Source organism: Colwellia sp. 75C3, assembly GCF_002836255.1.
Taxonomy (GTDB): domain Bacteria; phylum Pseudomonadota; class Gammaproteobacteria; order Enterobacterales; family Alteromonadaceae; genus Colwellia.
The window spans coordinates 230,687-346,029 of the sequence record NZ_PJAU01000032.1 but is presented as its reverse complement, the minus strand read 5'-3'; the positions used below and the strand labels follow the sequence as shown (position 1 = coordinate 346,029).

General features: G+C 37.8%; 96 protein-coding genes and 7 tRNA genes (1 of these 103 cut by a window edge). 58 read left to right on the top strand and 45 right to left on the bottom strand.

Features of this window, described 5'->3' with window-relative positions:
* Positions 1-360: 360 nt before the first annotated feature.
* The 9 genes from CXF85_RS03415 to CXF85_RS03375 all read left to right on the top strand — a co-directional run bounded on the left by CXF85_RS03415 (position 361) and on the right by CXF85_RS03375 (position 12,404).
* Entirely contained in the window at positions 361-912 is a 552-nt protein-coding gene (locus CXF85_RS03415; RefSeq protein ID WP_101227105.1) for a DUF2058 domain-containing protein, read from the top strand.
* Positions 913-1,118: 206 nt separating this feature from the next.
* The gene (locus CXF85_RS03410) at positions 1,119-1,487 is read left to right on the top strand and encodes a glutaredoxin family protein (protein WP_101227335.1); all 369 of its coding nucleotides are present in this window, start codon (positions 1,119-1,121) and stop codon (positions 1,485-1,487) included.
* A 398-nt stretch (positions 1,488-1,885) separates the two neighbouring features.
* Positions 1,886-2,914 (top strand): protein-methionine-sulfoxide reductase catalytic subunit MsrP, encoded by a 1,029-nt coding sequence (msrP, locus tag CXF85_RS03405; protein ID WP_101227104.1) that lies wholly within the window; start codon positions 1,886-1,888, stop codon positions 2,912-2,914.
* Positions 2,915-2,928: 14 nt separating this feature from the next.
* Positions 2,929-3,558 (top strand): protein-methionine-sulfoxide reductase heme-binding subunit MsrQ, encoded by a 630-nt coding sequence (gene msrQ, locus CXF85_RS03400; RefSeq protein ID WP_101227103.1) that lies wholly within the window; start codon positions 2,929-2,931, stop codon positions 3,556-3,558.
* A 136-nt stretch (positions 3,559-3,694) separates the two neighbouring features.
* On the top strand, positions 3,695-5,884 hold the full coding sequence (locus tag CXF85_RS03395) for a bacteriohemerythrin (protein ID WP_198555473.1): 2,190 nt from the start codon (positions 3,695-3,697) through the stop codon (positions 5,882-5,884).
* A 123-nt stretch (positions 5,885-6,007) separates the two neighbouring features.
* Positions 6,008-7,525, top strand: coding sequence for an amidohydrolase (locus CXF85_RS03390; protein ID WP_442871856.1), 1,518 nt, complete (start codon positions 6,008-6,010; stop codon positions 7,523-7,525).
* A gap of 8 nt (positions 7,526-7,533) precedes the next feature.
* Entirely contained in the window at positions 7,534-8,823 is a 1,290-nt protein-coding gene (locus tag CXF85_RS03385; RefSeq protein ID WP_101227334.1) for an amidohydrolase family protein, read from the top strand.
* A 268-nt stretch (positions 8,824-9,091) separates the two neighbouring features.
* On the top strand, positions 9,092-11,338 hold the full coding sequence (locus tag CXF85_RS03380; RefSeq protein WP_101227101.1) for a patatin-like phospholipase family protein: 2,247 nt from the start codon (positions 9,092-9,094) through the stop codon (positions 11,336-11,338).
* A 166-nt stretch (positions 11,339-11,504) separates the two neighbouring features.
* The gene (locus CXF85_RS03375) at positions 11,505-12,404 is read left to right on the top strand and encodes a D-hexose-6-phosphate mutarotase (RefSeq protein ID WP_101227100.1); all 900 of its coding nucleotides are present in this window, start codon (positions 11,505-11,507) and stop codon (positions 12,402-12,404) included.
* A gap of 31 nt (positions 12,405-12,435) precedes the next feature.
* Here CXF85_RS03375 and mutH read toward each other — a convergent pair whose 3' ends face one another.
* Complete coding sequence (gene mutH / locus CXF85_RS03370) at positions 12,436-13,104, bottom strand: DNA mismatch repair endonuclease MutH (RefSeq protein ID WP_101227099.1); 669 nt, start codon at positions 13,102-13,104, stop codon at positions 12,436-12,438.
* A gap of 151 nt (positions 13,105-13,255) precedes the next feature.
* Between mutH and rppH the strand changes: the two genes are divergently transcribed.
* From rppH to CXF85_RS03345, 5 genes are all read left to right on the top strand, one after another.
* Positions 13,256-13,771: an RNA pyrophosphohydrolase gene (rppH, locus tag CXF85_RS03365; protein WP_101227333.1), complete on the top strand. Its 516-nt coding sequence runs from the start codon at positions 13,256-13,258 to the stop codon at positions 13,769-13,771.
* A gap of 110 nt (positions 13,772-13,881) precedes the next feature.
* The gene (gene ptsP / locus CXF85_RS03360; protein WP_101227098.1) at positions 13,882-16,236 is read left to right on the top strand and encodes a phosphoenolpyruvate--protein phosphotransferase; all 2,355 of its coding nucleotides are present in this window, start codon (positions 13,882-13,884) and stop codon (positions 16,234-16,236) included.
* A 62-nt stretch (positions 16,237-16,298) separates the two neighbouring features.
* Positions 16,299-17,093 carry a sulfite exporter TauE/SafE family protein gene (locus CXF85_RS03355; protein WP_101227097.1) on the top strand — a complete coding sequence of 265 codons (795 nt, stop codon included), beginning with the start codon at positions 16,299-16,301 and terminating at the stop codon, positions 17,091-17,093.
* 154 nt (positions 17,094-17,247) lie between these two features.
* The gene (gene lgt / locus CXF85_RS03350) at positions 17,248-18,153 is read left to right on the top strand and encodes a prolipoprotein diacylglyceryl transferase (RefSeq protein WP_101227096.1); all 906 of its coding nucleotides are present in this window, start codon (positions 17,248-17,250) and stop codon (positions 18,151-18,153) included.
* Positions 18,153-19,004 carry a thymidylate synthase gene (locus CXF85_RS03345; RefSeq protein WP_101227095.1) on the top strand — a complete coding sequence of 284 codons (852 nt, stop codon included), beginning with the start codon at positions 18,153-18,155 and terminating at the stop codon, positions 19,002-19,004. Before lgt ends, CXF85_RS03345 begins: the two co-directional genes overlap by 1 nt.
* A gap of 87 nt (positions 19,005-19,091) precedes the next feature.
* Here CXF85_RS03345 and CXF85_RS03340 read toward each other — a convergent pair whose 3' ends face one another.
* A complete protein-coding gene (locus tag CXF85_RS03340; RefSeq protein ID WP_101227094.1) occupies positions 19,092-20,531 on the bottom strand; it encodes a coniferyl aldehyde dehydrogenase in 1,440 nt (479 codons plus the stop codon).
* Between the two features lie 309 nt (positions 20,532-20,840).
* On the opposite strand from CXF85_RS03340, the gene CXF85_RS03335 reads away from it, so the two are divergent.
* From CXF85_RS03335 to CXF85_RS03325, 3 genes are all read left to right on the top strand, one after another.
* Entirely contained in the window at positions 20,841-21,299 is a 459-nt protein-coding gene (locus tag CXF85_RS03335) for an SRPBCC family protein (RefSeq protein ID WP_232771057.1), read from the top strand.
* Positions 21,296-22,165, top strand: coding sequence for a sterol desaturase family protein (locus tag CXF85_RS03330; RefSeq protein WP_101227092.1), 870 nt, complete (start codon positions 21,296-21,298; stop codon positions 22,163-22,165). The genes CXF85_RS03335 and CXF85_RS03330 overlap by 4 nt, the downstream gene beginning before the upstream one ends.
* A gap of 492 nt (positions 22,166-22,657) precedes the next feature.
* Positions 22,658-24,862 (top strand): TonB-dependent receptor family protein, encoded by a 2,205-nt coding sequence (locus tag CXF85_RS03325; protein ID WP_101227091.1) that lies wholly within the window; start codon positions 22,658-22,660, stop codon positions 24,860-24,862.
* Between the two features lie 119 nt (positions 24,863-24,981).
* On the opposite strand, the gene CXF85_RS03320 is transcribed toward CXF85_RS03325, so the two are convergent.
* From CXF85_RS03320 to pabB, 3 genes are all read right to left on the bottom strand, one after another.
* Positions 24,982-26,358 carry an L-serine ammonia-lyase gene (locus tag CXF85_RS03320; protein ID WP_101227090.1) on the bottom strand — a complete coding sequence of 459 codons (1,377 nt, stop codon included), beginning with the start codon at positions 26,356-26,358 and terminating at the stop codon, positions 24,982-24,984.
* A gap of 319 nt (positions 26,359-26,677) precedes the next feature.
* The gene (locus CXF85_RS03315; protein WP_101227089.1) at positions 26,678-27,253 is read right to left on the bottom strand and encodes a CoA pyrophosphatase; all 576 of its coding nucleotides are present in this window, start codon (positions 27,251-27,253) and stop codon (positions 26,678-26,680) included.
* Between the two features lie 121 nt (positions 27,254-27,374).
* The gene (pabB, locus tag CXF85_RS03310) at positions 27,375-28,865 is read right to left on the bottom strand and encodes an aminodeoxychorismate synthase component I (RefSeq protein WP_101227332.1); all 1,491 of its coding nucleotides are present in this window, start codon (positions 28,863-28,865) and stop codon (positions 27,375-27,377) included.
* Between the two features lie 474 nt (positions 28,866-29,339).
* Between pabB and CXF85_RS03305 the strand changes: the two genes are divergently transcribed.
* The 4 genes from CXF85_RS03305 (at position 29,340) to CXF85_RS03290 (ending at position 34,390) form a co-directional block, all read left to right on the top strand.
* On the top strand, positions 29,340-30,863 hold the full coding sequence (locus tag CXF85_RS03305) for a fumarate hydratase (RefSeq protein ID WP_101227088.1): 1,524 nt from the start codon (positions 29,340-29,342) through the stop codon (positions 30,861-30,863).
* A gap of 246 nt (positions 30,864-31,109) precedes the next feature.
* A complete protein-coding gene (locus CXF85_RS03300) occupies positions 31,110-31,664 on the top strand; it encodes a heme NO-binding domain-containing protein (RefSeq protein WP_101227087.1) in 555 nt (184 codons plus the stop codon).
* On the top strand, positions 31,657-32,598 hold the full coding sequence (locus CXF85_RS03295; RefSeq protein WP_101227086.1) for a sensor histidine kinase: 942 nt from the start codon (positions 31,657-31,659) through the stop codon (positions 32,596-32,598). The genes CXF85_RS03300 and CXF85_RS03295 overlap by 8 nt, the downstream gene beginning before the upstream one ends.
* Positions 32,599-33,025: 427 nt before the next feature.
* Positions 33,026-34,390 carry a nucleobase:cation symporter-2 family protein gene (locus CXF85_RS03290; RefSeq protein WP_101227085.1) on the top strand — a complete coding sequence of 455 codons (1,365 nt, stop codon included), beginning with the start codon at positions 33,026-33,028 and terminating at the stop codon, positions 34,388-34,390.
* A 175-nt stretch (positions 34,391-34,565) separates the two neighbouring features.
* On the opposite strand, the gene CXF85_RS03285 is transcribed toward CXF85_RS03290, so the two are convergent.
* Positions 34,566-35,516: a LysR family transcriptional regulator gene (locus CXF85_RS03285; RefSeq protein ID WP_101227084.1), complete on the bottom strand. Its 951-nt coding sequence runs from the start codon at positions 35,514-35,516 to the stop codon at positions 34,566-34,568.
* A 340-nt stretch (positions 35,517-35,856) separates the two neighbouring features.
* Here CXF85_RS03285 and CXF85_RS03280 point away from each other — a divergent pair, with 340 nt between their 5' ends.
* A complete protein-coding gene (locus tag CXF85_RS03280) occupies positions 35,857-37,569 on the top strand; it encodes a hypothetical protein (RefSeq protein WP_101227083.1) in 1,713 nt (570 codons plus the stop codon).
* 192 nt (positions 37,570-37,761) lie between these two features.
* Here CXF85_RS03280 and CXF85_RS03275 read toward each other — a convergent pair whose 3' ends face one another.
* Positions 37,762-38,568: an AraC family transcriptional regulator gene (locus tag CXF85_RS03275; protein WP_101227082.1), complete on the bottom strand. Its 807-nt coding sequence runs from the start codon at positions 38,566-38,568 to the stop codon at positions 37,762-37,764.
* A 194-nt stretch (positions 38,569-38,762) separates the two neighbouring features.
* Here CXF85_RS03275 and CXF85_RS03270 point away from each other — a divergent pair, with 194 nt between their 5' ends.
* Positions 38,763-39,974 (top strand): MFS transporter, encoded by a 1,212-nt coding sequence (locus CXF85_RS03270; RefSeq protein ID WP_332870681.1) that lies wholly within the window; start codon positions 38,763-38,765, stop codon positions 39,972-39,974.
* Between the two features lie 55 nt (positions 39,975-40,029).
* Here CXF85_RS03270 and CXF85_RS03265 read toward each other — a convergent pair whose 3' ends face one another.
* Positions 40,030-42,144 carry a sensor histidine kinase gene (locus CXF85_RS03265; RefSeq protein ID WP_101227081.1) on the bottom strand — a complete coding sequence of 705 codons (2,115 nt, stop codon included), beginning with the start codon at positions 42,142-42,144 and terminating at the stop codon, positions 40,030-40,032.
* Positions 42,145-42,402: 258 nt separating this feature from the next.
* Positions 42,403-43,278, bottom strand: a complete 876-nt coding sequence (locus tag CXF85_RS03260; protein WP_101227080.1) for a LysR family transcriptional regulator — start codon at positions 43,276-43,278, stop codon at positions 42,403-42,405.
* A 173-nt stretch (positions 43,279-43,451) separates the two neighbouring features.
* On the opposite strand from CXF85_RS03260, the gene CXF85_RS03255 reads away from it, so the two are divergent.
* From CXF85_RS03255 to CXF85_RS03195, 13 genes are all read left to right on the top strand, one after another.
* Positions 43,452-44,039: a cytochrome b gene (locus CXF85_RS03255; RefSeq protein ID WP_101227079.1), complete on the top strand. Its 588-nt coding sequence runs from the start codon at positions 43,452-43,454 to the stop codon at positions 44,037-44,039.
* 67 nt (positions 44,040-44,106) lie between these two features.
* A complete protein-coding gene (locus CXF85_RS03250; protein ID WP_101227078.1) occupies positions 44,107-44,706 on the top strand; it encodes a YceI family protein in 600 nt (199 codons plus the stop codon).
* A 546-nt stretch (positions 44,707-45,252) separates the two neighbouring features.
* Positions 45,253-46,110, top strand: a complete 858-nt coding sequence (locus tag CXF85_RS03245; protein WP_101227077.1) for a response regulator — start codon at positions 45,253-45,255, stop codon at positions 46,108-46,110.
* 42 nt (positions 46,111-46,152) lie between these two features.
* Positions 46,153-47,160: a hypothetical protein gene (locus CXF85_RS03240; RefSeq protein ID WP_101227076.1), complete on the top strand. Its 1,008-nt coding sequence runs from the start codon at positions 46,153-46,155 to the stop codon at positions 47,158-47,160.
* 1 nt (position 47,161) lies between these two features.
* Positions 47,162-47,767 carry a hypothetical protein gene (locus CXF85_RS03235; RefSeq protein ID WP_101227075.1) on the top strand — a complete coding sequence of 202 codons (606 nt, stop codon included), beginning with the start codon at positions 47,162-47,164 and terminating at the stop codon, positions 47,765-47,767.
* A 62-nt stretch (positions 47,768-47,829) separates the two neighbouring features.
* Positions 47,830-49,794: a PAS domain-containing sensor histidine kinase gene (locus CXF85_RS03230; protein WP_101227074.1), complete on the top strand. Its 1,965-nt coding sequence runs from the start codon at positions 47,830-47,832 to the stop codon at positions 49,792-49,794.
* A 104-nt stretch (positions 49,795-49,898) separates the two neighbouring features.
* A complete protein-coding gene (locus tag CXF85_RS03225; RefSeq protein WP_101227073.1) occupies positions 49,899-50,237 on the top strand; it encodes a winged helix-turn-helix transcriptional regulator in 339 nt (112 codons plus the stop codon).
* Entirely contained in the window at positions 50,237-51,229 is a 993-nt protein-coding gene (gene nudC, locus CXF85_RS03220) for an NAD(+) diphosphatase (protein WP_101227072.1), read from the top strand. Before CXF85_RS03225 ends, nudC begins: the two co-directional genes overlap by 1 nt.
* Before the next feature lie 357 nt (positions 51,230-51,586).
* The gene (locus CXF85_RS03215; RefSeq protein ID WP_101227071.1) at positions 51,587-52,243 is read left to right on the top strand and encodes an ANTAR domain-containing response regulator; all 657 of its coding nucleotides are present in this window, start codon (positions 51,587-51,589) and stop codon (positions 52,241-52,243) included.
* Between the two features lie 339 nt (positions 52,244-52,582).
* Positions 52,583-53,965, top strand: coding sequence for a CmpA/NrtA family ABC transporter substrate-binding protein (locus CXF85_RS03210; protein WP_101227070.1), 1,383 nt, complete (start codon positions 52,583-52,585; stop codon positions 53,963-53,965).
* 89 nt (positions 53,966-54,054) lie between these two features.
* A complete protein-coding gene (locus CXF85_RS03205; RefSeq protein ID WP_101227330.1) occupies positions 54,055-55,002 on the top strand; it encodes an ABC transporter permease in 948 nt (315 codons plus the stop codon).
* A gap of 90 nt (positions 55,003-55,092) precedes the next feature.
* On the top strand, positions 55,093-55,908 hold the full coding sequence (locus CXF85_RS03200) for an ABC transporter ATP-binding protein (protein WP_442871859.1): 816 nt from the start codon (positions 55,093-55,095) through the stop codon (positions 55,906-55,908).
* A gap of 63 nt (positions 55,909-55,971) precedes the next feature.
* Positions 55,972-57,183 carry an alginate export family protein gene (locus CXF85_RS03195; protein ID WP_101227068.1) on the top strand — a complete coding sequence of 404 codons (1,212 nt, stop codon included), beginning with the start codon at positions 55,972-55,974 and terminating at the stop codon, positions 57,181-57,183.
* 109 nt (positions 57,184-57,292) lie between these two features.
* On the opposite strand, the gene pcaF is transcribed toward CXF85_RS03195, so the two are convergent.
* From pcaF to CXF85_RS03175, 4 genes are all read right to left on the bottom strand, one after another.
* Positions 57,293-58,510, bottom strand: coding sequence for a 3-oxoadipyl-CoA thiolase (pcaF, locus tag CXF85_RS03190; protein ID WP_101227329.1), 1,218 nt, complete (start codon positions 58,508-58,510; stop codon positions 57,293-57,295).
* A 194-nt stretch (positions 58,511-58,704) separates the two neighbouring features.
* On the bottom strand, positions 58,705-60,015 hold the full coding sequence (locus CXF85_RS03185) for an aspartate aminotransferase family protein (protein ID WP_101227067.1): 1,311 nt from the start codon (positions 60,013-60,015) through the stop codon (positions 58,705-58,707).
* Positions 60,015-60,740, bottom strand: a complete 726-nt coding sequence (locus tag CXF85_RS03180) for a 3-oxoacid CoA-transferase subunit B (RefSeq protein WP_101227066.1) — start codon at positions 60,738-60,740, stop codon at positions 60,015-60,017. Before CXF85_RS03180 ends, CXF85_RS03185 begins: the two co-directional genes overlap by 1 nt.
* Positions 60,737-61,474: a 3-oxoacid CoA-transferase subunit A gene (locus CXF85_RS03175; protein ID WP_198555471.1), complete on the bottom strand. Its 738-nt coding sequence runs from the start codon at positions 61,472-61,474 to the stop codon at positions 60,737-60,739. Before CXF85_RS03175 ends, CXF85_RS03180 begins: the two co-directional genes overlap by 4 nt.
* Positions 61,475-61,585: 111 nt before the next feature.
* Here CXF85_RS03175 and CXF85_RS03170 point away from each other — a divergent pair, with 111 nt between their 5' ends.
* The 3 genes from CXF85_RS03170 to CXF85_RS03160 all read left to right on the top strand — a co-directional run bounded on the left by CXF85_RS03170 (position 61,586) and on the right by CXF85_RS03160 (position 65,102).
* Complete coding sequence (locus CXF85_RS03170) at positions 61,586-62,392, top strand: IclR family transcriptional regulator domain-containing protein (RefSeq protein WP_101227065.1); 807 nt, start codon at positions 61,586-61,588, stop codon at positions 62,390-62,392.
* A 425-nt stretch (positions 62,393-62,817) separates the two neighbouring features.
* On the top strand, positions 62,818-64,173 hold the full coding sequence (locus tag CXF85_RS03165) for a DNA recombination protein RmuC (RefSeq protein WP_101227064.1): 1,356 nt from the start codon (positions 62,818-62,820) through the stop codon (positions 64,171-64,173).
* Positions 64,174-64,418: 245 nt separating this feature from the next.
* Positions 64,419-65,102, top strand: a complete 684-nt coding sequence (locus CXF85_RS03160) for a substrate-binding periplasmic protein (protein ID WP_232771056.1) — start codon at positions 64,419-64,421, stop codon at positions 65,100-65,102.
* 62 nt (positions 65,103-65,164) lie between these two features.
* Here CXF85_RS03160 and CXF85_RS03155 read toward each other — a convergent pair whose 3' ends face one another.
* The gene (locus tag CXF85_RS03155) at positions 65,165-66,502 is read right to left on the bottom strand and encodes a sodium-dependent transporter (RefSeq protein WP_101227326.1); all 1,338 of its coding nucleotides are present in this window, start codon (positions 66,500-66,502) and stop codon (positions 65,165-65,167) included.
* Between the two features lie 166 nt (positions 66,503-66,668).
* Between CXF85_RS03155 and CXF85_RS03150 the strand changes: the two genes are divergently transcribed.
* Together CXF85_RS03150 and CXF85_RS03145 are read left to right on the top strand one after the other, a co-directional pair.
* Entirely contained in the window at positions 66,669-67,328 is a 660-nt protein-coding gene (locus tag CXF85_RS03150) for an MBL fold metallo-hydrolase (protein WP_101227063.1), read from the top strand.
* On the top strand, positions 67,328-68,152 hold the full coding sequence (locus CXF85_RS03145) for an ion transporter (RefSeq protein WP_101227062.1): 825 nt from the start codon (positions 67,328-67,330) through the stop codon (positions 68,150-68,152). The genes CXF85_RS03150 and CXF85_RS03145 overlap by 1 nt, the downstream gene beginning before the upstream one ends.
* Positions 68,153-68,214: 62 nt before the next feature.
* Here CXF85_RS03145 and CXF85_RS03140 read toward each other — a convergent pair whose 3' ends face one another.
* Entirely contained in the window at positions 68,215-68,670 is a 456-nt protein-coding gene (locus CXF85_RS03140) for a YaiI/YqxD family protein (RefSeq protein WP_101227061.1), read from the bottom strand.
* 146 nt (positions 68,671-68,816) lie between these two features.
* Here CXF85_RS03140 and CXF85_RS03135 point away from each other — a divergent pair, with 146 nt between their 5' ends.
* Complete coding sequence (locus tag CXF85_RS03135; RefSeq protein ID WP_101227060.1) at positions 68,817-69,170, top strand: MGMT family protein; 354 nt, start codon at positions 68,817-68,819, stop codon at positions 69,168-69,170.
* A gap of 112 nt (positions 69,171-69,282) precedes the next feature.
* On the opposite strand, the gene CXF85_RS03130 is transcribed toward CXF85_RS03135, so the two are convergent.
* On the bottom strand, positions 69,283-69,759 hold the full coding sequence (locus CXF85_RS03130) for an Hsp20 family protein (RefSeq protein WP_101227059.1): 477 nt from the start codon (positions 69,757-69,759) through the stop codon (positions 69,283-69,285).
* A gap of 287 nt (positions 69,760-70,046) precedes the next feature.
* Entirely contained in the window at positions 70,047-70,721 is a 675-nt protein-coding gene (tpx, locus tag CXF85_RS03125) for a thiol peroxidase (RefSeq protein WP_101227058.1), read from the bottom strand.
* 182 nt (positions 70,722-70,903) lie between these two features.
* Between tpx and CXF85_RS03120 the strand changes: the two genes are divergently transcribed.
* Both CXF85_RS03120 and CXF85_RS03115 read left to right on the top strand, forming a co-directional pair.
* Positions 70,904-72,037, top strand: a complete 1,134-nt coding sequence (locus CXF85_RS03120; RefSeq protein ID WP_101227057.1) for a response regulator — start codon at positions 70,904-70,906, stop codon at positions 72,035-72,037.
* Positions 72,038-72,114: 77 nt separating this feature from the next.
* The gene (locus CXF85_RS03115) at positions 72,115-73,083 is read left to right on the top strand and encodes a GGDEF domain-containing protein (protein WP_101227056.1); all 969 of its coding nucleotides are present in this window, start codon (positions 72,115-72,117) and stop codon (positions 73,081-73,083) included.
* Between the two features lie 100 nt (positions 73,084-73,183).
* Here the strand turns inward: CXF85_RS03115 and lnt are convergent, their stop codons facing one another.
* The 7 genes from lnt to CXF85_RS03080 all read right to left on the bottom strand — a co-directional run bounded on the left by lnt (position 73,184) and on the right by CXF85_RS03080 (position 82,228).
* On the bottom strand, positions 73,184-74,788 hold the full coding sequence (gene lnt / locus CXF85_RS03110) for an apolipoprotein N-acyltransferase (protein WP_101227055.1): 1,605 nt from the start codon (positions 74,786-74,788) through the stop codon (positions 73,184-73,186).
* Positions 74,781-75,659 (bottom strand): HlyC/CorC family transporter, encoded by an 879-nt coding sequence (locus tag CXF85_RS03105; protein WP_101227054.1) that lies wholly within the window; start codon positions 75,657-75,659, stop codon positions 74,781-74,783. Before CXF85_RS03105 ends, lnt begins: the two co-directional genes overlap by 8 nt.
* A 103-nt stretch (positions 75,660-75,762) precedes the next feature.
* Positions 75,763-76,230: an rRNA maturation RNase YbeY gene (gene ybeY, locus CXF85_RS03100; protein ID WP_101227053.1), complete on the bottom strand. Its 468-nt coding sequence runs from the start codon at positions 76,228-76,230 to the stop codon at positions 75,763-75,765.
* Complete coding sequence (locus CXF85_RS03095) at positions 76,230-77,336, bottom strand: PhoH family protein (RefSeq protein WP_101227052.1); 1,107 nt, start codon at positions 77,334-77,336, stop codon at positions 76,230-76,232. The genes ybeY and CXF85_RS03095 overlap by 1 nt, the downstream gene beginning before the upstream one ends.
* A 53-nt stretch (positions 77,337-77,389) precedes the next feature.
* Positions 77,390-78,832: a tRNA (N6-isopentenyl adenosine(37)-C2)-methylthiotransferase MiaB gene (miaB, locus tag CXF85_RS03090; RefSeq protein ID WP_101227051.1), complete on the bottom strand. Its 1,443-nt coding sequence runs from the start codon at positions 78,830-78,832 to the stop codon at positions 77,390-77,392.
* A gap of 149 nt (positions 78,833-78,981) precedes the next feature.
* Positions 78,982-81,786: a ligand-binding sensor domain-containing protein gene (locus CXF85_RS03085; protein ID WP_232771055.1), complete on the bottom strand. Its 2,805-nt coding sequence runs from the start codon at positions 81,784-81,786 to the stop codon at positions 78,982-78,984.
* Positions 81,746-82,228: a hypothetical protein gene (locus CXF85_RS03080; RefSeq protein ID WP_101227049.1), complete on the bottom strand. Its 483-nt coding sequence runs from the start codon at positions 82,226-82,228 to the stop codon at positions 81,746-81,748. The genes CXF85_RS03085 and CXF85_RS03080 overlap by 41 nt, the downstream gene beginning before the upstream one ends.
* 277 nt (positions 82,229-82,505) lie before the next feature.
* Between CXF85_RS03080 and CXF85_RS03075 the strand changes: the two genes are divergently transcribed.
* Both CXF85_RS03075 and CXF85_RS03070 read left to right on the top strand, forming a co-directional pair.
* On the top strand, positions 82,506-85,721 hold the full coding sequence (locus CXF85_RS03075; RefSeq protein WP_101227048.1) for an EAL domain-containing protein: 3,216 nt from the start codon (positions 82,506-82,508) through the stop codon (positions 85,719-85,721).
* Between the two features lie 95 nt (positions 85,722-85,816).
* The gene (locus CXF85_RS03070) at positions 85,817-87,010 is read left to right on the top strand and encodes an FAD-dependent oxidoreductase (protein WP_101227047.1); all 1,194 of its coding nucleotides are present in this window, start codon (positions 85,817-85,819) and stop codon (positions 87,008-87,010) included.
* 640 nt (positions 87,011-87,650) lie between these two features.
* On the opposite strand, the gene CXF85_RS03060 is transcribed toward CXF85_RS03070, so the two are convergent.
* The 14 genes from CXF85_RS03060 to lolB form a co-directional block, all read right to left on the bottom strand.
* A tRNA-Gln gene (locus tag CXF85_RS03060) sits at positions 87,651-87,725 on the bottom strand.
* A 147-nt stretch (positions 87,726-87,872) separates the two neighbouring features.
* A tRNA-Met gene (locus CXF85_RS03055) sits at positions 87,873-87,949 on the bottom strand.
* Positions 87,950-88,040: 91 nt separating this feature from the next.
* A tRNA-Leu gene (locus CXF85_RS03050) sits at positions 88,041-88,125 on the bottom strand.
* Between the two features lie 193 nt (positions 88,126-88,318).
* Positions 88,319-88,393: transfer RNA gene (locus CXF85_RS03045), tRNA-Gln, on the bottom strand.
* A 55-nt stretch (positions 88,394-88,448) separates the two neighbouring features.
* A tRNA-Gln gene (locus tag CXF85_RS03040) sits at positions 88,449-88,523 on the bottom strand.
* 46 nt (positions 88,524-88,569) lie between these two features.
* Positions 88,570-88,654 (bottom strand) — tRNA-Leu (locus CXF85_RS03035).
* Between the two features lie 61 nt (positions 88,655-88,715).
* Positions 88,716-88,792, bottom strand: a tRNA-Met gene (locus CXF85_RS03030).
* Between the two features lie 205 nt (positions 88,793-88,997).
* Positions 88,998-89,339, bottom strand: coding sequence for a DUF3718 domain-containing protein (locus tag CXF85_RS03025; protein ID WP_101227046.1), 342 nt, complete (start codon positions 89,337-89,339; stop codon positions 88,998-89,000).
* 489 nt (positions 89,340-89,828) lie between these two features.
* The gene (ychF, locus tag CXF85_RS03020; protein WP_101227045.1) at positions 89,829-90,920 is read right to left on the bottom strand and encodes a redox-regulated ATPase YchF; all 1,092 of its coding nucleotides are present in this window, start codon (positions 90,918-90,920) and stop codon (positions 89,829-89,831) included.
* A gap of 49 nt (positions 90,921-90,969) precedes the next feature.
* Complete coding sequence (gene pth / locus CXF85_RS03015; RefSeq protein ID WP_101227044.1) at positions 90,970-91,554, bottom strand: aminoacyl-tRNA hydrolase; 585 nt, start codon at positions 91,552-91,554, stop codon at positions 90,970-90,972.
* A 30-nt stretch (positions 91,555-91,584) separates the two neighbouring features.
* On the bottom strand, positions 91,585-92,214 hold the full coding sequence (locus CXF85_RS03010; RefSeq protein ID WP_101227043.1) for a 50S ribosomal protein L25/general stress protein Ctc: 630 nt from the start codon (positions 92,212-92,214) through the stop codon (positions 91,585-91,587).
* A 321-nt stretch (positions 92,215-92,535) separates the two neighbouring features.
* Complete coding sequence (locus CXF85_RS03005; RefSeq protein ID WP_101227325.1) at positions 92,536-93,480, bottom strand: ribose-phosphate pyrophosphokinase; 945 nt, start codon at positions 93,478-93,480, stop codon at positions 92,536-92,538.
* 159 nt (positions 93,481-93,639) lie between these two features.
* On the bottom strand, positions 93,640-94,542 hold the full coding sequence (gene ispE, locus CXF85_RS03000; protein ID WP_101227042.1) for a 4-(cytidine 5'-diphospho)-2-C-methyl-D-erythritol kinase: 903 nt from the start codon (positions 94,540-94,542) through the stop codon (positions 93,640-93,642).
* A 50-nt stretch (positions 94,543-94,592) separates the two neighbouring features.
* On the bottom strand, positions 94,593-95,237 hold the full coding sequence (gene lolB, locus CXF85_RS02995; protein ID WP_101227041.1) for a lipoprotein insertase outer membrane protein LolB: 645 nt from the start codon (positions 95,235-95,237) through the stop codon (positions 94,593-94,595).
* Between the two features lie 208 nt (positions 95,238-95,445).
* Between lolB and hemA the strand changes: the two genes are divergently transcribed.
* From hemA to kdsA, 7 genes are all read left to right on the top strand, one after another.
* Positions 95,446-96,714, top strand: coding sequence for a glutamyl-tRNA reductase (hemA, locus tag CXF85_RS02990; protein WP_101227040.1), 1,269 nt, complete (start codon positions 95,446-95,448; stop codon positions 96,712-96,714).
* A 339-nt stretch (positions 96,715-97,053) separates the two neighbouring features.
* Positions 97,054-98,142 carry a peptide chain release factor 1 gene (gene prfA, locus CXF85_RS02985; RefSeq protein WP_101227039.1) on the top strand — a complete coding sequence of 363 codons (1,089 nt, stop codon included), beginning with the start codon at positions 97,054-97,056 and terminating at the stop codon, positions 98,140-98,142.
* 17 nt (positions 98,143-98,159) lie between these two features.
* A complete protein-coding gene (gene prmC / locus CXF85_RS02980) occupies positions 98,160-99,017 on the top strand; it encodes a peptide chain release factor N(5)-glutamine methyltransferase (protein ID WP_101227038.1) in 858 nt (285 codons plus the stop codon).
* Positions 99,018-99,162: 145 nt separating this feature from the next.
* Positions 99,163-99,528, top strand: a complete 366-nt coding sequence (locus CXF85_RS02975; protein ID WP_101227037.1) for a SirB2 family protein — start codon at positions 99,163-99,165, stop codon at positions 99,526-99,528.
* Positions 99,529-99,567: 39 nt separating this feature from the next.
* Positions 99,568-100,413, top strand: coding sequence for a SirB1 family protein (locus CXF85_RS02970; RefSeq protein WP_232771054.1), 846 nt, complete (start codon positions 99,568-99,570; stop codon positions 100,411-100,413).
* Between the two features lie 47 nt (positions 100,414-100,460).
* Entirely contained in the window at positions 100,461-101,723 is a 1,263-nt protein-coding gene (locus CXF85_RS02965; RefSeq protein ID WP_198555483.1) for a DUF819 family protein, read from the top strand.
* A gap of 209 nt (positions 101,724-101,932) precedes the next feature.
* On the top strand, positions 101,933-102,775 hold the full coding sequence (kdsA, locus tag CXF85_RS02960; RefSeq protein ID WP_101227036.1) for a 3-deoxy-8-phosphooctulonate synthase: 843 nt from the start codon (positions 101,933-101,935) through the stop codon (positions 102,773-102,775).
* A 436-nt stretch (positions 102,776-103,211) separates the two neighbouring features.
* On the opposite strand, the gene CXF85_RS02955 is transcribed toward kdsA, so the two are convergent.
* The gene (locus CXF85_RS02955; protein WP_101227035.1) at positions 103,212-103,499 is read right to left on the bottom strand and encodes a hypothetical protein; all 288 of its coding nucleotides are present in this window, start codon (positions 103,497-103,499) and stop codon (positions 103,212-103,214) included.
* A 321-nt stretch (positions 103,500-103,820) separates the two neighbouring features.
* Here CXF85_RS02955 and CXF85_RS02950 point away from each other — a divergent pair, with 321 nt between their 5' ends.
* From CXF85_RS02950 to rlmM, 4 genes are all read left to right on the top strand, one after another.
* Positions 103,821-104,753: a transcriptional regulator GcvA gene (locus CXF85_RS02950; protein WP_101227034.1), complete on the top strand. Its 933-nt coding sequence runs from the start codon at positions 103,821-103,823 to the stop codon at positions 104,751-104,753.
* The gene (locus tag CXF85_RS02945) at positions 104,753-105,469 is read left to right on the top strand and encodes an alpha/beta family hydrolase (protein ID WP_198555469.1); all 717 of its coding nucleotides are present in this window, start codon (positions 104,753-104,755) and stop codon (positions 105,467-105,469) included. Before CXF85_RS02950 ends, CXF85_RS02945 begins: the two co-directional genes overlap by 1 nt.
* Positions 105,470-105,483: 14 nt before the next feature.
* Positions 105,484-105,912 carry a DUF423 domain-containing protein gene (locus tag CXF85_RS02940; protein WP_101227033.1) on the top strand — a complete coding sequence of 143 codons (429 nt, stop codon included), beginning with the start codon at positions 105,484-105,486 and terminating at the stop codon, positions 105,910-105,912.
* A gap of 81 nt (positions 105,913-105,993) precedes the next feature.
* On the top strand, positions 105,994-107,100 hold the full coding sequence (gene rlmM, locus CXF85_RS02935) for a 23S rRNA (cytidine(2498)-2'-O)-methyltransferase RlmM (RefSeq protein ID WP_101227032.1): 1,107 nt from the start codon (positions 105,994-105,996) through the stop codon (positions 107,098-107,100).
* 150 nt (positions 107,101-107,250) lie between these two features.
* Here the strand turns inward: rlmM and CXF85_RS02930 are convergent, their stop codons facing one another.
* From CXF85_RS02930 to CXF85_RS02910, 5 genes are all read right to left on the bottom strand, one after another.
* Positions 107,251-108,258, bottom strand: a complete 1,008-nt coding sequence (locus CXF85_RS02930) for an isocitrate dehydrogenase (protein ID WP_101227031.1) — start codon at positions 108,256-108,258, stop codon at positions 107,251-107,253.
* 291 nt (positions 108,259-108,549) lie between these two features.
* A complete protein-coding gene (locus CXF85_RS02925) occupies positions 108,550-108,975 on the bottom strand; it encodes a DUF3192 domain-containing protein (protein WP_101227030.1) in 426 nt (141 codons plus the stop codon).
* Positions 108,976-108,995: 20 nt separating this feature from the next.
* Positions 108,996-109,868, bottom strand: a complete 873-nt coding sequence (gene xni / locus CXF85_RS02920; protein ID WP_101227029.1) for a flap endonuclease Xni — start codon at positions 109,866-109,868, stop codon at positions 108,996-108,998.
* A gap of 2 nt (positions 109,869-109,870) precedes the next feature.
* Entirely contained in the window at positions 109,871-111,217 is a 1,347-nt protein-coding gene (gene ppnN, locus CXF85_RS02915) for a nucleotide 5'-monophosphate nucleosidase PpnN (RefSeq protein ID WP_101227028.1), read from the bottom strand.
* 111 nt (positions 111,218-111,328) lie between these two features.
* The gene (locus CXF85_RS02910) at positions 111,329-112,939 is read right to left on the bottom strand and encodes a GGDEF domain-containing protein (RefSeq protein ID WP_101227027.1); all 1,611 of its coding nucleotides are present in this window, start codon (positions 112,937-112,939) and stop codon (positions 111,329-111,331) included.
* A 352-nt stretch (positions 112,940-113,291) separates the two neighbouring features.
* Between CXF85_RS02910 and CXF85_RS02905 the strand changes: the two genes are divergently transcribed.
* Positions 113,292-115,049 carry a M61 family metallopeptidase gene (locus CXF85_RS02905; protein WP_442871855.1) on the top strand — a complete coding sequence of 586 codons (1,758 nt, stop codon included), beginning with the start codon at positions 113,292-113,294 and terminating at the stop codon, positions 115,047-115,049.
* An 86-nt stretch (positions 115,050-115,135) separates the two neighbouring features.
* Here the strand turns inward: CXF85_RS02905 and queF are convergent, their stop codons facing one another.
* Positions 115,136-115,343, bottom strand: the 3' portion of a protein-coding gene (queF, locus tag CXF85_RS02900; RefSeq protein WP_101227025.1) for an NADPH-dependent 7-cyano-7-deazaguanine reductase QueF. The gene runs 653 nt beyond the window's last position; 208 of the gene's 861 nt are visible here — the last part of the coding sequence; its start codon lies off the right edge, out of view; its stop codon occupies positions 115,136-115,138.

The window sequence follows — 115,343 nt, the reverse complement described above, 5'->3', positions numbered from 1 at the left end:
TAAATAAAAGTTATTTCTTAGCTGTTGAATTCGTTAAACTATTAGCTATAAGAGAAGGGCGTTTAAAACGTTTTAACGCGCTTAAAGTACTGAGGCCTCATATGTTTACCCTATTTTAAATTTCTGGGGAAATCTCAGCTTAGCACTGAATTTAACGATGAACGCTAACTATTAATAATGGCATTTTTCACCTTATCCGTTGTTATTGCAGATGGGTAATGACTCAAAGTGTACTTTGAAGCATACATATTGCTTAGTCGATTCGCACTTCAGCTTAAATATAGGTAGAATAGCGCCAATTTTGATTCAACAATTGTACTCAAAGGTACTTAAATCGTACTAATACAATAAGGATAACCTATGGCCTCTCTTCAAGAACAATTACTTAAAGCGGGTTTGACTACCAAGCAGAAATCACGTCAAGCTAACTCTGACCAACGTAAACAAAACAAACAAAAACGTAGTGGTGTACAGCATGGGTCTAGCTTGCAAGAGCAAGTCAAAGAAGATCTAGCTAAGTCACAAGCTGAAAAGTTAGCTAAAGATACAGCGCTCAATGATGCAAAAAATAGTGAGCTTGCTAATAAAGAACAACAATTACGTATCAATCAAATCCTTGAACATCACCAAATAAAAGGTGCTAAAGGTGAAAGTGAATATAACTACACTTTTGGTACTAAAGTTAAAAAATTATTCCTTGATACCATCACACATAAAGCATTAGTGAATGGTCGCTTGGCACTGTGTGGCTTAAACGAAACAACTTACCTTGTCACTAGTGAAACAGCTGCCAAAGTAGCTGAACTCGACAGTAGCATCATATTAGTTCAAAACGACAAGGTCGAAGCGGAAGAAATAAATGAAGATGACCCGTACGCAGATTATCAAATCCCTGATGATATGATGTGGTAGACGTTTCATAACGTTATCGTTACGTAGATCATTAATGGTTAGATAACACCAGAGCAAATAACTGGCGGATAAATAACCGCTAGTTATGTTAGAATATCGGAAAATTTGGTGTCGAGTACATCAATAGTAACAGTATTATCATAGTCGCTAGCATAAACAATATGTTAGCTTTTTTAGATTACCAAGAGTTGTAAATTATTATGTTGATGAAAGCTATCCGTTGGCCAATAGGGCAATTAATTTTATTGCTAAACTTTATCTTTTCACCGCGTTCACCAAAACGTGCCGTAGAAGAACAAGCTAAAATTGATGACAAAACACAAACATTAAGTTTGTATCAACTACCATCGTGTCCATTTTGTGTGAAAGTTCGTCGTACCATGAAGCGTGAAGGTTTGAAAATCGAGCTACGTAATATCAGCGGAAAAAATGATTTTCAACAAGAGCTTATTCGTGAAGGCGGTAAACGTAAAGTACCTTGTTTACGTATTGAAAAAGCTGATGGTCAAGTGCAATGGTTATATGAGTCAAATGATGTGGTTAGTCACTTGCAAGGACTAACTAAGGCTGCTTAGCTTTAATATTTCAATAAGCTACCCATGTTTTATTGAAATATGAATAGCTAATTTAACAATTATTATTGAAATTATTTACCATAAAACTGTGTCTATTAGGTTAATCATGTGCATATACCCGCTCCACTTGAAGATGCAGGATTCAGCTGGAATTATAAACGCCTTTAGGCAAGGCATTGATGGAAGAGAATAGTTATTCTATTGTCGAAATCAATAACGCAGCATAAAGCGTTTATAAACCAGCCCTTTGGTGAAGCCTGAGCAAAACATACTCGTCGTTACATTTGTTTTTAAGAGAATACCCTTAACAAAAAAATGTGCTTTGATTATGATTCGCTCAGGTTTCCTGAAACTAGCATCTTCAAGTGGAACGGGTATACAACCTAGTAGGCCGTTTTATGTTGATAAAAACCCAATCAAACTCTCAATCAAATCCTGCGATAAGATCATCTGAAATTACTGATGAATCGGTCTATTTACAACGTCGTCAACTTATTAAAACCATGGGTTTTCTCGGAGCAGGCGCTTTAATTGGCTCTACAGTTTCTAAAACAGCCAACGCTGGTTTTTTTGATAGTAAAGATAATGATTCCAATAACTTCAAGACAACACCATTAAAATTTACTGCAGATAAAGATAACCTTTCTTTAATTAAAACCCCTGAACAAAAAGTTATTAGTCATAATAATTTTTACGAATTTGGTGCACAAAAACACCAGCCCGCCGAATTAGCGCAAAACTTTAACGTTGACCCTTGGCAACTTACTATTTCAGGTGAATGTGATAATCCTATCACTTTAGATTACGATGACTTAACGACTATGTTTCCTCTAGAAGAGAGAATTTATCGATTGCGTTGCGTAGAGGCTTGGTCAATGGTGATCCCATGGGTTGGTTTCTCGTTAGCTAACTTATTAAAAAAAGTCGCACCAAACTCATCGGCTAAATACGTGGTTTTTGAAACGCTTCATGATCCTAAGCAAATGCCAGGTCAAGATGATAGGCGTTTAGGTGGAGGTATCAATTACCCTTATGTGGAAGCTTTACGACTTGATGAAGCGATGAACCCTCTCACTTTAATGAGTGTTGGCTTATATGGTAAAACGTTACCACCACAAAATGGGGCTCCTATTCGTTTAGTGGTGCCATGGAAATACGGTTTTAAAAGCGTTAAATCGATTGTTAGTATTAAGCTGGTTAGCAAACAGCCAGCCACAACATGGCAAAAACTGGCAGCCAGTGAATATGGTTTTTATGCCAATGTTAATCCAAATCACGATCACCCAAGATGGAGTCAAGCCAGTGAAAGACGAATAACCTCTGGTGGGTTGTTTGCTCGAAACCGTATTGAGACCTTACCTTTTAATGGCTATGGCGAACAGGTAGCGCATATGTATAAAGATATGGATTTAAGTAAGTATTATTAGGGTTTTATCGAAATATGAGTAAAAAATTAACTACATCGAACAAAGTTTTAATAGCAAAGGTTGTGATTCACCTAGCGGCTTTTTTACCTTTATTAAACTTATATTATCTTGCTTTTTATGATCAGCTTGGTGCTGATCCTGTTCAGCGAGTCATTCATTTTACCGGTATTGGCGCTTTCAACTTGTTATTGGTGACACTGATTGTTTCGCCTATCGCCAAAAAATTAAAGCAGGGCTACTTCTTACAAGTAAGACGTTTACTGGGTCTATATACTTTTAGCTATGCGTTTATGCATGTACTGAATTTTTTAGCCTTTGATTTACAGTTTGCTTGGTCGTTATTTTTTAATGAAGTTGTTGAGCGTCCTTACATAACCATAGGTATGATTACTTTTGTTTTATTAGCTGCACTTGCTGTTACCTCCCTTAATAGTATTAAACGTAAAATGGGCAAGTCATGGCAAAAATTGCATAATTACAGTTATCTTATTGCCATATTGGTGTCAGTACATTTTTATTGGTCAGTAAAGTCTGAACTTATAACACCATTATTTTACATGCTGTTAACGCTAGTGCTATTGGCATTTCGTTATACAAAGCTCAAAGCTTTGATCCTATCGATGTTTACTTCCAAAACTCGATAAACGTTACCTTTTTCTATTGGTCTGACACTGATTTTTCTATAATCTACTGTTCCAAATAGGATGATAAACATACAAGATGATGTGCTGTTTAAGTAAGCGGCGCTTAATTGTAATCAAAAGGAAATGTAGAGTCGCTATGGAAGAGTTAGTTTGGGACGAGGGAATGAGTGTCGGCATTGATAGCTTAGATGATGACCACAAACAGCTTATTGCCATTTTAGCGCAATTGATGTCTGCCAAAATTGAAAAGCTTGATCAACAAGATATTGCCGATGTTTTTGAACAGCTTGAGTGTTATTGCCAATTACACTTTGCTAAAGAAGAAGCTTTTTTAGCAAAAATAAACTATCAGCAACTCGTTGCCCATAAACAAAGTCATCAAGATTTTATTAAACAAATTCCTCAATTAAAGCGCCAGTGGTTTGGTGATGCTTCTGAACAAGAGGTAGTAAAAGAGCAAATAGTCTTGTTTTTACAGCAATGGTTAATCAAACATATTTTAGAAGAAGATCTAGACTATGTACCCGCAATACATTGCTATCAACAATTCGACCATTACAAAAATCAAAAGAAAGCAAAGAACCCTTGGTTACGATTTTTTTCGGTTAAGTTATCAAGTCACCTTACCTTGAGTCACCGCGTTTTTATCACCACCTTATTACCTGTTGTCGCAGTGCTGATACTTTGCTTATTTATACTTAAGGCAAACTACCAACGATATCAAAATATTTCTAAAGTCTTAGGTTTCAACTCTGTTATTACGCAGGTCAATGGTATTACTCACTCTTTACAAGCTGAGCGAGGTTTATCTTCCGGTTACACTAGCTCAAACTATACAAGTTTTGCTGAACAATTAAGTACGCGCCGGAAAGATACCGATGATAAAATCACCCATTTCCTATGGTTATTAGAGCAGCCTGAAAATTCTGAAGTAAAGAATAATATCAGTGGATACATGCTTAAAGTACAACAAGTCTCCACTAATCTATCTCGCCATAGAATGCACTTAGACCAGAAAATGGTTAGTTTTGAAGATACCTATCATGCTTATACACAGCTAATTGAACAGCTATTTTCGGTAGCAGAACGATTAGTGCATATAGAGATTGGCTCAAGTTACGGTAATGATATTTCAGCCATTAATGCCATGTTGCGATATAAGGAATTTGTCGGACAAATACGTGCCATTGGTTTGAAAATGTTAGATAGCAATCAAGCTGAACTGTATCAAAATCATGATATTAATATACTGCTAGGTAAACAAATAAGTACTCTGAGAACGTTCGCCAGTTCGGCCAGTTTAACGAAAAAATCATTGTGTGCGGAGTACTGTGATGCCATAAGGCAACGCAAGCAGCTGGAATTCTCTTATCTAGAAGTCATGAGGCTGGATGATAAAGATGCCAGGGCTGCGGGTTGGTTTAAGATAATGTCTGATAAGGTTGATAAGTTAAATTATATTCTTGAGGGACTCATTAATGAATTTGATAACAAAATATATGACGAAAGTTTAGCGTTAAAAACTGAAGGCTATTTGATTGTTTTTGCTCTCTCGATATTTCTCTTGGCAGCAATGTTTTTTGCTTTAGTGCTTAATTACAGCATTATCAGCCCAGTACGAAAACTTACTTATGCACTAAATGATATGTCAGCGGGTCAGAACAACATTCACTTTGAACCTATGGCTAACAAAGATGAAATTGGCTCAATGCAGTTAGCGTTTGAAAAACTTCGTAGAAAATTACTACAAGCCGATGTTTATAAAGCCACGGTAAGTCAGCAACAAAAAGAGATCAAATATCGAAAGTCTCAGCAGGATCATTTCCAACAGCTAGCACTGACCGATGCTTTAACTGGTGCAGTTAATCGTCATCATTTTAACGAGGTACTTGATCAAGAAATCGCTAATGTGAATAATCATGGCAGGCCTTTATCCATTATGCTGTTAGATATTGATCACTTTAAAATTGTCAATGATAGCTATGGCCATGGAGCAGGGGATGAAGTATTAGTATTGTTTTATCAGACCTGCTTTGAAGCAGTACGTAGTAGTGATGTTGTTGCCCGTATTGGTGGAGAAGAGTTCGTCATTATTATGCCAAACACTGAACTGGCTAATGCACAAAAATTTGCCGAACGCTTACGAAAAAAAATAGCACTACTTGAAATTAATATTGCCGGTAAGCAAATATCTGTCACGGTTAGTATTGGGGTGAGTCAGTGGCAGAAGGATTATTTTATCAATGCAGAGAGCTTTGTTGACCATGCAGATAAGTCACTGTATCAAGCAAAAAATAGTGGTAGAAATAAAGTTGTTGTTGCTTAATAAGGAAAATTTAATAAAAAATGGTAATTAAGCGTAGATAAATGACTGTTTATCGTCATAACCTTGTTGTTTTATCAAAAAAAATTTATGGTATTAGGCATTATGTTCGTTACAGGAATTACAATGCTTAAAAATTCATTATCACGTAATTTAGTTACTAATAACCTTATTAGTAAAAAATTTGCGTTTACCTTGCTCACCACCAGTATGCTGTCGTTAGGCTTAACTGCTTGTCTACCTAATGAAAAACAAGACGCTAAAGTTGTCATTAACAAAAACCCTTACCCGAGTACCTATCAAGTATTGCCTGCTCAAAGTACTTTATTAACCAATGCCACCATTTTAACGGGTACTGGCGAACGGTTAAATGATGCCGATATCTTGTTAGTTAATGGCAAAGTAGTGCAAGTAGGTAATGATTTATCCGCTGAGCAAGTCACTGTTATTGATATGAAAGGCAAGTGGATTACTCCAGGTATTATCGATGTCCACTCTCACTTAGGTGTTTATCCTAGCCCAGGAGTAGAGTCTCACTCTGACGGTAATGAGATGACTTCACCAAATACGTCGGAAGTTTGGGCTGAACATAGTGTTTGGCCACAAGACCCAGGTTTTCAAGCGGCTCGTGCGGGCGGTGTAACTAGCTTACAGATTTTACCTGGTTCAGCTAACTTATTTGGTGGTCGTGGTGTTACGTTACGTAACGTACCGAGTGAAACGATGCAAGGTATGAAGTTTACTGATGCGCCTTATGGCTTAAAAATGGCTTGTGGTGAAAACCCAAAGCGTGTTTATGGCAGTCGAAAAATTTTACCTTCTACCCGTATGGGTAATGTTGCTGGTTACCGAAGTGCTTGGCTTGCGGCCACAGAGTATAAGCGTGCTTGGGATAAATACGATAGTGAATACAGTGCAGGGAAAAACCCTGAAGCACCAACACGTGATTTATCACTTGATACCTTAATGGGCGTGTTAGATGGTGATATCTTAATTCATAACCATTGTTATAAAGCAGAAGAAATGGCAGTAATGATTGACCTTGGTAATGAATTTAATTATCGCTCAGGCACTTTCCACCATGCCATTGAAGGTTACAAAATTGCTGATTTATTAGCTGCTAATGGTAACTGTGCTGCTATGTGGCCAGATTGGTGGGGATTTAAAATGGAAGCCTTTGACATGGTTGAAGAAAATGTTGCCATTGTCGATGCTGTGAAAAATTCGTGTGCTGTAGTTCATTCTGATTCAGGAACAACGATTCAACGTTTAAACCAAGAAGCGGCGAAAGTGATGTTCCGCGCTAATGAAAATGGTTTTGCGCTAAAAGAAGAAGATGCTATTAAGTGGATTACTGCTAATGCTGCGAAATCCTTAGGTATTAACGATGAAGTAGGCAGCCTAGAAGCGGGTAAAAATGCTGATGTTGTTGTTTGGAATATGAATCCATTTAGCGTTTATGCTCAAGCTGAGCAGGTGTTTATTGATGGCGCTAAAGTTTATGATCGTTTTGATGATAAATACCAAGCTAAAAGTGATTTTTTACTTGGACAACAACTAAATAACCAGGTTAATAAAATTGCTGATGAAGCAGTCGTTAATTCAGTAAATCAGCCAGCAACCTCACTAGTTACTAAAGAATAGGAATGACAATGAAAAATACTCAATTACTTACTTCATTGCGTTATGCTTTGTTTGGCGCACTAGCCGTGACTACCAGCCAAGTAAATGCTGAATCAATCGCAATCACTAATGCCACTGTTTATACCGTGGCTAAACAAGGCATTTTATCACAAGCAACAGTTATGGTTGATGATGGGATAATTACTGCTGTATATAGTAAAAATGAGGTGCCAGCGTCACTTAATGCTGACTCTATTATCGATGCCAAGGGCCGTATTTTAACCCCAGGTTTTATTGCCTCAGGTAACTTACTTGGTTTAGTTGAAGTGGGCGCTGTTTCTGCTACTCGCGATAGCTCTGACAAAAAGGCTGATCTTACTTTTGATGCGAGTCTAGCGTTTAACCCTAAGTCTACTTTAATTGCCTATGCTCGCAAGGGCGGTATTACCAGTAACTTAGTTACCCCATACGGCGGGGAAAAAGTTTTTACCGGGCAAAGCTTCGTGGTTAATTTATCAGGTGACTTTGACAGCGTTATTGCACCGAACAACGCAGTAATGGTTTCACTGGGGTCAAGCTCAAAAGGCTCTCGTGCAACAAAACTACAAACGTTAAGTAATAACCTTGAAGATGCACAAAAAGCGTTAGCTAAGGCAAAAAAAGCTAAAGCGAATAAAAAAGGCAAAGATGAGAAAGAAGCTAAAACGCCTTCTCGTTCAGAGCTGGTAATGAATGCCATTCTATCAGGTGATAAGCCATTAATCGCTTATGCCGATAGAGCAACAGATATATTATTCCTACTTAAATTGAAGCAAAAGTTTAACCTTAATTTGATACTCGCTGGCGCAAGTGATGCTGTATTGGTGAGTGATGAAATAGCTAAAGCCAATGTCGTAGTGATGATGAGTGCTATTGATAATCTACCGGGCAGTTTTGATTCGTTACATAACTCTCTGGTTAATGTTGCAAAGCTGACAAAAGCTGGCGTTAAGGTAATCATCAGTAACAGCGGTGAGAGTTATAACATTAACCAGCTACGTTTTGATGCGGGTGTGGCAATTGCCAACGGCCTTGAAACAACTAGCGCGTTAGCGGCAGTTACTGCCAATGTTGCCGATAGCTTTAACTTAAACTCTGGTCGTATCGCAGTGGGTAAAAATGCTGATTTAGTTTTATGGAGTAGTGACCCGTTTGAAATAAGCACCAAAGTTGATGCTATGTGGATTAACGGTCAAGCGATGTCATTAAAATCTCGTCAAGATGCATTACGTGAGCGTTATACTACAAAATCTACTATGCCACGTGCTTATACTAAATAAATTTTAAAATAACGTTTTAAATAAGTTAACACCGACACTCAATATACATATTGAGTGTCGGCATTGTTAAATATGAACCCGCATGTAAAGTAGCCCTTTACATGCGGGTTTTTTATTTTAATAGAGTAAATAACTTTAATTGTATTAGCTGGCACGATATCGCTAAGTAATCTGTACATGGTATCAAGAGAATAAACTTGTATTTTAACCACTGATCTTTATCATTGCAGCAATCCCAAGTTAACTAACTCTTTTTTAAGCAACTATCATGCGCTTTATTCTTCTTTTTCTTTTATTAATCAAACTGACTAGTTTTACTTTATCTGCCCACGCGAGGGATAAAGTTGGCCTGGTATTAAGTGGCGGCGGTGCTAAAGGCACAGCCCATATCGGTGTACTTAAAGTACTTGAACAGCATAACATTCCCGTTGATTATGTAGTGGGTACCAGTATTGGTGCTTATGTTGCCGGTATGTATGCATTAGGGTATGACGTTGATGAAATTGAAACCATTATGCTGGGGTTGCCTTGGTCTGATGGTTATTCTGATTTTATCCCAAGAGAATCACTTTTTTATAGCAATAAACAGCATCGCGATAGGTACAACATCTCAATACGGTTAGGTTATAGCGATGGCGAATTTAAAGTTCCCCATGGGTTATTGTTAGGTCAAAGTGCCTATCAAATATTGCAACGTTCAACGGATACTGTCAGCTCTTTTACTAGTTTTGATGATTTAGCCATACCGTATCGCGCTGTTGCTTCGGATATAGCGACAGCACAAATGGTCGTACTCGATTCCGGTAGCATTAATCAAGCAATGCAAGCCTCAGCAGCGGTACCAGGTATTGTCGCAGCGGTGGTCATTGATGGTAAAACGCTAGTTGATGGTGGTATCACCAATAACATGCCGATAGATGTAGTCAAAAAAATGGGTGCCGATATTGTTATTGCAGTTGATATAGGTTCACCACTGGCTGATCAAAGTGAATTAACCAGTACAGTATCGGTGCTCAATCAGTTATCTACCATTCTCACTAACAATACAAGTTTGGCGAAAAAGGCATTACTTACCGATAAAGATGTACTGTTGCGTCCAGCTATCGATGATTTAAGTACTACGGACTGGTCTGTTATGCCGCAAGCCTTAATATTAGGCGAGCAAGAAGCGAATTCACAATCAGCAGCTTTGATCAAATTTTCAATCAGCGACCATGATTATCAAGTTTATCAGGATGAAAAAAAACTGAAGGCAAGAAAATGGTTTGATGAATTACCTAAGCATATCATTGACATCAAAATACGTAATAATTCAAAAGTTGAAAATGACATCATCAATCTACATTTTGCAGTTAAGTTAGGTGAAGAATTATCTAAAGAGGCATTAGATTTAGCTATTGATAGAGTTTATGCCTTGGATAAATTTGAACAAGTTACTGTTGAATTTAACGATACAGCACAAGGACGAGTTTTAATTCTCCACACCCAGGCTAAATCTTGGGGACCTAACTACTTTGATTTTGGTTTTAATTTAAAAACAGATTTTTCTGATCGATCTGTTACTTCCATTAATATGTCCTACTTGATGACAGAGGTTACCAGTAATGGTGGCCGGTGGTTAAATGAGCTTGAATTGGGCTGGGAGACATTGCTGGCGAGTGAGTTTTATCAACCTATTAATAGAGAGCAAGATTTATATAGTAGAGTCAGAGTCTCTTTTGCCCAAGATAAGTGGGAAAAAACACATCTTCGTCCTGAGCTGAGAAATGATTATTACCGTGGAAAGTTTGCCCTAGGTTATAACTACTCTTTTAATGGCATTATCGAAGTAGGTGCGATAGCTGAAACCGGCGACCTTTCACTGGATTCCACCGTGCCTGGTGAAACCGGTGACCTCTCACTGGATTCAGCAGGTACGGATGAATTTGATTATGAGACGTATGGAAGTTTTTTAACCTTTGGTTACGATACTTTAAACAGCATTAATTTTCCTACTGATGGTAATAAATTATTAATTGAAATGAAGTGGCTGAATGATAAGTACTCACCACTATTAGCGGAAACTGAAAAAGATAAGGCTGTTGTTTTTACCTTTGATTGGCGCGGTGCTATAGGCCTTGGTGGTCATACTTTTGTTGGTATTACTTCTTTTGCGACCATAGATAATGAAACAGACTTTAGTGTTCATGTTACCGAGTTAGGTGGCTTTTTGAATCTTTCAGGTTACCAAGAGGATGCGCTTATTGGCGTTCATAAAGCTTTTGCCGCGGTTGTTTATCAATATGACTTAGGCCGAGATATTCCTGGAGGCTCAGGTTTACCTATTTATTTAGGCGTTAGTTTAGAAGCGGGTAATGTTTGGGACGTTGATGAAACAGTTAAATACAGTGATTTAATAAACTCAGGTAGCATGTATTTGGGGACAGATACCAGTTTTGGCCCCGCAGTATTAGGGATAGGCTTTGCGACTGGAGGTGAATATTCATTCTTCTTGTCGGTAGGTAAAAACTGGTAGCCTGATTGGATCGTATAATAATCGAATATTTTGTTGTGCGGATTTAAATTAAGTCGAAACTGCTAGGTAATATTTTATGCTATCAAACAGGCTTTGCTTCTTATAGAATTTATCTTCGCGGATAAAAGCGTTACCATTTTATAACCTAACCATATTAGTTTACGCCATGACAAAAATACTACTAGATAACGATTTTACTCAAGTTACTTCAATTAAACTAAGTCAAAGTAGTGGAACTGAGTGTTTTGAAGGACTTAGTATTTCTCATGCTCATTGCCAAGCGCAAATAAGCCTTCACGGTGGTCAGGTATTGAGTTTTAAACCAACAGGCCATAAAGATGTTTTATGGTTAAGCGAGCAAGCATATTACCAATCGGGTAAAGCTATTCGTGGTGGTATCCCATTATGCTGGCCTTGGTTTGGTGCTAATGATAAACAAACCGAGAAGATAAAAGCGGCAAGTCATGGTTTTGCCCGACAATTACCTTGGGAAATAGCAAGTGTTGAGGCTGATGAACAGGGAGTTACCCTTGTTTTAGTCTTAGCCGGAGAGAATCAACACCCGCTTTGGCCTAATGCCTACAAACTAACGCAAACGTTGTTTTTTGGTAAAAGCCTTAAACAATCATTAGCTATGAGCAATCTTTCTCAAGAAGATGCCCAATATTCTGCCGCCTTGCATAGCTACTTTACTGTCAGCAACCCCAATAACGTTAGTCTCGATGCGTTAACCGGCGTGAGTTATAGCGATAAGTTAACGGGAAATTCAAGTATTCAACAACAAGCGGTGAGCTGTGTTGGTGAAATTGATCGTGAATATCATAGCAATGAAAAAATGACTCTTGTGGATAGTCAGTGGCAGCGTAAAATTGACATCGTTAGCCGCAATTGTCAGCAATGGGTATTATGGAATCCAGGTGCAGAGTTAGCGAATACCATGGCCGATATTCACCCTCAAGGTGAGCAAGAATATGTTTGTTTAGAAGCTGCCAATACATCTTGGCAAGCTTTGCCAGCAGGTAAAACTGTTATTATTTCTCAAGAGATAAGTGTCACTAATTTCTAACGTTATTAGGATTAACGACCATTAATTTGTATTAGTTAATCCGTAAATAGCGATGCAATAAACTTTGGGTAAAGTTTATCTTAAGGTAGAAACCACGCGGCAAGGTCATAAAAGGTTTACCGTTACGGTCAAATGCTTGTGTTCTTGCTTTGTTATTAGCTGCTTTAGGCCTTAGTTGCATCACTTGTCCATGTTTTCCATGGATATTTTCAACGTCCCCTAGCACTATCATGTCAGTAAGCTCTTGCCAGTCTTGAGCTAATAAGGCCTCTTCTTCAGCATTAGGCGACCATAAAAAAGGTGTACCCACTAAGCGTTCACTTATCGGCGCGTCTTTAGGAGTGATTACCGGTACCCATAAAACCCGCGCTAACTTCTTACGCACATAACAGTTATGCCAATTGATGCCAACAAGGCCGGTTAAGGGGGCAACACTGACGAAAGTTGTTTCAAGGGGTTTAGCTTGCTCATTAATAGGTAATGATTTTAATTCAATACCTAAATGGGGGAAGTCAGGTTCAGGCCTAGAGCCAGCACTGGCACCTAAAATATGCTCCAGTAATAAACCTATCCAACCTTTATTGCGAGTTAAATCATTTGGAACGGTAATACCCGCTTGTTCAGCTAATTCACCTAACGTTAAACCGGCTAAGTTTTGGGCGCGTTGCATGAGTACTTGTTCGGAAGAGGGAATGTTCATAAATGAAGCAGAATTAACCAGGAAATATTTACTTACTAAGGTTAGTACCTATTATCATGGATTTACTAAAAAAATCAAAGTAATCATTTGCCCCACTGACGTTAATATGGTTGAATTGATGCAAGTATTATATATATTGTCAGGAGTTCCTGTGATCGATGCCGAAGGCTATCGCGCAAACGTCGGCATAGTAATAATTAATGACATGGGACAAGTATTTTGGGCAAGACGGTTTGGACAACATTCATGGCAATATCCACAAGGTGGTGTTGATGAAGGGGAGTCGGCTGAGGAAACCATGTATCGAGAGTTACATGAAGAAGTTGGCTTAAAACCGGAACACGTGAAAATTGTTGCTTCAACTAAACATTGGTTAAAATATAGATTACCAAAACGTTATATTAGACATGACTCTAAACCTGTTTGTATTGGTCAGAAACAAAAGTGGTTTTTATTAAAACTCACGGCTGAAGAATCATCAGTGGATTTACTCCATAGCCCGCATCCAGAATTTGATGATTGGCGATGGGTAAGCTATTGGTATCCAGTAAGACAGGTAGTGTCTTTTAAGCGAGATGTTTATCGTATGGTCATGAAAGAATTTGCTAATTATGCTTTACCGCTAACGTATGAAAGACGACCAGAACGTCGCAAACGTCGCGCTTAGTATCAATAACATTTAATTATTACTATGATTTAGAATCCTAATAGCCCACTTTATTGTGGGTTATTTTTTTATAAATTTTCACTTTATGGTAATAATTACAGAGGAATTAAATGTTAACTACCTTACGTCGGATAGTATTGGAATTTAGCCAAGAGGCTGAACTACAAAATGCGCTTGAACGTATGGTAAATAGTGTAAAAAAGGCGATGAAAACTGATTGTTGTTCAATTTACCTCGCCGATTATCACCAACAACATTTTTTATTAATGGCCTCAGACGGCCTAGCAAAAACGTCACAAGGCCAGTCTTGTATAGGTTTCTCTGAAGGTTTGGTTGGCTTAGTTGGTCAACGAGAAGAACCATTGAACATTGCTGATGCCCAGCAACACCAAGACTATATCCACGCGCCAGAAGTTGAAGAAGACGAGTTTAATGCTTTTTTAGGCACGCCGATTATTCATCAACGAAAGGTGTTAGGCATATTAGCTATTCAACAAAAAAATTCACGTCATTATACTGAAAATGATGAAGCTTTTTTAGTCACGCTTTCGGCGCAACTCGCCAGTGCATTGGCCAATGCCGAAATCAAAAGTCTGCTTAATCACCAACAAGAAAAAAATCAGGGTGTAAAACAATTACACGGTATTGCTGGAGCTCCTGGTATTGCCTTAAGTGAAATTATAGTTTGCCAACCGCAAGCCGATCTTGCTGCAGTCTCATTAAAAAAAGCCCCAGATAGCCAAAAACAGTTATTGCGCTTTGAGCAAGCGGTTGAAAAAACTCGGGAAGAATTCGAAACATTAAGCCGTAAGTTAAGTGGATCTATTGATGATGACAGCTTAGCTATTTTTGATGTCTATAAGCAATTATTAGATCAGGCGAACTTAGGTAAAGAGATCGCGGATAAAATATCAAAAGGCTGGCGTGCTGATAGTGCCTTAAAGTTAGTGATTGAGCATTATATTGGCCAATTTGAAGCCATTGAAGATAGCTATTTTCGCGAGCGCGCGAGTGATATTCGAGATTTAGGCACGCGCTTATTGGTTAATATTCAACAACAAGCGACAGAAGAGCTGACTTTACCCAGTGAATTTATTTTATTGGCACAAGACGTTACTGCGTCAATGGTGGCTGAATATCAGCATCAGGGCCTGTTGGGAATTATATCTTTATCCGGCTCTAATAACTCACATTCTGCCATTTTAGCGCGTTCATTAGGGCTGCCTGCCATTATGGGCGTTAATGCAACGGTGCTTAGCCAGTTGCATCAGCAGCAGGCGATAATTGATGGTTATAGTGGTGAGCTATTTATTAATCCAGATGATGGCTTGATACAAGAGTATCAATATTTATTAAGCCAAGAAAAAGCGCTTACCGATAAAGTGATGGAAGTAGCACACCTACCTTGTATTACCCAAGATGGCAGGGCCATTGAAGTATTACTTAATGCGGGATTATCAGCAGGTTTTGAACACACGGCGAAACTTGGCGCATTAGGTATTGGTTTATATCGTACTGAAATTCCTTTTATGAACCGTAACTGTTTTCCATCAGAACAAGAGCAAACACAGATATATCGTAAGGTGTTGCAGGTTTTCCCTAAGCATGGCGTTACTATGCGTACGTTAGATGTTGGCGGCGATAAATCATTACCTTATTTTCCCATTAATGAAGAAAACCCATTTCTTGGTTGGCGTGGCATACGCATCACTTTAGATCATCCTGAAATATTTCTAGTGCAAGTTCGTGCCATGCTACGGGCGAATCAGGGCTTAAATAATTTAGAAATCATGTTGCCTATGATCTCGGGTGTTGAAGAAGTTGATGAAGCCATTCGATTAATTAATCAGGCATTTTTTGAGCTTAAGGCTGAACTAACCCAAGATATTACCGCTGAGCTAATGTCAGCAAGTAACGTTGATGGTCACTTAACTCTCCAACAAGCGCAATTAAAAGCGCAAGCAGTTTCCGCTAAATTAGTACGACCTAAAATAGGTATTATGCTAGAAGTGCCTTCTGTTATTTTTCAAATGGAAGCCTTAGCCAAACGTGTTGATTTCTTTTCTGTTGGCAGTAACGACTTAACGCAGTATTTATTAGCGGTTGATCGAAATAATAGCCAAGTGGCTAATTTATATGATGCTTTTCATCCTGCAGTATTAAGTGCTTTAAATAGTATTGCGCAACAATCAGCGCAACATTTAACCCCGATAAGTTTATGCGGTGAGCTGGCCTCCCAGCCAGCAGGGGCTATTTTATTATTGGCGATGGGCTTTGACAAAATTAGTATGAACGGTCATAACGTACCACGGATTAAATGGGTTATTCGTCATATTGCTTTTGAACAAGCACAAATAATTTTAGATAAAACATTAACCTTAACAACGGCAAAACAAGTACATAGTTACCTTAATGAACAACTTGAAGCCCTAGGGCTTGGCGGATTTATTCGCGCCGGTTATTAGTCTATTGTTCATAGACATCGTTTTGAATAGCACATTTAGGAGCGGACTTTCCGCAAAGTAGAATGATTTTAACTGTATTAATTTCTTGTATCGCTTTAGGTAGCATTGTTGGGTTTTTAGCTGGTTTGCTTGGTATCGGCGGTGGTCTTATCATAGTACCAGCGTTGGTGTACCTACTTCCTTTAGTTGGCGTTAGTAGTGAGGTAGTTATGCCTATGGCACTAGGTACTTCGTTAGGGGCGATTGTAATCACCTCAACCGTTGCTGCACTAGCTCATCATAGAAAAAAAAATATCCCTTGGCAGTTAGCAAGACAATTAATGGTCTTGGTTGCGGTGGGGGCATTGTTAGGTGCCTTTATTGCCGACTCACTATCGAGTGAAGCATTAACAGGTTTCTTCTCTTTTGTGGTGATTTTACTCGCGGGATACATGTTATTGTCGATAAATGCATCGAAAGAAAGATCATTGCCAGCCACTTATGTATTGCAAACCCTTAGCTTTATAACAGGTGTTATCTCAAGTTTAATGGGCATTGCTGGTGGCGCTATTCTCGTGCCATCGTTGAGTTTTTTCGGTGTGCCTGTTCGACACGCAATAGGTATTGCTACCGCTTGTGGCGTAATGGTTGCGCTATTTGGATCTCTTGGTTACATTATTACCGGATTTAATTTACCCAATCTTCCTGAGTGGAGTTTAGGTTATCTGTATTTTCCTGCTTTGTTAGGTATTGTGCTGAGCTCGTCCATATTTGCGCCAATAGGTGTGAAGTATGCGAGTAAATTACCGATAAAAACTTTGAAGAAGTTCTTCGCTGTTTTTCTTATTGTTGTCGCAATTAAAATGATGCTTGGTTAAACAATTTTAGTGGAATAAATATTTAGTGAAGTACTTTTTAACGTAACCTTTTAACCATAACAGGGTATAATCTCGACCAATGAACATATAGGTTTACTTTTCGAATTTTTAACCTTCCACCTTTAACTCTCTACTTTAAGAAAGCGGACAAGCAATGACAGATAAGTTTTTACAATTTCCCGTGATAGACCCAATCATATTTAGCATTGGCCCGGTATCATTACGTTGGTATGGCACCATGTACCTCATTGGCTTTCTTGCTGCTATGTTTATGGCAAATAAAGCTGCTGATAGAAGTAACGGGGCATGGACGCGTGATCAAGTAAGCGACTTATTGTTCTATGGATTCTTAGGAGTAATTTTAGGTGGCCGTGTTGGCTATGTACTCTTTTATCAGTTCGAATACTTCTTATCAGACCCTTTATATTTGTTTGAAATATGGCAAGGCGGCATGTCTTTTCATGGCGGCTTCTTAGGTGTTGTTTTAGCTGTATTTATATTCGCGCGTAAAACAAATAAATCGTTTTTATCAGTGGGCGATTTTGTCGTGCCATTAGTCCCTATTGGTTTAGGAATGGGGCGTTTAGGTAATTTTATTAATTCTGAACTTTGGGGACGTCAAACCGATGTACCTTGGGCAATGGTTTTTCCAACGGATCCATTACAAGTACCGCGTCACCCATCGCAGTTATATGAGTTTGCTTTAGAGGGGGTCGTACTGTTTGCCATCTTATATATCATTAGCCGTAAAACACGTAGTTTAGGGCTAGCATCCGGTGCCTTTTTAATCGGTTACGGGGTCTTTAGAAGTATCGTCGAATTTTTCCGTGAGCCTGACGCGCATCTTGGTTTATATTTCTCCTTTATTTCTAAAGGACAAATTTTAAGTATTCCGATGATTTTAGCGGGTATGCTTATTATTTATTTAGGTTATTTATCGCAACAAAAATCAGCTATTGCTCAAGGGTGTTCTGCTGAAGGTAAAAAACCTCAAGACGATAAAGAAGCAAAGAAAACCGCTAGCTCATCATCCAATAAGTCAGTAAAAGGAAATAGATAATGCGCGCTTATTTAGATTTATGTCAACGAATTATCGATGAAGGTACTTGGGTTGAAAACGAACGTACCGGTAAACGTTGTTTAACAGTGATTAATGCGGATTTACAATACAATGTTGGTGATAACGAGTTTCCCTTAATAACCACACGTAAAAGCTTTTTTAAGTCGGCTATTGCTGAATTTATTGGTTATATCCGTGGTTATGATAGTGCTGCTGATTTTCGACAATTAGGCACTAAAACGTGGGATGCTAATGCTAACTTAAATGATGCTTGGCTTAACAACTCTCACCGTAAAGGTGAAGATGACATGGGGCGGGTTTATGGTATTCAAGGTCGCGCCTGGGCTAAGCCTGATGGCGGTACTATTGACCAGTTGAAAAAAATTGTTGATAACCTTAAAAATGGTATTGATGATCGCGCTGAAATCTTAACCTTTTACAACCCAGGTGAATTTCACATGGGGTGTTTAAGACCTTGCATGCATACGCATAACTTTTCTTTACTTGGCGATACTTTACATCTAACGAGCTTTCAACGTTCATGTGACGTGCCATTAGGGCTTAACTTTAACCAAGTACAAGTATTCTTCTTCTTGGCTATTATGGCGCAAATAACTGGTAAAAAAGCAGGTATGGCATATCACAAAATAGTGAATGCTCATATTTATGAAGACCAGTTAGCATTAATGCAAGATGTTCAACTTAAACGTGAGCCGTTAGCTTTACCAAAGCTTATCATTAACCCAGAAATAAAATCTTTAGAAGATCTTGAAACCTGGGTAACGATGGATGATTTTAAAGTTGAAGGTTATGAATGTCACGACGCAATTAAGTATCCATTTGCAGTGTAATTATAATAATATCTTTAGTTATTAACCCAAAAAGGCCACTTTAATAGAGTGGCCTTTTTATTCTTTATTTACCCAACTAAATTTGCTTTAACGCATAAAGAGTTTCAGCATCAACTTTTGAATAAAGCTTTCGTAAGGGGGGTGAACCAACTTACCGACATTTATTTTACCTTGCGCTAATACAGTCTTGGCTTTTGAAAAAGTTAAAAAACCTTCTTTACCATGATAATGGCCCATGCCTGAATCACCGATACCACCAAAAGGAGCATCGTCAGCAGCAACGTGCATAATGGTATCGTTAATGCAAACGCCGCCTGAATGGGTTTTATCAAGTAATAATTGTTGCGTTGTTTTGTCAAAACTCATGATATATAAAGCGAGTGGGCGAGGGCGGTCATTAATGTAATCAATAACAGTATCTAAATCTTTATAGGGCATTATTGGCAATAACGGACCAAAAATCTCTTCCTGCATTAACTGCATATCATCAGTCACTTGGGTGATTAATTGCGTTGCAATCTGGCGTGTTGAACGGTTGATTTCTTCGCCACTGGCTGATACTACCTTGGCTCCCTTATCAATCGCATCATCAAGCCAAGCAAGTAAACGTTTGTGCTGGGTATCATTAATAATATTGGCGTAATCTTTATTTTCATCACTGGAGTTGTCTGAATGCTTAGGGTACATAGCTTTAAATTGCTTTTGATAAGCGGCAACAAACTCGTCAACTTTACTCTCAGGGCAAAAAATATAATCTGGAGCAACACATATTTGCCCTGCATTTAAACACTTACCAAATATCAGACGTTCAACAGCGGTTTCAATAGGCATATCATCGGCGATAATAACCGGTGATTTTCCGCCTAACTCTAATGTTACTGGCGTTAAATTATTAGCGGCAGCGCGCATCACGTGTCTGCCAATATTAGTGGAACCAGTAAATACTAGGTGATTAAAAGGTAAGGCTGAAAAAGTGGCGGCAACATCGGCTTCACCTTCTATGACAGCAACCGTTTTCCGGTCAAAAATACCACTAAGCATTGTTGTTATCACGGCATTGGTTGCCGGGGTAAATTCTGATAGTTTAATCATGGCACGATTGCCCGCTGCCAAGGCGCCTATCAAAGGTCCTATGGATAACATAACAGGGAAATTCCAAGGTACCATAATACCTATAACGCCCAAGGGTTGATAATGCACAGTAATTTTAGCGGGAGATAGCAATAACCCAGCATGTCTGCGCTGTGGCTTTGACCATTTTTTAAGGTTTTTTAAGGTGTAATTGATATTCATCACACAAGGCAATATATCGGCAATGACACTGTCTAATTTTGCGCGTTGACCATAATCTTTATTTAGCGCCGCAACTAATTCATCTTGATGTGCTAATAAAGCCGCTTTAAGTGCGACTAATTGCTCTTTTCTATACTGCAAAGAAGGGGCTGGAGATAATTTATAGTCTAATTTCTGTTGTTCTAAAATGGATGTTAGTGATTGCTCACTGCCTATCATTTCACTACTTGTCATTTCGATGCCTTTATTCAGAGTGCCGCAGATGTTTATGCATTTACTTTATCTTCTTTAGTGTTAATCGCAAGATAAAACTACTACTAAGCTGTTTTATGTAGAGTTATGATAATTTTTTCTAGAATAACGCATCTCATGAAATGGTTGTAATAAGCCGGATACTCTAGGCAACTCGACTTAGTGGACTCTTATTTTTAGTCATTATTTATTACGTCTCTCGGTGAGTTAAAAATAAACACTTGTTGTTTAATAAGAACTCTGGTTGAATTCATTTAATTAAACGCTTGTATGAATTATCGGGTGAGATTTATGATTACCATTGAAGTAACACAAAAAATATCCGCTCCAGTAGAGAAGGTATGCCAAGTTTTATTAGACCACCCACAATTAGAACGATTTTTTAATGCCAAAATTAAAACAATAAAAATTCAAGCTGATGGTGAATTAATTGGGGGGAAAGGTGCTGTTCGTCGAATTTCTATCGGAAAAATAGTATTTGAAGAAGAGATCATTAATGCAAGTAACGAGCATATTTGCTACCGCATTAAGGGTAACTGGCCAGTATCAGATCATCAAGGCGATATACACTTAACACCTCAAGCAGCATCACTCGATAGTGAGGAGCAAACTACACAACTTGACTACGTTATTAAATTTAATGGCCCCAAATGGTTGCCCGACTTTTTGTTAAAATTTTTTGTTGGACGCGATATTATTAATGCGATGAAAAAATTAGCAGAACACTTTGAAACAGGTAACTGCGCATGAGTATTGAAGTGATCCTATTGGCACTGAGTCCAATATTCCTAGGCTTTATTATTTACGAGTTTGTCAAACACCGTAAACTTTATGACATTAAAGACAGTTTGGCGAATACCGTTTTAGCACTTTTACATCAAGCATCCGATGCTATCGCGCTATTATTATTGATGCCCTTTTTTTATTGGTTACATCAATTTGCCGTGTTTGATATCACGCTTAGTTTTATAACTGTTTTTATTGCTTTTCTATTACAAGATTTTCTTTATTATTGGTTTCATAAAGCGTCCCATCATATACATTGGTTGTGGGCCGCGCATGTTGTCCATCACAGTTCAACTAAGATGAATTTCTCAACCGCTTTTAGACAATCCTTAATGTACCCAATAGCGGGTATGTGGATTTTTTGGATGCCAATGATAATTGTTGGCTTTGATCCGAACACCGTTTTTACTGTGGTTGCCCTTAATTTAGCGTATCAATTTTTTGTACATACAGAAATCATTTATAAATTGGGTTGGTTTGAAAAAATATTCAATACGCCTTCACATCATCGAGTGCATCATTCAACCAATAAAGCGTATTTAGATAGAAACTTTGCTGGTGTATTAATTCTTTGGGACAAGCTATTTGGCACTTATGTAGAAGAAGATGCTGAGAATAATGGCCCTTGTCGCTATGGTATTATTGGCCAAATAAAATCTAACAATCCATTTTATATTAGCTTTCATCAGTGGATTTATATGTTCAAATCGGCTTTTAATGCTAAAGGACTCAAAGCTAAGTATCGTGTCTTATTTACTTACCCAACAAGTTCAGTTGAAAAGAAAAACCTTAATGTAACTTCAAATACCGCTAGCAACACAAGCAACTAGTTAATCTTACAAGTCAGAAACCTCTGTTTAAACGTTCAATAATCTGGGGTGATTGACTTTTTGACTGTTCATGGCGCGAAGTAAGTGATAATAGTAAAAAAGCCTGTGCGGGAAATATTCTTGGATAGGTAAAATTATTAATCATAGGCTAACTGCCTTTTATTCGTTTACTTCAGTCGAAAGCTATAAGCCCTCCCCATTAAAAATATTCCCTACTTACTTATATATCAGCATAGATAAAGGTGCGGTGTATTGCATATTAAACAATGTCGTACTTGTTCTCTGATGTGAATTTATTAACTATTTGATAAACGAGAGTAATGGCGAGTTAAGTTAAACAGTCACTTTTCTAGAGATTATTTGTTCTATATCAAGTTGACTTCGATCTTCTAGAATCAAGTGATAAATAACATTGATTCGCATTACCTTTCGTGATTAAATGCGCGCAATGAAGAATTAAATACAGTATTCAACAAAAACTTGGAGTCAAAGGTGTCAATTCAATCGTTTAAACCAACCCTATTAAGTTTGGTTATTGCCAGTATCATTTCTAGCAATGCTTTTGCCGACGTAGCACTAAAAGATGCTTCAGTTGATGAACAATTTACCATTCTTGGTAACAGTACAGCGGTTAATAATATACCTGGTAGTGCGCATCAATTATCAGAAGATGATTTAGAAAAATTTGATTATACCGATATTATGCGTACCCTGACTTCTATTCCAGGTGTTTACGTTTTAGAAGAAGATGGTTATGGTTTACGCGCTAATATTGGTATGCGCGGTACCGGTCAAAACCGAAGTGAAAAAGTCACTATTATGGAAGATGGCGTATTGGCAGCCCCAGCGCCTTATGCTGCACCTTCTGCATATTACTTTCCAACGGCTGGCCGTATGCAAAAAGTAGAAGTACTTAAAGGTACTTCAAGTGCTATGTATGGACCTCGTACGACGGGGGGCGTAATCAACATGGTATCTCGTCAAATCCCGGATGAAGAACTTGCAGGTCAAGTTAGTGTGCAAGCAGGACAAGATGGTTTTGCTAAAGTACACGGCGTCATTGGTGGTAAAGGTGAAAACTTGAGTTCAGTCTTTGAAGTTTTCCGTTATCAAGCGGATGGTTATAAAGATATTAACCATAGTGACCAAGACACTGGTTTTGTGAAAAATGATATCTTGGGTAAAGTGCGTTATAACACTGATGACAATGCAACCTTTTATCAAGAACTTGAATTTAAAATAAAGTACTCAGATGAAGAGTCTGATGATACCTATATGGGTTTAACGGAAGCTGATTTTAATAGCGACCCTTACAGCCGTTATTCAGCGTCACAAAAAGATAATATGTCTAACGAGCACCTGCAATTACAACTAAGTCACGCGATAGAGTTATCAAGTCGCTTCAACTTAGGTACTACGGTTTATCATAATGATTTTAGCCGTAACTGGTATAAAACCAGTAAAGTAGGTCAAATGGGCGTTGATGATGAAGGTAATTCAAAAGTTATCTATGAAAGCCTGAGCAAAGGTTCACAACTTGCTTCGGACTATGACAAAGGTCTTAGTAACGAACTATATACGCAAGTAAAAGCCAATAATCGTGATTACCTATCGCAAGGCGTTCAAACAGTATTAGATGCAGACTTTGATAGCCATCAAGTAAAATTTGGTATCCGTTACCACAAAGATGAAATGGATAGATATCAATGGGTTGATGAGTATTATATGGATGCGAATTACAACATGACCCTTACTGAAGCAGGTCAGCCAGGTACAGATTCAAATCGCGTTGATAGTGCTAGTGCTTTAGCTTTATTTATTCATGATGAATGGACCGTGGGTAAGTTTGTTGTCAACGCAGGACTTCGCTATGAAGATATGACTATTGAACGTGAAGATTGGGGGAAAAAGGACCCAAGCCGTTCTATGGTACCAAAATTTAAGAAAAATGAACTCGACGTGGTATTACCGTCTTTAGCGATGACTTATCATGTCAGCGATGATTTAGTGTTAATTGGCGGCGTACAAAAAGGTTTTGCTCCGCCGTCACCAGGTAATGAAGAAGCGACCAACGAAGAAAGCATTAACTATGAATTTGGTGCAAGGTTTGGAAGAAATGCCTTCAATGCTGAAGCATTATTATTCTTATCTGATTACGAAAATATGCATGGTAACTGTACTGCGAGTCAAAATTGTGAAGATGACAATATTGGCGAACAATACAATGCTGGCGAAGTAAAAATTACCGGTCTTGAATTTAAAGCTGGCTATGAAGTTGATTTTGGCGATATTTCAATGCCAATCGATTTAACCTTTACTCATACACAAACTGAATTTTTAAATAGCTTTAAATCTGATTTTTGGGGCGATGTTAAAGCAGGTGATGAATTCCCTTATGTACCTGAAAATCAGTTGCAACTAACACTTGGTTTAGCTGGAGATGCATGGCGCACTAACGTATTAGTTCGTTATACCGGTGAAATGCGCAGTAAAGCAGGCACTGGAGATAGTGCAGAAAATATTGACGCGCATACCGTAGTTGATTTTGTTGCCAGTTATGACGTTGCTCAAAACCAGCAAGTACGTTTTAGTGTTGATAATTTACTTGATGAAACCTATATGGCTACTCGTATGCATGGCTCAGTAATGGTTGGTAAGCCGTTAACTGTTTCTATGGGTTATCAATATAACTTTTAGGTTTTAACCTTATTCTTTAATAAATATTAAGGTAAAAGCTTCAAACAAAGAAAAGCCCCTGTAAGTAAACTTACAGGGGCTTTTTGATTTATTAAGTTAACGCTTTAACTAAAGACTTACTAACATTCAATAATGTTAACAGCTAAGCCGCCACGTGACGTTTCTTTATATTTAGTTTTCATATCATTACCTGTTTCCCACATAGTTTTGATTACTTTATCTAAAGAAACTTTTTGTGTACCAGTACCGCGTAAGGCAAGACGTGAAGCGTTAATTGCTTTGACTGAGCCCATAGCGTTACGTTCAATACAAGGTACTTGAACTAAGCCGCCAACAGGATCGCAGGTTAAACCTAGGTTATGTTCCATACCTATTTCAGCGGCATTTTCTACTTGCGGTGGTGTACCACCCATAATTTCAGTTAATGCGCCGGCGGCCATTGAACAAGCAACACCGACTTCACCTTGACAACCCACTTCAGCGCCAGAAATAGAGGCATTGGTTTTATATAAAATACCAATGGCGGCGGCGGTTAGTAAATAGCGAACACAGTCATCATCGGAAACCGGTTTTATAAACTTATCATAGTAACAAAGTACCGCAGGAATTATACCGGCAGCGCCGTTTGTTGGTGCGGTAACTACCCGGCTACCAGCGGCATTTTCTTCGTTAACAGCCATCGCAAATAAATTTACCCAGTCCATTGCGGTCAAAGGATCGGTAGATTTTTCTACCAACAAAGAGCGATAGAGCGCAGGGGCGCGGCGAGCTAATTTTAAACCGCCCGGTAAGATACCTTCGGTTGACATTCCGCGATCAACACTGTCTTTCATTGCTTGCCAAATAGTAACCAGTTTAGTGCGAATTTCCGTTTCACTGTTTAAGCACTTTTCGTTATCCATCATGAGAGTACTAAAACTTAAACCTTTAGTACTCGCCAAAGCTAATAACTCATCACCTGAGCTGAAAACATGTGGTCGTTTAATATTGGTGTGCAAAGACAGCGCTTTATCTTTTTCTTGTTCAAAATCACATGCTTCAACAATAAAACCACCACCAATGGAGTAATAAGTTTGCTCTAACAATAAGGCATCATTTTGATAAGCATATAAAGTCATGGCATTAGCATGAGCAGGTAAGGTTTTTTTCCTATGATAAATAATGGCGTCATCTTTAGGGAAATTAACCTCATGAGTACCATTAAGTGATATTTTTTGACTGCCAATTACTTCGGTTAAGGTTGCTTCTATAGACTCAACCGGAATGCCTTCAGGCGTTTGACCAGTAAAGCCTAAAATAACCGCTTTACCGGTACCATGGCCAATACCGGTTTGTCCTAATGAGCCAAAAAGTTCACATTTAACTCGGTCGACTTTAGTTAATAACTCTTGCTTAACTAGCGCATCAACGAAAATTTTTGCCGCTTTCATTGGACCCACTGTGTGTGAGCTTGATGGGCCTATGCCAATAGAGAACATATCAAATACACTGATCATACTTTTTTACCTTTGCTCTGCTTATTTAATACCAACTGGATTAGTCCCATTGGTACAATTCACACTACTCTTTAATTATAGACTCTAAGATGTTCAAGATAAATATCGAGAAAAATAGAATTCGGCAATATCAAATATTGTTTTTGTTATTGTTTTCCGGATAATAGTCAGTTTTTGTTTGAATAATGAAATTATTGTCGATTTGTTTCTGTAAGTGGTAATTTTAGCTGAAAGTTATCAGATAAAGAAACAAAATTTTGGACTAATTGAGAACTAAATGCACTAGCAAAGTTTTTTTATTGAACAAATACCATGAGGATTAGTTTATGTGGGCTACTAAATCTTTGAGCATTACCGCGGTAGCACCCCATATATTGTAGTGTTTATAAGGTAAAAAGTGCACGTTGTGTGGCTTGCCACTCTTATGAGCAACAAAAACATGGTGGTCATTAGTCGTTATAAAATGCTGTAATGGTACTTGAAATATTTCAGCGACTTCATTTTTATCCATCTGGTAAAGCTGTGCACTGGCGACAATAGCAATAATAGGGGTAACTTGAAAACCACTAATCGTTTGATAAGGCGGGAATTGCCCTAGCACGGTTATCGCTTCACGAGACAAGCCTATTTCTTCATAAGCTTCTCGCAGCGCAGTATCTATTAGCGATGTATCTTCTTTTTCAACTTTACCGCCGGGGAAACTCACTTGTGATGGGTGATGCCTTAAGTGGCTCGCTCGTTTAGTTAATAATACTTGTAAGCCTTCACCATTGTCGGACTCAACTAAAGCAATCAGCACAGCGGCTGATCTTAATGGCAAAGGGTGTTGATAGTTATGCTCAGACTCAGCCAATTGTAATAAATTAAAGCGTAATAAAAACTCATCTTTGGTCATTGGCGTACTCTTTAATTGAAAAAGTTAATAGTAATAATTGCAGCTACATTATTAGAAAGGCTTAACTTAAATTTCACTCAGGTATTAACTCAATGTGCTAACTTGAGGCATTAACTAAAGCCTACACCTGATTGAGTTTTGATAATACCGGTAAAATGCAATTAACTTTATCAAAGGTTTCTTGGTATTCGCTTTGTGCGGTTGAATCAGCGACTAGCCCACCACCCGCCCAACAATGAATTGTCTTATTGTCATTCACCGAGCTATTTTCTGAAGCTTCATTTGGCTGACAAATTAAGGTTCTAATCGTTATGCTAGTATCCATATTGCCACAATTGGAAAGGTAGCCAATTGATCCACAATAAACACTACGACGATGTGGCTCTAACTCTTCGATGATTTCCATGGCACGTATTTTAGGCGCCCCGGTAATAGAGCCGCCTGGAAAAGCACCACGAAGTAGATCTGTAGCATGTTTATCGCTAGAGAGAATACCTTCAACTGTACTGACTAAGTGATGAACTGCTGGGAAGCTTTCAATATCAAAAAGCTTAGGAACCTTGACTGTTCCAGCCTGACAACTTCTACTTATGTCATTACGCAAGAGGTCAACAATCATTAAGTTTTCAGCATTATCTTTGCTGGAATGTCTTAATATTTCGGCATTCTTGGCATCTTGAATTTTATTGTCACTGCGAGGCATGGTGCCTTTAATGGGCTTACTTTGCACTTTACCTTGGGATAGCTGTAAAAATCGTTCAGGTGAGACACTTAAAATGGCCGCATTATCTAAGCGGATAAAAGCAGAGAAAGGGGCTTTATTCGCCTCTTTTAGCGCCAAGTAAGCTTCAAATTCATCACCTTGGTATTGTGCGCTAAAGCGTTGAGCCAAATTAATTTGATAACAATCACCGCTCAATAAGTAACTTTGGACTTTATTAAATTTTTCTATGTAACTGGCTTTATCCATATTGGCTTGCCAGCTACTATTCAAATGAAAGCTAGTGTTGTTAACCTGGTTTGTAATGTTCGCTGAGTTAATGAGATGTTTTTCAATCTCGCTTCGCTGGTCATCAGCACAAACTAAGTAAAATGTTGCTGAACTTTTATCAAAAATAACCGCTCGATCATAAAGACCTACCGCCATCTCAGGTAAATTAATATCTTGCTTAGCTACACTAGGAAGTTGTTCAAAGCGACGGCCTAGATCATAAGCGAAATATCCTAATGCACCCCCTAAGAAAGGTAAGAATTCATGCGTCGAGTTTGGCACGTTAAATAAATGAGCTTGAAGCTGCTTAAGCAATAACAGTGGATCATCGGTGCTGGAGATAATGCTTTTTTCACTAATACTCTTTTCAGGATGATAGGCATCAGGAATACAAGTGCGAGGAAAACAGATTTCGGTGCTATCAGCTTGTGTGGTTAAGGTGGCGATAGGCTGCCACACTAAAATATCAAAGCGACTATCAACATGGTCACTATTACCTGAATCTAACCACATTGCCCAAGCTTGATGAGACATAGGGCCAAATATATCTTCTGATGTAGTACCTCTTTTTAAAGGCAGTACTTTAGCTGAAAGTGTTAAGTCAATTTTAGTCGCATTCATCTCTATGTTAAGCGCCGCAGTAAATGCTGTATTAGTGTTGTTGAACAAGGATTTTTTCACTTAAGTATTCGCTAGTTAAATAGTTATTATCAGCCATTTGCTCTGGCAGCACTTTCAATAGCAGGTTATTATATATATACCCGTTACCAATCAAGATGCATGTTTCAGAGTGCTTGAGCAATTTCAATTCAAGGCGCTGTGATGAAATAATGGTTATTCCCTTATAAATCACAGCAACGATGAAGTGATGTTGCTCAAGCGCTTCTCCGATGGGTTTAAAATGCCTTTTCGCGGCGTTAAATAATCAAAACATAGAGTGACTATGTTTAAATTACTTAACTTGCCTAAAGTCATTTTAATTCCCACTGAAATCCTGCACTTTGAATGGTAATGGGTATTCGATAGATTTATTATAACTTTCAACTACCCAGTATTAAAGGGTATTAAAGAATATTCCAGCTAATAGAGAGCACTATGGCCATAATTAAACAACAAGACTTAATCGACAGTATTGAAGATGCACTGCAATATATTTCTTATTATCATCCACTTGATTTTATTCAGGCATTAGAAAAAGCCTATAACAAAGAAGAATCAACGGCGGCGAAAGACGCAATAGCACAAATTTTGATTAACTCACGTATGTCAGCGCAAGGTAAACGTCCAATTTGCCAAGACACTGGTATTGTTACCTGTTTTGTTAAAGTGGGTATGGCTGTTCAGTGGGATAAAACTGACATGACCGTACAACAAATGGTTGATGAAGGTACGCGTCGTGCGTATTTAAATCCAGATAACCCATTACGCGCTTCAATAGTGAAAGACCCTGCAGGAAAACGTATAAATACTAAAGATAATACGCCTGCGGTTGTACATATTGACATGGTGCCTGGCGCTGGTCTTGAAATAATGATTGCTGCCAAAGGCGGCGGTAGTGAAAATAAAACTAAAATGGCGATGTTAAACCCGTCTGACTCGATTGCTGATTGGGTAGTTAAAACGCTACCAACAATGGGCGCTGGTTGGTGTCCGCCAGGAATGTTAGGTATAGGTGTTGGTGGCACAGCTGAAAAAGCTGGCGTATTAGCCAAAGAAAGTTTAATGGATCCAGTAAACATTCAAGACTTAATTGAACGAGGCCCACAAACAGCTGAAGAAGAATTACGTCTAGAAATTTTTGAACGTGTAAACAAATTAGGTATTGGCGCACAAGGCTTAGGTGGTTTAACTACTGTTGTTGATGTGAAAATTAACTCAGTACCAACCCATGCAGCGTCTAAACCCGTTGTGATGATCCCAAATTGTGCAGCAACGCGCCATGTACATTTCCATCTTGATGGTTCAGGTCCTGCTAATTTAACGCCGCCTAAGCTTGAAGAATGGCCTGAAATCACGTGGGAAGTTGGCGAAAACGTTCGCCGCGTAAATGTTGATGATTTAGGTAAAGCTGATATCAGCGACTGGAAAACCGGTGAAACTGTCTTACTTAGCGGTACTATCTTAACTGGTCGTGATGCTGCGCATAAACGTATTAAAGACATGTTAGCTAAAGGTGAGAAATTACCAGTAGATTTCACTAACAAGTTTATTTACTACGTTGGTCCAGTTGATGCTATTGGTGATGAAGCGGTAGGTCCTGCAGGCCCTACTACAGCAACACGTATGGATAAATTTACTGAGATGATGTTAGCCGAAACCGGTCTTTTAGGCACAATCGGTAAAGCTGAACGTGGTGCAGCAACATGTCAAACCATCAAAGATCACAAATCAGTGTACTTAATGGCTGTCGGTGGCGCTGCTTACCTTGTTTCAAAAGCAATCAAGAAAGCAAAAGTGGTTGCCTTTGAAGACATGGGTATGGAAGCTATCTATGAATTTGAAGTAGAAGATATGCCAGTAACTGTTGCGGTTGATAGCACTGGTGAGTCTGCTCATGTAACAGGCCCTGCAATTTGGAAAGTTAAAATCCAAGAAGCTGAAGAAAAATCAAAGTCTTAATAGACTCTTTTTTTAAATAGATTATTAGTAAAAGGGCGCCTTAGGCGCTCTTTTTTTATGCCTGTAATTTGTGTCATTTCCTTCGCATAGCTAAGGGGGTAATTATCATTAAGTAGGTACAAAATAGTTTTATTAGTATTAAGTTTACGATTAATTTAATAGTAAGCACGAGTTTACTTATTTAACGACTAAACTGTATTAACATGATGAATATTTTAGTTATCTTAATTCATTAGAGGAGTAACTATGCAAGGCTCTATATATACAGCATTCTCAGATATGATCATTGAACAAATGGGAATGGAACAGTGGAATGAACTAATTGAGAAAACGGACCCGCCATCACAGGGGATATATACTAGCGGAGAGCAATACCTAGATAGTGAACTAATAAATATGGTTCAAGCGCTATCGGTTAAAACTGGCATTGATGCTGAAACGTTAGTTGAGAAGTTTGGTCGGTACCTATTCAAGAAATTATACGATACCAGCCCAGTAGATATTTCCAAAATAGATAACTTAAAAAGCTTTCTACTTGCTATCGATGGCCTTATCCATGTCGAAGTGCAACGCCTACATCCCAAAGCTTATCTGCCTACCTTTGAATATGAAACGGTAGATGAAAATACCCTTATCATGTATTACAGCTCTAAACGAAAATTATGTCATGCCAGTGTAGGTTTGATTTATGGCGCTGCAGAGCAGTTTAATGAAATAATAACAATCGAACATCCCGAGTGTATTCATCAAGGCGCTACGCGTTGTAAGTTAGTGATAAATTTTAAAGGTCATAATGAATAACCCCGACTCTTACAAAGTGGCCTACGAACGAGAACGAAAAGCGAGATTGCTGGCCGAGCACTTATTAGATGAAAAAACCCGTAGTCTTTATGACAATTTCCTTAAGCTTGAATCAACGGTAAACGAATTAAAAACAACGCAACAACAGCTTATACAATCTGAAAAAATGGCTTCTATAGGCCAGTTAGCGGCAGGCGTCGCTCATGAAATAAATAACCCGATAGGTTATTCAATCAGTAATTTAACTATGCTGTCCGAGTATGTTGATTCATTATTATTGTTAGATGATTTTATGCTCACACATATGTCCGCAATAGCTTCACCTGAAATTGCTAACGCCTATCAAAAATTAAGGCAGCAAGAAGATATTGATTATATCAATAGTGATATAAAACCTATGTTGGCTGAAACAGATAAAGGACTAAATAGAGTTAAAGATATCGTCAGTAATTTGAATAAAGTGAGTCACTCTGGTGGTTTTGAAAAAGAGCTTTGCGATATTAACAGCCTCATTGAAGAGTCTCTTAAAGTTGTTTGGAATGAACTTAAATATTGTTTAACGGTAAACAAAAATTTAACCGAACTACCTAAAATTTATTGTCACCCGGGTGAAATGAATCAAGTATTACTGAACATGTTTATCAACGCCGCTCATGCAACAAAAGAGAAAGGTGTTTTAGATATAACGACTGCAGTTAAGCAGGAAGAGGGAAAGCAGTACCTGACCATTGAAATAAGCGATAATGGCAAAGGTATACCGCAGTCTATAATGAATAAAATTTTTGACCCTTTTTTTACCACTAAAGCAGTAGGTGTTGGTACAGGTTTAGGCTTATCAATATCCTTTGGAATTATTAAAAAACACAAAGGTAAAATAACAGTCACTAGTGAAGAAAATAAAGGCACTACTTTTACTATTTACTTACCTTGTTAGAGGGATGTTAGCCGTTAACTCAATTTAAGTCGTATAATCGAGTCAAAGGCATTCTGATTAATCAATTCCATGAATACAGACCAATCGGTTGTATTTCAAAGATGCTTAAGCCACTCTCACTCCCCAATACAAACATATCATTCCACATAGTGGTATTTTTAGGTTGTATGAATCATCAGTTTATATTTTTTTAAAACTAATAATATCATCGCCTTATGTTTTATCACGCTAATACTAATGTAGGCGATTAATAATTACACTCGATATTGTTGCATAGTTATTTTGTTTTTTAGAATGATTACTCAATTAACATTAATTGACACTATAGTCAGCTTTATGTGAATATCGAGATAACACTATGCTAGAAATATAGTCAATTCTCTATGTTCAAGCGCCTTAATAAAGCAATAATAACTCGGATGGTCATATGGATATTTTGTATAAAGTTGAAGATAAACCACCAGCAGGTACGTCAATAATACTCGCTGCCCAGCATTTACTTGCCGCGTTAGGGGCGATTATAACGGTACCTTTAGTCGTTGGTGGCGTTTTAGGCTTGCCAGTAGCAGATATTGTCGTTCTTGTTAATGCGGCAATGCTTGTTTCAGGTGTTGTTACTATCATTCAATGTAAAGGTGTTGGCCCTGTTGGTATAAGGCTGCCTTGTGTGATGGGCACTAGCTTCACTTTTGTCGGGGTTTCTATAGCAATTGGTTTTGAGCATGGGGTGGCCGGTATTTTAGGTTCAGCTTTGGTCGCCTCACTTGTGATGATCATTGGTAGTTTTTTTATGCCATTCATCAGGAAGTTTTTCCCGCCGATTGTTACGGGTACCGTCGTTACTTTGATAGGCTTGTCGTTAATTCCCGTAGCTGTTGATTGGTTTGCTGGCGGTCAAGTTGGGCAAGAGGGTTATGCTTCACTGGCTAATTTAGCTATTGGTATGCTGGTTTTAACAACGGTGATTTTGTTATCTATGTTCGGTAAAGGTATCTTATCAGCGGCAGCGGTTGTTATTGGTATGATGGTAGGATTTGTAGTCTGTGTTGCTTTAGGTTTTGTCGATTTTAAACCAGTACAAGAAGCACCTTTATTTGCGCTACCAAGTCCTTTTCATTTTGGCTTATCTTTTCCTATCAGTGGTATTATTGGCATGTCTATCGCCTACTTAGTGACCATAGTCGAATCTACTGGTGATTTTTTAGCATTATCGAATGTAACCAAAACTAAGCTAACAGGTAAGAAGTTATCTAGTGGTATTTTATGTGATGGACTAGGTTCTGCTTTAGCGTCAGTCTTTTCTACTACACCTTTTTCTTCTTTCTCTCAAAATGTTGGTATCGTTGGTATGACAGGAGTGGCTAGTCGCTATGTTGTTGCCATCACGGGCGCTATGCTGATTCTTGCAGGACTCTTCCCTGTAATCGGTGCTCTAGTCGTATCTATACCTTTGCCAGTACTTGGTGGCGCAGGCTTAGTTATGTTTGCCATGATAATCACCGCAGGCATAAATATTTTATCTGAGACTCAGCATACCAAAAGAAACGGTATTATTATCGCCGTAAGTATTGGCGCAGGCATGGCGGTAACAGTTCGTCCTGAATTGTTGAGTCAATTACCTGAATTTATTAAAATAATTTTAGCTTCTGGTATTACGACCGGTTCTTTAATTGCTTTGGTTTTAAATGCAATTCTTCCTGATGGGGATGCTGTAGAAAATACTGATGAAGTAAAAGTACAAATAGAAAAACAGAGTTCTATAGAGGAAGAAAAAATAACTTACCCTGCATAAATATTTTTTGATTACTTATAAAAGGGTCTGATTTTATCAGACCCTTTTTTTGCTTAGTTAAAATTACTGCCTAGTTAATTTAAATATGAGGCGTTTATTACAGGTTGCCTTCGGTATTATTAATCGCTCATACTTTCACTAATGCGAGAGCTCATTCAGTCACTAAAGCATAACTTTACTCACTGGCAAGTACTTCAGATAGCCAACTAGTAAAAGCTAATATGGGGGGATAGCTAAGTTTGTCGTTGGGCGTTACTAAATAATAACCATTATCGGTAGCTTGGGGTGTGTTACAAATTATCTGTAATTCACCGCGTTTTAATTCATTTTCAATTAAAAATCTCGGTAATAATGCCACACCTAGCCCAGCAACGGCAGCATTAGTTGCAATAGAAAATTGTTCAAAGTGCATGCCTTGTTTTGCTTTTGAATTCGATTGTGACTGTGTTTTTGATATTACGTTATGTTCATTAAACCACTGCTGCCAAGCTTCAGGTCTGGTCGATATATGCAATAACGGTAAATTGATTACGTTAGCACATACGTTATCTGCTTGTGCTAATTCTGCTTTTTTGAATAATGTTGGTGAGCATACCGGAACAGTTTCTTCTGCCATTAAAAAAGTGCTATTGGCCTCTGACCAATCAGCTTTACCAAAATGAATAGCACAATGAACATCCTCATGGGCAAAATCAAATGGTGATAGCTTACTTACCGTATTAATGGTGATTTGTGGGTGTTTTGCTAAAAAGTCAGCCAGCCTTGGCATTAACCAACGAGAGCCAAACATCGGTAATATCGCAATATTAAGTGTGCCGCCATCGGGATTCGTCATGATGTTTAGTGTTGCGGATCTTATATGGCTTAAAGCAGAATTGACCTCTTTAGCATAGCTTTTTCCGACTTCAGTTAAGGTTATATTTTGTTTATTACGATGAAATAAATTAACGCTTAGCTGTAACTCTAGCGCATTTACTTGGCGACTAATCGCCCCTTGAGTTAATGCCAGCTCTTTTGAGGCAGCGGTAAAACTACCTGTTCTTGCAGCAGCATCAAAAGCGGCCAGCATGCTGGTACTAGGCAATAACCTTTTAGATTGAGGACTTTCTTTAGGCTGATAGTTCATTATTCTCTTCTTTGATTGACTGCTTTAGCTAATAGCTCCAAACGTTGATGAAATGGCCTTAGTTAATGAGCATAGCGTATCGCTGAATTATTTATTTACATGCTTGTCAGTATAACCAAAGGCCGATTCTCTTTATTACTTAGGATCAAACAAGACGAATAAGGAGGCTTATTTTCTCGTAGGTATTACCAAAGGTCATGAATTGATGATTTTTACTCGTTTGATTCGTACCGCACTTTCTTTGAAAATCTCCTGATAAAACACCTTGTCTGAACTATTAACCTTTAAACATATGCCGTGTGTTCATCAATATTTTGAGTTTACGGTAGAGAGCCTTGTTATGACTAACTCCAATTCAAACTCCAACGTTTCAACGACTAAAACGTCCTTGACTGAAGCCTCACCTACTGAAGTAAAGCATATTGATGTTGCTATAGTTGACCCAAGCGCTTGTCAGCCTAATAACCAAGTATTAGATGGTAATGTCCATAGTCGAACTAGTGGCATTAGTGATGTCAGTGAAACTGATATTGACGATATGATGGCTGTGTATCATTACAGTGATGATGTTCGCCAAACGATTATAAATGAAAAACTATTGTCACCGGGGCTATTAAGTCGTCTGCATGCTTCTTACCCTCAGCATTCGGGTTTACTCGATAAAGAAGCACATATGTTTGATGAGAAAGATCAATACACTGGTCTGTCAGGTTTTCGCCGTGTGGTTGAAATTCTTGAAGCTAATAATATAGATATTGGTGATATTGAAGAGCGGGAATTGTTTATTGAGGTCTATCGTTTTTTAGCCACTAAGCATAGTTTAAATAGCATTGACTGGAATAATTTTTATGAAGATTCAGTCTTTCAGTTAGTGATGCCGCAACCGAATATGATTAACAAAATTACCGTTGCTGAATATTTAGTTGCTAGCCTACCAGAGAAAAAAATCATTGTTGCTGATTACCAAGAAAAAACCAGTCCCCATGATGGTAACCAACAACTTAATAAACCCTGGTTTGAAAACGAGCAAGGTGAAATAGAGTTTCTTGATGGTAGCCAACATAAATACCCTCAGTGTCAGTTAATTTTTGATAAAACCACACAGAACTGCTTTTCATTTTGTACTTACTGTTTCCGTCATGCGCAAGTTCGCGGTGATGAAGATATGTTTATCCAAAAAGAAATAGATCAAATCCATCGTTACTTGAAAGTGCATAAAGAAGTTACTGATATGCTTATTACTGGTGGTGATGGTGGCTACATGCCAGCGAGTCGTTTTGAACAATATGTTACGCCATTAATGGAAGATAGAGAGTTATTGCATATTAAAACGGTTCGTCTTGCTACACGTGCGTTAACCTTTCAACCAGAAATGATTTTGAGCAGTAAGTACGACAAGATGTTAGCAGTATTTGATAAGATGCATGAAAATGGCATTCAACTAGCATGGATGGCACATTTTTCTACCCCACGTGAATTATTAAACCCAACAACGATTGCTGCAATACGTCGTTTGCAACGCCATGGTGTGGTTATTCGTAGTCAAAGTCCGATGATGAATCACATCAGTTTATTCGAGCATAAAGATGGCTCAATCGATATAGATCGCAGCGCACAAAACTGGATAGATTTATCTAATATATTAGGTACTATGTTAATCAGTTTTCATTCTATGTATTGCGCTAGACCAACAGGTGAACATCATTACTTTACTGCACCTCTGAGCGCGGTAAGTCAAATATTTGATAAAATTTATCGTGAATTACCATCTATTAACCGTCCCTCACGTCATCTTTCAATGACCACTTCTGCGGGTAAAATATCGATTATGGGAGAATGTGAAGTTGGCGGAGAGCGAGCCTTTGCTTTGATGTTTACTGAAGGGCGTAACATGAAGTGGATGGATAAAGTATTCTTAGCTAAATATGATGAAACCACTAACGATGTGAAATTGCTTAAACCGTTTGATACCGACAAATTTTTCTTTGAAGATGAATTGGCTACCATTGAACATGACCTAGCAGCAGCGTTAACGAATAGATTAACGGTGTAATTACTGTAATTGGTATAAGTAAGAGATCACAGGTGTAGTGTTATAAATAACATACTTGTTATCTTTGAGTGAACTCACTTTAAAGCCTTGCTTAGATTGCAGGGCTTTTGCATTTTTAAATTTCAGTGAAGCTGATTATCTAAACTCAACTGAATTTACAGTCATTTCATTAGTCCTTTAATTATTAAGTCACTACTTAGCAAGGTACTTTTTAGGTGAACAACCCAAGTGCTTTTTAAAGGCGGTAATAAATGCAGACGTTGATTCATAGCCTAACTCAAAGGCAATTTCTGCCAGTTGCGAGTTGCTGTTAAGTAGCTCTAACGATTTTAATATTCTCAACTTCTGTTTCCATCGACTAAAGCCCATGCCGTAATTTTGATTAAATAATCTATTTAGGGTGCGACTTGATGCGCCTACTTTGAGTGCCCATTGTTCTACGGTTAACTTATTTGCGGGCTCTTGGTTTAGCGTTTCAATGATAGGTAATAGTCGTTTATCTTGAATGGTCGGCATAAAAAGCTCGTTACTTTTTGCCATGGCTAATCGATCTAATAATACCAGAATAAAACGTTGTGTTTGTGCTGTTTCTTCGTAGTCTTCAGGCCAGTTTGATATTTCTAGTATCAATGATTTCAATAAAGGGTCAACGGTTAACGGCCGTACTTGTTGACCTAATATTTTGCTTAATTCAGGGGCTATATATAAGCTGCGATAACTCACTTTATTCTTACAAAAATGTTGATGAGCCATACCCGGAGGTAGCCAGAGTGCTTGCTCAGGTGGAATAACAAAAATTCCGGCATCGGTTTCAATGTGCATAACCCCAACACAAGAATAGGAAAGCTGCGACCAAGGGTGAGAATGACTAATAATCTGAGTCATCGCTTTAAATTCAGCAGACAAAGGTAATACCGAGCGGGGTAAGCTTGGATAAAGCCGGCTAGGACTTTGCTGATGCCAAGTTGATTTTGTCTGAATTGATAAACTATCTGTCATAATTGTCGCTATAGGTCATGTTGAAATCATCATATAATGGCTACTTTAGCGACACAAGTAGATAGGTCGAAGATCGCTTGTATATCTATCATTTTGGCATTTAGCACTCTCAATGAATTAACAAGAGTTAACTCTTTAGTGTTATTTAGTAAGTGTCAGTAACCTAGTATCAGTTATTTAGAACAGGGATTCGTATGGACAAAGCAACGACAGAACAAGTAAGTACGGGAAATACAGCGCCACTTATAGCAGCACAGACTAATAGATGGCACAGTCCGTTTGTTTTCTTAGCTGTTGCCAGCATTATCATGTCAGTTACTTTTGCTGGTTGGATGGCGATGCTCAATAACTTTGTTGTTGAGCAGGCTGCTTTTACCGGGGCTGAAATTGGTATGTTGCAGTCTTTAAGAGAAATTCCCGGCTTCTTAGCGTTTACAGCAATTTTTGTATTATTGGTGTTTACCGAGCAAGTCTTCGCGTTGATTTCTTTGTGTCTATTATCCATAGGCGTTGCTATTACTGGGCTATTCCCTAGTATTTATGGGCTTTATGCGACAACAGTATTAATGTCGATAGGCTTTCATTATTACGAAACCTTAAATACCTCATTAAGCTTACAGTGGTTTAAAAAAGATGAAGCTGCAGTAAAACTTGGTCAATTAATGTCAATTAAGTCCGCGGCGTCACTGCTCTGTTATGCCTTAATTTGGTTAGGTTTTAGTATTTTTTCAGCTAGCTATCAAGTGATGTATTTGTTTTTTGGTTTAAGTGGCTTACTACTAACAATATGGCTAGCGTTTACTATGCCTAAGTTCCCTATGGAACATGCACAACATAAAAAAATCATATTAAGAAAACGTTATAGTTTGTATTACTTACTGACCTTTTTAGCAGGCGCACGTCGACAGATATTTGTGGTTTTCGCTGGATTTTTGATGGTAGAAAAGTTTGGTTATAGTGTTCAGCAAATCACAGTTTTATATATGATTAATCATGTTATTAACTTCTTTTTAGCACCTAAAATTGGTGTTTGGATTGCGAAGGTAGGGGAGCGTAAAGCATTAACCTTAGAGTATTTAGGCTTAATTACCGTTTTTGTCGGTTATGCGTTAGTTGAATCTGCAAATATAGCAGCGGTGCTTTATGTGATTGACCATTTGTTTTTTGCTATGGCCATTGCGTTAAAAACCTATTTTCAGAAAATAGCGGATCCAAAAGATATTGCCTCAAGTGCTGGGGTAAGCTTTAGCATTAATCACATTGCTGCGGTTGTTATACCCGCGACCTTTGGTTTAATTTGGTTATATGATCACTCATTAGTCTTTTATGCCGGTGCAGTATTTGCGGTACTGTCTTTAACGGCAAGCCAGTTTGTTAATACCAAAAAAAATACCGTGGTGGTTTAAAGCTAAAGTTGTATTAGCTATTTGTATAGGGGCTAAAAGATTAATCAGTACCCGATTAATCTTTTTGTGACGGCAAGGTAATGATGATCTTTGTTCCTTCACCTAAGCTACTTTGACAGCTAACGATACCATGAAGTTGTTGTGTGATTAGGTTATAGACAATGTGCATGCCTAACCCTATAGCACCGGTACGTCTTGATGTGGTGAAAAATGGTTCAAAAATAGAATCAATTACCTCAGGAGACATGCCATTACCATTATCCGAGATAATTAGGTCTATATTTTTCTCATTTTTCAACAAGTGAATTGTGATTAAACCCGAGTCAGCGTCAGTAAATGCATGAATAAGTGAGTTTTCAACTAAATTGGTGATCACTTGAATAATAACACCCGGGATTGAATAAATTTCAATATTAGTATCAGGACAATTTATGATGAGTTTATGCTTTGCTTGTTCGACCCTAGGTTGTAATGATCGAGAAACGTTGGTTATATAGTCAAATAAATTAAACTGTTTAAATTCTTCTGATGATTGATCAACAGCAACTTGTTTAAAACTGGTCACCAAGTCAGAGGTTCGTTTAAGGTTATTTTCCAATAAATTAGCGCTTTCTATCAATTTTTGTTGTTTTTTAGTAAATTCAGATTTTTTCAATATGCCACTTTCAATTTGTTGAAAAAATTCTTCGGTCATATCTTTAATGTAAGAAGCTGCAGTAATGCTGATACCCAATGGTGTATTTATTTCATGAGCAACGCCACTCACTAATCGTCCTAATGAAGCATGTTTTTCCTGCTCTATAAGTTGCTGTTGAGTGTCTTTTAATTGAGTCAGCGAGTCTAATGCTTGTTGTGTTTTGGCTTCTAGCTGCTCTGTTCTTAATAATACTTTTTCTTCTAGCTCGTTATTTAAGGTATTAATTTCAGATTTTGATTGTATCAGTTGGGCATTGTTTATTGTGATTTGATCAATATAACTACGGACTTGTTCATATACTTCATCAAGTGCATGCACGATAGGCGTAAACTCATTATCTTCTGAGTAAGATATATGTTGAATTTGAACGATTTTTTCGTCGTCAGATCGATAAGTAATCGAGTTTTTAATTAACGTGAGTACCTTATCGAAAGGGGAAAACAGTACATGCATAAAAATAATTAATAACATAATAAAAAAGAAGCAAATGCTTGTACCTATAAGTAAGGTAAGGTGAGCAATGCTGTTGATGTCTTTTTCTAAATCAGAAACAGGGCTTAAAGAGCCAAAAATAAAACCACCGTCTGTGCCATGAAAATAGATATTGTAGTTAATGCCCTCTATGAGTATGTTATTGAGAGTCGTTAGCTTGTTTATTTTATTATCACTGAGTACTTGCTTGCCCCAGTTAAACTGATCAGCTTGTTGCATCACTAATGTCGGGTCTTTAGGATAACTGAGAAATTGCTTTGATGCTTTGTGAATGAAAAAAGGATAAGAATTTTCAGATACTTTAACTTTAGATAATAATGAGGTTAACTTTGTTAAAGACCAGTCTACGGTTGTCATGCCAATCATATTTTTTTGATCATCAAACATTACAGCATCTACCGTCATCATTAATGAATAACTACCGGCATCATCAATATATGGAGGTGTCCAAAAAAGCGCTCTAGTACTTGGCTTTTCTTGGTGCCAATTACTTGCCGAGGGCATAGTGTACCAATCTTGGTTGTGATAATCATATTCAGCAGTATTAAGTTGCCAGCTAAACTCGACCTCTTTTTTTCCTTGGAAGGCATAAGGGCCAAAATATTTTATTGATGGGTCAATGAGGTAAGGCTCAAACCATATGCCACCGCCAATGGCTTCAGGAATCGAAGTGAAGTTTTTGATCAGTATTTTTTTAATGGCAATGGATAATTGTTCAACCGTCAGCTGTTTTTCTTGCCTTAGGGAATATAGGTGTTCTGAGGTGATAGCTAAATTGGTGGCATTTCTTTCGAGTAGCAGGGTTAAACTATTAATTTTTTCAATGGTAGCAATAAAGGTTTGCAGAATTTCATTATTTTTTAATCGAGTTAACTCGTTTTTGTAATTGAGGTTATTGAATAGTTGGATAGTACCGTAAGCAATAATCTGAAAGAGTACTACAAACGTAAGAATGCGCGTTTTTATATTGAGTTTAAGCATAAAAACTCACCATTAATCCTTAGTGTTATAGCAAAGAAAAGATAAAGTTCGCTATATAACGTTTGCCCAATTTAAACATATACAGCCTGTCGGTTTTTTAAGTCTTTTTTACCAAGTAACTTTAGCATCAAAAACAAATGTTCAATAACATTTTTGCAACTTTTTCTTAATATAAAGAATGATGTATGAAAAGCTACTTTTCGAAATGGTTACTCATCATCACGTTCATCTTCTTAGTGGGTATAATTTAGTTACCAGCTAATCTAAAAGAGCTTCTTTTAAAAATTGATAGAAACATTGAATGCGAGCGCTGTGCTTTAAATCTTTATGATAAACAAACCATATACTTTCATCTTTATTCGGAATATCTAAAGCCATTTTCACCATTGTCGGATTCAAGCTAGCTTGGTATTCCCCTATAGGTCCTATGCCCATACCGGCAATAACAGCCTCGTGAATATCAGGGAAGTGAGTGCTTTGAAAAACTATCCTATCTTTGTTAATTTTATCAACAATGTAATTAACAAAGGGTATTCGGTATTTCTCCTGCGTTGGTAATACCCATTGATGATCGTTAAACTCACTGATGTTTTTGGGTTGACCGAACTCATCAACATAACCTTGTGTCGCATAATAAGCCGTTGTTAATCGAGTTAGGTTTTTTACGACAAGATCAACACCTACTGGGCTTGGACCTGCTCGTAAGGAAACATGGGCAGCACCTGAATCGAGCGGTACAATGTCATCAGTAGAAATGAGTTTAAGGCGAATTTTAGGGTATTTATCTCTAAATGCTTTTAATGTGGGAGTGATCACTGGGGAGAATGAACTCACCGTGGTGATCCTCAACTCGCCACTAATATCACCCTCAACATTTTGCAGTTTATTTTCTAAGCTAGAGAATTTTGCCAACATTTCAGGCATTTCATCCATTAACACGCAGCCGGCATCGGTAAGTTTATAACCACGCTGGTGGCGGATAAATAGTTTAACTTCAATTGCTTGCTCTAATTGGTTTATGCGTCTTAATACGGTGGCATGGTTTATCCCAAGGGATATGCCTGCTTGGCTTAAGCTGCCGTCAATAGCAACTTGATAAGCTATTTTATAATCATCCCAAGAAGTGTCTTTCATTATTAGTTCCACTATTTCAATTATATAAAATGTCATGAGTTGTGCGTTTATGCACAACAGTTTCGCATTTATTGCTATTTTTTAATAGATGTTAGTTAGTTATAGTAGCGTCAATAACTTGATAAGCACCTTGGTTGTTACACAAGTGACATGCCAAGGTTAGGGAAATTAAAATGTTGAAGAATACCGAAAACGTCTATGGTCTTATTACTATAATATTTCATTGGCTAATGGCGATAAGCATATTTTCATTGTTCGGTTTAGGGCTCTATATGGTTGAGCTAACTTACTACGATGCTTGGTATAAAGGGTCGTTAGACTTACATAAAAATATTGGTATGACGCTATTCGTTGCTTTGATGTTAAGAATTGTCTGGCGTGCAGTTAATATTACGCCAAAAAGTGCCGATGAATCAGCAAGCACTATTGAAGTGAAAGCTGCGCACTATGCCCACCTTGCTCTTTATGGCTTGATGGCAATTTTGATGTTCAGTGGCTATTTAATATCAACTGCCGATGGCAGAGCGATTGATGTCTTTGGCTTAATATCGATACCGGCATTACCAATAAGTTTTGCTAATCAAGAAGATATTGTTGGCAATATTCATGAAATTTTAGCATGGACGTTAATTTTACTCAGTGCGGGTCATGCACTTGCGGCACTAAAACATCACTTTATTAATAAAAATAATACCTTAGTAAGAATGCTAAAAGTATTACCAATAAAGTCATTAAATATAACGACTAAAGAACTGATCTAAATACAGAACTACATTAACTCATTTACTATTAACTTCTCTTCATTAGAGGATAGACAAGGAACATCACATGAAAAAAACATTAATCACCACCGCGCTAGCAACCAGTTTATTAGTCAGTTCAGTATTGGCCACGTTATCAATTAGCACTGCACAGGCCGCTGATTACAAAGTAGATGTTGAAGGTGCACATGCCTTTGTACAATTTAAAATTAAGCATTTGGGTTACAGCTGGTTATTAGGGCGTTTTAATACCTTTGATGGTAACTTCTCTTATGATGATAAGTCACCTAACAGCGCTAAAATTAGTATTGAAATAGACACGAAAAGTATTGATTCGAACCATGCTGAACGTGATAAGCACCTTAAAGGCAAAGACTTCCTAAATGTTAGTAGCTTTCCAAAAGCGACTTTTACCAGTAATAGTATTAAATTCAGCGATGATGAGAATGCGATGGTTACCGGAGAGTTCACTTTAAAAGGTGTGACTAAAACTATTAGCTTTCCAGTAGTAAAAATTGGTGAAGGACAAGATCCTTGGGGTGGTCATCGTGCAGGTTTTTCAGGAACCACCAGCTTAAAGTTAGCAGATTACGGTATTAGCTATAATTTAGGCCCAGCGTCAACGCATGTTGAAATGGCTTTGCATATTGAAGGCGTAAGAATTTAGTTCCGTATTGCTTTTACCCTCAACCTTGAAGCCAGCTTAATGCTGGTTTTTCTCAATGACTAATAAATTTTCATGCCTATGTAGTTAACTCAATATTTTGCTGTAACGTCATCTTCGAAGTCTCTGATCGAAGATCCATCACTTTTACAAACTGGAAGACACCACTTGGATGACGTTCCTGATCCAAGTGCATCGGCATGAAAATATTTTTATCATTAAGCCCTCTCTATCAATATCAACTAAATCCCACTGTTAATAACATTAGTTAAGATAAAGCTAACTCCGATCCTGTCACTTATTCTTCTCATGCGTAGCGTTTTGCGAAACAATATCAATTTAAAATAGTAAATAGAGCGATTAATTAACTCTTCAAAATATACAAAATTTTACTACCAAGTCTATAATTAAAAGGCTGAGAAGCGATCTCTGTCATCTTTTTTATTGTTGGTATATCAATTGCAATTCAACTATGACTTAGGGCTTACTAATTCAATTATATGTTTAATTATAAGTTCAACTTTAAGCTTTACATAATAGGGATAGCATATGTTAAAAGAAAAAAGTGTTCTCATAGTTGACGATGAAAGAGGTGTTAGAGATACATTAAAAAGAGGGATCCACCGTCAATTTAATAAAGCAGACAAACGTGTTGATATTATTGAAGCTGGTAATGGTGAGGAAGCAATAGCCTTAGCCAATAGTTCGCCACCTGATTTGATTATTATGGACATTCGCATGCCTATAATGGATGGCTTAAAAGCCTGTAGCATTTTAAGAAGCGATAGTCGGTTTGCCTCGACCATGATCATTATGCTGACGTGTGAAGTAGCAGAGGAAAGTGCGGGTTTACTTTCCGGCGCTGATGATTACATTCTCAAGCCTTTTAATATAAAAACCTTACTTATTCGTATAGAAAAAGGCTTATTTAAACAAGGAGGCATGAGGCCTACTGCTTACGCTGAAAGTGAGGGTGCTTTAACTAAAAGCTATTTTGTCGACTGCTGGTTACATTATGAGATTGCACGAGCAAAACGTCATCAACATCCACTAAGCTTATTGTTAATAAAGCTAGCAAGAACAGATACCAAGCAATCATCACAAAGTAGAGACGTAGAAGTGATAAAACTGTTAAAACGTCGCGCATCTGATCCATTGATAAAATGGGATGATAATACCTTTGCTATTTTACTTATAGAAACTTGCGCAGATGACGCCATTTTACTTGCCAAAAATCTTAGTTGGTTAGTTATGGAGAGTCCTAAATTTTCTCAGGCTAGTATAGGTATTGCCAACTTAGAAGATACCCTTACTGATGATTTGATACTTAATGCAGAAAATTCATTAGCAGCATCAATTAATACCGGGAAAACTGTATTAAATCGATTATCTGTTTGTTCGGAGTGATTATGTTTAGGACTTACTTCAGCGATATGGGAGGAATATATAATGTTTGTTTTTAATGTTTTTTCGGAATTTTTAGTGCGATTTTTAGCTTTTTCATTATTGATTTTTCCTATGTCATGTTATGCCGATTTTACTAATAATCTCAGATGGAGTTTAGACGCCAGTGCTCGGTTAAATCAAAATGACGCATTAGATAATACCAGTCGGATTTATGCCTTAGGTTTAGATTCCCATAAGGTTTTTACTTCATCAAATGGTGATGTTGGCTATGGTGTAGGGCAATTTTATTATACTAAGTTATCAAACCATATTCCGGTACCTTTCTTATTTACGTCTAAAGATGATGGTGAGCTTATTATTCGAGAAGCGCACCTAAATTATACTGCCGGTCCTAATTGGCTCCCCAATATTCGGGTAGGCCACTTTGTATTACCTTTTGGTTTAGAAGAGAGCATTGATACCAATGGTCGTTTACTTGATTACTCACATGGAAAAAACTTGGGAGCAAAGCTTGATTGGGGGCTTGGCCTTAACAAAGTGGTAAGCCAAGTTGAGTATAGCGTTAGTTATACCTTGGGTGGTAAAGACAAAGCTAAATCGGTTGATGGCTCTTATGCTGTTAGCGGACGAATAGGGTCATTAAGTCACTTAGATTTTGTCGTTGGTTTATCGATTTATGATGGAAATATTGATGATGTTTCACGAAAAAGATTAGCACTTGATTGGCAATATTATTGGGGAACATGGGGGCTATTAGGAGAGTTGGCGTTAGGAGAAGATAATAAAAAATCTCAACGCATGCAAAAAGAAAAGTATAGCTTACTTGAATTGAATAAAACTTCGATAAATGGGCAGTTTAAGTTATATAGCCAGTTTATTGTCAGCGATAAAGAAAACCAAAAAAGTACAGATAAGCTGATCAATATTGGCTTCAGTTATCAATTTAATACACAGTTAGAGTTAAGCATGTCGGGCCGTAAACAATTTAATAATCCGTCAATGGGCCAAAAACAACAATTGCTTAGAGTACAACTAAGGGTTAGGTACTGATATGAAAATACGTTTTGTTTCATTAATGTTGATAGTCATGCTGATATTGATTTCGGGCAATGTAAATGCAATTGCTTATTGTTCTTTACGCGATCCTGTCGCGCAAATAGGAAAACTCTTTCCGCAGAAAACTAATCAACTTTCTATCGTTAAAACGGTAGATGACAATACTCGGGCTCAAGTCCAAATAGCACTGCCCAGTAATGACTTACATTTTAGTGAGCTAGGTCAGCATACCCTGTATATCGCTATGTTAGGTAAAGAAGCATTAGGTTATGTGCATGTGAGATCAGAACAAAGTGACTGGGGATTAGTCGAAATAGTTTGGGCGATAGATAAAAACTTAAGAATAAGTAACTTTGTTTTTCAACGTTGTCGAAGTCCTAAAAAGAAAATTGCAGAAGATAGTGGTTTTAAAGCTATGTTTGTTGGTAAAAATTACCAAGAGTTAAAAGAGCTATTGAGTGATGATGGTGTTACCGCAAAGATAGACGTGTTGGAAAAAGCACAAAACGCTCCTGAGTTAGCTAATGTAGTTTTAAGGTGCGCACTGAAAACATTATTACTAACTGAAATTCTATGGGGAGAGGAATTAGAAAAGCTGTAGTTACGGTAAGTAGCTAACTATTATAATAATTTAACAATGGCAATTAACAATGGCAATTAATAATGAAAATTTCTAATTATAATCAGCTGTTGGCAATAAGCACGTTATTGTCAGGTGTGATTATCTTTGCAAGTCTTTGGCATCAGTATCAAAAAGTTGAGCAGATATCACGTGCTCATTATGAGTCGCGTTTATTAGTACAAACGGTTAATCATACTTTCACTATGTCGAGACTTTGGCTGACCACGCAAGACTTACTTTTTTCGGGTCGACAAACCTATTTAGCAAAAGGTATAAAAGACCAATCTGAACAACTCAAAAAAACCCTTCTTTTAGTTCAGACAGAAATACCTAAAAGTGAGGGAGAAAATTTAGTACGACGTTTGATTGCTGCTATCGAATCAAACGATGATATCGTCAATAGGTTTTCGCATATTTCAATGCAAGAAACCAAGCTTTGGCAAACGACGGTTGCAGCATCTGACAAGGTAACGACGCAATATGTTAGTGACTTAGAACTACTGTCTGAACAAGTAGTGAATGACAATAACTCCTTGAGTAAGCAGACTAAAATAGCGACAAGCAACTTTACTACCTTGTCAATCCTAGTGGTTTCTTTGTATTCATTTTTTATGTTACTCACGGTAAGTTTCTTTAGTAAATACATAGTCAAACCCATCGAAAATATTACCTCGTTAGCTCAGCGACCTATAGACGATGAAGCGATTGTTGAGTTTAGACAACGTAGGGCGCCTACTGAGGTCAAAGAATTATCAAGTGCAATTCAGAAATTTACTCAGCATATTACTATTGAAAAAAAGAAAGCGGAGCAAGAGCGACTTAATGTTATTAGGGCGAATGACAAAGCAAATATCATTATGGATACCATCCCTTGCGCAGTCGTGCTGGTTAATGATCATGGCTTGATCAAAGAATGTAATATAGAAACTGAAAAATTATTATTAAGTGATAAAGCAGACATAATTGATAAAAAAATATCAGATTTTGTGCCAGCATTAGCAACATTGGAGGGGCAGTTTGATAGCGAAATGGCGATAAAAAATATGGAAGAATCTCTTCTTTCACCCAAGTTTGAACACCCTCACATTGAATTTTCAGGCCGAAAGATAGTTATCAAATGTGCTGTTAATTATCTAATTACCTTGATTGATATTAATGAAAGAAAACATAGCCAAAAAGCATTGTCTTCATTAAATGAGCAGTTAATCAATGCAGAAAAACTTGCCTCCATTGGTCAATTATCAGCAGGCATTGCTCATGAAATTAATAATCCAGTAGGTTATATCAGTAGTAACTTGGATGTACTTAATGGCTACTTTACGCCACTGATGTCTTATATAGCATTAACCAAAGATAGGGATAAAAATAGTGCCGCTTATGCACTTTATCAGCAAGAAGATTTAGGTTTTATACTTGATGATATTCAACCCTTAATCACATCAACCTTAGAGGGAGCTGCAAGGGTGAGTCAAATTATCAAGGATCTAGGCAATTATGCTCATGTTGATGATAAAGTTCCTGAAACGATCTCTATTGATGAGTTAATTGAAAAAAGCCTTACTCTAGTGGCTAATGAACTTAAGTACAAAGTTGAGATAACGAAAGACTTAGACGCAAAGGTTGATGTCGAGTGTTTCCCACAAAAATTATTACAAGTATTTATTAATATGCTAGTTAATGCTTCTCATGCCATTGAAACTAAAGGTAATATTTTAATCTCTTCACGCATTGAAGAACAGGAAGTGAATATACGTTTTGAAGATGATGGTGCAGGTATTAGTCAAGATCACTTGAAAAGTATTTTTGATCCATTTTTCACTACTAAGCCTGTTGGGAAAGGAACCGGTCTGGGGCTTCATATTGTCAGATCTATTATTGAAGAACATCATGGGCGTATTGATGTCGGCTCTAAAATTGGCCAAGGCAGTCAATTTGATATTTATTTGCCTATTCATCATGTTGAATTAGCTAAGAGGGAGTTAAGTATTAATAAAACAATGAGTTAAGTTATTTGTTAAGTACAGCCTGTTCCTAATGTCATTTTGTGTTTGGTATAGTAACTGTGCTACAAATATTGTAGCATGATGTTTTTATCATTGTAGGCATGACTATGACAATACCACTCCCTGGCTCACAAGTGCGTGGCTCTAAAACCGGTAAACCTATTATGGCATTACTTGATTTACTTGGCCGAACTTGGGCATTAGGTATTATTTGGAATTTACATAGTGGGCCTGCAACCTTTAGAGAGTTGCAACAACGCTGTGAGAAAATTTCGCCTACCTTGTTAAATACTCGATTAAAAGAACTCAAGACACTACAGCTTATTGAAATGAAAGAAGCTGGTTATCAATTATCCCATCAAGGTGTTGATTTATTTAAGATTGTCTCTCCATTAGGGCATTGGTCCTCTCAATGGGCACAAGCACTTAAGGAAGAAAGCGAATAATGACATTAGCTTACGGCAATATGCCCCTAGATAGAGGTACTAACCAACGAAAGAACAAACGCTGGTTAGCTGCTGAATTTACCCGTGAAGATACTTTATTTTGTGTTATTCATGAGGGGCAATGTCTCTTTGATAGAGATGAGTTTCTTGCACCAATTTATCTGAGTAAAACACAACTACCAACCGTTACTGTTGATAGTTGTATTTATTTGGGTAAAGGAGATTTAGGTAAAGGAAACTTAGATAGCCAGAAGCCAACAGAAATTTCCATTTTTGCTATCGATTTTAATAAATTACGTTTTTCCACTCAGGAAGCGCTAATTGAAATGGGTCAATGGCAAGAACTTAGAAAAGTTACCGCCAATTTGTCAGCCATTGATGCTTCAATTTTAGCGCTTGCTAAAGGGCTAGTGCATTGGCATATCAGTCATCAATTTTGCGGTCAATGTGGGCATGGTAATCGTTCAGTTGAGGCCGGACATGCTAGACGTTGCTCTGATTGTCGTAATATGACATTTCCACGTACCGATCCGGCAGTCATTATGCTAGTCGAAAGAATGTTTGATGATGGTGTTGCTCGTTGTTTATTAGGCAGGCAAGCGAGCTGGGCTGAGGGGATGTACTCAACACTAGCCGGTTTTGTTGATCCAGGTGAAACCCTCGAGCAAGCCGTGATCAGAGAGGTGGTTGAAGAAGCTGGAATAATTGTTGAAAATCCGCAATATATTGCTTCGCAACCTTGGCCATTTCCAGCGTCGATAATGCTAGGTTTTACCGCTGTTGCTACGTCAGAAAAAATTGATATCAGTCAAGATGACCTAGAGGCCGCGCAGTGGTTTTCTCGTGAGCAATTAGCTGACTTTTCCATACATAGCGCACTCAAATCTGGGGAAGAAGCGCCAATTAAAGCTCAGTATAAAATGAGCAGTGGCGATTCGATTTCCTCTTATTTAATAAAAGCTTGGTTGAATAAGGAAATAGGGCAGTATTAATCAACAATATTTAGTTGAGCTAAAGCTAAACAACTAAATGTCGTTTAGGCCGTTTAGCTGTGTGGCTTTAGTAATATTGCCGATTTCAAAGCTGAAATTTTAGTTGAAATTAGTGTTTTCATGGCTATTAGTAGCATAATTCTCTGCTCTGTCATTGTGCTTTTATTATTTCAACCCCCTATCTTTGGTGCAATCGAGCGCCATCAAGCGGTAAAGTTAACCAGTAACCCATTGATATAAAAGCTTAATATATATTGGCTTAAATTTTGCTATTCCACTTATTGAACAAACTGCAGCTTTACGCAAGTACCTTAGAGTAAGTACTTATAAACAAAACAATGGTTTAAGCATGTAATTATGATAGTAAATAAAGCGGTTAACAAAATGAAAACTAACGGTGAGCAAGCAAAAATAGCTTCAAATACACACATTGTAGTGCTGTTAATTGAAGAGCCACAGGTACGTACTTCACCACTAAAAAAAGCATTACTTGATTTCAACTATCTAATAACTAAACAATTGTCATTTAATGACAACATTATTACAGAAGTTGAGCGCTGCAATCCTGATATTTTGATCTTATCGACGGATCTAGCCAGTGATAAAATGCTTAAAGATCTCGCCGAAATAAATAAATTGTTACCTTTGCCTATTGTCATCTTTGCTGAATATGACTCTCCGAATATTATAAAAAAGGCAATAAAGGCAGGTGTTAGTGCTTATGTGGTTCATGAAATATTGCCGCAACGTATAGAGAGTATTCTTTTAGTAGCGAATGAACGCTTTAAAGCAGTTCAAGCACTGCGTAATGAACTAAAACAAGCCAAAAGCCAGTTAGAAGACCGAAAATATATTGAAAGAGCGAAGGGGCATATCATGCAACAGAAGCAGGTCAGCGAAAGCGAAGCTTATGCTGCCCTAAGGAAAATGGCGATGGATCAAGGCAGCACGTTAGCCACGGTATCGAAAAACATTATTGATGTTTGTCAGTTGTTTTCAAAGTCCAGTGTGTGAACACTAATGGTGCATTTCATTTTTTTTGTGCAATTAAAAAATAATTTTTTTCATACAATGTTAAGCAAGCCCTTTAAAATCAGTAGATTAAAATGTGGCGTACTATTTGCTTTTGTATAGTCAGCAGTTAGAGTTATAAAAAATAAAGTAACTTTTTATCAACGGCGATAAAAAGCGATAGATAAAATCTGTTCGCAACGAAGCAACAGAATTACGCAAGGTATTTGTCCTAGCGTAACAAGAGCAATGGCGCTCATCAGTAATCAACCTTTACAGGGGGATCATTGGTGGGCGTTTTTTTTTGACATTTTTTAATCATATTACTGGAAGGATTTAACAATGAACTGGAAGAAATCGATAACCACCCTAAAAAGAGCGGTACTAAGTACCGCGGTTTTACTCTCGTTGACTAATACCGCCTTTAGCGAAACTTTAGGTGAACCTGAAAAGGAAGAGTTGAAGTTTGGTTTTATTAAACTAACCGATATGGCGCCTATTGCTATAGCTTATGAAAACGGTTATTTCGAAGACGAAGGTTTGTATGTCACCATTGAAGCGCAAGCTAACTGGAAAGTGTTACTTAATGGTGTTATTGATGGCACGTTAGATGGCGCCCATATGCTTGCGGGTCAACCTATTGCAGCTACCATGGGATATGGAACTAAAGCACATATCATTACGCCTTTTTCGATGGATCTAAATGGTAACGCTATTACCGTTTCTAACGATATCTGGAAAAAAATGAAGCCAAACATTCCGAAAATGGCTGATGGTAGACCGGTACATCCAATCAAAGCCGATTCATTAAAACCCGTTATAGAAAGTTTAGCAGCAGAAGGTAAGCCCTTTAAAATGGGCATGGTATTTCCTGTTTCGACCCATAACTACGAGTTACGTTATTGGTTAGCCGCTGGCGGAATACACCCAGGTTATTATGCCCCACATAAAGGAGATAATTCTGGACAAATTGATGCACAAGCTTTGCTTTCAGTAACGCCGCCACCACAAATGCCATCAACAATGGAAGCCGGTACTATTCACGGTTATTGTGTCGGTGAACCCTGGAATCAGCAAGCGGTCTTTAAAGGCATTGGCGTACCCGTAGTTACCGACTATGAAATATGGAAAAACAACCCAGAAAAAGTATTCGGCATGAGTGCTGCTTTTGCAGAAAAATATCCGAACACCACTATTCGTTTAACACGAGCCCTTATTCGCGCGGCTAAATGGTTAGACGACAACAACAATGTTAACCGTCCTGCAGCCGTTAAAATATTATCTCAATCTAATTATGTGGGTGCTGATTACGATGTTATTGCTAACTCAATGACAGGTACTTTCGAATATGAAAAAGGTGATAAACGAGCCGTGCCTGATTTCAACGTATTCTTCAGATATAACGCTACGTTTCCATACTACTCAGATGCTATTTGGTATCTCACGCAAATGCGTCGTTGGGGCCAGATTTCAGATGACAAAAGTGACCAATGGTACAAAGACTTAGCGGCTAAAGTATATCGTCCTGATATTTACGAAAAGGCGGCTAAATCTTTGATTGCCGATAAATTAATTTCTGCAAGTGATTTCCCTGACTTTACTAAAGAAACCGGGTTTAAAGCACCACAACAGCATTTTATCGACGATATTGTTTATGACGGTAATCAACCAAATGCCTATTTAGAAAAATTCGCACTGGGTCTTAAAAAGGGTGACAAGCTTTAAGCGTTAATCGCTAAAGCTGATTATATAAGGGGTAATAAATGAGTTTAACAACAGTAAATGCAAGCCAATTAACCGTAACAGAGCAGGTGATGAAAGTTTCTAAAAATGTCTTAAGTAAAATCACTAATGCGATGTTACTGCCTATTATTGGTATTACAATATTTATATTTTTTTGGTCTATTGCAGCACAGAGTATTCATACCTCTTTAGGAACTTTTCCTGGGCCAAATGCTGTTGTTAAACAATTTTCTTCACTCTATGACGAACATGTCGTAGAACGAGAAAAAGCTGAGGCTTTTTATCAGCGACAAGAAAAACGCAATGCAGCTAAACAAGAAAAGAACCCTGATTATGTCGGTAAAATAAGAGCATATACAGGTAAGGAAACATTTTTTGATCAAATTCTTACTAGTTTATTTACGGTGACGTGCGGCTTCTTAGTCGCAGCAATTATAGCCATCCCATTAGGTATTTGGATGGGGTTAAATAAACGCTTAAATTCAGCAATAAATCCTATTGTACAAATATTTAAGCCGGTATCGCCGCTGGCTTGGTTGCCCTTAGTGACTATGGTTGTTAGTGCGCTGTATGTCTCTGATGATCCTATGGTATCAAAGTCATTTCTAACGTCATTAATCACCGTGAGCTTATGTAGCTTGTGGCCCATGGTTATTAATACTTCGATTGGTGTCTCTTCAATAGACAGCGATTTACTCAATGTGAGTAAGGTTTTGCGCTTACCGACATTCACCCATATTCAAAAAATAGTTTTACCGGCGTCAGTCCCGATGATTTTCACTGGTATGCGTTTGTCATTTGGTGTTGCTTGGATGGTACTGATTGCTGCAGAAATGCTAGCGCAAAACCCCGGTTTAGGTAAGTTTGTTTGGGATGAGTTCCAAAATGGTAGTTCAGACTCTTTGGCTCGTATCATGGCCGCGGTCATTGTCATTGGTTTTATTGGCTTTCTATTAGACCGAGCCATGCTGGAACTACAACGAAAAGTCTCTTGGGATAAATCAAGCGCAAGCGTTTAAGGAATCATTATGAATTTATCAGCTTCAGAAAATACAGAGTTTTTAGAAAAAAACACGCCACAAGCCTTTTTAAATATTAGTCAAATAGACATGGTTTTCCCTACAGATACTGGCGGCTTTACGGCGTTAAAGAATGTAGACCTAAAAATTGATAAAGGCGAGTTCATTTCGCTGATTGGTCACTCTGGTTGTGGTAAATCAACCGTGCTTAATATTGTTGCAGGGCTTTATCAAGCAACGAAAGGTGGTGTTTTACTGCAGAATAAAGAAGTAAATGAACCCGGACCAGAGCGTGCAGTGGTTTTTCAAAACCACTCATTGTTACCTTGGTTAACGGCTTATCAAAATGTTGAGCTGGCAGTAAAGCAAGTATTCAACAACACCATGTCAAAAGCAGAGATGAAAGAGTGGATTGAATACAACCTCAAACTTGTGCATATGGACCACGCCATGTTTAAACGTCCCGATGAAATATCTGGTGGTATGAAGCAACGGGTTGGTATTGCGCGTGCCTTAGCGATGCAGCCAGAAGTCTTATTAATGGATGAGCCGTTTGGCGCCCTTGATGCCTTAACCCGTGCGCATATGCAAGACTCACTGATGGAAATTCAAAGTGAGCTTAATAATACGGTGATCATGATCACCCATGATGTTGATGAAGCGGTATTACTTTCGGATCGCATCGTCATGATGACCAATGGGCCAGAAGCAACTGTTGGGGAAATTCTCGATGTAAAACTAGAGCGCCCGCGCAGTCGATTATCACTTGCCAAAGATATTGAATATAACCGACTTCGTTCTGAAGTATTAACCTTCCTTTATGAGAAACAAAGAAAGGTAGAAAACATAAGCAGTAAAGCGGTAACCCCTAAATCAATACCGAGGAAACGTGTCAGTAGCCAATAATAACAATAATAATAATTACAAAATAACTTAACTTAACATAAAACATGAAAGGAAGATTAACCCATGACATTGAATAAAATCGCTTTATGTCTATCCATCAGCTTAGCGGCTAGTTGTTCATCTATGGCTTTTGCTGAAGATTATTCAATAGCCGATGCCGTAATTAATGGTAAAACTAAGATTAATTTAAACCTACGTTATGAAACAGTAGATCAAGACAACGCCAAAAAAGATGCTGATGCGCTTACTTTACGCACGCGCTTAACTTACGAAACAGGCAAGGTAGCAGGCTTTTCTTCTTTAATTGAATTTGAAGATTCTCGTACCGTACTTGGTATGGATGATTACAATAATACTCTAGGTAAAAATACCGATTATTCAGTGATAGCCGATCCTGAAACAACAGAGCTTGACCAATTTTTACTGCAATACCAACAAGAGTCATTTGCCATCAAAGTGGGTCGTCAGTTGATTACTATGAATAACCATCGATTCGTTGGTCATGTTGGCTGGCGTCAAGATAGGCAAACATTTGATGGGGTAACTTTTGTTTATCAGCCTATTAAAGATTTAACGGTAGATTATGGTTATATTACCAAACGTAATAGAATTTTTGCCGAAGCTAAAGATATAGATTCTAATGATCATTTACTCAATGCAGCTTACAAAACTTCATTGGGTAAAATCACTGCTTATGGCTATTTATTAGAAGTTGATAATGAGTCTGACAATGGCTTAGATACCTTTGGTATTCGGTTTAATGGTGGTACGTCAATTGGTGAACAAAAAATATCTTACCAAGTAGAATATGCTCAACAAGATGCTGATAATGCAGCCACGTCTTACTCTGCTGATTACCTCTTAGCTGAAGTAAGTAGTGCATTTTCAGGTATTGGTCTTAAACTTGGTTACGAATTACTTGGGTCAGATAATGGTAATTACGGTTTTTCGACGCCTTTAGCGACCTTGCATAAGTTTAATGGTTGGTCAGATCAATTCTTAAATACGCCTAAAGAAGGTCTTGCCGATTTATATGCCAGTGTTGGCGGTAAAGTTGCGGGCGGAAAATGGGCCGTTATCTATCACAAATTTGATGCCGATGACGCTTCAGCAACCGTTGATGATTTAGGCTCTGAAATTAATGCGATATATTCAAATAGCTTCACTAAAAACTATACTGCAGGTATTAAATTAGCGGCTTATTCTGCTGGTGATGAAACGGCAGGCAAGGTTGATACAAATAAAGTGTGGTTATGGTTAAACGCTAAGTTTTAGTTCTGTATTAACCAATGCTGAAAATTAGATAAGTGATGGCTAATGTGAATATAGCCATCACTTATTGTCACTTGTTTTCATTTATTTGTTAAGATTTATTCTTTTACAGCTAGACTTTTTCAGTTAAATTATTTTCAATAACCATAGCAATGCCTTGGCCAACACCAACACACATGGCGCACAGTGCATAACGTTTACCACTTCGTTCAAGCTGTTTAGTTGCTGTAATGAGTAAACGCGTACCACTCATACCTAAGGGATGACCCAGTGCAATAGCTCCCCCTTGAGGGTTTAAACGCTCATCATCATCTTTAAGTCCAAGCTCACGTGCACTGGCAAGCGCTTGTGCAGCAAAAGCTTCGTTGAACTCAATAATATCCATATCATCAATGCTAAGGCCTAAACGTTTTAATAGTTTGGCACTCGCTGGCGCGGGTCCAATACCCATAATTTCTGGAGTAACACCAATAACGGCAGATCCCAATATTTTTGCTCTTGGCGTTAGACCATTGGCTAATGCGGCTTCTTTGCTGGCGAGAATTACTGCGGCAGCGCCATCGTTTACCCCAGAGGTATTACCGGCAGTAACTGAGCCTCCGTCTCTAAAAGGTGTTTTGAGTGTTGCCAGTTTTTCTAACGAACTAAGACGTAAGTGCTCATCTTTTTCAACAACAATGTCAGCGCCACGTCGCTGAGGGATAACTACAGCGACTATTTCTTCTGCAAATCGACCAGCGTCTTGTGCTGCTTTGGCTTTGCTTTGACTAGCAAAAGCAAATTTATCTTGAGCTTCACGGCTGATGTTAAATTGCTCTGCGACATTTTCTGCCGTTTCAGGCATTGAATCGGTACCGTAGGCGCTATGTAGTTTTTGATTAACAAAGCGCCAGCCTAACGTGGTATCAAACAATTCAGCGTTACGTGAAAAAGCCGTTTCAGCTTTTGCCATCACCATAGGTGCACGTGACATGCTTTCAACGCCACCAGCAATTAACATCTCTGCTTCGCCGGCTTTAATGGCATTGCTCGCCATCGCAATGGCATTCATGCCAGAGCCACATAAACGGTTGATGGTGCAACCGGCAACTTGGGTCGGATATCCCGCTAATAACAATGCCATGCGAGAGACGTTACGATTGTCTTCACCGGCTTGGTTCGCGCAGCCTAAAATAACATCGTCGACTTGATTTAAGTCTAATGTTGGGTTTCTGTCTTTTAATGCTTTTAGTGGAATGGCCGCTAAATCATCAGCTCGCACTGATGAAAGTGAACCGCCATAACGGCCAATAGGAGTTCTGACACCATCGCAAATATATACGTCTTTCATTTTATTTTCCTTAGTAATAAATAAACGCTTCGTAATTTGAGTAACTTCGTTGTCAAAAGTACTCATTGACTAACGTCAACTCCGTGCTTCTTCCTAGAATTTTTCTCAAATACCTTTGCGTTTATTTTATTACTGATTTAATTTTATTAAGATTTTTATTTTGAGCAAACTTTAAATAATACGTTGGATAAGATTTAAATCATCTCTGGCTTTATTAGTTCAAAACCATCTTTCAAAACACTGACTAAATGGTCTATTTCTTTTTTACCCATAGCGGTTGAAAGCGTTGCTGAGCAAGTGTTTATCAACATAATACCATTATCAAATAAATGGTCGAGTAACTTAGTAATTAAGGCACTTTCAGCTTTATCAACATAGGCTTCACGGTAGTTTCTCGGTGGTGTGGGCTTAAGGTGAATTCTAAACATGCTACCTGCGCCGGTAACACAAGCAGCAATTACTACCTCTTTGATAGCTTTGTTAATTTCAGCTTTAGCGTAAATAGCTAAATCATTAAGTCTAGTTACCGCAGCTTGGTCAAAGTCTTTCATGGCGGCTAAACCTGCTGTCATGGTAATTGGGTTAGCCGAAAAAGTACCTGAGTGAGGCAATAAAACCTGTGGCTCAGTTGGGTCGAGTACCTTCATAACCTCATCACAACCTGCTAAAGCTCCTGCGGGGAAACCGCCACCAATAACTTTGCCCATGGCGGTTAAGTCAGGGCTAACATCATAGTTTTGCTGAGCACCACTGTAATTAGTTCTAAAGGTAATAACTTCATCGAACACCAGTAGTGATTTATTATCACGAGTCCACTTATGTAGCGCATTAATAAAGTCATTGCTGGCAGGAATTAAACCGACTCGATGAGGCAGTAAATCAACTAAAATACAGGCGATTTCATCTTTATGTTGATCTAATATTTTAATCGCTCGCTCGGTATCATTAAAAGGTATTACCACGACATCTTCTAATGCTTTTGCGGGTGTGCCTACCGCGACGGGGATACTGTTCGGCTTATCAAGTGTGCCCCAATTACTCGGGTTTGCTGTTTGGCTCACTTCGGCATAATCATAAGCGCCATGGTAAGCCCCTTCAACTTTGGCTATTTTAGCTTTACCTGTGTAGGCACGTGATGCTTTTAACATCGCCATTACTGCTTCGGTACCAGAATTAACAAAACGAATTTTATCAAAGCTTGGCACTCGGTCGCATAAAAGCTGAGCATAATTAACTTCGGCTTCGGTTGCCATGGTAAAGCAACTGCCTTTAGCGAGTTGTGCTGTTACGGCATCAACAATAGCAGGGTAGGCGTGACCATGAATTAATGATGCCATGTTATTAGCAAAATCAATGCGAGTAACACCTTCTACATCGGTAACATAACAGCCTTCACCTTTATCGGCGTAAAATGGATACGGTTTTCTAAAAATGGTGTTTCGACTAACACCGCCAGGTAATACTTTAAGCGCTTTGTTAAATAACTGTTCGCTTTTGTTAGTCATTATTTCTGACCCTCATTTAAATTATTCATCGTGACATGAGCTGCGCTCTGCAAAGTAACGCCAGTCCGTTGTTGTACATAATCAAAACTAATACCGGGTGCTAATTCAATAAGCATTAACCCCTCAGGCCTGACATCAATGACACATAAATCAGTGTAAATTCGATTAACGACTTTTTGCCCCGTCAGCGGGAAGCTACATTCAGCTAATATTTTAGCGTCACCTGTTTTTGTGGTGTGTTGAGTAATAATAAAAATAGTTTTAACCCCTGCGACTAAATCCATCGCGCCCCCCACAGCGGGAATAGCATCAACAGCGCCAGTAGACCAATTGGCTAAATCTCCTTTTGCAGAGACTTGCATTGCACCTAACACACAAACATCAATATGATTGCCGCGGATCATGGCAAAGCTGTCGCCGTGATGAAAATAAGCCGCACCTGGAATAGCGGTTACTGCTTTTTTACCGGCATTGATTAAATCTGGATCATGTTCGTCGGCAGTTGGAGAGTTTCCCATGCCAAGTAAACCATTTTCAGTATGATAAATAACTTCTCGGCCATCAGGCACATACTGAGCTACTTTCTCAGGGATACCTATGCCGAGATTTACATAGCTGCCATCTTCAATATCTTGTGCACAGCGTTGCGCCATTTGTTCTCTGTTCCAACCAATTTGTGCTGTTTGTCTATTTGATTGTTGATTGCTTGTTGCTAGCGTATTCATTTTTCTGCTCCTTGGCTTTTTATCGGCAGGTAAACTACGCCATCTTTAACTAATTGAGATTCCTGTTGTGGTTTGCTCACTTCAATAATACCGTTAACAAAAATACCGGGTGTTATTACGTTTTCAGCATCTATTGCACCTAGCTCTACCATCTCATTTGTTTGTACTAAGGTGTTTTTTGCTGCCATGGCCATAATTGGCGCAAAGTTACGGGCTGTTTTGTTAAAAGTTAAGTTGCCGTATCTATCGGCTTGTTTGGCTTTGATGAGGGCGAAATCAGCTTTTAAACCACGCTCCATCACATAGTTTTCACCCTCAAAATTACGAAGTTCTTTACCATCAGCTAGTGGCGTGCCTACGGATGTTTTAGTGAAAAAAGCCGGAATACCAGCGCCTCCAGCACGAATACGCTCGGCTAAGGTGCCTTGTGGGACAAGTTCTAGTGCAATTTTTCCACTGCGATATAGCTCTGGAAAAACTAAAGAGTTAGCGGTGCGCGGATATGAGCAGATCATTTTAGCGACTTGGCCATTTTCAATAAGTGCAGCTAAACCAACACGACCACTTCCGGTATTGTTATTAACTACCGTTAAGTTTTTTGCGCCGTGATCTATTAACGCGTGAATTAATTCTATCGGACTACCGGCTTCACCAAAACCGCCAATCATTATCGTATCGCCGTCTTTTATATTGGCAACGGCACTGGCACAACTTGCTACTCTTTTATCTATCATTTTGCACTACTCATCTCATATTCGAGTTAATTAAGGCTAAGTAAAACAAGTTGTGCGCTTTGCGAACACTTGTTAGTATATCGAACATTAGTGTAGGTTTGAGAATATTTAATGTCAAAGCAAGAACAGGGAAAACATGATGGTGATCAAGTAATGATCAAATCTTCAGAGATTGTTCAGTCATTAGTAAAGGGTCTAGCGGTTATTCAAGCATTTAATAAAGACAGAGCATCAATGACGCTGTCTGAAGTTGCCAGTGCCACGGGGTTCACGCGAGCAGCGGCAAGGCGGTTTTTACTGACTTTAGTTAATGAAGGGTATGCTAAACAAACAGGTAAACAGTTTTCGTTAACGGCTAAAATACTTAGTTTAGGTTTTGCTTACCTCGCCTCTCAAGATATTTGGCAAAATGCCAAACCATTGATGGGGCAGCTGGTTGAGCAACTTAATGAGTCGTGCTCGGCAGCGGTATTAGAAGGTGAAGAGGTTGTCTATGTTGCGCGTGTTGCGACCACAAAACGTTTAATGTCTGTTAGTTTGAATATGGGTACTCGCTTACCTGCATTTTCAACGTCATTAGGGCGCGTGCTGTTAGCTGATATGACAGATAAAGCCTTAAATGACTTTTTGACAACATGCCAGCTAGAGCAATATACGGCTCACACCTTAACTAACAAAGCTGAATTAATAGCAGAAATGTCACAGGTGAACCGGCAAGGTTATTCGTTAGTAGAGCAAGAGCTAGAGCTGGGGTTAACCTCTGTGTCTGTACCGGTACGAGATCACGCTGGAAAAGCCGTTGGCGCGCTAAGCATTAGTACGCATATTTCGCAAACAACGACAGAGCAAGTATTAACGACTATTTTACCGGCGTTAAAAGCCAGTGCTAAGGCTATTGAGCAGCAAATACCAATTTGATTAAATTTCTTCCCAGCTCAGAGCTGTACCCAATGCTCAATAACAAGGCAAATTTGTTTAGGTCTAGTCATTCTAAACCACATAAATTTAACGATGTTAGTGGGCATTGAGTAAGCTCCCGTAGGGCGAGTTTAAAGGGGGCATATGCTGCGTTATTGATTTTGACAAGGACGCTACAGGGATGTAGCTTTTTAGAGAATGCAGGAGCTTATTCTCCTGAATAACCATTCTCTTCAATCAATGCCTTGCCTCTAAACCCTTTAACTCTCGCTGAGTGGGAAAGAACTTAACCAACTTGGTATAAAGTATTGAGTAGCGGACATATAAATGCTGGTTGAATATAGCGAGTTATGTTTTAATACATAATATGCACTGTAATAAAATACAGTGTTTGTTGCTGGTTTTCCTCGAGAGTAATATCCAATATGAATTTTTCCATAGAACAACAACACCTTTTACCACTTGCGTTAACGCTGGCTTTGGTGTTTTTTTTAATGCTGATAGCGGTGTTATTTCGCCTAAGTAACATAAGTAAAACGACTCTAGCGCAAAACGCTGAACAAGAGCAGCGTTTGATAGAGCAGATAAGCAAATACTTTTCAGAGCAATCACTGCATTTACAGCAAAATTATCAACAAATTAACCAGCAACAATTATCACAAGCGCATGATAAGCAACAATTGCAGTTATCGAATAATATAGATCAACAGATGGCTGATTTACGCATTAAGCTGATGAGACAAGTTAACGAATTGCAAACTCAGCTTACAACCAATCAAAGCCAATCATTAGATCAGGTGATTAATCATCTCAATAATACCGGTCAAGCTAATCGAGAAGAGTTGGCTAAAACCTTGGCGCAAAGTAGTGACCAAATGAGTAAGCGTATTGATGGTTTAACCCAAGCGACCGATAAACGCTTACAAGAAATTAGTGGTCAAGTAGAAAAACGGTTAGCTGAAGGCTTTGAAAAAACCACTAAAACTTTTAGTGATATTTTACAGCGTTTGGCATTAATTGATGATGCGCAGAAAAAAATTACTGAGCTGTCTACCAACGTAGTGAACTTGCAAGAAGTACTTAATGATAAGCGCTCACGGGGGGCGTTTGGTGAGGTGCAATTAAATAGCCTGATCAGAAACGTATTACCAGAGCAAAGTTTTAAACTTCAGCATACCTTATCAAACGGTAAGATTGCCGATTGTGTGCTCTTCTTACCTAAACCTACCGGTAATGTAGTAGTTGATTCTAAATTTCCGTTAGAAAATTATCGGAAAATGATGGACTTTGAAAGTCATGAGGTTGAACGAAAATCAGCACTGCGTCAGTTTAAAATTGATATCAAAAAACATATTAATGATATTAGTGATAAATATCTGATTGATAACGAAACGGCTGATGGCGCCATTATGTTTATTCCGGCAGAGGCTATTTTTGCAGAAATCCATGGTCATCAAAGTGATCTGGTTGAATATGCCAATAAGAAACGCGTTTGGCTGACATCACCAACAACCTTAATGGCCATATTAACAACGGCACGCTCGGTACTTAAAGATGAAGCGACTCGTCAGCAAATACACATTATTCAGTCGCATCTGTCTGATTTAGCACAAGACTTTAATCGCTTTAAAGGCCGTTTTGCTAACCTTGCAAGACATATAGATCAGGCGGCAACAGATGTGAAGAAAATCCATACTTCGGCAGATAAAATATCTAGCCGTTTTGAAAAAATAGAACAAGTGGACCTAGGTGAAAAAGAATCCTTAGAACAGCTTGAGTAAAGTGTTAATTAAATAAATACTATTTTAGTCTGGTGTCATAGTTTACATACCTGTAATGTAAAATATTCAACGTTATTGATTTCTTATTTATCTTTATTTAACAGTATTACCTAAGGTAAAAATGTAACCTTGCTATTATGTGGTTTATAAAATTTTATTATTCTATGTTAAAGGTCAATTCAGCTATGTTTAAAATATTGTGCCGTTTACTCTTAGTTTCGCTATTATTTTCATCAAGTTTTATCATGGCTAAACAAGATCTGAGAGTGGGAGTGGGAAACTTTCCACCTTTTTTTATTGAAGAAAGCCAGCAAGGTATATTTCTTGAAATTACCGAAGCAATATTCAAAAAACTCCCCGAATTTAATGTGAAATTTATCTATATGAGTAATCATAGGTTATTGCATGAAATTAATTCAGGTAAAAGAATTGATGTCGCATGTAATATATTTTCAGATTCACAAGTTGATGGTTTCTTATCAACAGCTCTTTTTCGATATACAGATGTCGCGGTATCAAAAAAATCAGCCCAACTGGATGTGAATGAGATTGACGATCTACAAAATTTGTCTATTGCGGCATATCAAGGAGCTAAAGAATTACTTGGATCTGACTTTAAGAGAATGGCACTCGCTAATCCACAGTACAGTGAGCATCCTCAACCTAAAGAAACCACTTATATGATGGTTGGCGGTCAGAAGGATATACGTATTGGTGATATCAATATTTTTTTACATGACTTAGCGAATAATCATTATAAAAGTGAAGTTAAAATAGATTTACAAGACTTTAGCATCCATAGATTATGGCCTGACGTCTATTCACATATGGCCTTTAAAGATGAAAAGCTTCGAAACTCAGTCAATAAGGTTATCAAAGAGCTAACGGATAATGGCACGATAGAGGCAATTTACCTTAAGTATCAATAGCATTATTATTAAAAACAGTGAACAAGTGTTCACTGTTTTTAATTGTAAAATGAAAAAGGGGATTAAAAAGCGACATTAACAAAAACAATAACTAATAAAACTGGGCAGATAAAACGTAAATAAAAGCCAAGTAATCTTAATGACCTATGTTGGTTTAATTGGGCAATATCAGTAAGCTGATTACCACGCTTCCACAACCAACCTACAACGATGAAATAAAACAATGACATCAAGGGTTGTAAAATAGTCGTTAATAGCTGAATCACTAAGCCAAATAATTGCTCAAAAAAGGCGATAAGTAACATACTGGCAATAAAAACCACTCCAGAGATTAACCAAGTCGCACGCTTTCTTGTCATCGCTTTGTCTTCAATGAGATAGGCAACCGGTACTTCAGTTGATGAAATAGTTGAGGTAAGAGCGGCAATTGATAACAACGCAAAGAACGCAAAAGAAACAAGTAAACCTACGCTCCCCATAGAGCTAAATAGTGTCGGTAAAATATTAAAAATAAGTTGGCCTTCACCAATTAAATGCCCGTCAATAAACACTTCTTGGCCATTATGTTGGGCAACAAAAAGTGCCGGGATAATAAGTAAACCGGCAATAAAAGCAATAAAGGTATCAAGTAAGGTGATGGAAAGTACCAATTTACCAACACTTTGGCCTTTAGGCATATAAGAGCCATAAGCCATCATGGCACCCACACCAATCGCGAGTGAGAAAAAAGCTTGTCCCATCGCTGAGATTATTAACTTTGGATCAGTTATTTGACTAAAGTCAGGCACTAAATAAAGAGTCACTCCTTGTGCAGCACCTTCTTGTTGCAAGATATAGACTATTAAACCCAACAACATCACTAATAACATTGGCATTAATCGCGCAGACCAACGCTCAATACCACTGTGTACGCCTTGATGCACGATAGCTGCGCCTAGTACTATAAATATTGGCGTAAAGATGATATTGCGCAGTGTGCTTGACGTTGATAGCCATTGAGATAGATCCATCAAGCCGACTAATTCAGCTAATGAGGCGAGGGCATGTGCCAACATCCAACCAGCGACTATGGTATAAAAACTTAGCATCATCATAGCGCCAATAATACCGATAATACCGGCAGAGTGGCCGAGCTTTTTAAAACGTTTACCACAAGCGTTAGCTAAGGCGGATACTGGGTTGGTTTGTGCTTGATTACCAATGTATATTTCTGCATAAAGCGCAGGTAAAGCAAGTAAAAAAGTCACTGCTAAATAGACAACTAAAAAAGCACCACCGCCATTATTTGCCGCTTGAGTAGGAAAGCCCCAAATATTTCCTAAGCCTATGGCTGCACCTGCTGCAGCTAAAACAAAACCAAGACGAGAATGAAAAGAATCACGAGAAGAAGCAGTGGTCATAAATAGTGAGTTGTCGTTAAAAATTAGTTGCGCAAAGCTTACCGAGTTACGGCGCTTAGGGGAAGTATTATTCATTGCTTTTGTTACATTTTTGCTAGCAATAAGAAGAGAAAAGTTATGGTATAATACTGTCATTTTGTAACTAGTAATAATTGAAGAGCAAGATATGTTAAAGCATGAAATTATCCCGGTAACTCTTTTTGAGCAAAACTGTACCTTATTTTGGTGTAGTGAAACTAAACAGGCTGCGGTAGTTGATCCTGGTGGGGATATAGAAAGAATCAAAGCTGGCATCAGTAGACATGGTTTAACGCTTGAGAAAATTTTGATTACTCATGCACATATTGACCATGCTGGGGCTACGGACGCCCTTGCCAATCATTTTGATGTCTTAATTGAAGGTCCGCACAAGGAAGATCAGTTCTGGATAGATGGTATTGAAGATCAAAAACAACGCTTCGGTGGTTCTTTCTCGTATGCAACAAAGTTTACCCCGAACCGTTTTTTAGATCAGGGTGATACGGTTAGCTTTGGTAATATAGTGATGGAAGTCTATTTTTGCCCAGGTCATACACCCGGTCATGTGGTGTTTTTTCATCGTGAATCAAAACTTGCCCAAGTGGGTGATGTGTTATTTAGTGGCTCTATTGGTCGTACTGATTTCCCTCGCGGCGACCATGCTACATTGATTAACTCTATCCGTAACAACTTATTTCATCTAGGTGATGATGTTCGTTTTATCCCTGGTCATGGGCCAATGAGTACTTTTGGGCAAGAACGTCGTAATAACCCTCATGTAAGTGATGCAGCGGTAGGAAGAAGATAATGACTGGTTTGGTTTTAAAAGCTCAGCGTCAATTAAGAAAAATAGACAACAGTAAAATATTTCAAGGCATTGTTATTGCCGTAATTTTATTATCAGCGCTATTGATAGGAGCAAAAACACATAACTTATCATCTAACGCTATTGCCATTTTACTCTTCATGGATGTGGTGGTAACGGTATTTTTTGCGGTAGAAATATCTATTCGATTTTTAGCTTGCCCTGAAAAGAAAATATTCTTTAAAAATGGCTGGAACATTTTTGATACCGTTATTGTTGTGGGTAGCCTAGTTCCATCGGGTGGCTCTGGCGTATTACTTGCTCGTTTATTACGTGTGTTCCGTGTTTTACGTTTAGTATCAATGGTGCCAGAATTACGCTTATTGATAAATGCATTACTCAAAGCGATACCTCGTATGGGCTATATCGCGCTACTCATGTTTGTCATTTTCTATATCTATGCTGCTATCGGTAGCATGTACTTTAGTCCGATTAACGAAGTATTGTGGGGCGATGTGTCGATCTCTATGCTGACTTTATTTCGAGTGGCGACTTTTGAAGATTGGACTGATGTCATGTACGAAACTATGGCCGTTCATCCATTAAGCTGGATTTATTATTTAACCTTTATCTTTTTAACCGCCTTTATCTTTTTAAATATGATGGTCGGTACCGTATTAGAAGTGATGAGCCAAGAGCATGAACTGTTTCGCGCTGAGCAACACGGTGAAAGTGGTGATGGTGGTGAGCCAGCTAGTCGTGCGCAAATTGATAAGTTAGAAAAAGAACTAGCAGAAATAAAAGCGCTGTTATTAGCGAAAAAGTGAGTTAGGTAGCCGTTTATAGGCAGATACTCAGTTGAGTTTCTGCCTATTACCAAGCTTTATGTTTATTGAGTTTGTTTAAACTGAGTAATAATACGGTCTAGATGATTAGCAAAATTTTGTCTATCGGTTTGATTTAATGCCGGTGGCCCACCTGTATGCACGCCACTAGCACGCATGGTGTCCATAAAATCACGAATGTTAAGGCGTGATTTTATATTCTCTTTAGTATAAAGCTCGCCACGTGGACTCAGGGCAATACCGCCTTTATCTATTACTTCATCAGCCAATGGAATATCACTGGTAATAACTAAATCATTCGCGTTAATACGCTTAACTATTTCATCGTCAGCAACATCAAAGCCACTACTTACCTGCATAAAACTGAGGAAGGGTGAAGGTGGTATACGGATATGATGATTGGCTACTAAAGTTATAGCTATTTTAGTTCTATCCGCCGCTTTAAATAATATCTCTTTGATAACAACTGGACAGGCGTCTGCATCAACCCAAATTTTCATGTTTTTCCCTCGGGTCTGTTGACCACTCGCGTTATATTTACTTATCCTAGTATGATACCGTAATTCATTCGATAATTAAAAACTTGCTCACTAAATACTTGGGTATACTTTTGAGCATAAACCTAAGTAAGCTGGACTTATAAAACATGCTAAATCCGCACTACCAACAAATATGGCAAACGGTACAGTTAATACCTGAAGGTAAGGTTGCCTGTTATGGACAAATAGCTGATTTGGCCGGCTTACCTGGTAGGGCTCGTATGGTTGGTAAAGCATTGGGGAACGTGCCTAAGGATGGTTGGCGTGGACAAGCAGTACCTTGGTTTAGAGTCATTAACTCACAAGGTAAGATTTCTTTTCCACCGGGCAGTGAACACTTTGATAAGCAGAAGAATCACCTACAAGATGAGCAGGTCGTTGTGATTGGCTGCAGAATAAAACTTAAAGACTTTCAATGGCAACCTGATTTGTCCGAGATACTGTTTTCACTGGAATTTTAAGAAGGAGGCAGGCTAATAATTTTTAAGCTAGGGGTAGTTAAAACAAAAAAGCCCAGTCAAAGACTGGGCAAAAAAACAAATGGAGAAACATAAAGGAAAAACAGGATGAGAATTAAGACTTAAGGGCCCCATTCAATAAACTTTTACCATTAATAGCAATCTTTCGAGGTTTTAATGCTTCGGGAACCTCTCTTTCTAAATCAACGTGCAACAAACCGTTTTCCATAAAGGCACCAATGACTTTTACGTGCTCACCAAGCTGGAATTTTCGTTCGAAATTACGCTCTGCAATGCCTTGATGCAAGAACTGACGAGGGCTTTTACTCGCGTCTTGCTGCGGATTGGCAGTGGTTTGTTTAGTACCAACAATGGTTAAACCGTTGTCTTTAGATTCAATATCAATGTCTTCTTCACTAAAGCCAGCGACAGCCATGGTAATTCGGTATTGATTTTCTGCCAATAACTCAATGTTATAAGGCGGATATGAGGATTGTTTGCCAGGTTGAGACGCTTTATCAATTAAACCAGCTAAATGGTCAAAGCCAATGAATGAACGATAAAGAGGGCTGAAATCTGTAGTGTTACGCATAATAGTTATCCTAAAATATAGCAATAAAGTGATTATTATTTTAAATAGCGACGTTTTTATGTGGAGTCATTTTCTAGCAAAAATATTGCCTAGAGTTGAATGACAAAAAAACGTATTTTATTTTAAATAATGCTGCCTTTCACAATGAACAGGCAATTTTGATGTGTAGCCCCTTCCGGCGACTACACAATTATAGATGGGATTGATTACTGATTTTTCAAGAAATAATATGAGGAAAACTATTTTAATTTAATTAACGTACTGTTTTTATTACTATTAAAAAACAATTATTTTTCTGTTTCTTTTTCTACTTGATTATTAATTGTCTCACCATCGATAACAATAACGGGGGCTGTATATCTAACCTTTGCTAATGCTTTATCGTAATTAGGGTGCTGAGATATGTTAGCAACAAGCTCTTTGTAAACAATCTTGCCTTGGTCATTAATAACAAATATTGCACGGGTAAGCAGGCCCATATCTTTTATCAATAAACCATAACGAGCTCCAAAGTCACGCCAAACAGAGTCAGATAAGACCTTAATATCATCAACGTTTTCAACATCACAAAAACGTTTTTGAGCAAAAGGAAGGTCATTACTAATCGTTAAGATAGTAATATTGTCTGGAAGTTTTGCTGCTTCTTCATTGAATCGTTTTGTTTGAATAGAACAAACACCAGTGTCTAGGCTTGGTACAACTGATATTAATATCGTTTGTCCCTGGAAGTCTTTTAAGGTTACTGGCGCAAAGTTCTTATCTACCACTTTAAACTGTGGAGCTTGTTCGCCAACATTTACCTGCTGTCCTAGGAGGGTGACATACTTATCTCCAGCTTTGACAAGATTTTGGGTCGAGGTAAGTTTATTTGTATCAAAAGTGAAAGCATAACTAGTAGAAGCAAAGGCGAAACTGGCGATAAAAAAAGCACATAAGGTGATGTTTGAAGTAGGAAATTTCATGATGTATTAAAAAAATAGATTAAGGTGATCTGATCTTAGCCGTTTAGCGGTATAAATTCTATAAATAGTAATATTTCATTGTGTTTTATATTGGATACTCTATGGTTATCTATAGAGGCTAGTAATGTTTATACAGCCGTTATTGTTGTTTAGTTATCGTTTATGTAAGGCCCAAGATTAATATGACCACTAAATTATTAATTTGTGATGATTCCAATATGGCGCGCAAGCAAGTGGCGCGTTCATTACCCGATTGTTGGGATGTAGAAATAAGTTTTGCAGCTAATGGTGCTGAAGGAATTGAAGCGATAAAAGCAGGTAAAGGTGATGTGCTTTTACTTGATTTGAATATGCCAGTAATGGATGGGTATCAGGTTCTTGAAGCGATTTTAGCACAAGATTTACCAACGCTTACCATCGTAATATCAGGAGACATTCAACCTGAAGCTCATCAACGTGTTACCAGTTTAGGCGCGTTAGGGTTTATTCAAAAACCCGTCAATAAAGACATTCTCACTAAAGTACTTTCATCTTATGGGGTTTTCTGTAATGAAACTGCAATCAGTAGTGGTGAACTAGAAATATCGAATAATCCAGCTATTAATGAGGTTGTTACTCCAGCGCCAAATGCTGTAGTAAAAGCTCAGGTGAAACCTATAGCTACCCAAGTTAATGTTTCTCATGTTGATAGTGAGCCACAAGTCGATGAGCCCGAAATAAGCTTATCAGCAGATATGCGAGATTGTTATCAAGAAATAGCCAATGTGGCAATGGGACGTGCGGGTGATTTACTTGCTCGTTTACTTGATGTGTTTGTCGAGTTACCTATTCCTAATGTGAATTTTATCGAGGTGAGTGAGCTTCGAATGGCGTTAAAAGATATCGAAAATCATGAAAGCACTTCGGGTGTCTGTCAGGGATTTATTAGCGCAGGTATTTCAGGTGAAGCACTGTTGATTCTTAATGATTCAAGCTTTAAAGATGTCGCATCATTGATGAACTACCAATACGATGCAGATATGGGCACTGAATTAGAGTTATTAATGGATTTGGCTAACGTACTCATTGGTGCCTGCTTAAAAGGGGTGTCAGAACAGCTTGATATTCAGTTCAGCCAGGGACATCCAGAAGTATTAGGACAACATAGAAAGATCTCTGACTTAATTGCCAACAATGCCAATAAATGGAAAAAGACACTGGCAATAGAAATTAGTTATAGCATAGAGAACTACCCAATAAAGTGTGACTTGTTATTACTCTTTACAGAAAAGTCTATGAAAACACTTAATAATAAATTGGCCTATTTAATTGATTAACTACTGAGTTAGCAATTATAAATTACTAAGATAATAGATAATGAATTCGCGCGATTAAGCGACGACAGGAATTGGTTATGACGTTAGAAAAATCACAATTGAATGAACTACATTGGTTAATGGAAATGTTGCATAACATAGATGTTGGTCTCGTTGTGCTTGATAAAGAGTTCACTGTTCAAATATTTAATGGCTTTATGGAAAACCATAGTGGGTTATTACCCCGCGAAGTAAAAGGTAAGTTAATATTTGAACTATTTGAAGAGGTTCCACGGGATTGGTTTATTCGAAAAGCCGAGTCAGTGTTTTTACTCAAGAATAAAGCCTTCACTATATGGGAACAAAGACCCTACTTATTTAAGTTTGATAGTTATCGTCCTGTTACCGGTAGTGCTGAATTTATGTATCAAAACACGACCTTTATTCCGCTATTATCTTCTACCGGTGAGGTAAGCCACTTATGTTTACTGGTTTACGATGTCACTGATAATGCGGTGCATAAGCAGAGCTTGAAAAAAGCCAATGCGGAGTTGGCAATCTTGAGTCAAACAGATGGTCTGACGCAATTATTTAATCGAACGCATTGGGAGTCGTGTTTATTAGCAGAACATAAACGCTGGAGTAGAAGTCAGCATTCAAGTTCTTTAGTGATGATAGATATTGATCATTTTAAAAATGTTAATGACAGTTATGGGCATATGGTAGGAGATGAAGTCATTCGTCATCTTTCAGGATTGATTCGCCATCATGTCAGAGAAACCGATGTTTGTGGGCGTTATGGCGGAGAAGAGTTTGCCATTTTATTGTCGGATACTCCCCTTAAAAATGCTTATGTATTTGCTGAAAGGCTCCGTAAAGAAGTGGCTGAGGCTACTGTTATTTATAATGATATCGATATTAAATATACCATTAGCGTAGGTGTTGCTGAAGTTGATGAGAGCATTACTAGTCATGAAGCTTGGATAGAGTGTGCTGATGCTGCTTTGTATAGGTCTAAAGAAACAGGGCGTAACAAAACTTCCCTGCATCCGAAGCAAACAAGATAAATAGCCTTTGCAGAATAAATAAAGTGTCGTAATCGGACACTTTATTTATTTATTTTACTTACGATTAAAGTCGATTAAATTTTATTACGAAAAGAGGCTACTAAAACTTAAAAGCTTTCATCACAAGCAGTGGTAAGAGTATCATCAGCCATAAGATTAAATTTGGCCATTGACTATAGGGTGTATCGCCCGAAACAAACTCCACCGTGCCCCTAAGTACTACTTCTTCAAATTGTGGCGCAATAGCGGTAACTTCACCTAAATGATTTATTATACCAGTCACACCATTATTTGTTGCTCTCACTAAGGGGCGACCAAATTCAAGCGCACGCATTCGAGCAATTTCAAAGTGCTGATGAGGACCATGAGAATCACCAAACCAAGCATCATTACTGACTGTTAAAATCATGTCAGTATCATCGGTAAAGTTGGCAGCTAACTGCGCAGGAAAAGCCACTTCAAAGCAATTTAACGGTAAGATATGTAAGCCATTGGCAATTAAATTTGGTTGTACATAATTTCCTGAAGTGAAAGATGACATAGGCAGATTAAAAAATGGCGCTATAGGACGAAGTAATTCTTGGAAGGGAACAAACTCACCAATAGGCAATAAATGACTTTTGTAGTATCTATTACTGTGATTGTAAGAATAACCTTGTTCATCTTCAATATTTTTCTTACCTAGCACAAGCAAAGCATTAAAGTATTCTTTGCTTTCAAAGTTATAGTTAATTAAGCCGGTGATTATTGTGCTGTTATTTAACATTGCAGAGCTGTTCACAGTACTTAAATAGTCTTGTACTGCAGGCTCTAATGCCGGAATAGCTGATTCAGGCCAAACAATAATATCAGCATCATAGTTGACCCGTGTTAAATCTAAATACTTTAACATGGTTGGCCATTCTTGCTCTGGTTGCCATTTTATAGATTGAGGGATATTACCCTGAATAAGCGCAATTTTAGCCGACTTTCCGGTTAATTCAGTCCAACTCAGCTGAGTAAGCACTAAACTTATCAGCATAATGCTTAAAGCTAAACCTAGCGGTAGAACTAATTTCTTACGCGTTACAGTGACTGTATTAGTTTGATTGTTTTGGTTATTTTTAAGTAAGTCAGTGCAAACACAGTAAATTTTTATCCAGCAAATATTTAACAGCAAGATAATACCAGTAAGACCCACTTCACCAATAACAGGCGCAAAGCTAGCCAATGGACTATCTATTTGGCTATAACCCAAAGACAACCAGGGAAATCCGGTTAATACAACAGAGCGTAAATATTCGCATAACAGCCACACTGATGGGAACAACCATAAGTTAACTTGTTTGTTCTTCGCTATTCTTGCGGTTAAATAGCCAGCAAGCGCAGGAAAAATAGCGAGGTAGGCACATAATGCTAACATCAGTAGCAAAGAGAATATAAGGGGGAGGCCACCAAATTGGTCAATGCTGACGTGGACCCAACTAATACCACTACTAAACCAACCAAAGGCAAATAAAGCTATTTTTTTAGCCGCTACTTTAGGTGATGCATGTCTAACTTGGTGTAGTATTATGCTAGGTAAAATTAATGCCAGCCACCAATAGGAGAAGGGGGCATAAGCAAACACCAAGAAAAAGCCACTAAAAAAGCATAGCCAATTACTCGGTGTAGTTAATTTATTTTTTATGGATTTAAAAACAGAAAGCTTACTGGTTTTAGTCACTTACTTTACCATTTATTTCGTGAGTTTTAGCAACACTCACTTGCAGCATTTGCATGCGTCTATTATCAGCAACCAGCACTTTAAATTCAAAGTTACCTAAGCTAAATAATTCACCTTTTTGTGGCATATGGTTAAACTGGCGCAAGACAATACCACCAATGGTATCGGCATCAGTTTCATTAAAGTCACAGTTAAAGTACTCATTGAAATCACTAAGCTCCGTAAGGGCTTTCACTAGATAAACATTACCCGCTAAATGTTTAATCTCTTCTTCAATTTCATCATCGGTTTCATCTTCAATTTCACCAACGATTTGTTCTAAAATATCTTCGATGGTGATAACACCGGAAACGCCACCGTATTCATCAACGACAATGGCCATATGATATCGATTTGAGCGAAACTCTTTTAATAAAGGTTCAACCTTCTTACTTTCAGGCACAATAATGGCAGGTCTAATTATATCACTTAGGCTAAAGTTATTGCTTTGAGAATTAAAGCTAAAGGCGAGTAGGTCTTTTGCTAATAAAATACCATCAACGTGATCGATATCTTCATTAACAACAGGGAAGCGGGAATGACCAGACTCTAGAATAATAGGTAAAAAATCTTCAAGACTGTGGTTAATATCAATAGTAACCATTTGCGATCGTGGGATCATAATATCTCGAACACGCATTTCTGAAACGTCTAAGACACCTTTAATCATTTGCTTAGTTTCAGGATTAATTAAATCTCTGTCTTGAGCATCATTTAATATATCAACTAATTGATCTTTGTTTTTCGGCTCAGGCGTTATTACTTGCAGAATTTTATGCAAAAAGGACTTGTTGGCTGAACCGTTACTAGAGTGGGGGGTGTCATCGCTCATAGAGCTATTTGTATTCCTTTATTAGATTATCGAGCATATTACTCATCAATTTATGAGTAATGGTGGTTTTTATCATTATGACTTATCTTTCAAAAGTAATAACTTATTGTTCTAAATAAGGATTGTCAATCCCTAGTTTCTGTAAAATGGAAATCTCAATAGATTCCATTTCCAGAGCTTCATCGTCATTTATATGATCAAAACCTACTAAATGCAAGCAACCATGAATTACAAGGTGAGCCCAATGTTCAAACAAGGCTTTATTTTGTTCTTGAGCTTCTTGCTGCATTACTTCAATGCAAATAATCAAATCGCCTAATAGGTTAAGTTCAATACCATCAGGTACTTCAAAAGGAAATGATAATACATTGGTTGGCTTATCTTTTCCTCTGTATTGATTATTCAACTGTTGGCTTTCTTCATTATTGACCAAGCGAATGGTGAGTTCAAAATCGAGGCTAGGCTTACTACTTACTTCGGCTAAAGCCGTATCAACCCATAGTTGAAATTGTTCTTCAGTAGGTAATTCTGTTGGAGTGCAGGCAATTTGAAGGTCGATTACATGAGCCATTAGCTTAAATCACTCTTATCATTGTTTGCTTGTTTAGCCTGCTTTTTTTCTTGATTTTGTCTATTAACTTTTTGATCATGGCTATCGTAGGCGTCAATAACGCGGGCAACTACCGGGTGACGAACGACGTCTTTAGACTGGAAAAAATTGAAACTAATACCATTGATATCTTGTAAAACTTCAATCGCATGACGAAGCCCTGACGTTTGATGGCGAGGTAAATCCACTTGGGTAATATCACCGGTAATAACAGCACGAGAGTTGAAGCCAATACGCGTTAGAAACATTTTCATTTGTTCTACGGTAGTATTTTGACTTTCATCTAAAATAATAAAGGCGTCATTAAGGGTTCTACCACGCATATAAGCTAGTGGTGCAATTTCGATAACATTGCGTTCTATTAGTTTTTCGACTCGTTCAAAGCCAAGCATTTCAAAAAGAGCATCATAAAGCGGTCTTAAATAAGGATCTATCTTTTGTGATAAATCACCAGGTAAAAAACCTAATTTTTCACCCGCTTCTACAGCAGGTCGGGTGAGTAAAATTCGACGAACTTCTTGACGTTCTAATGCATCTACCGCACAGGCAACTGCTAAGTATGTTTTACCTGTACCAGCCACACCGACACCAAAACTAATATCACTGGTAATTATGTTTTGTACGTAGTCTTGTTGATTACCATTGCGTGGTTTAACAACACCACGTTTGGTTTTAATGGTAACCATATCATCAAATTTCTTGCCTAACTGATCATCTACTTGACCACTGGATTTCGATGATACTTTATCGCTAAGCTGTTCTTGCTCAAGACAATCAGCTTCTAAAATGGCTAAATGTACCATTTCAGGGGTTATTATCTTGCCTTCCCCTTTAACTATTTGGCTTTCAAGATAAAGGTCTTTTAGAATGAGAACAACGGACTGACTATTTTTCGGTTTACCAACGACAGTAAACTCATGGCCACGGTAACTTATCTCAACACCTAAGCGGCGTTCAATAGTCTTTAAGTTATCGTCCATAGGGCCGCATAAATTGGCTTGTCTATGGTTGTCTACAGGTGTCAAACTGAAAACTTCTTTGGTTAGTTTAGTCGTTGGTGTCGTCAAATTTATTTCCGCTTTAGTAAATTAATCGTGTTAATAAAGTCTTTAAAAGACTGTTATGGCGTAAAAGTACCAACACCTAACTCGTCAAGATTACTTGCTGTTGTTGTGTGGTGATTATTTGCCAAAATATCAGCAGGAGAATGGGCAATTCGTAACCCCATATCTTTTTCTTCTCTGACTAATTCACCACGTAAAGAGTTGGCAACTACATCAGTAATTTTGATATCGACAAATTGGCCAATAACGCTATGTGGGGCAACAAAGTTAACCGTACGGTTATTTTCTGTTTTACCACGTAATTCCATCGGGTTTTTTCTAGAAGGACCTTCAACAAGAACACGTTGTTCTGTATTAAGCATTTGTCTGGCAATGCGTAATGCTTGGTGTGTTATTTGGTCTTGTAGTAGCTTTAAACGATCTTTCTTAGTTTGGTCACTAATATCATCAGGTAAATCCGCTGCTGGTGTACCTGGACGAGCGCTATAGATAAAGCTAAAACTTAAGTCAAAATCAACGGCTTTAATTAGGTCCATCGTGTCGGTAAAGTCTTCATCGCTTTCACCAGGGAAACCGATAATGAAATCAGAAGACATAGATAACTCAGGACGTACTTTCTTCAACTTACGTACTTGAGATTTATATTCAATGGCAGTATGGCCACGTTTCATTTGCGTTAGAATGCGGTCACAACCACTTTGAACGGGAAGATGTAAGTGATTTACTAATTCAGGGATATCAGCATAGGCTTCAATAATATCGTCAGTAAACTCAACCGGATGAGAGGTGGTATAACGAATACGGTCGATACCATCTATGGTAGCAACTAAGCGTACCAAATCAGCAAAGCGGCAAATAATATCATCGTGTGTTGCACCACGATAAGCGTTAACATTTTGACCGAGTAAGTTTACTTCACGTACACCTTGCTCTGCTAGTTGCGCTATTTCGTATAGTACGTCATCAAGAGGGCGACTTACTTCTTCGCCACGTGTGTAAGGTACTACACAGAAAGTACAATATTTACTACAACCTTCCATGATAGAAACAAAAGCACTAGCACCGTCAGCTTTAGGCTCAGGTAAGCGGTCAAACTTTTCAATTTCTGGAAAGCTTACGTCAATGATTGGGCTTTTTGAATGTTGTAGCTGGTTTAACATTTCAGGTAAGCGATGTAGTGTTTGCGGACCAAAAATCATATCAACAAAAGGCGCACGCTTACGAATAGAATCACCTTCTTGTGAGGCGACACAACCACCAACACCAATCAGTAATTCAGGTTTTTTATCTTTAAGATTTTTCCAACGACCTAGTTGATGAAATACTTTTTCTTGCGCTTTCTCACGAATGGAGCAAGTATTAAGCAAAATAACATCAGCTTGTTCCGCTTCTTCAACCAACGAGAAACCATGAGTTGAATCCAACAATTCTGCCATCTTCTGCGAGTCATACTCGTTCATCTGACAGCCCCAAGTTTTGATATATAACTTTTTACTCATTACTTTACTCTTCACACGCGATTTTATACGGGAAATGCCTAAACATGTCCCCTACAGATAAAAGGAGGCGTATTTTATACCAAATAGCCGCTAATTTCGAATGAATAAGTAAATGTCTTCATTATATTTTTTATTGAGAAGGAAATAGCCTAATTTAAGGTCATTAATGGGAAGCTAATAACCAGCTGACTACTGCCGTCATCATTATCAAAAGTATTAAGCGAGGCATGGTGCTTAGTGGTAATTTGACGGATAGTATAACTCGCTAAGTCGAAATTAATTTTACTATTAAGTTGGCTAAAAGAGTCATTATCGCTATTAACTGTCAGCCATAGTTTTTGTTTGACCTCTTGCAAGGTTAAGCTAAAGTTTTTAACTTCACTCTTGAATATGGCAGACATAAGGGCTTCAAAGATGACTTTATATACATTAGCTCTGAGCTCATAATTTAAATCGTCGACTTTATCATCAAGGGTATAGTGTAATTTAACTTCGTATTTACTTTGGACATAGTCAGCTAAAAAAGGAATAGCAATGCTTAAGGTTTTACCGGCAAGGTTATCGGGCTCTTGCGCATTAATCCTTTCTTTAAGTACCAATAAACTCTTCTCAATTAACTGCTTACTTTGCTCTAATTCATTGTTTGCTAGCGAGGAAGAAGTCAGTAGTAAATTACGTTGAATAGTATTCATCAGTTTACCGTAATTTCTCATGTCATCTTTGAGCAAATTATGAATATGTTTAATTGATTTTGTTCGCAAAAATAATAACCAAGCAGTCAATAGCACGATAAAAAATACCAATAAGGTATAAAGAATTCTCAGCTCGATTGTCCAATACCATGGATAGGCGACCCTAATCTCAGTATAGGCTTTTATATCACTCCATTGCCCTAAGCTATTAGTTGCCATGATTTCAATATTATAATGACCAGAAGCAAGGCCAGTTAAGGTTAGCTGGTTATTACTAATTTTCTGCCATGGGTTAGTGTTAATTCGATACTGATACTGCTTTTCTAGTCCAGGACGGTAGTCTAAGCTGGCTAAATTAAGCGTGATAACATCATTGCCACTTTCTATTTCGATTGTTTTATTGAGTAAGTAAGATTTACCAGAAATGGTGGTTTTACTAATGATAACGTTCGGATTAAATTGTTTTTGTTCTGATAGGTTGAGGGCGAGTACACCACTGTAATGAATGGCATAAAGCGTTCCATCTTTGACTACCATACTGCTGACAAAAGAATATTGCTGAGTATTTTCTATCATGGTCACTTGATAGTTTTTTGGTGATATCCGATATAAACCAGGTTTTCCTGAAGCCCATATCTCACCATTAAATAATATCATCTCGGTGAAACTATGGCCTTGAGATAGTTGAGCTAATAAGTCACCTTGTTGATTGAATACTAATATGCCATCGCCGAGCGTTGAAGCAAAAATTTTGTTATCGGTGTAAACAAAAGAAATAACCTTACTTTTATTTGGCGTAATTAAGGTGATGACTTTATTAAGCAGAGGCTGATAAAGGCTAATGTTATTGATAGATGCAATCCAAAGTATGCCAGTATCTAAAGGCAGCACATCAATAACTTCTGTATTAGGTAAACCATCTGCAACACTAATGTGCTTAATTACCTTCTCAGTACTTAGATCATAGATATAAAGACCGTGATAATTAGTGGTGATATAGAGTAAATTTTTTTTATGCTCTAACTTTAAAATGAGTTTATCCGCAACAGCATCCAGTTTAGTTACTTTTTTTGAGCTTTTATCATAAAGCCATAAGCCATCTTTACTGCCAATATATAGCTTTTGATTGATCTCTAGTACGTCAAATATTTTCAAGCCTGCTTTGGTAAAATCAACATTAATATTTGGGTCAAATACAGGCTTTAAGAAGTTTTGTAAACCAGCGCCATAGCTGCCAATAATTATTTCATTATCAAATAATGTTATTTCATTAGCATTGATTGGAATATCAAAAATAACTTCATGATTGGTTATATAGTTTTCATTAAGTTTCTCAACTCCGTGGCTGCTAACTAGCCATAACACACCTGAAGCATCATGAAAGGTACTTCTAAGACGTACTGGCTCACTATCACCATAATGGTGGGGCAAGGTTAATAATGAAGTACCATTGTATTTATTAACTTTACCGGTATTACTAATAGTAAAGAAATTATCATTATGGAAGGCTTTTGTTAGGGAGTATATTTTTTCACTGTGTTTGATACTCGAAAGCTGCCCATCATCAGATAGTCGATAAATTTTATCAGGTGTAATCGCTATTATTGCATCTGATAGTGCTACTAGGCTCGTTATATGACCATTAATAACTTGTTTAAGTGTCTCGCCTTGCAGCTGAAATAAGCCTTCGTTATTCGCTATGTAGAGGTGGTTTTGGTTATGAACAAGGTTACTGATTATTATATCATGGCTAATAACATGTGTTTTTTTATCAATAGGGTCATAACGATAAAGCTTATTTGGTGCGTTGATATAAAAATTTTCTTTAAACATTACTGCGTTGTAATGACTTTGTCTTGGGATATCAGCGGGGATATTCTCAGCTTTACCGGTACGAGTATCAAATAACCATAAACCGTGAGTTTCTGTAGCAAGAAGAAGTTGGTCGTCAATGAGGCTTATATCATGAATCCAAGAATAGGGCAGAGGCCACTCTTGATTGTTAAGCGAGAAAGTAATGTTAGCATTGGCATCAACACGTGTTAAACCTTGTTGCCCAGCAAGCCAAACGAAACCGCGTTTATCTTGTGCTATTTTTGTTATATTACTGTATGTACTTAAGGGGGATGAGTTATACCCATAACTGGAAAATGACATTAAGAAAAGGCTAAGAGATACAAAAACAATGCACTTAGCCTTGGATGTTTTAAGTAAACAAGCGCTAAACGATACTTTTTGGCTTGATGTTATTACCCGTATCATGGTCTTTATCACCACAGGCGACAAAAACGTTCGGGATACCATCATCAATTGTCGGCTTTTGTACCAGCAAGTAAGTAGGTTTTCGAGGATCATTTTGATGTTTTTTCTCTGCCCAAGCGTTAGATATCTTATCAGCAAATTGCTGGCCGTATTTTACTGCGAAGGCAGTGACTAGCATCTCAACACCAAAGTCATCCATAACCAACATAGTGTTGTTATGGTATCCGCTTGTACTATCAAAATCTATATCTACCGTTAAAATTTTATCGTTAGGCAATACTAAGTCAGCACGTAGCTTGGCAACAACCGCTCTATCACTCTTTGCTTTTAAATTTGTACGATTAGGCTTTTCAGTAAAATCATATATTAAATTAAGATCCTTACTTAAGCGTTTTTCTTCGGTAAAATTTTCCGTGATTGATTTCTGTGATAGTGCAGACATAGTGCTTCCTTGATGATTAGTTAAATAGTTTTAGTGACTATTAGATATACCTGTAAAGGTGACAACTTAACTTAGAAGTAACCTTTCCCTGTAAAGAAACTCATATTTTCTATGAGCTTCAATGCCTTGGCGCTTTACTATAACTGAAATCTAACGCTAAACAAGGATTGTCTGACTATATTGATATCAAACAAATTCCTGATTTAAGGCCTGTGTTAGCATTCGTTCAAAATACCTTGCTGTTTCCTTTTACTCTAAGATAAGGACATCTATTGTAATGTTCGATAAATTTGCTTGTGATCTCACTATTCGTGCGCGATTAAAGATTTTCTTATTATTACCTTGGCTAATCATATTATGCCTTGGCATTAGCCATACCATTGATTATTTACATGATATTCAACAGGCACGTCAAGCGAGTTTGTCGATAGCTATTTCGAGTGATATTGATAAGTTAATTTATGAGCTGCAAAAAGAGCGTGGTCTATCTGCAGGTATTATTGTCACCGCCAACCCGGCACAGTTATTTCAATTGAAAAAACAAAGAAAACAGACAGATTTACAGGTAAAACACTATGTCGACTTTGTTCAAAATCTGAAACTAAAAAAATTAAAGTTTAATAGTGTTACTAGCCTAGATGCGATTGATAAAGTGTTACAAGATGGTTTAGTAAATATTAAAAACCTAGCAGAACAGCGCAAAAAACTTGATGGTTATGTGTCTGATAGTTATTTTTCTTACTACTCTGGGTTTATTGATCAGTTATTACGATTAATCTCACAAATACAAGTGCAACTCAAAAATACCGAACAGAATCGTGATAGTGTCGACTTACTTAACTTACTCTACTTGCAAGAAAAATCAGGACAAGAGCGCGGAGCATTAAACGCTTTATTAAACGCAGAACAATTGCATGTAACCCAGCTGCAACAGGTTGTCTTTTATGGTAATGAACAAACTAAACTCATTAATGACTTATTTTCAGCATCACAATCACATCACCAACTATGGTTAAAACGGCAGCTTAAATCAGAGAGTAATCAGAACGTTTTAGTGATTAGAGAATTACTTAATAAAAAATTAATTCGTGCGGAACAGCTTGCACGGATAGAGCGTGAATTAGGCTACGGTGGCTTAATACATCATTTTAAAAACTATATATTAAGAGGTGAAGCGACTTACCTCGAAAGCTTTTTAAAAGGACTAACTATAACTAAGAATTATATAGTGACCTTCAATCAAATTAGCAATTTAACGGACAATGATAAAGTCGCTATTGCTACCATCGAAAAAACGATTAATCGATACCATCAGCATATTTTATTGGCAAGTTCATCAAGACAAAAAGGCAGTCATGCAGAGCAAATAGATGATGAAGTGCGTATTGATGACAGTCGAGCTGTTGCAGCAATAAAGCAATTACAACGCAATGAGCTAGATATCGATGCTGAAAGTTGGTGGCAGTTATCTTCACAACGAATTGATAACCTAAGAGAGATAAGTATTCACATTCGTTCTGATATACAACGATTAGCAAACTATGAAGAGCAAAAAGCGATTGAGCGGCTAGTACTCTATTTAGCCATTTTTATTTTGGTCTTTGTTACCACGCTGTATTTTTCTTTCTTAGCGGTTAAGCGCATCATTAAAAAAATTAAATATATTAGTAGCGCAATGACAACCATGCAGCTCGAACATAAATTTAACCAGCCCCTACTGATCAGAGGAAATGATGAAATAACTGACATGGTGATTGCCTTTAATCAAATGTTAGCAGAAAGAAGCAAATCAGAAGGAGAGCAGAAAGTTTCAGCGGCAGTTTTCAAGTATGCGTCAGAAGCAATTATGATCACAAATGCCAATAATGAGATTGAAACAGTCAACCCAGCATTTTGTCAAATCAGTGGTTATTCGATAGACGAAGTATTAGGTAAATCACCCAATATACTTAATTCGGGCAGACACGACAGCCGTTTTTATCAACTAATGTGGCAAGCCCTTGAGCAAGACAATTGCTGGCAGGGCGAAATCTGGAATAAGCGTAAAAATGGTGAGATTTATCCTGAGTTTTTGGCTATATCTGTCGTTAGAGACAAAAATAAAAAACCCATTCAATATATAAGCTTATTTTCAGATATTACTAAACATAAAAGATACGAAGAAGATATTTGGCTACAAGCGAATTATGATTCATTAACCGGACTACCTAATCGTAATCTATGTCTAGAAAGGTTACAGAGTGAACTTGACCATATACAGATTCACGATGGCGAAGCTGCCTTGCTGTTTATTGATTTAGATCGATTTAAAAATGTCAACGATACTTGGGGTCATAACAGTGGTGATGAGCTACTCAAGATTGCAGCTATTCGATTAAAAAGCTGCATTCGAGAAAAAGATACAGTAGCCCGTTTTGGTGGTGATGAGTTTGTCGTGCTATTGGTGGGCTTGTCTAACCGTTTTGCCATTGAGCGAGTAGTTAAAAACATTCTAGCCACTTTATCTATGCCTTTTCATCTAAGTGGTAATAACGAAGCTGTTATTTCTGCCAGTATCGGGCTCACTCTTGGTCCCAGCGATGGTGAAAATGTTGAGTTACTGCTTAAAAATGCTGATACCGCGATGTATCAAGCAAAAGCAGCAGGGCGTAATACCTACCAATTTTTTACCAAAAGTATGAATGAAACCGTAAGTAAGCGAATGTACATTGAACAAGCGTTGAGGCTTGCAATCAAACAACAAGAGTTTGTTTTACATTATCAACCTGTTGTGTCGCTTGATAATGGGGAAATTTTTGGTGTTGAAGCTCTTATTCGTTGGCAGCACCCTAATAAGGGCTTAATTTTTCCTGATGACTTTATCGAAATAGCGGAAGAGACGGGCTTAATTGAGCCAATTGGACAATGGGTCATCGAACAAGCATGTGCTGATTTAAGACATTGGCATGATCTTGGGCTAAAAATTCAAGTAGCCGTGAATGTATCTAGTCGTCAATGTAAGCAAACTAGCCAAACGCCAATCAAAGAAATAATAAATACAGCGTTGAAAACGAATAATATTGAAGCATCATTCTTAAAAGTTGAAATTACAGAGAGTTTATTAATGGATAATTCTCAAGAAATGATCACTACGCTGCAAGAAATAAGAAGTTTAGGGGTGGCGATTCATATGGATGATTTTGGTACCGGCTATTCATCGCTAAGTTATCTAAAACATTTTCCTATCGACGTTTTAAAAATTGACCGCTCTTTTATTGAAGGAGCAATTGACGATAAAACAGATGCAAGCTTAGTTGAGGCGGTCGTGTTAATTGGACACAGTTTATCGTTAAAACTTGTAGGTGAAGGAATAGAAACGCAACAGCATTATGATTATTTACGTTCATTAGGCTGTGATTATGGCCAGGGATATTTGATTTCAAAGCCGATAGCCGCTGCAGAGTTGATTGTTTTTTGTCAGCAAGCAGGTAGCCCACCTAATTGGTTAGCTTGATACTAATAAAGTGATAAAACGATAAATGGGTCGAAATTACCTTTGTGCTTGGGTAAAATAACAGCCTATTCCGATTTTGTTGTGAACGCTAAAGTATGGAACATTTTGATTGTGTCGTTGTGGGTGGTGGTATGGTTGGTGCAGCAAGTGCGCTGACCTTAGCACAACTTGGTTTACAGGTTGCTTTGGTGGAGAAATTCACCCCAAAAGACTTCTCAACAGAGCAAGCGCTTGATTTACGTGTATCTGCTATTTCTTTAGCGTCACAAAACTTACTCAGCCAAGTTGGCGCTTGGCAACAAGTTCAGCAGTGGCGTACTTGTCCTTATAAACGTTTAGGTGTTTGGGAGCACGAAAGTGCTTACACTGAGTTTAATGCCGATGACATTGAGCAAAGTCACTTAGGACACATCGTTGAAAATCGTTTGATTCAACTTGCATTATGGCAACAGATAACGGGCATGAGTAATATTCGTACCTTCTGTCCAGAGACTTTAATTGCCCTAGAGCAAGATAATAACAAGGCAACGTTAACACTAAGCAATAATACGTTAACGGCAAAGCTTGTTATTGGCGCTGATGGTGCGCAATCTAAAGTAAGAGAAATGTCAGCTATTGGCATGACAGGGTGGGATTATCAACAATCAGCTATGTTGATCAATGTCGAAACGTCAATGTCTCAACAAGACATTACTTGGCAACAATTTTCCCCAACAGGTCCGGTCGCTTTTTTACCACTACCCGGGAAAAGCCCTTTAGGCGGTTATGCCTCTTTAGTTTTGTATCATCAACGTGATGAAATTACCCGACTAGCCTCGTTATCTAATAGCCAGCTACAACAAGAAATCCTCAAGTCATTTCCAAAACAGTTGGGTGACATTAAGGTCCTTGGCAAAGGTGATTTTCCGTTAACACGTCGACATGCGAATACTTATCAGAATAAGCAAGTCTTGTTATTAGGCGATGCGGCTCACACTATTAACCCAATGGCAGGGCAGGGAGTCAATTTAGGTTTTAAAGATGTCCTGGCCTTACAGCATGTTATCGCGGCTGCCATTGGCAATGGTGAAGTGTGGCATGATGAAAGTGTACTGGCACGCTATGAACAAATGAGGCGTAAAGAGAACTTACTTATGATGTCTACCATGGACGCGTTATACGCCAGTTTTAGTCACCCATCTCCATTGATTAAGGTTGCACGTAACATAGCGTTATTAGCTGTCAATAAAGTCCCCTTCCTAAACAGCACGATAAAAAATAAAGCACTTGCTTATGCTTGTGGTTTATAGCTAAGTCACAGTGAGATAAATAAAGGTTTTTCCCTTTCGGGGGAGTTGAACCCTCACATTATTAAATCAATACTGGAATCGCTTTTTATAGCACTATAAATAGCACTCGCCTTTGAGTCTGCAGTTATAACGAGCGATTAGATAAAAACAATAATTGGAAAATATAAGAAGCAGGTATCTATACCCGTTCCTCTTGAAGATGCAGGTTTCAGCTGGAATTATAAACGCCTTTAGGCAAGGCATTGATTGAAGAGAATAGTTATTCTATTGTCGAAATGAATAACGCAGCATAAAGCGTTTATAAACCAGCCCTTTGGGGAGGCCTAAGCAAAAAATACTCGTCGTTACATTTGTTTTTAAGGGAGTGACCCTTAACAAAAAAATGTGCCTTGATTATGATTCGCTCAGGTTTCCTGAAACGAGCATCTTCAAGTGGAGCGGGTATAGACTATCTTTTTTATGATGGCTGAACTGACATGCCTAACGACTATGTAATATAAGCTGTTGCTTAAAATATTTGAGCTAGTAGGGGATATTTAGTAGATTTTATTTTAATAGGTATTTGAAATGATGCGGATTAAGATATTGGAACTATCATATTTTTCGATATTAGAGCCTAAGCTAACGACCATATAAAAAGTGGCAGGGATAAGAGGATTTGAACCTCTGAATGACGGGATCAAAACCCGCTGCCTTACCGCTTGGCTATATCCCTGCAATGTACTTACTTTTTATATTTATAACTATCTAACATAAGCAGAGCTTAAGTGTTTAATAGCGATAGGAGGTGTTAATAAAATTTACTAGGATTTTGAAGTAACGTGGAAATCAATACTTCAAATTATTTTTACCGAGGTAAAAATGGTGGCTACACCGGGACTCGAACCTGGGACCCCATCATTATGAGTGATGTGCTCTAACCAACTGAGCTATGTAGCCTTCACAAACACAAATAACTATCTAACGATAAGCAGGGCTTAAAGTATTTAGATAGATAATGGGTGTTTTATTTTTTACTAGATATTTGAAATGGTGCGGGTCAAGAGACTTGAACTCTCACATCTTGCGATACTGGAACCTAAATCCAGCGCGTCTACCAATTCCGCCAAACCCGCATACATTCAGTTTTTATAGAGACTGAGCTCTTGCATCGTGCATTACTGGAACCTACTCTTTATAAGAAAAGAGCGCGTCTACCAATTCCGCCAAACCCGCATACATCCAATTTTTAAAGAGACTGAACTCTGTATATACAATAAAACTTTTTAAGAGGTTTTAACTCTTACAACCATTTTTTTTAAAAAAAAATGGCAGGGATAAGAGGATTTGAACCTCTGAATGACGGGATCAAAACCCGCTGCCTTACCGCTTGGCTATATCCCTCCAGGAGGTATGTACATCACAGACTCTTTATAACTAGAAACTAGTTGATAAAAAGTGGCAGGGATAAGAGGATTTGAACCTCTGAATGACGGGATCAAAACCCGCTGCCTTACCGCTTGGCTATATCCCTGCAATGTACTTACTTTTTACATGTGCAACTTACGTTGCTTTTAAAATGGTGCGGGTCAAGAGACTTGAACTCTCACATCTTGCGATACTGGAACCTAAATCCAGCGCGTCTACCAATTCCGCCAAACCCGCATACATTCAAATTTTTAAAGAGATTTGAACTCTTATTACTTAAGTATAAATACCGAAGTAATGGTGGCTACACCGGGACTCGAACCTGGGACCCCATCATTATGAGTGATGTGCTCTAACCAACTGAGCTATGTAGCCTTTCTCTACCTGCTCTGTAGCAAGTGCGGCGTATTATGCTGAGGTACTTGCCTTTCGTCAACAGTTATTTTAAAAAAAGTTGTTCTTTTTATTTGTTTGGCTATTGATTGTGCATTTTGACGGATAACTATGCAAATAAAAGATAGAAAACGCATTATCCTTTCAAAAGAGTAATGCGTTTGTATTTATAATGAAGGAGCTAAGCTTATCTTTCTTTCGCTTCTTCAGCTAAATGAGCTGAGTGTTTTGCTAAGTTATCTATTTCAGGTTTCACTTTTTTAGCTGGCAACTTACCAATGATGAATTCACCGACTTCTAATGCTTGAGACTTAGCAGCAAACATTAATAAATTATCGCCATTACATTCTAGTCCATCATAAACATTACGAATTTTTAGTTTATTTTGTTTTAAAAATGATCTTAAGCGACTTTTATCATTTGCTTGGACATACTCACAAATGCGTAAAGACATATTGTCTGCTTTAGCCGGAGTTGCAGTGATGACAGTTGTTGCTAATAAAAGTGGTAATAAAATAATTTTTTTCATTGTTACGCCTTATTATTGTTTTGATGTAGAGTTAAATTCAACAAAGAAAGTGTAGACCAATACCTTAGTTCCTGTATTCATTAGTAAGAATATTTTGTAAGGTGTTTTTATTATATGGCTAGGCTTCTTTGCTATAACACTTTGCATTTTATGGATAAAAAGAATTAAAACAAGAGTTTGTTACAGAGATGTTCGAAATTAACTGAAAAAGAACTTGAGGATTACATTCTGGTTACAATTTAGATGTATAGCAATTTGATTAACCTTTATGACCTTGTGCAGGGGGCAATACTCCACGTCAGTGTAACTCTCAAAACTAATAGTCTGTGATTATTCAACCGAGCGACTTACCCTCATTTATTTATTGTGGACAGCAAGATCACAAACGTGATGGGGATGGTTTTTAAATTAACGTTTAACAGGCACAAAAAAGGCCCATCGTAGATGAGCCTTTTTGACATGAAACAATTTAATGTTTAATAGTGGTACTTATACATTAAAGCGGAAGTGTATTACGTCGCCGTCTTTTACGCGATACTCTTTACCTTCTAAGCGCCACTTGCCAGCTTCTTTAGCACCGGACTCACCGTTAAATTCAATAAAGTCGTCATAACTAATTATTTCGGCACGAATGAAGCCTTTCTCAAAATCAGTATGAATTACACCGGCTGCTTGAGGGGCGGTAGCATTTTGTTTTACTGTCCATGCACGAACTTCTTTAACACCCGCAGTAAAGTAAGTTTGTAAGTGCAATAAAGAATAACCTGCATTGATAACACGATTTAGGCCTGGCTCTTCTAAGCCCATCTCAGCCATAAATTCAATACGGTCTTCATCATCCATTTCAGATAATTCGCTTTCGATCTCTGCACAAACGGCAACAACGATAGCGCCTTCGGCATCTGCTATGGCTTGAACTTGGTCAAGGTATGGATTGTTTTCAAAACCATCATCATTAACATTAGCAATATACATCGTTGGCTTAATTGTTAAGAAGTTCAAGTAATCAACGGCTGCTATTTCTTCTTTAGATAATTCTAAAGAACGTACCATGTGGCCTTCTTCAACATGCTTTAATATTTTTTCTAATACCGGCATTTCGAATTTTGCGTCTTTATCTCCACCTTTAGCTTTTTTGGCTAAACGGAAAATGGCACGTTCTGCGGTGTCCATATCAGATAAAGCTAATTCAGTATTAATTACTTCGATATCATCAATAGGACTAACTTTGTTTGCAACATGAATAATGTTGTCATTGTCAAAACATCGAACTACGTGACCGATAGCATCAGTTTCACGAATGTTAGCTAAAAATTTATTACCTAAACCTTCACCTTTTGATGCACCAGCAACAAGACCTGCAATATCGACAAATTCCATTGTTGTTGCTAATACACGCTCAGGTTTTACTATGGCTGTTAATTTATCTAAGCGAGGATCCGGTACTGGTACTACGCCAGTATTTGGCTCAATAGTACAGAACGGGAAGTTTGCCGCATCAATACCTGCTTTAGTAAGTGCATTGAATAGTGTTGATTTACCGACGTTAGGCAAGCCAACGATACCACATTTAAAACCCATAATTTTTTACCTATTGATTATTTTCTAGCGTGTATTTACTTGAGTATAATTATTCGGCTTTAAACGAGTGTAAGCGATTTTGTGCTTTTTTTAAGTCGTCTTTTAACCAAATATCAAAACATCGACTGGCTTCGTCGATTGCTTGTTCTATTTTTTCTTGTTCGGCTTTGGGCGCTTTACCCAAAACATGACCCGTTACTTTATCGCGATGACCTGGATGATCAATGCCAATACGTAAGCGGTAGAAATCTTTGTTGTTAGCCATACGAGCGATAATATCGCGCAAGCCATTGTGACCACCGTGTCCGCCACCTTTTTTTATCTTACAAATACCAGGTTGCATGTCTAATTCATCATGGGCAACCAATATTTCATCGACTGTTATTTTATAAAAATTAGCTAGTGGAGCAACGGCTTGACCGCTAAGGTTCATAAAGGTCGTGGGGATTAATAAGTGGACTAGGTTTCCCGCAATCATGCCTTTACCGTAAAGACCTGAGTATTTTTTTTCGGGACGGAGAGAAATGTTGTGGCTACGTGCTAGTTCTTCTACGAACCAAACACCGGCATTGTGGCGTGTTTTGCTATATTCGGAGCCAGGATTACCCAGCCCCGCAATTAGTTTAATAGTCATTATTTATAATATTATAAATGATGTTAACTATTATTCAGCAGCTGGAGCTTCTGCTGCTGGAGCTTCTGCATCATCAGCTACTTTAGCAGCTTTAGGTGCATTAGCAGATACTACAGCTAGATCGTGATCTTCGCCTTTAGCTAATTCGTCAGAAGTAACGCCCGCTGGGAATATAACATCTGATAAATGCAATGTTTGACCAAGTTCAAGGCCAGCTAAGTCAATTTCGATAAACTCAGGTAAGTCTTTTGGTAAACAAGTGATAGCGATTTCATTCATGTGGTGAGAAATGTTCGCACCAGTTTTAGCTGCTTCATCTTCATTAGTGAAGTGAATAGCTGCGTTTGCATGAACAACGTGGTTTGGATCAATGCGCAAGAAATCTAAGTGCATTACCACTTGCTTGAACGGGTGACGTTGCATGTCTTTAATTAAACATTCAACTGGCTTGCCAGCGATGTTTAAAGTTAAAACTTGCGTATAGAACGCTTCTTCTTGTTGAGCACGGAAAACATTTTTGTGCTCTAAAGTTAAAGAGATAGGTTCTTCGTTTTCACCGTAAAGGATAGCAGGAACTTTGTTCGCGTGACGTAGGCGGCGGCTCGCACCTTTCCCTAAATCAGTACGAACTTCAGCTTCTAATGTTAATAAATCAGTCATTTTAATACTCTTCTGTTATATAAGTTAAAAAACTTAAAAATTATATCTTGTTTTTTGCGACCAAAAACAAGGAGACACCATTTTTACTCTAAATTACATCTAAGTTAATAGATAAGCGTAGTTATAAATAACTAGCCCATTAGATAAAAAAGGCGCGGCATAATAACATTTAGGACGAGGTAAAGCTATTAAATAAATAGAATAATTGAGGGGAGACGGGGAAAGTAGCGGTAATAAAAAAGCAGCCTAGGGTGGGCTGCTTTTTTGCAATATTAGTCATTAATAGCTATGTGTTAAAGCCTAGCCATAAATTGCTAGTAATTAGTCAAACATTGCTGAAATAGATTCTTCATTGCTTACACGACGAATCGCTTCACTTAACATGCCACTCAACGTTAATTGACGAACCATTTTAAGCGCTTTAATTTCATCAGAAAGTGGAATTGAGTCAGTTACAACAAGTTCATCGATAACTGATTCTCTAAGGTTTTTAGCCGCATTACCTGACAATACCGGATGAGTAGCATAAGCAATAACACGTTTTGCGCCATGTTCTTTAAGTGCTTCTGCAGCTTTGGCTAAAGTACCACCTGTATCAATCATATCGTCTACAATAATACAATCACGGCCTTCAACTTCACCAATAATATGCATAACTTGCGCAACGTTCGCTTTAGGGCGACGTTTATCAATAATGGCTAAGTCAGCGTCATCTAGTAATTTAGCAACTGCACGAGCACGAACTACACCACCGATATCGGGAGAAACAACAACAGGGTTGTTTAACTCACGGTTTTTCATATCGTCTAATAAGATAGGTGTACCAAATGCATTATCAACAGGCACATCAAAGAAACCTTGAATTTGCTCTGCGTGTAAATCAACCGTTAATACACGATCAACACCAACACTTGATAAAAAGTCAGCAACTACTTTTGCAGTAATTGGAACACGAGCACTACGTACGCGTCTGTCTTGGCGAGCATAACCAAAATAAGGGATTACAGCAGTGATACGGCCAGCAGAGGCACGACGCAAAGCGTCTATCATTACAATTAATTCCATTAAGTTATTGTTGGTTGGAGCACAGGTTGATTGAATAATAAAAACGTCAGCACCGCGGACATTTTCGTTTATTTCAACACTAATTTCACCATCACTAAAACTACCGACTTTAGCATCACCTAAAGGCATATATAGGCGATCAGCAATTTTCTTGGCCAGTTCAGGGGTGGCATTACCCGCAAAAATCTTCATGTCAGGCACTTTCGATTCCTCAGAAATATTTGACATTAATAGTAGGCTCTTTGATTGATAGGCAATCATTGAACAATATACGCTGATTTAACTGTAGGGCTTCTTTTATAACAATGTAGCGTTTTAAAAGTAGTCGTTCTGGTTAAATTAGCAAATCTTTATAATTATTTACTTGTTCAATGATAGCTTTGCTATTACTGAACATAGTGGGGACTTATTCAGTCCCTGCGCAACAAAAGAGCTTATTCCTTTTGGGAGTTTCGCTTGTAATGAACGCGCCTCTTGTAGACTAGAAAACCGCGTAAAAACACACGCACCAGTTCCTGTCATTCTTGAGGGTGCGTATTCTACCAACCAAGCCAGTAACTTGGCAACCTCAGGATAATGTTTAATTACTAAAGTTTGACAGTCATTATGGAAGTTATCATTGATGAAGTCACGGGTATTAAGGGCTGAAGGGGATAGTCTCTTGGTATTTCTTGGTAGGTCTTTTGCAGTAAAAACTTGCTGTGTTGAGATGCTACATTCAGGTTTAGTAATCAAATACCATGACTCGTGTGGTTCGAGGGCGGTAAGATCATCACCAACACCTTGGGCAAAAGCGGAAAAGCCATGAATAAAGATAGGTACATCAGCGCCAAGACTCAAGCCTAACATCGCCAGTTCACTCAACGATAATTGGCATTGCCATAACGTATTAAGCGCAACTAAAACCGTAGCTGCATTTGAGGAACCACCGCCTAAACCTCCCCCCATGGGCAGTATTTTATTGATACTGATCTTAACGCCCAAGGTCGTATTACTTTTGCGTTTTAATAACCGCGCTGCTTTTACAATTAAGTTATCTTCATTATTTACACCTTCAATAGGTGTTAATAAATCTATCTCTGGTGCTTCGGTGGTGGTTAACGTGAGCGTGTCGCTATGATCTATAAATTGAAAAAGCGTTTCTAAGTTGTGATAACCATCGTCGCGTTGCCCAACAATATGTAGAAATAAATTAATTTTTGCTGGTGATGGAAAGTCAATCGCTTTATTGAGAAAAGAGTTTGAGTGAGAAGAGCACGTCATGTATTAATTCTACTTATTTTTTGTGAGTACAGTTTATTGATAAGCTTTGTTTAATGATTAATCAACCATTCATTAACAACAATTTTAATGAGTAAGTCATCTTTTCTAATTGAAAATTTAGTGGCTAAGCTATAACCATCAATTTGCTGGTAGTTTGCATAACTGACTTGCCATAACTCATTATTATAATGGCTTGATAAGGTTTGTGGTAGCTGTGTTGTTTTTTGATAGCTAATATTATCACTTTCTTGGTAGGGAATACCCTTAAGCCAAAACGTTAATGCTTGCGTTGGCAATGTTAGCCCAGTGATTGAATGGATAAGTGTTTCCAGGTTTTTACCATGATAGGTTTTTCCATCGACTTGGATATTATGGTTATTGGAATGTGATTCAAGCTGTAAAACATTAATGCCTAAATAAGTGGTTAAGTTGAGCTGTTGAGTCTTATTCTCTTCATCTACTTGCCAATTTAATGTTGCGCTATTGCGGGACTTTTTTTCAAAAAAGGCTATTTTTCCGGTGATTTTCCACTGATTTAATTGTTGTAGGGTAGTAATTCGTTGTTGCGATGTTTGTTGAATCAGTTGCTGAGGTTCTTTATTAGGTAAAGTACTACAACCTGATAATACCAAGGTAAATAGCGCAAGGCTAAATAGGTAAGGCAGAGATAAAGTTGTTTTAAAAAATAGTTTCATTAAAATTGTTTCATTAGAATTATGGCGTTAAATCGATAATAATTGTTATTGGAACATAGCTTTTTAGCCTTTGTAAATAGCAGTATTATTTTTAGGGTCTTTTATCACAGATCATACTTTAATCTCAGGTCTTAGGTTATAATAGCTTTACTGGCTAAAACAAGTTTTATAAAACTTGTTGAAAATGTTTATAAAGTAGGTTTATTACGTGTCTATAGTTGCTGTTGGAATTAATCATAAAACTGCGCCTGTTGCGGTGAGAGAGAAAATATCTTTTAATCCAGATAAGCTTTCTATTGCCTTACAAGAAATGCTTAGTGCAGTACAGTGCCGCGAAGTTGCTATTCTTTCTACCTGTAATAGAACGGAATTATACCTAGTACAAGACGGTGATTTTGATGTTACTCAACAACGCCTTGTTCAATGGTTAGAAAATTACCATAACGTGCCCGCCTCAACTATCTTACCTAGCATGTATTGGCATAAAGACCAGCAAGCCGTTAATCATATGATGCGAGTCGCTTGTGGTTTAGATTCGCTTGTTTTAGGTGAACCGCAAATCTTGGGTCAAATGAAACAAGCATATAGCCAAGCAAAAGCTGCCGGCTCTATGTCTTTAGTTATGGACCGATTATTTCAGCGTACCTTTGGCGTGGCAAAACAAGTTCGCACAGAAACTGACATTGGAGCTAGTGCGGTATCGGTTGCTTTCGCTTCTGTAAATTTAGCTAAACATATTTTTGGTAGTCTTGAAAAAACTAAAGTATTACTTGTTGGCGCAGGTGAAACGATTGAATTAGTGGCTAAACATTTGTATGAAAATAATGTTGGTAAAATAACTGTTGCTAACCGAACGTTAGCACGCGCTGAAAACATGGCGAAACAAATTGGCGCTGATGTTATTACCTTAGCGCAAATACCTGAACATATGTGTAATGCTGATATTGTTATCAGCTCTACTGGTTCTACTTTGCCTATTATAGGTAAAGGTATGGTTGAACAAGCATTGACATCGCGCAAGCACCAACCTATTTTTATGGTTGATCTCGCTGTACCTCGCGACATTGAAGAACAAGTTTCAGAACTTGATGATGTGTTTTTATACACGGTTGATGATCTTCAAAGCATCATTGCTAAGAATATGGACAATCGACGTAAAGCGGCAGTTGAAGCTGAAAGTATCGTAAATAGCCAATCTGATAATTTTATGGCGTGGTTACGCGGTTTAAATACGCAAGACACCGTTATCAGCTATCGTAAACAATGTTTAGACAATCGAGATGTTTTACTCGAAAAAGCATTCATTCAATTAAAAAATGGTAAAAATTCAGAGGCTGTCTTAGCCGAACTTGCCACTAAACTCACCAACAAATTTATGCATGCACCAACGAGTGCTCTTCAGTCTGCTGCCCAAGGTGGTGAACTTGATAAACTGCTTTATTTACGCGATATCTTTAATATCGACTCACAAGATTAGCACGTTGAACGTTAATAAATAATAGTTTAGCTTGAACATATAGCCGTCGTTTCATTTGTTTTAAGGACGCTACATGGATGTGCTTATTAGATAATGCTGGAGCGTATTCTCCGGAATAACCCTTAACAAAAAAATTCGTCTTGATTATGATTCGCTCAGGCTTTCTGAGACGAGAATCTTCAAGTCGAGCGGGTATAAACCCAGTCTAAGAAATTTTCTTTTTAAATTATTAATCGTTAGCAATGCTACATTTCCCCCTAGAATGGTCGATTACGTTATTACTGTGTTAGAATAGCTTCCATATAGTTTCTCCTCATCTAAAATATAAGAAATTTTTTAATGAAATCATCAGTTTATCAAAAGCTTGAAGTGCTAGTTGAGCGCTTTGAAGAAGTGCAGGCATTATTATCCGATCCTGCGACCATTAGCGACCAAGAAAAGTTTCGTGCTTTATCTAAAGAATTTAAGCAGCTTGATGCGGTGACTTCAGTTTTTAATAATTATAAAAGCGCTGAGGATGATTTCGCCACCGCCGAAATGATGCTTAAAGATGAAGATCCTGATATGCGCGAAATGGCACAGGAAGAATTCAAAGATGCGAAAAAAGCCGTCGCCGATATTGCCGATGAATTGCAAATTTTATTATTACCACGCGATCCTAACGATGATAACAATTGTTTTGTTGAAATTCGTGCAGGGGCTGGTGGTGATGAAGCCGCTATCTTTGCGGGTGATTTATTTAGAATGTACAGCCGTTATTCAGAAAAGAAAGGCTGGAAAATTGAAGTAATGAACTCCAATGAAAGTGAGCAGGGCGGTTATAAAGAACTGATCATGAAAATCAATGGTGAAGGCGTTTACGGACATATGAAATTTGAGTCTGGTGGTCATCGTGTACAACGTGTGCCAGCGACTGAATCTCAAGGCCGAGTACATACTTCTGCTTGTACAGTCGTTGTTATGCCTGAAATCCCTGAGGCAGATGCGATTGAAATTAACAAAGCTGACTTAAAAGTTGATACATTCCGCGCATCAGGCGCAGGTGGTCAGCATGTTAACAAAACAGACTCAGCAATACGTATTACCCATATACCTTCAGGTGTTGTGGTTGAGTGTCAAGAACAACGTTCGCAACATAAAAACAGAGCGCAAGCGATGTCTGTGCTTCAAGCTCGCCTTCAGCAAGCTGAAGATGAAAAACGTCGTACTGAGGAAGAATCATCACGTCGTAACCTTGTTGCCAGTGGTGATCGTTCGGAGCGTATTCGTACTTATAACTTCCCACAAGGTCGCATGAGTGATCACCGTATTAACCTCACTTTATATCGTTTAAACGAAATAATGGAAGGTAGTTTACAATTGGTGATGGAACCGATAATGCAAGAAAACCAAGCCGATTTATTAGCTGAATTAGCCGAACAACATTAATCATAGTGTTGTCAGCGATGCCAGTGGAAAATACCACTATAGCCGAATGTATAGCACATGGGCAGGAGCAGTTAGCTTCGGGTTCTGATAGTGCTAAACTCGATGCACAGATCCTATTGGGGTTTGTGCTTGATAAAGAACGCACTTATTTACTTACTTGGCCAGAACAAGAGCTAACTAAGCAAACAGTTGAAGAATTTCTCACCTTATTACAAAGGCGAATCGTTGGGGAGCCGATAGCGTATATTGTCGGAGTACAAGAGTTCTGGTCTCTGCCTTTTCGGGTCTCACCAGCAACACTTATCCCACGTCCAGACACCGAAATTTTGGTTGAACTAGTGCTTGAACACTTTGGTGAACAGGATACTTTACATTGTTTAGATCTTGGTACGGGCACGGGTGCTATTGCATTAGCGCTTGCATCAGAGCAACCAAACTGGCAAATTGACGCTATCGATTTTAATATCGATGCGGTCAAACTTGCACAACAAAATGCAAAAGCTTTACAACTAACGCAGGTGAACATTTTTCACAGTGATTGGTTTAGTGCCGTTAATCATTGTAAGTTTGATGTGATTGTTTCTAACCCTCCTTATATCGATGCATTAGATGAAAATCTATCACAAGGAGATGTACGCTTTGAACCTGATTCAGCTTTAGTTGCTGATGAAAATGGACTTGGCGATATTAAACATATAGCACAGCAAGCGAAAAATTATCTCACGTCCCAAGGAGCTCTTTTTTTTGAACATGGTTTTGAGCAAGGTGAAGCAGTTCGAAATATCTTAACCGATTTAGGTTATGATAACGCAGAAACAGTAAGAGATTTTAATGGTCATGAGCGAATTACCTGGGCAAAAGTGCAAGTCGGTTAGTACTTGTTTTTAGCTTAATCGTTGATTCTCACTATAGAGTTACACTTTAAAACGTTTTGGTAACGTAAAGTCGCTACACTATAGGCAAATAATTTACATACCCATTGAACTAATTAATTTTACCCAGGGTAAAAAAGGAATAACTTTGAAACATTTACATATAACCCTTGCAGTACTAAGCATCAGCTTATTTATCTACCGTTTTATTTTAACGTTAATGGCATCGAAAAACCTTGACCGTAAATGGTTAAAGATAAGCCCTCACGTTATTGATACATTTTTACTTATTGTCGGTATATCGCTTGCGGTAAAGCTTCATATAAACCCGATGGAACAATTGTGGTTAGCTGAAAAGTTTTTAGCCTTGTTTGCTTATATCTTTACTGGTTATTATACCTTGAAACTGGCACGTAATAAGCCAATGCAAATTCTTGGTTTTTTAGGTGCGATAGGTTGGGTGATGTTGATAGTACGTTTAGCAATGACTCGCGAAGCTATGTTCTTTAGCTAAAAACTAGATAACTATTTTGAACAACGCAACAAGCAACAAATGGAGTCATTTAAATACGCTGTTATGAATGAATTATTTTTATCAGAATTAAAGTCAGTCGATAAAGATTTGCTGCAAAAACTCATTTTACTTGAAGAACATATTTTTTCAGATAGCGTGCTGGACACTGAAGAGGGTGATACCTCCTTAGACAGTTTAGAGACAATTATCAGTCAATGTGTTGCCATGATTAATGAGATTGAATCGCCGTTAGAAAAAGCAGAAGTTTTGCTTAACGAATTGTACTTTCAACACTTGTTTATAGATCGATATCAAACCCGTTGGCCTATTTCTGCTTACAAAGTAGCAAAAGGTTTAAATCAACGCGCGATGTCACCTATTATAAAAGCGGCTTTGGTTAAGGAAATCATTACCGCTTGTGGTTTTGAAACTGATTTAGTGTTTATTCCTAATAAAATTATGGTGCGTCTATGCTGTGATGAACAGTATGCGATTATCTTTGATGCAGTAACGGGCGAATCGCTTGATTGGGCCGAATTAGATATACGTTTAGATGATCTTGAAGGTGATCCAACAGAGCAAGATTTACAAGCTATTGATGATAATGTCGCCTTAGTTGAACATCTGTCAGCACTGAAAAATATTTTGATTCATGAGCAAGTATTCGATAAAGCACTCACTTGTGTTGATGTTATCTTATCACTAACGCCTGATGACCCATTGCAACGAAGAGATCGTGGTTTTTTATTACACCAACTTGATTGTTTCAAAGTGGCTGTGGATGATTATCGCTATTTCGTTGAGCAATGCCCTAAAGATCCAGCGGCAAAAATATTAAAAATTCAACTTGAAAAAATTGATGTTAGTACTAACGTACTTCATTAAATTTATTTCATTTATCAAAAATAAAAAAAGAGATTAAAGATCCAATGATGCAAGAAAATATTGTGGCGGCTGCGCCACTCATTACAAATGATGCTGTGGTTTTAGGGCTTTTAGCACTTATCTTAGGTTTCGTGTTTTATACTTCAACAAGTAAAAATTCGGTTTGCCAAAAATTTTATAAATATGTACCCGCTTTATTAATGTGCTATTTATTACCTTCTTTCTTAAACACTTTTGGTATCGTTAGTGCCGAAATTAGCCAAGTTGATGAAGTAGCAAAATACTTTCTTCTACCTGCTTGTTTAGTATTGTTAACGTTAAGTATCGATGTAAAAGCTATTGCAGGCCTTGGTAGTAAAGCCATTATTATGTTTTTAACCGGTACCGTTGGCGTTGTCATTGGTGGTCCAATTGCTCTGCTAATTGTCTCTGCTATTTGGCCTGAGCTTATTGGTGTTACTGGTCCTGAAGCAGTTTGGCGCGGTATGGCCGCTCTTGCTGGTAGTTGGATTGGCGGCGGCGCTAATATGTTAGCGATGAAAGAAATATTTGAAGCGGATGGTAAGATATTTACCATTATGGTCACGGTAGATATTGTAGTGGCTAACATTTGGATGGCAGTATTACTTTATATTGCTGCAAATCATAAAGCTATTGATGCTAAAAGTGGTGCAGATACCTCGGGAATTGATAGATTAATTGCTGATGTTGAAGCTTTTGATAAAGAACATAAACGCACGCCAGAATTAAAAGACTTTATACTTATTATTGCTATCGCATTTGGTGCTGCTGGTTTTGCCCATTTCGCAGCTGATTTATTAGTTCCGTTTTTCCAAAACAATTATCCAGACCTTAAAAAATTCAGTCTACACAGTAAATTATTTTGGATTATTGTCTTAGTAACGTCTATTGGCTTAGCTTTATCGTTTACCAAAGTTAGACGACTTGAGTCGGTAGGGGCCTCTAAAGTTGGTAGTAGTTTCTTATATATTCTTGTGGCAACCATTGGTTTGCACATGGATATTACGCAGATAGCAGAAGCGCCTAAATATGTGGTTATTGGTTTAATTTGGATGGCAATTCACGTCGCTTTATTATTTGCGGTTGGCCGATTGATTAAAGCACCAATATTTTACTTGGCAGTTGGTAGTAAAGCGAATATTGGTGGTGCAGCATCTGCTCCAGTTATTGCTTCTGCATTTCATCCATCATTAGCACCGGTTGGTGTATTACTTGCTGTACTAGGTTATGCCCTAGGTACATACATGGCTTGGATGTGTGGACAGTTACTTCGTATTATTGGTAGTTAATCAGTTATTTTGCGAGTAAAGCTTCATCTTGTTGCTGTATAAACAAATTTAGGTGTCAAAAGTACTCATTGACGTGCGTCAACTCCGTGCTTTTTCCTTTAAATTGATTTATACAGCTTTAAGCTGAAGCATTACTGAAGCTACTTTTGGAGTCTACCGGATAGTTGAATTACGGTACTTGTTTAAGAATACTTTTTTAGGAAGAAATGATGACAATTAAATCTGTTAACGTTAAAGGCATTGAAGTTGCTAATGATCAACCATTCGTATTATTCGGTGGTATGAATGTACTTGAATCACGTGATCTGGCAATGAGAATTGCTGAGCATTATGTTGAAGTAACTCAAAAGCTTGGTATCCCTTATGTATTTAAGGCGTCATTTGATAAAGCTAATCGCTCTTCAGTGAATTCATACAGAGGCCCTGGCTTAGATGAAGGTTTAAAGATTTTTGAAGAAATTAAATCAACCTTTAATGTCCCGATTATCACCGATGTGCATGAATCTTATCAAGCACAGCCAGTGAGTGAAGTTGTTGATGTTATACAGTTACCAGCCTTTTTAGCTAGACAAACTGATCTTGTGGTAGCAATGGCTAAAACAGGTGCTGTCATTAATGTTAAAAAGCCACAGTTTCTTGCTGCCCATGAAATGAAGCACATTATTACCAAGTTTGCTGAAGCAGGAAACGAGAATATCATTTTATGTGAACGTGGTAGCTGTTACGGCTATAACAACTTAGTTGTTGATATGCTTGCCATGGATGAAATGAAAGATTACGCACCAGTTATCTTTGATGCGACACACGCCTTACAAAAACCTGGTGGACGTAGTGATAGTGCTGATGGTCGTCGTGCTCAGGCTGTGCAATTAGCCCGCAGTGGTATGGCAATAGGAATAGCAGGTTTATTCATCGAAGCGCACCCAGATCCTTCAATAGCTAAATGTGATGGTCCATGTGCATTGCCATTGGATAAATTAGAGCCTTACTTAGTGCAAATGAAGGCGCTAGATGATTTAGTCAAAGGTTTTACACCACTTATCACAGATTAGAGTTGGCGCTGTGTAGTGTTCTCTGAGCTTACTCATGACTTTGTTAAGCAATAAGTTAGTGATAATTTAAGCAATAAAAAAGGTGTCCTAGGACACCTTTTTTTATTTGTGATCTTAATCGCTAAGATCTCATACCAGTTGTACTAATTTAGTTATCATTTTCAAGTGGCCTAAATATCCAATAACTTCGTTGCTTTCAATCCCAATAGCTAGCTATTGTTCAATTAAGCGCCTTGCTCTTGAAAATTTATTCTCATTGAATTCTGTAAACTTAATCAATCCAAATGGTATTACTTCAGTAAATGTGCGAGCATTTTGAAATATGTTAACATGCTGGTTAAAATGAACCGACATGTTGATTGTTTTGTCTATTGGTTTTTCTATATTGATAATCACCGTGGTTAGCATTGCTTTACCACAGTGTAGTTCAATTTAACTATTCAGCAATTAAACTTGCTTTAGTTAAGGTAACAGACTTGTTTTGATTAGCCATTTGCTTTTGTCTAACAAGGCTAGAGTCTGTTGATTGTAGTTCAAAAATAATTTTAACTGGCGCTAAAGAAAGCTTTAGGCTGTTATGTGCAGCAGTAGTAAGTTGAGTTGGATTAACTGGCTCAGCTTTAACAAGTGCTGTTTTTGGTACGGCAGCAGCTGCTACAGTACTAAATAAAGTGGTGGCTAATATTACAACAAGTAAGTTAGTTTTTTTAATATATAGTTTCATGTTTTTGTCCTGTATATGACCTAATAATAATATGTTTACTTCCTTATAGATATATTAGGACCTTTTCTCGCGCTGGTTTTACTCTTCAAAATAAAGCGTGTGGGTTGGGAGCACACGCTATACCTGAGTTTCATAAAACGTTGAGATGATGTCCTTCATCTACGGCGTGAATAATACGCAAGTTGATAAAAAAAGAAAAATGACTTAAATTAATGTTATTCATTAGAAAAACTAATGAATGATTGTTATGCTGTGTTTATAGGTTTTTATGCAGTAATTTAATGCGTAATTTATATTATATTGAATATTTGAAGGTGTATTTTGGCCAGTAGACTCCCACCATTAAACGCTTTGCGGGCATTTGAAGCTTCAGCAAGGCAACTCAGTTTTACGCGAGCAGCAGAAGAGCTTTTTGTAACGCAAGCTGCAATAAGTCATCAAATTAAATCTTTAGAAGAACATTTAGGCATTAAATTGTTTATGCGAAAAAATCGTTCTTTACTCCTTACCGAGGAAGGTCAGTCATATTATTTAGACATAAAAGATATTTTCACCTCTTTACATGAAGCTACGGAACGCTTACTAGCTAGGGGGGCTAAAGGAGCCATAACGGTTAGTTCACAAGCAAGTTTTGCTATCCAATGGTTAGTGCCTAGGTTAACGGCTTTTAATGCCTTACATCCTGATATAGATGTTAGGATTAAAGCCGTGGACCAACCTGAGAACTCACTCACTGAAGATGTTGATGTCGCCATCTATTATGGACGAGGTCGTTGGCCAAATATTCATGCGGATAAATTGCATACTGAATATCTCATTCCCGTTTGCTCTCCGTTATTGATGCAAGAAAATGCTGCCAATGGCAAACCGCCTCTTTTATCATTAGAGGATCTTTCTGAGCATAATTTATTACATGATACTTCGCGTAAAGACTGGAAACGCTGGTTTAAGCAAGTAGGCGTTAAAGGAGCAAACGTCAACCACGGACCTATTTTTAGTCATTCGGCGATGGTTTTACAAGCCGCATTATACGGGCAGGGTGTTGCGCTGGCTTACAGTGTCTTAGCTAAACCGGATATTGATTCAGGGCGCTTAGTTTGTCCTTTTAATGATGTTTTAGTAAGTAAAAATGCCTATTTCATTGTCTGTCGTGAAAATCAAAAAGAAATTGGTAAAATTACTGCTTTTAGACAGTGGATGTTAGACATGGTCGAAGCTGAGCAAGAGCAAATCACAGATGGACAAATAACTTAATGATACTTCAACAAGTAATTACTCGGGAAGATGGCAGTGAAATCAATTTACTATTGAGCACTGTAGAAAATGCCAAAGCACAAGTAATATTTGCCCATGGGGCGGGTGCTAATATGTCACACGAATTCATGAGTGAGATATCTTTACTACTTAATGAATTGGGCATTAATGTTGTACGGTTTAATTTCCCATTTATGGATAAAAGGGCATTGACCGGTATAAAATATCCTCCAGATAGAATGCCTAAGTTATTGGTCTGTTATGAAGATGTTATTAGGCATGTAGTTGAACAGTTGGCAGAGCATGAATTACCTTTATTTATTGGCGGTAAATCGATGGGGTCTCGTGTTGCAGCGAGTATAGTGGCTGCCCCTGAACTGTTACCCCTTAATTTACTCAATAAAGTATCAGGTGTATTTTGCTTAGGTTATCCGTTTCATCCGGCTAAAAAACCGGAAAAACTTCGACTTGAGCCTTTGTTTGACGCGAGTAAGCCGGTTTTAATTGTACAAGGAGATCGTGACACCTTAGGCAATAAGGCTGAAATTATCAGCTATGAGCTAGCTGCACACTGCCAATGCGTATTTTTAGAGGACGGCGATCACAGTTTGAAACCGAGAGTTAAATCAGGTTTTACCTATCAGGCACATATAAATAGTGCCGTTGAAGAAATTGTGCAGTTTATCGAGAAATTAGCAGTCAATAATAACGCGTAATACGGGAATAAACGATGAATTCACCTAATATTAATCAGCAGCAGCAGATAAAATTAAAGTGTACTGATATTTTACTCAAATGCTTGATGATTATTGTTGGTATCAGTGGCTGTTTTTCTGTACTATTCGGCGCTTGGCTAGCACACGGTGGTCAAGCATTGCCTGTAAATGTGCAATCTAGTTTAGCAACAGCGCTACAATATCAATTTATTCATACTCTTGCGCTATTCGCTACATTGGTTTGGTTGAAAACAACTAAGCCTTCCAAGGTATTACTTGCTGCAAGTTTTGCCTTTGTCGTAGGTCTTTTATGCTTTTGCGGCACAATATATATTAAGTCTTTTTTTGAACTTGCCGTTATCGGGAAGTTAACACCTTTTGGTGGCATTTCATTTGCGCTCGCTTGGCTATTGTTAGCGCTAGAAGGTAAAAATAATTTTTAACGACACTTTGTTGTCGTGTTAATACCCTAACGTGCAATCTTAAATAAAGATCAATGTTAGATATAGAAGGTAAAACAACATATGACCTCCATCGTATTATTTTGTCGACCAGGCTTTGAAAAAGAGTGTGGCGCAGAAATCCAAGAAAAAGCTGCTTGGAATGAAATGTATGGCTATTTAGAGCTAAAGAAAAATCAAGGTTTAGTGTTTTTTCATTTACATGAAAGTGCACATGGCGAAGCCTTAATGAATAAGTTGCCGCTTAAGCGACTTATTTTCGCTCGTCAGTGGTTTGTCACGGTAACTGATAAAATAGATCTTCCAGATTACAATCGCGTTGAAGCTATTACTGAAGTATTAGGTAATGACTGGCAATACAGTGATTTACGTATGGAAATGGCTGATGATAACGATGGTAAATCGTTAAGTAAGTTTTGTCGAAAATTGTCGGTACCTTTGCGTCAAGCGTTACGTAAAAATAAGGTGCTTACTCAGAAGGGTAACAATTCTGCCGATGATCCTGAAGGCGCAATTTTACATGCGTTATTTCTCAGCGGACAAGAAGTTATTTTAGGCTTCTCATTAGCACGTAATAGCTCTCCACATGTTATGGGCATCCCTAGATTAAAATTTCCTAGTGCATCACCAAGTCGCTCTACTTTAAAGCTTGATGAAGCCTTTTTACATTTCATTCCTCGAGATGAATGGGATGTACGATTAACATCAGGTATGAATGCCGTTGATTTAGGCTCAGCACCTGGCGGTTGGACTTATCAATTAGTCCGCCGTGGCATGATGGTAACGGCAATAGACAACGGTCCTATGGCTGAATCCTTAATGGAAACAGGGCAAGTAAAACATAAGATGATGGATGGCTTTAAATACACTCCAATGAAGAAAAATGTTCATTGGTTAGTCTGTGATATGATTGAAAAACCGCAGCGAGTGGCTAAGCTGATGAGTGAATGGTTATTACATGGCTACTGTAAAGAAGCTATATTTAACTTAAAACTGCCAATGAAAGGTCGTTTCCAACAAGTTACCAACGACTTACAGGCGATGAAAGATGCATTCGCTTTACATAATTTGAGATATGAGCTTTATGCAAAACATCTTTATTATGATCGTGAAGAAGTAACTGTGCATGCGCGGTTACTATCACCTCCGCCATTAGGTAATAAAGAATAGTTATTAATCTTTATAATTTTAATCATTATTTTAAGGTAAATGAGATTAATTTATCTCGTTTATAAAATTTTGGTTTAAATAAAAAGGCCCTCAACTTTTAATAAAGTTGAGGGCCTTTTTTTGTTTTATATCTCTACAAGAAATAGCTACTTATAGTCGCTCAAGTACTGCATCAGTAAAGTCTGTAGTGCCATGAGTACCACCCAAATCACCGGTAGTTCTATCACCGCTTGCAATAACATCGGTGATAGCAGCTCTAATTTTCTCTGCTTTATCACCCATATCTAAGTATTCAAGCATCTGGATTGCTGCGAGGATAACTGATGTTGGGTTTGCTAAGTTTTTACCAGCAATATCAGGTGCGCTACCGTGTACGGCTTCAAAAATAGCACAATCTTCACCAATATTAGCGCCAGGTGCCATACCAAGACCACCGACTAAACCAGCACATAAGTCAGATAAAATATCACCAAATAAGTTGGTTGTTACAATGACATCAAACTGCTCTGGATTCATAACCAATTGCATACAGCAATTATCAACAATCATTTCTGTTGATTCAATTTCAGGGTAACGTAGGGCAACTTCTCGGGCAACTTTCAAAAATAAGCCTGAGGTCGATTTTAATATATTTGCTTTATGAACAGCGGTTACTTTTTTACGGCCTTCCTTACGTGCAGTTTCATAAGCAAAGGTTAATATTTTTTCTGCACCGTCACGCGTAATAATACTCATCGCTTGCGCTTCTGTACCGTCTTCTGAAGTAACTTGGCCAGCACCAGAATACATGCCTTGAGTATTTTCACGAACGGTTAGAATATCAATATTTTCGTAGCGTGCTTTAGTACCTTTAAATGATAATACAGGGCGCAAATTTGCGTAAAGCTTAAACTGTTTACGTAAGGTGACATTGATCGAAGTAAAACCTTCGCCAACTGGTGTTGTTAATGGACCTTTTAAGGTGATCTTGTTTTTTTCAATAAGATTAATTGTCTCTTCAGGTACTAATTCGCCATGTTTTTCTAAGGCGGTTAAACCGGCATCTGCAAATTCATATTCAAAATTACAGCCTGCTTTATCTAATACTTTAATTGTCGCATCAATAATGCTCGGGCCGATACCGTCGCCTGGAATTACCGTGATGGTTTGTTTAGTCATTAAGTTCACCTTGTCATAATACTTTGGAATAATATATCGTTAGTTAAAGTTTGACTTAACAACGACATAAAGATAATTAATTTCATAATGCATAGCTGAGGAAAATTTACTCAAGTAAAGCCTAGAGACCAAGTGGTCAGCTCAGTGCTTTATAAGTGTATTTTATATCATGTTGGTGCTATGTAAGCGAGCTTGAAAGTTTTCAGTATAGCCCCCGAAAATTTATATTTTCAGGGGCTAGTAACTCAACAAATAATAGTAGAGGTTAACTTAGTAAGTAGCAATCTGACTTTAGTCTATAGTGGGTAGGGATTTTTCTATGCTGAGGTGGTTTTTAATGATGCCCCATTGCTCAGGATAATGATCTCCTAAACCAATTTCTTTAAGCATACCGTTAACAAATAATAAAAAGGTACATTCATCTTGTGTGGTAATACCATCTGACTTCACATGTTGAGTACGATAAAACATCACTTGGTAGTTAACGTCATTAACTGTTCTCGCTTCAGTAATATTGGGGCTTCCTAACTGAGTTAATGCTTGTTCAAAAGTAAATTTATCTAATTTTATCTTAGCAATAAATTGTCGATTGTAAGCTTCTTTGTCATCCCATTTCATTTGGTCTGGGCTGTCATCATAAAAGGTAACAACAAGGGCAACAAAAATGGCATAAACCGTTAGCGCGAGTAGAATTCTGCCGATTACTTTCTTATTCATAGTATTTTATCTTTTTACAATTAGCTTCTTTCAGCATTAATGGCAATTATATTACCATTAATTTCGGCGGCAGGTGAAGGGCTTGTTAAGCGGATGTCTTTTAAATTAAAACCTAAAGGGATATCTTGCTTTAATGTTAATAACTTTCTTGCTAAATCCATTTGCTCGAGACTGTTAGTTAACTTTTCTGAGATAGAGCTCTTCAAGTCTGTCGCGCTAAGTATTGCTTTTAATGAACCATATTGATTAAGTAATTTAGCTGCATTGACTTGGCCAATACCGCTAACCCCTTCAATCTTATTGGTATTGTCACCAGTTAACGTCCAAAAATCTATCAGTTGAGAATACTTAACATTAAATTTATTTTGAACATGCTCTTCATCCATATAACGACGATTAAAGTAATCATAAATATGAATATTAGGACTAAGTAGCTGAAGAAAGCCTTTGTCCGTCGAAATAATAGTTACCTTTTGGCCGTGAAGCGCCATTTTTACTGCTAACGTAGCAATAAGATCATCCGCCTCATCTGCATCAGACGTGAGTGAATCAACCCCTTGATCCATAAAAGCATCTTGTATTTCTATTAATTTATTCGCAAGATGGTCAGGCATTTGTTTTCTGCCTTTTTTATAGCCCTCAAAAAGCTGATAACGCCAACAAGGCTGCTGACTATCAAATACTGCCAGAGCGTGTGTAGGTTCATGCTGAGCGATGATCTTTGTTAAAGCATTTACACAGGTATTTTGGGTATTAAAAAGTACTTGCTTTAGTGTACTAGCAGATAAAGCATCACTATCTTGATGCTTTATCTGGGTAAAAGGACGCTCTTGTACTGCGTATATACGACGTATTAAGTTTAGAGCGTCTATAAGTATTAAATGAGCGGCCAATGTTAACTCTCTACTACTTTATAACATGGAACATATTTGCTACCCGGTAGCTTCATACGTTGTTGTTCGACAAATGAAGCAAGTAGCTTATCCATGAGTGCCATGATCCTCTTATCCCCCGATATTTCAAAAGGACCAAACTCTCTAATTGCTTTGATGCCACCTGATTTTACATTACCTGCGACTATGCCTGAAAATGCACGGCGTAAATTAGCCGCTAGTTCTGCTGTAGGAAGGTCTTGGCTAATATTTAAATTTGCCATATTCTCATGTGTAGGCTCAAAAGGGTGTTGGAAATCATCTGCTATCATAAGTGACCAGTTAAAGTGAAAAGCATCACCCGTTTCTTTTCTATGCGCGAGTACTTTACCTAGATCATTCTTCATTAATTGGGCAACTTTAACGGCATCATCAACCACAATTTGGTATAACGATTGAGCCTTTTCACCAAGCGTAGCACCGATAAAAGCATCTATCTCATTAAAGTATTCAACAGCACTCTCAGGTCCGGTAAGAATAATAGGTAATTTTTGTTCGGCATTTTTGTCGTTGAGCATAATGCCCAAAATGTAGAGTAGCTCTTCGGCAGTTCCGGCTCCACCAGGGAAAATAATAATACCATGAGACATGCGAACGAATGCTTCTAAACGTTTTTCAATATCTGGCATGATGACTAGTTCATTGACAATTGGGTTGGGCGGCTCTGCAGCTATAATGCTTGGTTCTGTTAACCCGACATAACGTCCTTCTTTAATTCGCTGTTTAGCATGACCAATGGTAGCCCCTTTCATCGGACCTTTCATAGCCCCTGGGCCACAGCCTGTACAGATATTAAAGCCGCGTAAGCCAAGTTGGTAACCTACATCTTTAGTATATTTATACTCATTGTGTTTGATTGAATGACCGCCCCAACAGGTAACTAAATTGGGCTCGGTTTCGGGTAGTATAACATTTGCATTTCTTAGAATATCAAAAGTAGCGTCAGTGATAGCCTCAGATGAGCTTGGCATTGTTTTATATCGGCTATTGAGAAAAAGGATATCGCGTAATACGGCCGAAAGATGCTCTCTAATACCTCTTATAATTTTACCGTCAACAAAGGCATGAGTAGGGGGATTCTTTAAATCAATCTTGACGCCGCGCTCTCGCCTCAATACTTGTATTTCAAATGAAAGATACGCTTGATATATTTCTTCAGCATCATCAGTATTTGAGCCAGCGTTAAGTACGGCAAGAGAACAATTTCGATAAAGTTTATATAAGGTACTACTTGCAGACTGTTGCAGTTGGTCTACTTCAGTTTGTGAAAGCAAGTTCATATTGCCAACAGGGTTAATTTGAGTATGCATAATTGACTCCTTTATGCTAATGACCAATATATGGTGATGAAATTACAGCAGTTTCATGAGGTGTTAAAGGCTGTTATTGATTAGCCAATTCACATTATTAGTTAAGATTAATTACTTAGTGTAAATTACTTGATTTTTACCTTGTTTTTTAGCTTTATACATTGCTTGATCAGCACGTTCGAAAGCAATATGGATGTTATCATCAGACTTTATATGAGTAGCACCAATTGAAAGAGTAATACTTACTTTATTACTTTTAAACTTAAAAGGAAGTCTAGCGACATATTTATTGAGATTATTAAGTTCATCGGTTAGTGTTTCTACTTGAGTTTTTGAGTAAATTAAAACAAATTCTTCACCGCCATAACGGCCAACAAAAACATCTTTGCTAACATTTTTTACAATAGAGTTAGCAATGACTTGTAGTGTTTTATCGCCGGCAGTATGACCATAGGTATCATTGATTTTTTTGAAATCATCAATATCTATAACAGCGAGGGCAAGTTCAAAAGGTTTGTGATGAAAACGTACCATGGCTTTAGCAAAAAAGTCATCAAAAGCGGCTCTGTTAGCAAGTTTGGTTAGCGCATCCTGCATGCTCTTTTTTTGTTGTTCAGCAAGTTTCTCTTCAAAGACTTTACTTTGCTGCTCAAGTTGTTCAACTTTTGTAGACATCTCATTAAGTTTGTTAGCTAATTGTTGATGATTTTGTTGCTCAAACTTTGATTTTTGCTCTAACGTACTGGCAATACATTGTAGCTTCTCATTAATATCTTCTTTAACTTGGTTCAATGACAATGCTTTTTCAACACTACCGGTCATATCAGTTAGTTGACCTTGCAGTTTCAGGTTTATTTTGTCATTAGTGAGCTGAGAGCTTTTTTGTGAAGCTATTGTTTCTTTAACGGCACTTTGAACTGTTGTTAGTGTTGCGCTTAGGTTAGTTAGGAAATGTTCAGCACTGCTTTTTTCATCTTTAAAGTCTGCAACAATGACATCAAATATATCTATTAGGTGATGCAGCACTTCATCACTTGATTGATCAGCCATTAATTTTTTCTTAATAGCTAATAATTCGTTGGTATGGCCTTTAGATAAGGGTAGTGAACTTAGAGATACCGATATTTTTTCAAGTATACTGGCATCAAACGTTGTTGAATCATGATCATTTGACGATTTATTTGGTGTGTCAATAATTTTTTTAGGCTGCAAAAGCCCCTGTACTGGTGTTGAACTTTTAGCTTTTAAGGCGTGATCATAAAAGCTTAATAATTGACTCAGTAAAGGAACATATTGAATTAAAGCATCTTTACTGTCTTTTGTTTCAGTTAATAAAGCACGTAGATCTCTACGTAAGTTACTAGGTAAACCATTTATTTTTTGTAAACTTTCCCCTGCTTGATTAAATTGTTCATGCATATGAGAAATGTTCTTTTCATTGGTTAAACTATGTTGTTGTAATAATTTAGAAATGATAAGGATTTTTTCTTGAATGTCAGAGATTGGCGCTGATTTGGTAAATAAAGTACGTAATTGCGCTAAACGGTTATCTAATTCAAGGTCTATACCTTTGGAAATCAGTGATAACTTGCTAATAAATTGAATGAGCAGGTTGGAATGCAGATTAAAATCATCTTCTAGTGAACTACGAGACTCGATTGCGCCATCAAGTTTTCTTTTTAGTGCAACTAGCTGCTTTTTAGCAACAGTACTGTCATTCATAAAACCAATTAATCCTTTATTAAGAGTGATGCAAAGTGAGTCATTGAGGTAAAAAATTCATATGATTTTTTAATATTTTTCCTACTAGGTAGATAACCTAGTTTACAACTTTTACTTTGATCTTAGTATAAGACAATTTATAACATAAAAACGTTATTTATCAGCATAAAGATAAAAAGATTTAACTTTCATTGCCCTATGTTAACTTTTCATAGTATTGAGTATTTATTCTTTGTTAAAATAACTCAACTTTAAAACAACCAACTTTTCCCCCTTAATGAGAGAACTAATTCGCGTGTTTAACCATAAAATTAAATTAATAATAGCAATATCTTTATTTTTTGCACAACTAATGTCAGCTCATGCAAGTGTAAAAGTAAACATTAGCATAGAGCAACCTGAGCATCACCTAGCCATCGTAGAACTTAAGTTTGAGCAAGTAAATGGTGAACAAGTTAATTTTAATTTACCAACTTGGCGTACAGGACGGTATGAAACACTGAACTTAGCTAACGGAATTCGTGAGTTTGTTGCTAAGGATAGTCAAGGTAATGTGCTTAGTTGGCGTAAAATTAACAAACATACTTGGCAAGTGAGTGGCACCAAAAATAAAAAGGTTCATTTAAGCTACCAAGTGTATGCTAATCAATTGGCAAAAAGAACTCGCCATATAGATGATAGCCATGCTTTTTTGGATAGTTCTGCCGTCGTTATGTACAGTGAGGCAAGTAGAAATTCAGTCCATACGGTTCAGCTTGCAGTGCCTGAATTATGGCGCAGTTTTTCGGGACTTGAAACGGGGGCTAATAGCCATCAATTTATAGCTACAAATTATGACCAATTAGTAGATTCACCAATTGAAACGGGTATTAACGAACATCATGAGTTTATCGTCGATAGTCGTCAGTATGAACTGGTCATTTGGGGAGAAGGTAATTACGACAGTGCGAAAATGCTTGAAGATTTACAAGTATTGGTAAAACAGAGTAAGCATATTTGGCAAGGATACCCTTTTAAACGTTATGTTTTTATGGTGCATGCTACAAGTGGCGCTCGCGGTGCAACAGAGCATGTTAATTCAACTATTATTCAACGATCGCGCTTTAAATTTTCCACCCGTAAAGATTATCTTGGTTTTATTGCTACTGCGGCTCATGAGTTTGTTCATACATGGAATGTAAAGCAATATCGTCCACATGGTATTGTGCCTTATGATTACCAACAAGAAAATTATTCTAATTTGTTATGGTTGGTTGAAGGTTCAACCAGTTATTTTCAATACCAACTTTTATTGCGTGGTAATTTAATGACCACAGATGAGTTTTTTACCACTTTAGCTGAACGTATCACGTCACATTCCCATAAACCCGGTAAGAAAAGTCAAAGTGTGGCGGAAGCGAGCTTTGACGCTTGGATAAGTGAAGGTGGTGATTATGGTAATAATCATAGCGTTAATATTTATTCGGAAGGCTTTTTAGCCTCTTGGTTACTTGATTTTGATATTCTGACCAAAACCGCTTTAGCAAAAAGTTATCGTAATGCGCACAACCAACTTTATCAGCAACATCGCCTACCAAAAAGTTATAATGAAGACGATGTTTTGACTATATTGAAGCAAATCACCGGTGCCGATTATCAAGTTTGGTGGCAAGAAAATATTCAAGGAACGACAGAAATAGATTTTAGTCTTTTATTGGCTAAAGCGGGTCTAGAGATGAGTTATGCTAAAAGTGACAAAGATAAGTTAAATAATAAATCAAAAGTGTGGACGGGCCTAAAAACTAAACAAAGTACTCAGGGCCTAATTGTTTCATCAGTTGAAAAGAATAGCCCTGCATGGCATGCAGGCATGACTACAGAAGATGTCATCGTCGCGATTGATGGCTTACGCATAGTCGAAAAGGATCTTTCAAATCGTTTAAAAGATTTTAAACCAAAGCAAAGTATCACTATTACTTATTTTCGTAGAGACAAGTTAACAACAACAACGCTTGAGCTTGATGAAATTCCTAAAAACAAGCTGAAAATCATTCCTATCGTCAAAGCAAGTATAGAACAAAAGGCCTTATTTAAAGCGTGGACAGGTGTCGATTTTCCACAGAATAAATAGCTTAAAACTAAATAAAACAAAGCATTAAAGTGACCTAATCATGTCGCTTTAATGCTTTTTTATTGATAGTAATAAAGGTGGTGGAGCTACTGACGCAGAGTTCTGGCAAATGGGGCTTGGTTAATATGACTACTTCTAAATGGGTTGATATCTAATCCACCTCGCCTGGTGTAACGTGCGAAAATAGTTAATTCATCAAGTTGACAGAATTGCTGCAAATCGCAGTAGATTCTTTCGACACATTGTTCATGAAATTCATTATGCTGACGAAAGGAAATTAAATATTTCAAAAGT

Excerpts from the sequence above, each read along its gene's own strand:
- CXF85_RS03415 (WP_101227105.1), top strand. The coding sequence starts at position 361 with ATGGCCTCTCTTCAAGAACAATTACTTAAAGCGGGTTTGACTACCAAG.
- CXF85_RS03410 (WP_101227335.1), top strand. The coding sequence starts at position 1,119 with ATGAAAGCTATCCGTTGGCCAATAGGGCAATTAATTTTATTGCTAAAC.
- msrP (WP_101227104.1), top strand. The coding sequence starts at position 1,886 with ATGTTGATAAAAACCCAATCAAACTCTCAATCAAATCCTGCGATAAGA.
- msrQ (WP_101227103.1), top strand. The coding sequence starts at position 2,929 with ATGAGTAAAAAATTAACTACATCGAACAAAGTTTTAATAGCAAAGGTT.
- CXF85_RS03395 (WP_198555473.1), top strand. The coding sequence starts at position 3,695 with ATGGAAGAGTTAGTTTGGGACGAGGGAATGAGTGTCGGCATTGATAGC.
- CXF85_RS03390 (WP_442871856.1), top strand. The coding sequence starts at position 6,008 with ATGCTTAAAAATTCATTATCACGTAATTTAGTTACTAATAACCTTATT.
- CXF85_RS03385 (WP_101227334.1), top strand. The coding sequence starts at position 7,534 with ATGAAAAATACTCAATTACTTACTTCATTGCGTTATGCTTTGTTTGGC.
- CXF85_RS03380 (WP_101227101.1), top strand. The coding sequence starts at position 9,092 with ATGCGCTTTATTCTTCTTTTTCTTTTATTAATCAAACTGACTAGTTTT.
- CXF85_RS03375 (WP_101227100.1), top strand. The coding sequence starts at position 11,505 with ATGACAAAAATACTACTAGATAACGATTTTACTCAAGTTACTTCAATT.
- mutH (WP_101227099.1), bottom strand. The coding sequence starts at position 13,104 with ATGAACATTCCCTCTTCCGAACAAGTACTCATGCAACGCGCCCAAAAC.
- ptsP (WP_101227098.1), top strand. The coding sequence starts at position 13,882 with ATGTTAACTACCTTACGTCGGATAGTATTGGAATTTAGCCAAGAGGCT.
- CXF85_RS03355 (WP_101227097.1), top strand. The coding sequence starts at position 16,299 with ATGATTTTAACTGTATTAATTTCTTGTATCGCTTTAGGTAGCATTGTT.
- lgt (WP_101227096.1), top strand. The coding sequence starts at position 17,248 with ATGACAGATAAGTTTTTACAATTTCCCGTGATAGACCCAATCATATTT.
- CXF85_RS03345 (WP_101227095.1), top strand. The coding sequence starts at position 18,153 with ATGCGCGCTTATTTAGATTTATGTCAACGAATTATCGATGAAGGTACT.
- CXF85_RS03340 (WP_101227094.1), bottom strand. The coding sequence starts at position 20,531 with ATGACAAGTAGTGAAATGATAGGCAGTGAGCAATCACTAACATCCATT.
- CXF85_RS03335 (WP_232771057.1), top strand. The coding sequence starts at position 20,841 with ATGATTACCATTGAAGTAACACAAAAAATATCCGCTCCAGTAGAGAAG.
- CXF85_RS03330 (WP_101227092.1), top strand. The coding sequence starts at position 21,296 with ATGAGTATTGAAGTGATCCTATTGGCACTGAGTCCAATATTCCTAGGC.
- CXF85_RS03320 (WP_101227090.1), bottom strand. The coding sequence starts at position 26,358 with ATGATCAGTGTATTTGATATGTTCTCTATTGGCATAGGCCCATCAAGC.
- CXF85_RS03315 (WP_101227089.1), bottom strand. The coding sequence starts at position 27,253 with ATGACCAAAGATGAGTTTTTATTACGCTTTAATTTATTACAATTGGCT.
- pabB (WP_101227332.1), bottom strand. The coding sequence starts at position 28,865 with ATGAATGCGACTAAAATTGACTTAACACTTTCAGCTAAAGTACTGCCT.
- CXF85_RS03305 (WP_101227088.1), top strand. The coding sequence starts at position 29,340 with ATGGCCATAATTAAACAACAAGACTTAATCGACAGTATTGAAGATGCA.
- CXF85_RS03300 (WP_101227087.1), top strand. The coding sequence starts at position 31,110 with ATGCAAGGCTCTATATATACAGCATTCTCAGATATGATCATTGAACAA.
- CXF85_RS03295 (WP_101227086.1), top strand. The coding sequence starts at position 31,657 with ATGAATAACCCCGACTCTTACAAAGTGGCCTACGAACGAGAACGAAAA.
- CXF85_RS03290 (WP_101227085.1), top strand. The coding sequence starts at position 33,026 with ATGGATATTTTGTATAAAGTTGAAGATAAACCACCAGCAGGTACGTCA.
- CXF85_RS03285 (WP_101227084.1), bottom strand. The coding sequence starts at position 35,516 with ATGAACTATCAGCCTAAAGAAAGTCCTCAATCTAAAAGGTTATTGCCT.
- CXF85_RS03280 (WP_101227083.1), top strand. The coding sequence starts at position 35,857 with ATGACTAACTCCAATTCAAACTCCAACGTTTCAACGACTAAAACGTCC.
- CXF85_RS03275 (WP_101227082.1), bottom strand. The coding sequence starts at position 38,568 with ATGACAGATAGTTTATCAATTCAGACAAAATCAACTTGGCATCAGCAA.
- CXF85_RS03270 (WP_332870681.1), top strand. The coding sequence starts at position 38,763 with ATGGACAAAGCAACGACAGAACAAGTAAGTACGGGAAATACAGCGCCA.
- CXF85_RS03265 (WP_101227081.1), bottom strand. The coding sequence starts at position 42,144 with ATGCTTAAACTCAATATAAAAACGCGCATTCTTACGTTTGTAGTACTC.
- CXF85_RS03260 (WP_101227080.1), bottom strand. The coding sequence starts at position 43,278 with ATGAAAGACACTTCTTGGGATGATTATAAAATAGCTTATCAAGTTGCT.
- CXF85_RS03255 (WP_101227079.1), top strand. The coding sequence starts at position 43,452 with ATGTTGAAGAATACCGAAAACGTCTATGGTCTTATTACTATAATATTT.
- CXF85_RS03250 (WP_101227078.1), top strand. The coding sequence starts at position 44,107 with ATGAAAAAAACATTAATCACCACCGCGCTAGCAACCAGTTTATTAGTC.
- CXF85_RS03245 (WP_101227077.1), top strand. The coding sequence starts at position 45,253 with ATGTTAAAAGAAAAAAGTGTTCTCATAGTTGACGATGAAAGAGGTGTT.
- CXF85_RS03240 (WP_101227076.1), top strand. The coding sequence starts at position 46,153 with ATGTTTGTTTTTAATGTTTTTTCGGAATTTTTAGTGCGATTTTTAGCT.
- CXF85_RS03235 (WP_101227075.1), top strand. The coding sequence starts at position 47,162 with ATGAAAATACGTTTTGTTTCATTAATGTTGATAGTCATGCTGATATTG.
- CXF85_RS03230 (WP_101227074.1), top strand. The coding sequence starts at position 47,830 with ATGAAAATTTCTAATTATAATCAGCTGTTGGCAATAAGCACGTTATTG.
- CXF85_RS03225 (WP_101227073.1), top strand. The coding sequence starts at position 49,899 with ATGACAATACCACTCCCTGGCTCACAAGTGCGTGGCTCTAAAACCGGT.
- nudC (WP_101227072.1), top strand. The coding sequence starts at position 50,237 with ATGACATTAGCTTACGGCAATATGCCCCTAGATAGAGGTACTAACCAA.
- CXF85_RS03215 (WP_101227071.1), top strand. The coding sequence starts at position 51,587 with ATGATAGTAAATAAAGCGGTTAACAAAATGAAAACTAACGGTGAGCAA.
- CXF85_RS03210 (WP_101227070.1), top strand. The coding sequence starts at position 52,583 with ATGAACTGGAAGAAATCGATAACCACCCTAAAAAGAGCGGTACTAAGT.
- CXF85_RS03205 (WP_101227330.1), top strand. The coding sequence starts at position 54,055 with ATGAAAGTTTCTAAAAATGTCTTAAGTAAAATCACTAATGCGATGTTA.
- CXF85_RS03200 (WP_442871859.1), top strand. The coding sequence starts at position 55,093 with ATGGTTTTCCCTACAGATACTGGCGGCTTTACGGCGTTAAAGAATGTA.
- CXF85_RS03195 (WP_101227068.1), top strand. The coding sequence starts at position 55,972 with ATGACATTGAATAAAATCGCTTTATGTCTATCCATCAGCTTAGCGGCT.
- pcaF (WP_101227329.1), bottom strand. The coding sequence starts at position 58,510 with ATGAAAGACGTATATATTTGCGATGGTGTCAGAACTCCTATTGGCCGT.
- CXF85_RS03185 (WP_101227067.1), bottom strand. The coding sequence starts at position 60,015 with ATGACTAACAAAAGCGAACAGTTATTTAACAAAGCGCTTAAAGTATTA.
- CXF85_RS03180 (WP_101227066.1), bottom strand. The coding sequence starts at position 60,740 with ATGAATACGCTAGCAACAAGCAATCAACAATCAAATAGACAAACAGCA.
- CXF85_RS03175 (WP_198555471.1), bottom strand. The coding sequence starts at position 61,474 with ATGATAGATAAAAGAGTAGCAAGTTGTGCCAGTGCCGTTGCCAATATA.
- CXF85_RS03170 (WP_101227065.1), top strand. The coding sequence starts at position 61,586 with ATGTCAAAGCAAGAACAGGGAAAACATGATGGTGATCAAGTAATGATC.
- CXF85_RS03165 (WP_101227064.1), top strand. The coding sequence starts at position 62,818 with ATGAATTTTTCCATAGAACAACAACACCTTTTACCACTTGCGTTAACG.
- CXF85_RS03160 (WP_232771056.1), top strand. The coding sequence starts at position 64,419 with ATGGCTAAACAAGATCTGAGAGTGGGAGTGGGAAACTTTCCACCTTTT.
- CXF85_RS03155 (WP_101227326.1), bottom strand. The coding sequence starts at position 66,502 with ATGACCACTGCTTCTTCTCGTGATTCTTTTCATTCTCGTCTTGGTTTT.
- CXF85_RS03150 (WP_101227063.1), top strand. The coding sequence starts at position 66,669 with ATGTTAAAGCATGAAATTATCCCGGTAACTCTTTTTGAGCAAAACTGT.
- CXF85_RS03145 (WP_101227062.1), top strand. The coding sequence starts at position 67,328 with ATGACTGGTTTGGTTTTAAAAGCTCAGCGTCAATTAAGAAAAATAGAC.
- CXF85_RS03140 (WP_101227061.1), bottom strand. The coding sequence starts at position 68,670 with ATGAAAATTTGGGTTGATGCAGACGCCTGTCCAGTTGTTATCAAAGAG.
- CXF85_RS03135 (WP_101227060.1), top strand. The coding sequence starts at position 68,817 with ATGCTAAATCCGCACTACCAACAAATATGGCAAACGGTACAGTTAATA.
- CXF85_RS03130 (WP_101227059.1), bottom strand. The coding sequence starts at position 69,759 with ATGCGTAACACTACAGATTTCAGCCCTCTTTATCGTTCATTCATTGGC.
- tpx (WP_101227058.1), bottom strand. The coding sequence starts at position 70,721 with ATGAAATTTCCTACTTCAAACATCACCTTATGTGCTTTTTTTATCGCC.
- CXF85_RS03120 (WP_101227057.1), top strand. The coding sequence starts at position 70,904 with ATGACCACTAAATTATTAATTTGTGATGATTCCAATATGGCGCGCAAG.
- CXF85_RS03115 (WP_101227056.1), top strand. The coding sequence starts at position 72,115 with ATGACGTTAGAAAAATCACAATTGAATGAACTACATTGGTTAATGGAA.
- CXF85_RS03105 (WP_101227054.1), bottom strand. The coding sequence starts at position 75,659 with ATGAGCGATGACACCCCCCACTCTAGTAACGGTTCAGCCAACAAGTCC.
- ybeY (WP_101227053.1), bottom strand. The coding sequence starts at position 76,230 with ATGGCTCATGTAATCGACCTTCAAATTGCCTGCACTCCAACAGAATTA.
- miaB (WP_101227051.1), bottom strand. The coding sequence starts at position 78,832 with ATGAGTAAAAAGTTATATATCAAAACTTGGGGCTGTCAGATGAACGAG.
- CXF85_RS03085 (WP_232771055.1), bottom strand. The coding sequence starts at position 81,786 with ATGATACGGGTAATAACATCAAGCCAAAAAGTATCGTTTAGCGCTTGT.
- CXF85_RS03080 (WP_101227049.1), bottom strand. The coding sequence starts at position 82,228 with ATGTCTGCACTATCACAGAAATCAATCACGGAAAATTTTACCGAAGAA.
- CXF85_RS03075 (WP_101227048.1), top strand. The coding sequence starts at position 82,506 with ATGTTCGATAAATTTGCTTGTGATCTCACTATTCGTGCGCGATTAAAG.
- CXF85_RS03070 (WP_101227047.1), top strand. The coding sequence starts at position 85,817 with ATGGAACATTTTGATTGTGTCGTTGTGGGTGGTGGTATGGTTGGTGCA.
- CXF85_RS03025 (WP_101227046.1), bottom strand. The coding sequence starts at position 89,339 with ATGAAAAAAATTATTTTATTACCACTTTTATTAGCAACAACTGTCATC.
- ychF (WP_101227045.1), bottom strand. The coding sequence starts at position 90,920 with ATGGGTTTTAAATGTGGTATCGTTGGCTTGCCTAACGTCGGTAAATCA.
- pth (WP_101227044.1), bottom strand. The coding sequence starts at position 91,554 with ATGACTATTAAACTAATTGCGGGGCTGGGTAATCCTGGCTCCGAATAT.
- CXF85_RS03010 (WP_101227043.1), bottom strand. The coding sequence starts at position 92,214 with ATGACTGATTTATTAACATTAGAAGCTGAAGTTCGTACTGATTTAGGG.
- ispE (WP_101227042.1), bottom strand. The coding sequence starts at position 94,542 with ATGACGTGCTCTTCTCACTCAAACTCTTTTCTCAATAAAGCGATTGAC.
- lolB (WP_101227041.1), bottom strand. The coding sequence starts at position 95,237 with ATGAAACTATTTTTTAAAACAACTTTATCTCTGCCTTACCTATTTAGC.
- prfA (WP_101227039.1), top strand. The coding sequence starts at position 97,054 with ATGAAATCATCAGTTTATCAAAAGCTTGAAGTGCTAGTTGAGCGCTTT.
- prmC (WP_101227038.1), top strand. The coding sequence starts at position 98,160 with ATGCCAGTGGAAAATACCACTATAGCCGAATGTATAGCACATGGGCAG.
- CXF85_RS02970 (WP_232771054.1), top strand. The coding sequence starts at position 99,568 with ATGGAGTCATTTAAATACGCTGTTATGAATGAATTATTTTTATCAGAA.
- CXF85_RS02965 (WP_198555483.1), top strand. The coding sequence starts at position 100,461 with ATGCAAGAAAATATTGTGGCGGCTGCGCCACTCATTACAAATGATGCT.
- kdsA (WP_101227036.1), top strand. The coding sequence starts at position 101,933 with ATGACAATTAAATCTGTTAACGTTAAAGGCATTGAAGTTGCTAATGAT.
- CXF85_RS02955 (WP_101227035.1), bottom strand. The coding sequence starts at position 103,499 with ATGAAACTATATATTAAAAAAACTAACTTACTTGTTGTAATATTAGCC.
- CXF85_RS02945 (WP_198555469.1), top strand. The coding sequence starts at position 104,753 with ATGATACTTCAACAAGTAATTACTCGGGAAGATGGCAGTGAAATCAAT.
- CXF85_RS02940 (WP_101227033.1), top strand. The coding sequence starts at position 105,484 with ATGAATTCACCTAATATTAATCAGCAGCAGCAGATAAAATTAAAGTGT.
- rlmM (WP_101227032.1), top strand. The coding sequence starts at position 105,994 with ATGACCTCCATCGTATTATTTTGTCGACCAGGCTTTGAAAAAGAGTGT.
- CXF85_RS02930 (WP_101227031.1), bottom strand. The coding sequence starts at position 108,258 with ATGACTAAACAAACCATCACGGTAATTCCAGGCGACGGTATCGGCCCG.
- CXF85_RS02925 (WP_101227030.1), bottom strand. The coding sequence starts at position 108,975 with ATGAATAAGAAAGTAATCGGCAGAATTCTACTCGCGCTAACGGTTTAT.
- ppnN (WP_101227028.1), bottom strand. The coding sequence starts at position 111,217 with ATGCATACTCAAATTAACCCTGTTGGCAATATGAACTTGCTTTCACAA.
- CXF85_RS02910 (WP_101227027.1), bottom strand. The coding sequence starts at position 112,939 with ATGAATGACAGTACTGTTGCTAAAAAGCAGCTAGTTGCACTAAAAAGA.
- CXF85_RS02905 (WP_442871855.1), top strand. The coding sequence starts at position 113,292 with ATGTCAGCTCATGCAAGTGTAAAAGTAAACATTAGCATAGAGCAACCT.